Source organism: Paenibacillus sp. alder61, assembly GCF_020179875.1.
Classification (GTDB): domain Bacteria; phylum Bacillota; class Bacilli; order Paenibacillales; family Paenibacillaceae; genus Fontibacillus; species Fontibacillus faecis.
Genome location: NZ_JAIUDG010000020.1, coordinates 1 through 115,343, shown reverse-complemented (window position 1 = coordinate 115,343; position 115,343 = coordinate 1). Strand labels below are relative to the sequence as shown.

Below are 115,343 nucleotides of genomic sequence, written 5' to 3'. Positions count from 1 at the left end.
GCGTGAATACCATAACTATCCACCGTTCTATCGCGATCCTCAAACGGCGAAGGACTACTGTATCGAGGTCTGGAACGGAGATGGTTGGAGGGAAGTGGTGCGTGTGGAGGGAAACGTTCAATGCAAAGTTCGTCATAAACTGGATGAGGCGATTTGCATCGATAAATTGAGACTCAGCATTCTGGCAACCTGGGGGGATCCGGCCGCAGGGGTGTATGAAATTCGTTGTTATGGCTCGCAATAAAAAAATACGTTCTTCCCGTAATACCTGCCTGTGATACACTAGGGCTAACCGCAGCAGGTCATAACTAGACAGGGGAGAGGAGTTTGGGCTTGAACTGGAACTGGATTTCGGCCATATTTAACCGTCTCAGTTTAAAACATCGCTTGTTTATTTCCATCTTGCTCTTCGTGCTGATTCCGGCAACCATCGTGCAAATCCATAGCATTACCCGGCTGGAGACGATGATGAAGGATAATATCGCGGAGCAAAATATCGGACAACTGGATTCGTTGAAGAATAGCCTGGAAAATCTCCGGCTCGGTGTTCTCGGATCGATGCTCCAATTGGAACGCGACCCCGAAGTAGTCCGGATGCTTCGGACTCCGGGAGACATGAAAGAGGAGGACCGCCGGCTTTTTTTGCAAAACCGCTTATTGAGCGTTAAACAAGGTCTCATGAATGCCGTTATCCCGGTTAATATCACATTAGCCGATCTGTCGGGGCATGTTTATACTTCTCTTGAGGAGGGGACCGAAAGAATGGAAGCGGCGGAGATAAATCCTAACGGGAGTTCGGAGGCGACCGATTCGCTTTTTGACGGAGGTACTTTTCGGCGGTTGCTGTCTACGGAGGAACCTTACTTCTGGACGGTCCATGCGCCCGAAGACAGATATGAGAGCACATTTCCGCCCTCCGAGCTCTTTTCCCTTTACGGAAAACTGCAAACCCCGCAGGGGGATACCTTCGGCTATATCCGCATCAGCTTGGATATCAAATCCTGGATGAATTCGATTACGGGCGGCTTTTTGATCAAGCAGAATTATTATTTGCTGGACGGACAGGGCAAGCCGATTCTATTGGAGGCGGACGAATCGGAGGCGAATCGTTTGCAAACGATGCTTCCCGCATTTAAGAAAAATCCGAGCCGGTATTTCACCGATGCTCAGGATCAATATATGTATAACGGTGTTTACATGCCGAATATGAATTGGTACATGTTGAATCGCTTTCCCCTGGAAGCGTTATCAGGGAATGTGTGGTCCATGAAACGGCAGGTTATTTTTTCTTTCCTGTTGACGGTTATCGTATTTATGCTGGTTACCTATGCGATCGTGTCTTCCATTCTGCGGCCGTTACGTCAGTTACAGCGCAAAATGACGCAAATGGCGGATCAGTATATGCATCTTCACCTGCAGGAGTCCAAATATAAAGGCGAGACGCGGGAGCTGGCGAGATCCTTCAATCAAATGACGGACGACATTCGCAAGCTGATCGCCACTTTACGGGCGGAGGAGCGACAAAAAGAAGCTTTGCGCTTTCAAATCCTGATGTCGCAAATGAATCCTCACTTTTTGCTGAATACTTTAAACACCCTGAAATGGAACGCGCGGAGCCAAGGGGATGCGGGAACCTACGAGATTTGCCAAAATCTCGGCAGACTGCTGGAATGCGGTCTGAATACCGAGGTGGATCTGGTTCATTTGAAGGAGGAAATCCGCCTGGTGGAGTCCTATCTTTATATCCAATCCTTCCGTTACGACCATACCTTTCAGTCGGAGATCGAGATGGAGGAAGGGCTGGATTACGCGTTAATTCCGAAACTCAGCTTGCAACCGCTGGTGGAGAATTCACTGCACCACGGTTTGATTCATATGCGCGAAGGCGGCCGCATTTTCATACGGGTCGCCAAGGAATCGCGTAAATTGAGAGTAGAAATTCTGGACAACGGACAAGGTCCCGCAGCTACGGAAGCCATGCGTCCACCGGGAAGGCGGAGGGGAATCGGAATCAGCAATCTCAAGGAACGTCTAGCCCTGTTGTACAAAGGCGAAGCTAGCTTGGAGCTGGTTCCCGCCAACCCGGGAATGCTTGCGGCGCTTGAAATTCCCTTGCTGATATCCTCACCCTATGATAAGGAGGAAGCCCGACATGTGGAGTATCCTGCTCGTTGAAGACGAACCGTTTGTGAGAAGAGCGATCCGCAACACGATCCCGTGGGAACAACACGGATTTACCATAGCGGCCGAGGCCGCCCACGGCTTGGAGGCACTGGAGCAAATGGAGACGGTGTCGCCGGATATTGTGATCAGCGATGTGCTTATGCCCTATATGGACGGTATCGAGCTGCTTCAGCAGGCGAGAAAACGAGGGAATGAAGCGGCGTTTATTATGCTAACCTGTGCCGGTGAATTTGAATATGCCAGGATGGCGTTGGAGTATGGGGCCTCCAGCTATATTTTGAAATTGTCGATGGATGACGACAAGCTGCTGGAAGCTTTGAACAAGGTGAAGAGCCGACTTCAGCGACAGGTCGAGGAAAGGGCGAAGTTGAAGTGGGAGTATCTGGAGGAACGCCTTCCTTACTTATGGAAAAAAGCTTGCGGTAAAAAGCTATCCCCGATGGAGGCGGGAAAACTAGCCGAGTTAAACATGCATGAGATCGGGAACAAACTTATCCTTCTGACCTGGCTGGAGCGTGAAAAGGAGTTATCTTGCGAACAGGCGGGGGAGATGCTGGCTGACGAAAGGCCGGGTTCATACCGCATCATGGCCTACAGGGCGATGGGGGTCAACACCTTGCTCATTTGTCCCGGCGATGCGGCCGCTTCTTCCGCTTTGACCCAAAAGTTGAATGGCCGTACTCCAAACTTTACGCCGCTGTGCCGTACGGTCTACCTGGAGCAAAAAACGGCGGACGATGTCGCAGGGGAATGGGCTCAAATGTTGCGGGAGCTCGACCGCTATTATTATTTCGGGTGCCGTACGGCGGTTAACGGCGGATATCCGATCGATCTGCAGGACGAATACCCCGCGATTCCTTGGGAATTGGAGCAAGAGATCCTGCACCGTTTTGCCAAGGCTGCTGTCAACGAATGCGCGGAGAAGCTTAAAGAGTTATGGTCCTTCATGGAGACCCATTTGCTGCCTATGGTACAAGTAAAGGAAACGGCCGAGCGGCTGGACAGACTTTTTGCCCGCATTAGCCGCAAACCGTTACTTTCCGGCGCGGAAGAGATGTTGCTGTGTACCCGTCATCAAGCCTTGTTCGAGTGGCTTTCGGAACGGATGATCCGGTATTCCAAGGGAAGGACCAGGCCGGCATTGGAGGAGACGGACCATAAAGAAATTAACCGGGTGATCCATTATGTACTCGAGCATTTCGACGAGGATATCTCGCTGCAAGCCATGGCCCAACGAGTGAACATGGATGAGAATTACTTGAGCGGACTGTTTAAAAAGAAGACCGGCCAGACGTTCATCGGTTACCTTCAGCAGGTTCGGGTGCAGGAGGCCAAGGGATATTTGGAGCAAACGGACCTGACGGTGGCCGAAATTGGCGAGAGATGCGGATTTGCCAACCCCAGTTATTTTTTTAAAATATTCAAGAGGTGGACGGGGCTGCGGCCGAGTGAATACCGTCTAGCTCTAAAGCGTGAGGAAGCCGGGCTATGAGCCCGGTTTTCACGTCTTTACCGCGATCGGCAGCAGGGAGAATAGTGTAATTCGTTCATTCAGCAAAACAGATTTGTTGATTATGGACCGGAAGAGGGTCTGATATCATGCGTTTTGTAAGCGCTTTATATTATTTTAGAAAAAGGAGGCGCATCTTATGCGGCGAAACGACGGATCAAGGCGAATAACGGTGCTGCTGGTGTTTATGGTGATTTTCACGTGGTGTTCAGGCGGTTTAATCGACCCGCCTCTAATCGCCGCGGCGGGCAAGGAGGATTCGGAAGAAGGGGGATATACATGGGGGCAAGTACCGATCGGCGGAGGAGGTTATATTACCGGGATCACGATTCATCCGCAGGAGCCGGATCTGGTCTATATCCGTTCGGATGTAGGCGGGATTTTTCGGTGGAATGAAGAAACCCGCAGCTGGAAGCAGCTGATTGGTGAAGCGGACCGTCAACATGCCAATTTGTACGGTGGGGAGAGCCTTGCCTTGGATCCCTCCAATCCCGATGTTGTTTATGCCGCTTTGGGAAGGTACGATTACCTGACGCCCAGCGATGTTTACAAGTCGACCGATCGGGGCGAAACCTGGACCCCCACCGGTCTGAAAGCCGGAGGCAAAGACGTAAAAATGTCGTCCAACGGCCAAAATCGGGCGGCCGGCGAACGGTTGGCCGTGGATCCGGACAACGGCGACATCGTTTATTTCGGTTCCCGTTATGACGGTTTGTTCCGAAGCAGGAAGGCGGCTGAGCCTGGAAGCTGGGCACGGGTTGATTCATTTCCTTCTTTGAACAATCAGCCGTATGGAATCAGCTTTGTGCAGTTTGACCCGTCTTCGGGCAGCGGAGGGACGGGGAGTTCCGTCCTGTACGCGGGTGCGTACAATTACGGGGTCTATGTTAGTCGTGATTCGGGGGAAACCTGGACGCTGCTGCCCGGCAGTCCGCAAAAACCGAACCGTGCCGCCGTTACGAAAGAGGGAACCTTATATGTGGCACATGGACAGGGACTGTCCAAATTTGAAAATGGGGCATGGACGGACATTACGCCGACGGAGGAGAAAGGCCAACCGTTCGGCTCTATCGCCGTGGATCCGGCGGATTCGAGCACGCTGCTGTCGGCTCGCCGGCAGGACGCGCACGGCAATCCGATTTATCGCTCGACCGACGGCGGGGCCCATTGGGCCAAATTGCAGGTCAGCCGGAATTCGCTGGTCCCCTGGATGCCCTCCTGGCACTGGTCGTCCGCCACGTCCGCGCTGGCTTTCGACCCTTTTCATCAAGGCCGGGTTTGGATGACGGATTGGTATTATGCGTGGAGGACGGAGAACGTCAACGAAGTTCCTTCCCAATGGAGCAACCCCGCCAAGGGGCTTGAGACGGTAGTCAATGTGGCGAATCTCGTGAGCCCTCCGCTCGGTAACCGGGTTCTGCACAGCGGGATCGCGGATAACGGGGGCTTCGACCATCGTTCGCTGGAGAGCTTTCCGGAGTCCACTTACTTTACGTCATCCGGCGGCATCAAGGAGCTGACCACCACGGGGATTGACGTTTCCGCATCCCGGCCTGACTTTGTGGTTCGTGTCGGCACGTATGGATGGAACGGAGACGGCAGGAGCGATCCGGGCGGCGGCGGGTATTCAACCGATGGAGGCAACACTTATACGGCGTTTAAAACCCTTCCCTTCAAGGGAGTTCAGGGCGGAAAAACCGCGGTTTCGGCTACCTACTCCAATAATGCAGTGTGGATGCCGCAGAAAGGCTCGGTACATTATACGCTGGACCTCGGCAACTCCTGGACCAAGAGCGCGGGACTACCGGAAGGCATGATTACAGGAGACCATATTTTTGCCGGTTATTATCAACCGCTGGCTTCCGACAAGGTGAAGGATGGAGTTTTCTATGCTTACGACTACAAGAGCGGGAAGTTCTTTCGCAGTGCAAATGGGGGGAGATCTTTTGAAACGGTTTCCAATTTATCTTCCCAACAAACCCCATGGCATAATGTTCAGGCAGCTCCAGGGGTTATGGGCGAGGTTTGGATAAGCCTGAATGACAAGGGCTTGTTTCGATCCGGCGATGGCGGAGACCGATTTGAGCGAGTGGACAAGGTGGAGCAGGCTTATCTCTTCAGCTTGGGGAAAGCGGCTCCAGGTCGGTTGAATCCGGCGGTATTTGTATACGGTAAAGTCTCGGGCTTTCCGGACGAGGCGATTTACCGATCCGATGATATGGGAGCCACTTGGGTTAAGGTTAGCGTTTCCGATCCCTTCCCCGGCAATGAGCCGAACAGTATGGCTGGAGACATGCAGGTCCATGGCCGGGTATATGTCGGTACCAACGGGACCGGAATTTTGTATGGTGAACCGAGCAAGCCTATTCAGCTTCCGGAATTTAACGACGATAAGGCGCCAAAACCGCCAAAGCGCCTGGAAGTTAAAGCTAAAGGAACCACGTATCTGGATTTAAGTTGGGACACAAGTGTGGACTCGGAATCAGGGATTCGCGGCTACCGTATTTCCAATGCGGCGGGTCAAACCCTGGCTGAAACTTATGGAACCTCATATAGCTTTTCCGGCCTGGAGCCCGATACTAAGTATACCTATTTCGTCCAGGCGGTAGATTTGGCCGGCAATTTATCACAAGCTTCCAAAATTACCGCCAAGACCGAATCCATGGACGTTACCCCGCCGCGGACGCCGCGTGGTTTTCAGGCGGAGGCTCTGTCTTACGCCAAAATAAAACTGACCTGGAACGCCCCTGGAGATGTAGCTATCGCGGGCTATCATTTGTACCGCTCGACCGAGCCCGCATTCGTACCCGGGCCCGCGAACCGGATCGCTTACATGCTGCAGGGCGACACCCATTTGGATACGGATGGGGTGGAGGCGGAGACGGCCTATTTCTATCAATTGACCGCCGTGGATTTGTCCGGGAATGAATCGGCGCCTTCCGGAGAGATTCGGGTGGAAACGCCGGCGGATCAACGGGTTGACATCATCGTCGATAATCGGGATTCCGGCTTTTCCGTGGACGGTCTTTGGCAGAGCAGCACGTATTCGGCCTCCAGATACGGAGAGGATTATTTGCATGACGGAAAAGCGGCCGGAAAGCGGGCCACATGGGTCCCTAACCTGCCACAGGCCGGGGAGTACAATGTCTACATGCTTTGGAACGCCTCACCGAATCGGACGTCCAAAGCAGCCGTGGAGATTTCGCATCAAGAAGGAAGTGAAACCGGGTTAACCGTAAACCAGATGAATAACGATAATCAGTGGGTATGGCTCGGGAAATATCGGTTTGGAGAAGGGACGGGCGGCTCCGTCACCATCCGAACCGCCGGTGACGAAACGACGATTGCGGATGCCGTCAAATTCTCTCTCGCCGCGCATGATCCTTTTGGAGAAACCCATGCGCGATAAACAAATAGAAGGCGAATTCCGCTAAAAACAGAAATATGTGCATGACACTGCTGAGAAATGACAATATCGGCGCTGATCCCTCTTTCGTTATGATGGGAGTATATAACGGAGAGGAAGATGGTGAGTATGAAACAGCACGTCAATTTACACGCACATTCACCCCGGTCCGCCGGGAACATGCCCGGACAGCGGCTGCGCAGGCTCTCGGCGGAGATTTGGAAAATGAGAGCGCTGTATATCATGTTGTTGCCCTGTCTGATTTGGTATTTTATTTTTAAATATCTTCCCATGTACGGGGTTGTGATTTCATTTAAGGATTACAATTTTGCGGAGGGGATATTCGGGAGCCCATGGGCGGATCCATGGAACAAGCATTTCAAGATGTTCTTTGAATCCCCCTATTTCTCCCAACTGTTGACCAACACGCTGTTAATCAGTCTTTACAAGCTATTGTTCGGGGTATTTCCATCGATTATTCTGGCCATCGTCTTTTTCGAATGCCGGGTGGGCTGGTTAAAACGCTGGGTTCAAACCTTGAGTTACATGCCGCATTTTCTGTCCTGGATCGTCATTTACGGTATCTCCATCGCCTTTTTGTCGGAGACTACAGGACTCCTTAACCGATGGATCACGGAGACGGGAGGAAGCGCCATTCCGTTTCTGAACGGGACGGAGTGGTTCCGCAGCATCCTGGTTTTGACGGAAATCTGGAAGGATCTCGGTTGGGGGGCGATCATTTATCTGGCTGCGATCAGCAGTATTGATCCTACGCTGTTTGAGGCCGCCAAAGTGGACGGAGCCAGCCGGTTGAGAATGATTTGGCATATTACGCTGCCCGGAATCCGTAACGTCATTATATTACTGCTCATTCTTCGGATAGGGAGCATTTTGGACGCGGGGTTTGAACAGGTTTTTGTTTTCTATCATCCAAGGGTGTACGAGGTCGGCGATATTATCGATACCTGGGTGTATCGGACCGGCCTGGAGCAAATGAATTTTAGCCTCGGCGCGACCGTCGGCCTGTTCAAATCGGCGATCGGGTTCGTTCTGGTGCTTGGAGCAAACAAGCTGGCCAAAAGATGGGGGGGAAGCATATGGTAACCAGCCGGTCGGATAAATGGTTCAATGCCGTTATATATGTCATCTTGGTTCTGATTGCCGTAGCCGCTGTATTTCCGTTGCTTTATGTGATCTCGATGTCGCTGACCCCCTACAGTGAGGTGGTTAAAAACGGCGGTTTTATCGTACTGCCCCGTAAAATCTCTTTTGAGGCTTACGAACGTATCTTTGCGGACCCTGCATTGGGACGCTCGATGTTAGTGACCGTAATCGTTACGGTTGGCGGCACGCTCGTCAATATGATTTTTACCACGTTGGCCGCTTATCCACTAAGCCGCCGAAATTTGCCGGGACGCACTTTTTTTCTGCTGTACATGGTATTCACTATGTTGTTCAGCGGCGGTTTGATTCCAACTTATCTGGTCATCCAGTCCCTGGGCATGATCAACACGCTGTGGGCCTTGATCATCCCGGGCGCGATCGCTACGTTTAACGTGCTCATTTTAAAAAGTTTCTTTGAGACATTGCCGGAAGAACTATTCGAATCCGCACGGATTGACGGAGCCAGGGAATTCCGCATCCTGTGGCAGGTGGCCATTCCGCTGTCGCTGCCCTCGATGATGACCGTCGGTTTGTTCTATATGGTCGGGCACTGGAATTCTTTTTTCTCGGCGGTGTTGTACATCACGGACACGGACTTGAATCCGCTTCAGGTCGTGATCCGAAATATGCTGCTGCTGACGCAGTCCAGTGAGCTGCAGGCGGAAATTACCGTTCCTACAGCCGCGATGCAAATGGCGGCGGTCATTGCCGGCAGCCTTCCGATCATAGCGGTGTATCCTTTCATCCAGAAGCATTTCACAAAGGGCATGCTGCTGGGGGCAGTGAAAGGTTAAACAAGGGCTGTTGGAATTGAAACCGGGTTGCGGTATTTTAAAACTATAGAGGTGGGACGATCCATGAAAAGAAATCGAATTTGGTCAGTATCTTTGGTTGTCGTTTTGGCGGCGACGCTGCTAAGCGCATGTGGAGGAAAGGAGGAAACGAAAGATAACGGCTCCGAAGGAGCTAAAGCGTCCGGCTCCGTTAAGATCAATGTATCCCAAGTCAGCTGGGGAACGAATCTGCCGGCCGGCGATTTTGTAAAAAAAGAGCTTGATGCCAAAATGGGCATCGATTTGTTGCAAACCTTAGTGGGGGACCAGGCGGATTACGAGAACAAAATCAATGTGCTTGCCGCTTCCAACAACTTGCCTGACTTGTTTATGGTGACCGGTAAGCCTCACCTGCAGAAACTGGCGGAATCGGGCAGCCTGCTCGATTTGACGCCATACCTTGAAAAAATGCCCGATTACACCAAGTTTGCCGGCAACGATGTGATCAAAAAAGGGCTCGTTTCGGATAAACAATATGCGCTGCCGAAGGCGGGGCAGGCCGTCTCGTACACCTATTGGATCCGCAAGGACTGGCTCGACAATTTGAAGCTTCAGCCGCCTGCAACCGTGGATGAATTGCTTGCTGTAGCGAAAGCGTTCACGGAGCAGGATCCGGACCAAAACGGAAAAAATGACACTTTCGGCATCACGGGCACCAATTTTCAAACCTTTGATCCCATTTTCGGCGCCTATGGCATTACTAATATTTATGAGGGTTCCAAGCTGTTTGTGGAAGACGGCAAAGTAACGAATACGCTGTATCACCCGAAAATGAAAGAGGCGCTGGCGACGATTAAAAAATTTGTGGATGCCGGAGTCGTTGATCCGGAGGTCGTGAGCAACAAAGGGACGATGGCGAAGGATAAGGCGTTCCAAGGCAAAGTGGGGATTATCAACCTGGACTGGGCGCAGATCATTAAGGACGATCAGGTTGCGGTATGGAAGGGGGCCAATCCCAAAGCAGAGTGGATTCAGCTCAGTCCGCCGAAAGGACCGGACGGAACGCAGAATTCCAATTCCATCAACATCGGGGCTACCGGCGGTTTGTGGGCCATTCCGAAACGGCTGGAGAAGGAGCCGGAGAAGCTCGACAAAATTTTGGAGCTGATCAATTACCTTGCAACGCCGGAAGGCGGACGTCTCGTGCAATTCGGCTTGCAGGATGTTCATTATACGTTGAACGGCGAGCAAGTGGTCATCACGGACAAAGGAAAGCAGGAGGCCGGGTTTACGTGGTTGTACCAATTTGCCGGGCGGGAGGAGACGGAGTATTTAAAAACGAAGTTCGCCGCCCAAGCCGAGTACATCGAATTTGAGGCAAACCTGCCCAGAATTCAGACGCTCGATGGTTATGTCCAAAGCCCGCCGGGGTACAATGCGGCGGATGCCAACCGCTTCGTGGAGGAGGAAATGATCAAATTCGTATACGGCAAAAGCGGCTTGGACCAGTACGATCAATTCCTCAATACCCTTGAGAGCACCTTTAGTTATAAAAATTATATGGATTCCGCTTTGGAACAGTTGAAGGAACTCGGCTACGGTAAATCATAGAATGTATGTTCGTGAATAGAATTGACATCAATTCCCTTTTCAGGTATATTAGCTATAAATCATAACGGAACGAGCGAGAGAAGCACCTCGCAGGATTGGCTGAATCAGCCTGTCTTGCGGGGTGTTTTTGCGTTTTGGGCCCTGTTGTGAAATGAATGAATCCACATTTGAAGAAGGAGTGTTTCGGATGAATTTGAACAAAGGATTATGCCGGTGGACCCTGAAGTTCCTGCTAACATTGGTCTTATTAACAGCCGTCATGCCGGTTGTCGGCATGTCGACGGCGAGAGCGGACGGTTGGGAGGAGGCGCTGCTGACCGTGGACACGCTGCATGACAGCTTCTCCGCGCTGGAGAGCCTGATCAAGCTGGAGAAGCTGGATACCCAGACCCTTCGGAAGCAAAACAACGACCGATTGAAGGCGATTCAGACCAAAATCAAAAATATCGATAAGGGTAAACTTGAGCAATTCAAGGCAAGCTATGATCAGGCGCTAAAGAAACACGCTCCATCACTGGAACAATACAAGACGTTGACGAAACAGGCCGCGGCCGCAAGAAAAACGAAGGACGCGAAGAAAGCCGCGCTGCTTGACTTGAAGCGGAACAATCTTAAGCCTGCGGTCGACGCGGCCAAGCTGGACATCGCGAACCGGAAATCGGCGCTGACGACGGCCAAGAAGCAGGCGGCGGCCAAGGCTAAAGAAATCAGAACGTCCTTGGCCTCAATTCAGCCTCTTAAGAAACAGATTGCAGCCGAGAACAAGCTGATTAACCGGACGAACAAAAACAAGTCGGCGGCGGAGAAACTATACCGTGCCGCGATTAAGAAAGGAAACGCGGTGATGGCGGCGGCGCAGATGACGATCATGTACGCCGAACTCGGCAAGGTGAACCAATCGCAAAAGAAAATCCATGCTTGGGAGAAACAAATCGAAGGTTATCTGAAAGCGGCCGAGTCCAAACTCCCTTAGCCGCCCGATGCTTGTCGGAAGAAAACCGTATCTGAAACGCTCGCGGTTGACCGCGGGCGTTTTGTCATCTGCCCCAAGGCCCTTATTTAATTTCCGTGTTTAGCGTAAGTATGGAAAAGGGTACTAATCATAGACTAGAGGTTTCTTGCTGACATGCTTCAATCCGACGAAACACAAAGGAGGAATTCCAATTGAGAAGGTTGCGCAAGACGCTTTGCCTGGCGATGGCCTTGTTGCTTCCGGGGTCGCTTCTGACATCCTGTGGCGGAGGAGAATCCGATGCCGGGAAAGTGCGGATCGAGTTTTTTCAAAATAAACCCGAGGCTAAAGCCTCCTTCGACAAACTGATCGCGAAGTTCAATGCCGAGAACCCCGGCATTGAGGTCACCCAGGTCAATCCGCCGGATGCTGAAACCGTTTTATTAACCCGCGTCGTTAAAAATGATGAGCCTGACATCGTCGGGATGGGGGCCACGGATACATTTTCGGTTTTGTCGCAAAGCGGGATCTTCGAGGATTTGACGAATCAGCCCCTATTGGAGGGTGTAAACCCCGTATACGTCAAGCAGCTTACCGACGTTTCCGGTATGCGCGAAATTACCGGCGTTCCGTATGCGACCAATGCCAACGGCATTATGTACAACAAGCAAATTTTCCGCGAGTTGAACCTGCAGGTTCCGAAAACCTGGGATGAGCTCATTGCCACGGCGAAAGCGGTTAAAGAGGCGGGCATCATACCTTTCTATTTTACATATAAGGATGATTGGCAGACGAATTTGCCTTTTAACGCGCTCGGTCCCAACCTCGTAGGGAATGATTTTTTTCAAGCTCGACGGTCCGGTGAAACCACCTTCAAAGAAAACTTCCGGGAAGTGGCCGAGAAAATGCTGGCCCTGCTCGATTATGGCCATAATGACAATTTCGGCAAAACGTATGCCGACGGAAACCGGGCCTTCGCGCGAGGGGAAGCGGCCATGTACATCCAGGGAACCTGGGCGATCCCGGAACTGCGTAAAACGAATCCGAACCTGGAGCTTGGCTTCTTTCCGTTTCCAACCGGTAATAACGCGGACCAAGTCCATCTGGTTTCCGGGGTGGATACTTTGTTAACGATCACGAAATCCTCGGAGCATAAAGAAGAGGCGGCCCAATTTATCGAATTCCTGCTCAAGCCCGAAAATATTGGCCAATACATTGAGGAGCAAACCGCTTTTTCCGCGGTGGAAGGCGTGGAGCAGAAGGACCCGGCGGTCGCCGAGCTTCAGCCTTATTTCGAGCAAGGGCGATTTGTCGATTTTGCCGATCACTTTATTCCGCAAGCCGTTCAACTGAACTCGATCGTCCAGTCGTTCTTGCAAAACGGCAATATCGATGATTTTCTCGGCACGCTGGACCGGGAATGGGATAAAGTGGCGAACCGCCGGCAAACCCATTAAGGGTCCGACTTCGCTTGAGTCAAGCTAGAACAAAGAGGAGGATGGAGGATGACGAGACGTAATTCGGTTTTTTACTGGATGACCATACCGGCTGTACTGCTCTTTTTCCTATTTCACACGTTTCCGGCCCTGCAAGGGGTATATTATTCGTTTACGAATTGGAACGGCTATGGACATAGTTACGATTTCATCGGTTTGAAGAACTATTTCTACCTGTTTCAGGACGGGAATGTGTGGAATTCCTATTGGTTCACCTTTAAGTTTTCCATAGTGACCATGATCCTGATTAATGTGATCAGCTTGTTGATTGCGCTTGGATTAAACGCCAGGATTAAGTCGCGCAACTTCTTCCGTGCGGTTTATTTTCTGCCGAATATTTTAAGCGTACTGATCGTGGGATACATCTTCAATTATTTGTTCTCCAACGTGTTTCCGATTTGGGGGGCGAATCTGGGAAGCGAAACACTGGCGGGCAATATTCTCGGGAGCGGGAAGTTGGCATGGATCGGTGTAACGCTCGTTGCGGTTTGGCAGGGAATCGCTTTTAACACCATTTTGTACTTATCCGGGCTTCAAACGATACCCACCGATATTTATGAGGCTTCCAATCTGGACGGGGCGAGCCGCTGGCAGGAATTCTGGAGAATCACATTTCCGATGATCGCTCCGTTTTTTACCATCAATATGGTGCTGGCCATGAAAAACTCGCTGATGGTGTTCGATTTGATCGTCGCCCTGACCAACGGAGGACCGGGGCGAGCCACGCAATCCATATCCCATTTGATATATACTGGCGGATTCCAGGGCGGCGAATTTGCATACCAATCCGCAAACTCGGTGATCTATTTTATCGTGATTGCGCTCATTTCCATTGTTCAAATCCGATTTTTGCAGAGAAGGGAGACGGAGATGTCATGAGAAGCAGACGCATCAATTGGACCGTAACGATTCTGGTGGCGCTGGGCACTTTATTTATCCTGTTTCCCCTGTACATGGCGATCACGATTTCTCTGAAAAACCAGGAAGATATGCTGGGCTCCGTGTTCGGTTTGCCGACCCACTGGCGGTTTGAGAATTATGCGGAAGCGATCAAGATGACGAATTTTTTTCAAGCTCTCGGAAACAGCGCGTTTGTTACAATAGCAACGGCGGTATTGACCCTGTTGACCAACTCGTTAGTGTCCTATGCGATAGCACGAAATATGGATCGGAAGTTTTTTAAGGGGTTATACTTCTACTTTATCAGCGCCATGTTCATTCCCTTTCCGATCATCATGCTCCCGATCGTGAAGCTGACCTCCGGATTGGGAATGACGAATCTGGTCGGACTGACCATTCTGCACACTGTATACGGTCTCGCGTTTAACGTTTTTGTGTATGTGGGTTATATCCGATCCATCCCGACCGCGTTGGAGGAGGCGGCCAAGGTCGACGGCGCTTCCACCTGGGGAACGTTTTGGCGGATTATTTTTCCGCTGATGATGCCGATCAACGCCACCGTGGGGATTCTGATCTGTCTGTCCACGTATAATGACTTTCTGCTTCCGCTCATTATTATCAGCGACCAGGATAAGTACACGCTGCCCTTGGTCCAGTATATTTTCCAGGGACAGTTCAATACGGAATTCAATCTGGCGTTCGCCTCCTATTTGCTGGCGATGCTCCCGATGATCCTGGTCTACGTATTTGCGCAGAAGTGGATTATTAATGGGGTGACGCAGGGGGCGGTGAAATAGGCTTGAAGGGCAAAGGCACCTTACAAGGTGCCTTTCGCTTTATTTAAACAGTGAGGTGGCGAACTTCATTTCGGGAAAGCGGCTATCCGGTCCCTTCATTAAGTTTCCGCCTTGATTTTTCAGATACATATCGAAGAAATCCAGCATATAGGCATTGATGACGGCGTTCGCTCTTTCGGGTGCAATCTTTCCTGTAACGCCCAGCATTTTGAAAATAGGAGAAATGAACTGGACATCGGTAAAATTCAAATGCTCCGCATTGTCGATATAGAGGACTTGCCCCCCTGCGCCGACCGCTTCGCGCATCCGTTCAAGCTCCAGCTTTTTATCTTCCGTTACTTGATCCATCCACTCTCTTGTTGAACCCGTCCGTTCAAGCTCTTCATCCGTGTAAACCCGGTTGTCCCTCACCATTTTTAATCGTTCATATTCGGTTGCGGAGTGGATGAATAAAAACGGCTTTTGCAGACCCTCTCTGTCACGCAGACGGTAAAGCCCTCCGTCCAAGTCGATTCCAGCCGTGATTCGCGGATCGTAAGCGGCGTCATAGGCCGTCGCTCCGCCGATGGAATGACCGAACACCCCGACATGCTTGAGATCCATTTTCCCTTTAAAACGACTTGGAATCTGCCCCGATTGAATAAGCTCAAACTGGTCTAGCGCAAAAGCCACATCATCGGTTAACACTTTTCCCAATTTATCGCGATTTCCGTTTTCGGTCCGATAATCGTGGTCTGGCGAAAATAAGTCGTTGGTTGTGCTGGTCGTGATTCGACCGTCCGGAAATTCGGTTGCGAATGTATTGAAGGTATGATCGATCACGGCCACGATATATCCGTGACTCGCAAGATTTTCGGCTTGCGACGTATGAAGGAACCTGGAAGAGCCGAAGCCGGGATTCGCAAGGATCAGCGGGTATGAAGTCTGTGACGAAGAGACTTCGGCCCCCGAATAAGCATGACTGGGTACGTATTTCAGGTGTTGAAAAGTAAAGCCGGGAAGGCCGTAGTTCGCCGCCATATAACTTAAAATCCGGGTATCGGGGATAAAGGAGGCGTACTGACCGGTTCCGGTTTGAGCCGGATACCATACCTGAACCATCAATTCTCTCTTACCTGTCGCGGTTGAGCCAAATGTCTCCTCCCTGTTTGAATCGACGAAATGAAAAACTTGCGTGCCTACCTTAAATTCGCCGGTTGGCGCCGGAAGGTCGAATACGGGAAACACATACTGGAAGCACGCCGTCCCGATTAACCCCATCCCAATAAAAAGGCGGCCCAGCACCCTGCGGATTCGCGAGGAAGTCCGAACGGCTTTCTGCTTCTTGAAAACGTCGATTAGCGAAAGTATAAGCATTAGAATCGTAAATCCGTATAAAAATAAAAGCTGAACCCTGTATCCTTCAACAAGTAAATGTATCCCTAATAAAAAGGAGCCTGCTCCGCTTGTTAGGAGCAGAGCCGATCTGCGGATACGTGGATTGACAATGAACAGGAGCGCCAACAAACAAGCGCTCGTAAAGAATAGCAGCATTTCAAAAAGCCTCACGTCAACTCCCCCTAAAAACAAATCCCATCGATGGACAGAATCAGTATACAGGAGCAGCCAGGTTGATACTATTGATCCAGATTACAATTTCCTTAAACGCTCTGTAAGGTTGAACACTTACTTGAAAAAGATGCATCTATAAAGCTTATTCAAGTGAGAAAGTAATTTTATACCGGGTTCCTTGATGAAGCTTACTGTTTATTTTAATATCTCCACCATGAGCTATAATGATTTGCTTTGCAATCGCCATTCCTAATCCTGTTCCGGAATTATTGACAGTTGCGTTTGTCCCCCGGAAGTATCGGTCAAATAAGTGTTCCAAAGTTTCTTGATCCATACCGACTCCATCATCTTCAATTACTACGAGAATTTGTCCGGGATGAGACAGGTCTTCATGAAGCATGATCTTAATTTTAGTTCCGGGTGGGTTATGCTTGATACTATTGGCAATTAAGTTTTCAAATGCTCGATTTAAGTATTTTGATTCCATCTTAAGGTACATTTGTTCTCTATTCGTTTCAAATAAAAACGCCTTGTCTTTTGATTCTGGTAAGCTCTTCAGTTGTTCCAAGATATCTTTAAGGACATTTACAAGGTTTTTTTGCTCGAGTTGCATCGGAACAGCATCATTTTTCAACTGAAAAGTTAAGTTGAAGTCTTCAATTAGTTGTTCCAAATACGCTACTCGTTCTTCCATGATTTTGGAAAATTGACGCACCTTATCTTGTTCCCAATCATATTCTTGTGAAGATAGTAGTACCGTATATCCCTTGATTACAGACAAAGGGGTCTTAAGATCATGTGAAACCCCTGTAAGCCATTCTTCCCTTGTTTTTTCTAATAACTTTCGTTCCTCCGTATTTCTCTGAAGATGGGATGTAAGCTCAGAAAGGGCTAGCATCAATTCCTCATATATTTTATATTCGGTTTTATTTCTCCAGCGTCTCTTGGATTTTAAATTCCAATTACGATTAAAAGGTTCTTCATATTTTCCTTTAGAAAGATTTTCAATCCAAGAAACAATATAGAGTAGAGGAGCACCTAATTGTCTTCCAAAAAATAGAGCAATTAAAATACCAACTACAATAATGGCAAGAATCCATAGATTATTCGCCCAGTATAGAAAAGGATTATTATCTGTCATCGGTTTCCCTAAAACCCACGTTAACTCCCGAGCATCAATCGTTTTATACCAAGTAGATAGCTGATAGCCCTTTTTAGCAGGATACAAGTAATCAGATACTAGTTCGCCAGGAATATAATGAATTGGTATACTTTGGGGTTTATTAAAAGAAAAGATCTCATCCCCCTTATCATCCAGAACTTGTACCCACATTTTATTTTTTCTTAAATCTTCTTTTATCTTCGAGTCTACTGAAACTCCTTGATCAATGATATTCGTATTGTCCACTATTTTACTAATAGATAATCGTGGAGTTTCAATTTTGTTATGACCAAGAAAGAAACTGAAAAGAAGAATGCTGATCACGATAAATAAACCCCAAGTCAGCATTAACCAGAAAAGACGTGAGACGAAGTAATGGGCGACACGATTTCTTAATTTCACGATACATCCTCATCTGTAGCTACCTCAAATATATAGCCAAGTCCGCGAACTGTTTTTATCCATTTTGGTGTGCTAGGATCTTCTTCTATTTTTTCACGTAAACGTCGTATATGTACCATCACTGTACTATCCCCACCAAAAAATTCTCCCCATACATCCTTATAGATTTGATGTTTACTCAAAATTTGGTTAGGGTGTTCGCAAAAATAAAGTAAAAGTTTCATTTCCTGAGTAGGACATTCTACTCTTTCCCCATTCACAGTAAGTTTTCCTGTATTAGGATCTATTTTAAAAAAGCCGAAATCATAAATCTTTTTTCGCGAATACGGGGATGGAATTTTAGTAGAACGTTTTAATTGTGCTTTTACTCGAGCAACCACTTCCAATGGATTAAAAGGCTTTGTAATATAGTCATCTCCTCCGAAACTAAACCCCTGCAATTTATCTAAATCTGCGGTTTTAGCTGTAAGGAACAGTATAGGTACATCGGTCTCCGAACGAATTTTGTTACATAGCGTAAAGCCATCTGTATCAGGTAACATGACATCTAACAAGATAATGTGCGGGTTGTTTTGCGTTGTTATGAAATGCGCCTCTGCTCCATTAGTAGCAGTTAGGCAGTTTTGAAAACCTTCCTTTTCAAAAACGGTTAGTAATAAATCCAAAATGTGTTGATCATCATCCACCATCAAAATTTTATGATCCTCAAGTTTAAAAGTCACATTTAACTCTCCTTCCGATCTCTATGATTATTTTACATGAAAGCCGATTAAAAAAAGCTATTGAGATAAGAATTAAGACTCCGTTTAGATTTCATAATAATCAAAATACTTATATAACGCTTGGTGTTCTAAGAATGTAAATCGTTTCGGGGAAATTAACGGGGACAATCCGTTAAGCGGATGTTTAGGAAAAGTTTCATTCTTGTTTAGTTAATTTCATTTACGATAGAAACGAGGTGAGGAACAGATGAATGATCAAATTTTACTGACAAATGATCTAACCAAAAAGTATAAAAAGCACACGTCGGTAGATGGATTAAATTTGCGGATCGAACGTGGCCAAATTTATGGATTTCTTGGACCCAATGGGGCTGGAAAAACAACAACGATTCGGATGCTGCTGGGATTGATAAAGCCAACAAAGGGGGATATTGAAATTTTTGGTCAAAACCTGAACAATAACCGCCTACAAATTTTACAACGGATTGGATCGTTGGTGGAGTCCCCAACTTACTATGGAAACTTAACCGGTCGTGAAAATTTGGAAGCCGTTCGCCGGTTACGGAATCTCCCGGAAAAACGCGTAAATGAAGTGTTGGAAATCGTTAGATTAACCAAGGTGGCTAACAGGCTGGCCAAGGAATATTCGCTTGGAATGAAGCAGCGTCTAGGGATTGCCGCAGCATTGCTTAGTAATCCGGATTTATTAATACTGGACGAACCGACTAACGGTCTAGATCCGTCTGGTATCCAAGAGATCAGGGAGCTGATTAAAGAATTGCCGGGGGCAGGAATGAGTGTCCTTGTATCTAGCCACTTGTTGAGTGAAATAGATCAAATGGCAACACAAGTAGGGATCATTAATAATGGGAAAATGATATTCCAAGATTCGATTGAACGCTTAAGGCAAAAACGGAAACCGCTACTTAAAGTTGGAGTTAGTGATGTAATGAAAGCGAATGAATTATTAAAAGAGCGAAACTTGAAGACTGATTTACAAGGTGATTTCTTGTGGTTATCTCAAACCGAACCAGCATTTGTTTCAGAAATCAACTCAATTCTAGTTTATTCGGGTCTATCTGTATATCGACTTGAAGAGGTGAAAAGAACACTTGAAGATATCTTCTTAGAATTAACGGGTACCGAGGGAAGCTTATGAAAAATATATTACGGGCAGATAGATTAAAATTAAAACGCTCATCGTTATTCACTATTGTTTTATTGATCCCGTTACTGATCTTGGCCTATGAGCTGGTGAATATCACCTATCGTTCTGAGCTTGTTGAACAACAGGTTGAGATGTTCGGTGCAGGTTCTATGTGGATGTATTTATTGTATGACAATAGTTTGTTATTTGGTCTAGGCTTCCCGTTGGCCGTTACACTGGCTGCCTCAGTGATAGCAAATATTGAACACCAGGCGAATGGATGGAAACAAACCCTTTCCATGCCTATATCAAGAGGAAAAATTTATTTGAGTAAATTTGTTTGGCTAGCAATTAGTCTGTTCTTTTCCACCACTATTTTTCTGATTGGTATGGTTTTACTAGGAAAAGGACTAGCATTTGAAGGAGATATACCATGGGGCTTATTAATCGGCGACTGTTACGGTATGTTGATTACAGTATTACCAATTATGGCCTTTCAATTTTGGTTATCCATGACGATTAAAAATCAGGCGTTCTCCATTCTTATTGGATCCGTTTCGGCTATTATGGGTCTATTTTCAGCTGCTGCTCAAACGACAAGGTGGTTCCCTTTAGCTTATCCAATCCAATCATCAACGGTTATTTTGCAATATGAGGGCATAGGAAATAATCCGGATTTTTCAGCTTTTCTCGTCATCAACCTGATATTAGGTATAATCCTTATGTTTATAGGTTCTAAGCATTTTGCTAAACGGAATGTCCAGTAAGGGGAGATTACTTTGAAAAACGTCTTATATGTAGAACGGTTAAAATTAAAACGCTCCAAGTTGTGGCTACTTCACTTCATAGGTCCCCTTTTAGGCGTATTTCTGGCTTATATTAATTTCTTTAAAAACTATGATCTTTTTATGCAGCCGGGAGATAATGAATGGCTTGAAGCGTGGACACAAGTAGCGCTATTTATGGGTCCTTTTGTACTACCGATCATGGTAGGGATATACGCAGCCGTTGTGTGCAGGAGTGAACATATCGGGGGTGGGTGGAAACAACTGTTGGCCCTACCGATTAAACACTCAGAAATATTTTTAGGGAAATTTGTAACGGTAGTAAAAATGGTGATTTTTACAATGCTAATCTTATTCATCTTTTTTGTGGGTTTTGGTTATATAAAAGGAATGGAAGGGAGTCTTCCAATATTTACAATAATTGGATTCGTGATTAGAGGCATTTTAGCGTGCTTCCCATTGATTCTACTACAACTAATTATATCCATAAGAGCAAAAACATTCGGTATACCCTTAGCGGTTAGTATTGTTTTTACTCTCCCGGCTATTATTGTTGCCAGCACACCTTTAGGACAGATTTATCCTTGGACACAGCCTATGCTAGCGATGTCACCTGAAGATGAATCACCTATTCAATCCTATTTTTTATTTTATACACTAGTGATTGGAATTTTCATAGGTTTACTGATATATGGTTTACGTAGTTTTATAAAACGGGATATAGCTTAACTGACCCTAGACCAGCTTCAACGTGTCGGAATCGGTCCCGGTATCTCTATAATAGCGAAAGGCGACCTTCCGACACGGAAGGTTTTTTTGTGGAACAAAGCCTTGACAAATCATGGCGAACGAATCATAATGCATATATGAGCACATGATCATATATAAATAATAAGGATGTGATGAGATTGGAAGCGAAGGAACATGCATTTTTAACGGAAGAAGAAGTCGAGTCGGTTTCGCAAATTTTTAAGGCCTTGTCGGATCCGACACGGATCAGGCTACTGTATTTGCTTTCGCAGGAGGAATGCTCCGTCAACCATATTGCCGAGGTGCTGGACATGTCGCAATCGGCGGTATCCCATCAGCTAAGTTTCTTGCGGAACAGACGGCTGGTCAAGAAGCGGCGTGAAGGCAATATGCTGTTTTACAGCTGCGATGACGAGCACGTCATTTCACTTTTGCATCAGGCGATCAACCATTGTGAGCATTAGAGAAGGGGGCAACCACTATGCATAACCATTCCCACCACGGGCACAGTCACCACGGCCACGATCATCATGGCCATCAACACGATCACGCCAGGGAAGGAAACAAAAAAGGGCTGGCTATTGCCCTGACGATTACCTTCGGCATTATGTTCCTGGAATTCTTCGGCGGACTTGTCACCAACAGCCTTGCGCTGCTGTCCGACTCCGGGCACATGTTAAGCGATGCCAGCGCGCTTGCGTTAAGCCTGATCGCTTTATGGTTCTCATCCAAGCCGTCTTCAGCGAAGCGGACGTTCGGGTTTCATCGATTTGAAATTTTGACGGCGTTATTCAACGGAATCGTCCTGTTCATCATTGCCGGCGTTATCGTATGGGAGGCCGTACAGCGTTTTGATCATCCACCCGAAGTAGCCAGCGGGTCCATGATGCTTATCGCCTCGGTCGGGCTGCTTGCGAATATCGGGAGCGCCATCGCTTTGATGCGAAAAGGGGATGTAAAGAACAATTTGAATCTCCGCAGTGCATACATCCATGTTATCGGCGACGCCTTGGGATCGGTGGGAGCGATTGTGGCCGGGATCGTGATGATGGCCTTCAAATGGTATCTGGCGGATCCGATCATTTCGATTCTTGTGGCTTTGCTCATTTTGAAAAGCGCGTGGGGAGTCATTTCCCATACGATTCACATTCTGATGGAGGGGGCGCCTGCCGCCATCGATCAGACCGAAGTGAAGAACGCGCTGCTTGCCATTGAAGGGGTGGAGGATGTCCATGACCTTCATATCTGGACGATCACATCAGGCTTCGATTCCTTGAGCGGTCACGTGCTGATTCGAGACGGTGAAGATAACCAGATCATTCTGCAAAAGGCGATTCACATTCTGGAAGAACAATTTCATATTGAGCATTCCACCATCCAAGTGGAGACGGCTAAAATACATCACGGTAAGCTAAATTGCTAGCAGAAGGAGCAGACAGATATGCGCGAATTGGACGTTTTGGTGATCGGGGCAGGACAAGCCGGGCTTGCTATGGGTTACTACTTGAAAAAATCGGAGCTTTCGTTTGAGATATTGGGCATGGAAAAAAGGATCGGGGATACCTGGAGAAACCGATACGATTCCCTGATTCTGTTTACTCCCCGCTGGTACAGTGCGCTCCCTGGGGTTTCCTTGGCGGGGGACCCTCAAGGATTGGCAAGCAAGGATGAAATGGCGGATTACCTGGAGAAATACGCGGAGTATTTTGAACTGCCCGTTAAGCTGGAGACACAAGTGCTGTCCGTTGAAAAAGATAACGAATTTTATATCGTAAAAACGAATAAAGGCCCCTATAAAGTCCTGAATTTAGTCATCGCGACGGGACCTTTCAGCAAACCTCATATTCCGCAGATGGCTGACGGGCTTTCACCGGAAATCTTCCAGATACATACTTCAAGTTACAGGAATGTCGGGCAATTGCACCCGGGAAATGTATTGGTTGTCGGCGCCGGCAATTCGGGAGCGCAAATCGCCGTCGAGCTCGCCGGGGATCGGGAAGTGCATTTATCCGCCGGACATCGGCTTCATTTCTTCCCTTTGCGTCTTGCGGGGAAAAATATCTTTTGGTGGTTTCGGATGCTGGGTATCCTCGATCGGGAGAAGGGGAGCAGGCTGGGGGATTTTTTGAGCCGTCAAAAAGACCCGATATTCGGAACGGAATTGAAGCGGGCCATTGGAATGAATGGTGTGCGGATTAGGCCCCGAACGATCTCCATTGACTCGAATACAGTGACTTTTATGGATTCGACGCAGCTCCGGGTTGATAATATCATTTGGGCTACGGGATTTGTACCGGATTACGGTTGGCTCCACATTCCGGGCGTTCTCGATGGACATGGGCGACCTGTTCATCACCGGGGGATCAGTCCGGTCAAGGGACTATATTACCTTGGCCTGCCATGGCTTACCAGCCGGAAATCTGCGCTTATTGGCGGCGTGGGAGACGACGCGGAGATGGTCTATAACAAGCTTGTCTCCGAATATAATTCAACATATTTCATAAGCTGAGCGATCCCCTGGAACTGCAGGGTTAACCGGCTGTTTAACTTATGCAAAGCCAGTTGAAAGGAACGTTCAACCTTGGCAAAATCCTGCGTTTCCAATTCATTCAACAACTGTTTCATGTGGTCCATATAATAGACCGTTTTCCTCAAGCTGCTGATGACGATAATTTTCCTCAATTCAGCGAGGGAAAAGAGCCGATATCCGTTCTCCCCGTTCCGTTTCGAAACGATGAGCCCTTCTTGTTCCCAGTGCCGGATTGCCGAAGGGTTGACCCCGGCAATTTCGGCCACTTCCCCGATCGTCATCGCTTCCGTAACCTTTACACTCTTGAATTTGCTGAAATCTGCGGTTTGGATCATACCCATGATTTCTTCCATTCGCTGCTTTTCCGTTTGAAGCTGATACAATTGCCGGTTGAGTAGCCAAAAGGCGGCCTCTGTCTCCCCGTGCTTCATTTTCCTCATTGCCTCATAAGCTACGGGAATCTCGAATCCCTTTAACAAAGCTCTGACCGCCTTGAAGGCTTGTACATGAACAAGATCGTAGCATCTTCGGTTGCTGGGCGTGCGGGGCACATCGGGAATTAACCCTAGACTTTCGTATCTTCGCAAAGTGGTCGTGCTTACATGCAATTCACGGGCAACCTGGAGAGGGGTAAACGCGGTATTCACAAGACTCACCTCAAACTTAAAGTATAACCTTCAAGTGCTATAACAATATTTAAAAAGAAGATCGCCGGAAATTCAAGGGCAAATGAGCGACAAACCGAAAGATTGCTTGAATGTTATATGATAGTGGTATCTACGGGGTTAAGGGAGTGTAAATGATGAGAAAAACGGTGCGATTAAACAACCATTCCGAAATCGAGGCGGGGTTGGCCGGCGATCCCAAAAATAAAACAATCATGCTGCCGATCGCCAAAAAGTCGGTCACAGGGGATGAAGCTGAAATGTTAAAGCAGTGGGGAGTCGACCCGGAGTTGGGTAAACGCTTTGTGGACGGGCTGTCCGAACAGTTTCAAGTATTGTACTTTGATTACGAAGGTCATTTATTTCAGCATCCTGAACCCGACCGTCTCACCGCGGATCATATCGCTCGCGATTTGTTGCAAATTGCCGATGAGATGGGGGTCCGGAGCTTCAGCTATTACGGTTATTCCTGGTTAGGGTTGATCGGGCTTCAACTGGCGTTAAGGACGGACCGGCTGGAGAGTCTGATTATGGGCGGTTTCCCCCCTTATGAAGGGCCTTATGAGGAAATGCGGATGGTGACCGAGAAAACTTACCGCTTGGCCGAAATATTCCATGCTGACAATGCGGCTTCAGCGCCGAATCCGAGCCCGGAAGAGGCGGATTGGGACCATATGGAGGTATCCATGGATCCGCGAACCGCCAAACAATTTCTAACGCTTTACCGGAGCTTCAGCGGTTTTGACGATCGGCTTATTCAGGGAGAGCTCAAGATTCCTAGGCTGGCGTTTGCCGGGGAGGAAGACACGATCGTGTATGGTGAAAGATTCGGGAATGTTACGGTAGATATGGCCGGTCTCATGAAAAAGAACCGGACACACTTGGAAATGCTTGGGTGGAACATTGAAATTCTGCAAGGAAAAGGGATGGATCACACCAAAGCGATGCAGCCGGCAGCGGTGTTACCCCTGATTACGCCTTGGCTGATGAGAAATCTGAAGTGAAAACGCTGCTTGGATGGCGCGCCTGAACACCGCTTCCTCTAAGATTCATCCGATCGGGATCGGCTATTTGCCGCAGTTGGGAGTTAGCGGCTGGAAGTCACATTCAGGGGAGTTTGTGTCTTTATAAACGTATACCGGAAGCCGCCGTCTGAAGACTAATGGTCTGAGGACGGTTTTTTTAGTCGGACAGTCGCGGAGGCGCCGCCTTTTCTCAACTCGCTTTATTATCAACTTGGGGTATGTTACTATAATAACAAATAAGTCGCAAGTCATATGATAACATATGATATGATAATGACTTGCAGAATCGGGCCTAGTTTATTTCCGAAGGAGAAAGAAAACAGATGAAATTGAATGTGTCCAGCCAAAGTCCACTCTATCTTCAATTAAAACAAATCATTAAAGACGATATTTCCAGAGGCGTTTACAAAGCGGGTCAAAAGCTGCCCCCTGAAGCGGAAATCGGAAAGACCTACGGAGTGAGCCGCATTACCGTTCGACGAGCCATTACGGATTTGGTGGAAGAGGGGGTTTTGCATAGTCAACAGGGCAAAGGCAGTTACGTGCGTGAACTGAAGGAGAAGCGAGAGTTGATTTCGGTGGGAAGCTTCTCCGATATGACGACTATGTCCGGAAAAACACCAAGCTCGCAGATCCTTTCGAATCTCGTCATTGAAGCGGACGACAAACTGGCAAGCACTTTTAAAATCCAGTTGAACGACCCGGTGCTTAAGCTGCATCGCCTTCTGTTCATCGATAATCAACCTTTTATTATCGAAACCTCCTTTTTTCCGCTGGATATCCTGCCGGACCTGGAAAAACATATTGGCGAGTCACCCTCCACTTACCACATATTAAAAGAACGTTATGGAGTTGAACCTGCCTTCTCGGAAAAAACGCTGGAGGTTATTCTCGCGACGGAATACGAGTCAAGCTTGTTCCATTGCGACAGGGGAACGCCTCTTTATTTACTCGGAAAAATTACTTATGATCAACAGGACAGACCGGTGCACTATTCGCAATCCGTTTATATGTCCAGCAAGGTCATTTTTACAATCAATTCGGGAAAACGCAAGTAGACGAGCAATCCCAGTGGGCTCTCTATCTTTACTCCTTCCAGGCGAGGAGCAGAGATGGGGGGCTTTTTTTCTTGACGTGGTCTTGTGTTCTCTGTATTAATTATTATAATACAACAAATAACAAGTTGGGGTGGTGCCGAATGAGACTCGTTGCAATCGGAGATAATGTGGTCGATTATTATCAGGACCAAGGCTTGATTTATCCAGGAGGAAACGCCCTCAACGTAGCTGTGGCCGCAAAAAGAAACGGGGCGGAATCTTGTGCGTATATAGGCATTCTGGGAGATGACCGGGCTGCTGCGCATGTCTTTGACTGTATGCGCCGGGAGGATATCGACACCTCCCGAATCCGCCGCGCCTATGGACCTAACGGAGAAGCGAGAGTCACGCTGAACGAGGAAAGGGATCGAATTTTTATGGGCACAAATCGTAATGAGCGCATAACTTCCCTGCTCCAGCTTAAGCTCACGGAGGACGATATTTCTTATATCGGCGGTTACGATTTGATTCATGCGAGTGTAAACAGTGATATCGAGCACGAGCTCGAGGGCTTGTCCCATCTGCCCGTCGCCTTTGACTTTTCCACGCCCAAGCGTTGGAATGAGCTTTACTTAAAACAGGTTTGTCCGCATATCGACTATGCTTTTTTCTCGGGGAGCGAGTTGACCCTTGCAGAGATCGGGGATCTGATGGCCTGTGTGCACGGATATGGAGTCAAGGTCATCGGAGTGACACGCGGGAGCGAGGCTGCTCATTTCTCGGCGGAGGGAGTTCGGTTTGAGCAAGTTCCGCTAGCCGCCAACGTGATTGATACAATGGGGGCGGGGGATTCGTTTATCGGAGCGTTTTTGTCCGCCTATCATGGAAAATGGAAGATGGAAGAGGCCCTTCAGAAGGCGGCACGTTCGGCAGCCAGGACATGTGAAAACTACGGCGCATTTGGTTACGGAATTAGAAAATAGGAATGATTACAAGGAACAATGTTAGTATATCTAACATTGTTCCTTCTTTTTTTGAGGAAAGATCCCAATAAATGGGTTTATGAAAGGAAATGTAACATAGAGAAAACACTTACATTGAAATTTACCGTTGACTGGTGTTGTATAGAGATGGTATATCTTATAATATAACAACATATACAATCTGCTTTAAAAGACCATGACTCATTGACAAAGGAGGCCGGTATGCGCGTAGCGGGAGTTGGATTCAGTTGCATTGACAAGTATGAAAATTTAGGTAAATACTATCCGACCGGGAACAGCGTTGATTTTGTCATTCATCTAAGCCGATTGGGCGTGGATGTTTCCATGGTAAGTGTCGTCGGCAATGATTTGTACGGGTCGATGATGATGGAGAAGCTTAGGGAGGAAGAGGTGGACGTGACGTGTATGCATGTACGTCCAGGCAAAACCGCGATTTTCAAGATGGACTTGAATGGAAATGACCGGGTGCATAAAGAAAAGATCGAAGGCGTAATGGCCGAGTTTGCTTTAACCGGACAGGATATAGAATTTATTCTTCAACATCAAGCCATTCACACCAACCTGTCCGGCCGGATCAATGAACATCTTTCGTACTTCCGCAGTCAGGGGATTAAGGTCATTTACGATTTTTCCACCAGGACCCGGAAGGAAATCGCTGGACCGGTCCTGCCGGATACCGATTATGTGTTCTTCTCCTACGACCGGGAAGACGACTACATTATCGATTTTATGAAATGGGCGTACAACCAAGGACCCGGTTTGGTGGTCGTGACTTTGGGGGAACACGGAAGCCTTGCTTACGACGGTGAGACGTTTCACCGCGGCGATATCGTCAAAACCGAAGTTGTCAACACGGTCGGGGCGGGAGACTCGTTCTGCGCGGGCTTTATGTACGGGCAGTTGAAGGGATGGCCGATTCCCGAATCGCTTAGGCAAGGTGCGGTTGTCGCCGCAGGCGTCGTTTCCCGATTCGAACCTTATTAAAAAACAGCCGGACAGGCGGAAAGGCGGATGATAAATTGATTATCGATGTACACACACACCCTATTTTTCACAAAGCGATCAGCGACGACAAGCAAGTTTTGGACTACCGCAAGAAGGAGTTCGGCATTTTCAAGCAGTCTCCCAGCCCGCTTGAGTCGGTGCTGCAAGAGATGGACTACATGAATATCAGCCGGTCGATTCTGCTGCCCCTGGATCTGACCACCCAGAGCGCCGGATGGATCGTATCCAACGAAGAGGTCAAGCAATTGGTCGATTTGGCGCCGGATCGTTTCATTGGATTTGCCAGTGTGGATCCGCACCGGAATGACGCTGTAGAGGTCCTTGACTACGCTTTCCGGGAACTGGGTTTAAAGGGGTTGAAACTCCACCCGTCCAAGCAGAAGTTTTATCCGGGTGACGATAAACTGAAACCGATTTACGAAAAATGCCTGGAGTTCGACAAGCCGATTCTGTTTCATGCCGGCATGAGCTGGGAACCGGATGCGCCTTCAAAATATGCCCAGCCCGTGAACTTTGAAGAGGTAGCCATAGCCTATCCGGAACTGCGCATCTGTTTGGCGCACTTCGGCTGGCCTTGGGTTCACGAAACCGTCATGCTGCTGTTGAAGTACCCGAACGTGTTTACCGACACTTCGCTTCTTCACATGGATAACGCCCTCGATTTTTACCGGCAGGTATTCAAAACGAACATGGGCCCCCTCTGGATCGAGCGGAATTTGAACGACAAGGTCATGTTCGGCACGAACAGCCCACGCTTCAAGGCGAAAAGGCTGCTGCCGGCGCTGGAAGCGATGGAGTTCAGGCCAAAAACGCTGCAAAAAATATTGGGCGGCAATGCACAAGTCTTTTTAGGCGAAAGGAGGAATGATCGGCCATGGTTAAACTAAAAACGATCGTATTGCGTTCGACGGCCGAATTTCAAATGATCAAAATTACCGATACAATCCGCAGCTTTGTTGAAGAATGCGGGGTTCAAAACGGGATCGCGGCCGTGATCTCGGCGCATACCACGACAGGGATCATGATTAATGAAGGACTTGAATGTGTGGAAACGGATATCGAGGAACTGCTGGAGCGACTGGTTCCGAAAGATTTCCCTTATGCGCATGCGCACTTCCTGCCTTCCTACGGAGCAACCGGCAGCAATTCACCTTCTCACTTGAAGTCGATGCTTTCGGGCAATAGCTGCTTGTTCGTCGTGGAGAATGGCCGGATGATTGCCGGCGACGCCCAGGACGTGTATCTTGCCGAATTCGACGGTCCCAAGAGCCGGAAAGTTTATATTCAAGTCATCGGCGAGTAGGACAAGCCGCGGGATGAGTTAGACCCTACATTTCAAATAAAATCTCAAAAGTGAAAGCGAGGATGGAAAATGAAGAACAAAAGACGCAAGAACTTGGTGGGCCATTGGGTGCTGATGATTTCGCTGAGTATGGCGGTTGTGCTGTCCGGATGCGGAAAGAACGAAGCGGGTGCCGGCTCCGGTACGAAAGGAGCGGACGGTAAAACCGCCAATACGGCGTCCGCCGCGCAGGCGGAAAACTTGCCCGAGGCGGTAAAACAGCGCGGAAAGCTTCGCGTTGGCGTCAAAGTCGACTATCCTCCGCTGGGTTATTTGGACGAGACCGGTAAGAACGCGGGTTATGAAATCGGCGTGGTCCAAAAAATGGCCGAATACGCTTTTGGTGATAAAAATGCGGTTGAATTCGTCCCGGTTAACGCCACAAACCGGATACCTTATCTGGATTCCAACAAAATCGACTTTATCGCCGCCACCTTGGGGGTAACCGAGGAACGCAAGAAGCAGCTTGACTTCTCAACGACATTTTTTGACGGCGGTGTCGTTACGGTCGTCAAGAAGGACAGCGGCATTAACGCGATTTCCGATCTTGCGGGCAAGAAGGTCATCGTCATCAAGGGATCCACAGGGTCCACCTATCTTGATGAAAATGTGCCGACGGCCGAGCAGATCAAGATTGAGAGCAATGCCGATGCGTTCCGCGCATTAAAGGATGGCCGGGCCGACGCGATGTTCCATGATGCCGTGCTCATGTCCGAATTCGTAAAAACATCCACGGACTACACGATTGTAGGGGAGCAGGTGGCCTTTGCGCCGATGGCGATCGGCGTCCGTAAAGGCGACGCGGCCATGCTGAAACTGGTGAACGACTCGCTTGAGCAGATGAGACAAGAGGACTATTTTAAATCGCTGATTGAAGAATATATGCCGAAAGCCGGCGATTTGGATCCGATGCAAATGATCCCGAGACCATAACGTCAGCACAAAATCAGGGAGGGGACAGCATGGAAACGAAGCAACCGAAATTATCCATCCGTAATCTGAAGAAACAGTATGGAGATAACCTCATTCTTCGCGGTGTCGATATCGACGTCCATTCCCAGGAAGTGATCGTGATTATCGGGCCGAGCGGCTCGGGCAAAAGTACGCTGCTGCGCTGCATTAACGGTTTGGAGAGCATAAACGACGGGGAGATCTACATCGACGACCAAAAAATCGATTACACCCCGTCTTCCCTGCAAAAAGTCCGGCAAAGGATCGGCATGGTTTTTCAAAGCTACAATCTTTTTCCTCACCTGACGGTCATGGAAAACCTGCTGCTTGCTCCGATGAAGGTGCAAAAACGGGCCAAGAGCGAAGTGCTGCCCCAGGCCAGCGAACTGCTCGATCAAGTCGGACTTCTGGATAAAGCGAACAGTTATCCCGCGCAGCTCTCCGGAGGACAACAGCAACGCGTAGCGATCGCAAGGTCGCTAGTCATGAATCCCGAAGTGCTTCTGTTCGATGAAGTGACGTCCGCGCTGGATCCGGAACGGGTACGCGATGTGCTGGATGTTATGAAGGACTTGGCCGCCCGGGGCACAACGATGCTGATCGTCACCCATGAAATGGGCTTCGGCCGCGATGTCGGCGATCGGATTATCTTTATGGACCAAGGCGTGATCGTGGAACAAGGACCGCCGGAGCAGGTGTTTGGCAACCCGCAGGAAGAACGAACCCGGCAATTTCTTAAAAATGCCATGTAAGATGACACCATGAGGAGGTGCTGAGGCATGAGTTTTGATTTCGGCTATATCATCGATGCATTGCCGCTCTTGCTTACGGGACTCAAAATGACCCTTTTTATCAGCGTGATAAGCATCGCCTTATCGCTGGTTATAGGAATGAGCGGCGCCGTTGTCCGCACCTTGAAAATACCGGTTCTCTCCCAAGTGATCGGCGTCTATGTGGACGTGATCCGGAACACACCGTTATTGGTGCACGTCTTCTTCCTGTATTTCGGCCTGCCGGCTTTCGGAGTGAAGCTGTCTGCGGTTGCGGTAGGCATCATCGCCCTGTCTTTGTGGGGCGGGGCGTTTGCGGCGGAGAACTTTCGCGGAGGAACCGACGCCGTACCGCATGCGTTGATTGAATCCGGTCAGTCGCTCGGACTAAGCACCTGGCAGATCGTGCGTCATATTATCGTCCCGTTGGGCTTTCGGATCAGCTTTCCCGCTTTCAGCAACACCGCTGTTTCGGTGATTAAAAACTCCGCCTATATGACAAGTATTGGCGTTGCGGAGCTGACTTTTGCGGCGATGGATCGGATCGCCTATGATTTTAAAACCTATGAAATGCTGATTACAATAGCGGTTATCTATCTCCTGCTGGTTTGGGGCACCTCGTATTTGTTCGGGCGGATCGAGCGCAAGCTGGATTACAAAAAAGCAAAGAAAGGCAGGGGGCTAAATGGAAGTATTATCGAAAAATTTAAACTTTCTCCTCGACGGGTTGATTAATACGATCTTATTAAGCCTCAGCTGCCTCGGTATTGCCTTGCTGCTCGGTATGATCGTCGGTGTGCTGCAGACCGCAAATTCCAAAGTTGTCGTCAGGATCATGAAGGGATACGCGGAGTTATTTCGCGGTCTGCCGATCGTGATTACGTTGTTCCTTGTGTTCTTTCTCCTGCCGGAAATGGGCATTCAAGTCAACAGTTACATTTCCGCGATGATCGCACTCAGCCTATGGAGCAGCGCCAACATTTCCGTTGCGGTACGCGGAGCCATTCAATCCATCCCTCCCACGCAAACGGAGGCGGGGCTGGCGATCGGGCTAAGTTCCGCTCAGACGATGCGTTATGTAATATTGCCGCAAGCTATACGGCGGATGCTTCCCTCCGTCATCGGACTGATGTCCAATCTTATTCAATCGACCTCACTATCCGTTCTGATCGGCAATCTGGATTTCCTGAAGTCGGTACAGCTCGTTATTGAGCGGGTTGAGCTCATGGAAGGATTGTCGATCGCTACGCAGATGTATACCCTGGTGCTTGCCGTGTATTTCCTGATCTGTTATCCGCTTTCCTTATTGGCCAAAAGGATGGAACGGGTGTACCGCTAAAAATTTGGAGGCATCTATATGTCGGAGGCGCTGCGGAAATACTCGATGCATCTGTACAACTACTTCTTTTACATTGCCTATGCGTCTTATCTCCCTTTCTTGAGCTACTGGTTCGCGGAGGAGGGGTTATCCGCGCAGCAAATCGGTTTTATTTTCTCGATCGGCCCTTTGGTTGGACTGCTGACCCAGCCGGTTTGGGGGATGCTGATCGATTATTACGGGATTGAGAGACCGGTCCTGATCCTAAGCATGGGGATCACCCCCTGGATCATGTTCCTGTACCGTTTGGCCGATCACAGCTTCGCTGTTTATGTAGCCATATCGGTTGTGTTGGCGGTATTCGCATCCGCCACACAGCCTGTGGTCGACGCCGTCACCGTCAGGCATGCGAAGAAAAACGCGCTGAGTTATGGGGCCATACGGGTGTTGGGTTCCGTAAGCTTCGGCCTCTCCGTTACGGTATTTGGGATGCTGTACGACCGGTTCGGTTTGGCGCTGCTCTTCCCGGTCTATCTTTTGTTTATGATGATCATGTGTTTGCTCAGTTTCTTTCTGAAGCCGGAAAAAAGGGACGGGAAGAAAGCGGGAGTGGAGAGTGGACAAGCCCCGCGCAAAAGGATCTATAAGGAAATGGTTCCTTTGTTAAAAGTAGGAAGCTTCTCCTTGTTTCTTATTCCGGTTTTCCTTACGGCGATCGGTCCGCAGGCGAACAATGCTTTTTACTCCGTGTATATCAGCCATTTTGGAGGCGAAGCTTCCGGCAAAATCGGCATGCTTTATACGGTTTCCTCTATCGCTGAAATTCCCGTTTTCTTATTCTCCGGCTACATCATCGGCAAATTGGGGTATGTCAGGACGCTTACCTTCGTCTCGGCGGCGGGAGCGCTTCGTTGGTATATCCTCGCACTGGAGCCCGGGTTTGAGGTGCTTATGTTCAATCAGATTCTATCGGGTGTAACTTATGCCCTATTCCTGGCAACCGGTATTAACTATGCCTACGATAACAGTCCGACGCACACCAAGACGACGGCCCATTCCTTATTCATCGTGGTGTACACGAATATTGCGGGCATTGTGGCCAGCAATATCGGCGGCTTCGTCATTGAAGCGGGCGGTTATCCTCTTCTGTTCGGAGGAGCGGCGGCGCTCAGTTTGCTGGGGGCCGCGGGCTTTTCCATGCTTGGCCGTTTCAAGCCCAAAAAGCTGAACAATTCAACCTAATAATATTAGCAGATCTCTGGGATAGGGGAGAGGCGAATGGGATATGAAAATCTGAGGCTTCGATTGGAACTGCTGCACGCCAAAGTCGGCTTCGGCGATGTGGTGGAGATCGTCAACCGGTTCGGCGGTGATATCGTGTCCGTGGAGACGATTCGCTCGGATATCGGTACCTCCATCCGCGATGTTGACATTCAACTGGAACGGGATGGTTACGAAGGGATCTTGAAAGAACTGGAATTGTTGAACGGGATCCGGATCGTTGAGGTTTCCGATCGCGTCTTTGTTGCCCATCTGGGCGGGAAAATTTCCATTCAGCCCACCATGCAGATCAAGACCACTATGGATTTATCCCGGGTCTACACACCGGGCGTAGCCAGAGTATGTGCCGCGATAGCTCAAGATCCCCAAAGGGCGTATTCCCTGACGTTGAAGAGGAATACGGTGGCGGTCGTGACCGACGGCACCGCGGTGCTAGGGTTGGGAGATATCGGGCCTAGTGCCGCGGCTCCCGTGATGGAGGGCAAGTCCATGCTTTTCAAACAGCTTGCGAACGTGGATGCTTTTCCGATTTGTTTGGATACGAAGGATACGGAGGAGATTATCCGTACGGTCAAGGCGATAAGTCCTATTTTTGGCGGTATCAACCTGGAGGATATCAGTTCGCCGCGCTGTTTTGAGATCGAGCGCAGACTTCAGGAAGAGCTGGACATCCCGGTTTTTCACGATGATCAGCACGGCACGGCCATTGTGGTGATCGGAGGTTTAATGAATGCCCTGAAGGTGATCGGAAAGCGGATGGAAGAGATTAAGGTCGTCGTGAACGGCGTCGGCGCCGCCGGCGTATCCATCTGCAAAATGCTGATTACCGCCGGTGTCAAGCATCTGATCCCCGTGGACCGGAGCGGAGCGATCGTCCGCGGCGGCAGCTATGATCATCCGATGTGGAGCTGGCTGGCGGATCAGCCGCAGGTGGGTGATCGGACGGGTCAGCTATCGGACGTGATAGAAGGGGCGGATGTGTTTATCGGTGTTTCCCGGGCCGGCGTGTTGTCGGTTTCACATATCCAAGCTATGGCCGAGAATCCGATCGTCTTCGCCATGGCCAATCCCGAGCCGGAAATTTCCCCGGAAGAAGCGATGCCGCATGTGCGGATTTTTGCAACCGGACGCAGCGACTATCCGAATCAAATCAACAATGTGCTGGTCTTTCCCGGCGTTTTTCGCGGTGCGCTGGATTGTGGAGCGAGTCTGATCAACGAAGCCATGAAACTGGAGGCGGCCAAAGCGATTGCGGATGTCATAAGCGAATCCGAGCTGAATGAACGATACATCGTGCCGAACATTTTTAACGAGAGGGTCGTCGTTAAGGTCAGGGAAGCCGTAATCCGGGCTGCGCTCAAAACGGGCGTGGCCAAGAGGATCCCTTCCGATTTTAGCGCATCGCTGCCGGAGGAAGGAGAGATGGTTCATGCTGCCGGAATCACATAGAATTGAGAAGGATTTTTTGGGAGAGAAACAGGTGCCCCTTGATGCCTATTATGGAATTCAGACGATGCGTTCCGTGGAAAATTTCCCAATCACAGGTTACCGGATTCATGAACGGTTGATCTGCGCCCTGGCCATGGTGAAAGAAGCCGCCGCGAAGGCAAATCGCGAGACGGGAAGGCTGAAGCCCGAAATAGGCGCGGCCATCGAGCAGGCTGCCGGGGAGATCCGGGCAGGCCGCTTCCATGACCAGTTTGTCGTCGATCCGATTCAAGGGGGAGCGGGAACTTCGATAAACATGAATGCCAATGAGGTGCTGGCCAATCGGGCGATTGAGCTTCTGGGCGGAGTCAAAGGGGATTATACCCGGGTAAGTCCCAATACGCATGTGAATATGTCGCAATCTACCAATGACTGTTTTCCGACGGCATCGCAAATCGCGATACTTGGTTTAATGGAGGATCTATTAAGCGAGATGGAATCCATGTCTGCGGTGTTTCATGCCAAGGCCGAGGAATTCGATGCCGTGATCAAAATGGGGCGGACCCACCTTCAAGATGCGGTGCCGATCCGGTTAGGCCAAGAGTTTGGGGCTTACGCCAGAGTATTATCCCGGGATATCGGGCGAATTGCACGCGCCAGAGAGCATTTGCTGACGATTAACATGGGGGCGACTGCGGTAGGTACCGGTCTCAACGCGGATCCGAGGTATATCGAGCGGGTAGTCGAAGCACTGGGCAAGATTAGCGGTTTGCCGCTCCGTCTTGCGGAGCACATGCCGGATGCGACTCAAAATACGGACAGATTTACGGAATTGTCCGCCGCGCTAAAAATCTGCATGCTGAACATGTCTAAAATCTGCAATGACTTGCGCCTCATGGCTTCGGGACCAAGCGCGGGTTTTGGCGAAATTCATCTGCCGCCCCGTCAGCCGGGTTCCTCGATCATGCCCGGGAAAATAAACCCCGTGATGTGCGAGGTCATCAACCAGGTGGCATTTCAGGTTTTTGGTAACGATCTTACGATCTGCCTGGCCTCCGAAGCCGGCCAGTTGGAGCTTAACGTGATGGAGCCGGTGCTTGTTTTTAATTTGCTGCAATCGCTGGACATTATGAAAAACGCCTTTGGCGTATTTAAGATCCATTGTCTTGAGGGTATAACGGCCAACGAGGAACGCTGCAGCAGCCATGTGAATTCAAGCACCGGCCTGATTACCGCGCTGAATCCTTATATCGGCTATGAGACATCGTCCCGAATCGTCAAAGAAGCGATAAACTCGGGGAAAACGGTGCGCGAGCTGTTGCTCGCTCATCATTTGATCGATCAAAAACAGTTGGAAACGATCCTGGATCCTTATCGAATGACAAGTCCAGGGATAGCTGGGGAGAGAAAAACGGAATAAAAAGTTGACATTGTATGCGATAAATTGTATAAGTATATATAATACAACATATAACAACTAAACCATGGAGGCGAGATCATGAGCGTAGCAAATGTATTGACTACAGCGCAGGAGCAAGTGAATCAAATCATTGAGGCCTACAAAGAAAGAGAAATCCGTCGGGTATTTCTGGTGGCTTGCGGCGGGTCCTCCGCTTTGATGTATCCGAGCAAATACTTTATTGACCGGGAATCGACCCAAATCACGGCGGAAGTATACAACTCCAACGAATTTATTTACCGCAATCCCGCGACGCTGGGTTCCGATTCATTGGTTATTCTTTGTTCCCACAAGGGGAAAACACCGGAAACGACCGAAGCGGCCAAATTTGCCAAAGGAAAAGGAGCTCTTACCGTTTCGCTGATGTATGTTGAGACCGCTCCATTAGCCGAAGAGTCCGACTTTATTGTAAATTACAGCTGGGCGCCGCCGGGGCAACTGGATCCGCATCCGGAAATCGCCAACTATGCGGTATTGTATCGTTTGACCATGGGTCTGTTGGCCGTTAAGGAAGGAAACAAGAAATACGAGAAGCTGCTGAGCAGCTTGGACAACTTCGGTCAAGTGCTGAAGAAAGCGAAGGAGCAATCCTTGGAGAGCGCCAAAGCCTATGCCCAAGCCTTTAAAAATGAGTCCGTCATCTACACGATGGCAAGCGGAGTAAACTACGGAATCGCCTACTCCTTTGCGATTTGCATTCTGATGGAAATGCAGTGGAAACATTCCCATGCGATTCATGCCGGTGAATTCTTCCACGGACCGTTCGAAATTCTGGATAAGGACGTACCGTTTATCCTGTTGAAAGGGCTGGACGAAACCCGTCCGATGGAAGAAAGAGCGCATAAATTCCTTAAAGAGCATGGCGAGAAGCTGTTGATTCTGGATGCCAAGGAATTCGACATGAGCGGAATCGATGAAGAACTGAAAGGATACCTTGCGCCGCTGTTGCTGAACTTTGTCCTTCGCGTTTACGCCGTCGAACTTGCGGCCGCAACGGGACACGCGCTGGAAACAAGACGTTACATGTTCAAGGTTCCTTATTAATCCAGCATGTTAATCGAATAAGTAATAAAAAAATGGCCTCCGCTAACGGAGGCCATTTTTATCATCTTGCTTAACTTTCGCCGAAGAATCGACTCGATCCGGATTGTCTTTATTAAAGGTACGCCTCATTCGGGTCGTCGCCGAGCTCTTCGAGGGTCAAAAAGTCAAATCGGACCTCCAGTTCTTTGCCTTGGGGACTGCAGGCGTACAATCCGGCATAAACCGGGGCACCCGGAGGAAGATCCAGGTGAGCGACGCGGATTTGCGACCAATGCTCCCCATCCCAGGAATAATCGGCATAACTATTTTGACCGATTTTGGAAAGCCGGAAGAACATCTCGATTTCGCCGCCGGGAAGCGCTACGGATTGGGTCGACCAATCCGAATAGCCCCGGTTTGTCACCACCGCTCCGAGTTTTCCGGTCCCTTCCGCTATGTATTCCACTGAGGTTTTGATCCATAGCTCCTCGGAGAACCGGATCATTAACCCGGCCTGATCGTATCGCGATTTCGGCCGGGCGATGACTTTGGTTGTCATTCTGAAATTTTTCGGAGTAGCCGTATATAAGAAATGCCCGCTATCGGCTTGAAAACCGTAGTGCGTCTTTTGCCAAAAATCCGTGTTCTCTTCGGTATGCAGCACAAGCTGGCTAAGTTCCGTATCAATAAACCAGCTTCGAGGCTCGTCATGCCAGGCGAGCCCCTCAGTTAACCGCGGATTCCGGAATTGTTCGTCCAATAGTAAAGTATTTATCATCATTAACTCGAACTGCCCCTTCTGGATTTATAATAGCCGTGCCCCAGATTTCCGTGACGGTGATGAAAGTCGGAGGATGAGCCCCGGCGACGGGCATATCCATGGCTGCTGCTGTATCTTTTGCCGTAGTGTTTCGCGGAGCTGCTGTAACGCCTTCGATGACGACTATGAGAGGAGGAGTGCAGAAACTTGTCGATCCATTTTCTTAACATCCCTATTCCACCTTTCTAGATGGTAATATTTACTTTAACTTTATTCGGATATTATCACAAAAGGAACGGCACCTTCAACTTTCGGTAGATTCGCCGTATTCATCGTGGAGGCGTCGGAGGCGAAGCAAATCTTCCTTCAGGCGATGAATGCCGGCATACGGCTTCCGCAGCTCCAGCAAGCGTTCCAGAATTTGTCGAAGCTCGTCGGACAGGTCCAGTTCTTCCTGCCAGCTCCGATCGTTTGCCTTAGAGGAGGGGGAATCGTCGGGCTCAAAGGAGGAATACAGCAGAAACAGCATAAAATGCCCGATGTCGAAAAGGTCGGTCTGAATTTCCGCGGTTTTGAACCGACCTGAGGAGGAACGGATAAATGGAAATCCCATTCCTGGAGGCCGCTCCCGGGGAGGGGGTTCTCCGATTTTTCGGGCCAGCCCGAAATCGATCAGATACAACCGGCCATCATGTATAAACACGTTCGGAATTCGCAGATCCAGATGCACAAACCCTTTTTGATGAATATGTTCCACCAGGTCGAGCAAATCCAGCGTATAACGGACGCAATCCTCTTCGGTCAACCGCTTCCCTTGGTCAAAAATCAAATCCTCGAACGTATCGCCGTGCAAAAAAGACATGACCAAATAAGCGCCGTTCTTATCTTTAAACAAGTCGATGTATTCGGGAATTTGCGGATGTCCGACGGTTTTCAAGATGTCCGCTTCTCTTTTCAAAAAGTTCTCGGCGCGGGAGCCTTTGCTGGGTCTCGCTTGCTTCACCGCGACGGAGGACCCGCTGATCCGATCCGTACATTTATATATTAATCCGTAGCTTCCCTCACCAATCAACTCTTGGACGATATACCGTTCGGCCAGCGTTTTGTTGGTTTCCAAAGGGTAATCGCGCCAGGCTTTCATAAACGACTTAAAGTTTAACAGGAAGCGCATGTTTGTCGATATCACCGTCCTTACGTTCGCAGGGAGCGTTATCCCGATTTAAGGTAAATTATATCGCATACCGGGGTCCCTCGCGAAATCCCAGACTTTAGTCCGGGTAAAAAACGGTCCGTAGTCGGTTTTTCATAGAGGTTCGTGTATAATAATCTAGAATAACAACTTTAGATTCAAAACATTTAAATTCTCGATACATAAGTTGAGGTATAACATCGGATGAACAAAGCAGAGAACCAGCAAGCGGACGCTTGGTACAGGCGGGCGGAGCTAAAGGCCGCTGAGTATTTTTCGAAATTGCGGGCGGATGTAAAAGAAGGGTCTTATCTCCCCGCGCTAATCGAGGACTTTCAAAAGTGGCAGAAGAAGCATGTCCGGGCCGGTTCGATCCTGTCCTTTTTTTCTCGCTTCAACAGGAAGCAGCCGGACTCGACGGATTTCCATCGATATATCGCCTGGTTGAACTATGCCGGAAAACTGGACAGTTACCTGGAACGCAGCATTTCCTATATCTATTTGCGGGATTTGGGAAAAGATTTGAACTCCGGGCGGACGAAGTTCAAAGTCGACCGATTGGTCACCGAGATCAAGACGCTGCTGAACCATCCTTCCGATGAAAATAAGGAGCGCCAACCGGATTTCATCAGTTTAGCCGCGTTTTACCGTTGGGCGCAAAAGGAATCCGTGGAGAATGCGGCCATTTGGGTGATTCACAAAATCAAAGGCGTATCCCCCCGAATCCCCAAAGAAATGAACGCGGAGGAAGCAAAGCGGAAATTAATCAAGATTATCGTCGGCGTCGTGATGCACGCGTTGGATGAAATGGACGAAGGGGAGATTTCTTCCAAGGAACGCTCCCGGAGGTTGGACGAAGCGATCCGGCTCGGTTATTATTATGGACTAACTTACCCGTTTATCGATGATCTGCTGGACTCCGGGGCGTTGCAAGACGAAGAGAAAGAGCGTTATTCCTCGATGATCCGGGCCACATTAACGAATGGAGCCGTACCTGAGCTGGGGGATTGGAGCGGCGGTAACCCCGAATTGGTACGTTACGTTCATGATGAGCTGCGGGAAGCGTATGAATACATCAAAAATTACCAAAGTCAGGAGACCCGGAATCTTTTTTATGAACATTCCTATGTGTTTTTTCACTCCCAGGACATGGACCGGCTCAAGGACTTAAAAAAGCCGGATTACAGCAATGAAGAGTTGTATTTGCCCATCATCATCAAATCCGCTTCCTCCCGGCTCATCGTCCGGTCCGTTCTTAGCGCTCCGCTGGATGAAGACTTTAACCAGCGAGTGTTTTACTACGGGCTGTATAATCAGCTGGCCGATGATTTTGCCGATATGTTCGACGACTTAGAGGACGGAGCGGTTACCCCGTATACCTATTATTTAACCTATCGCCATGAACGGCCCGATTTAATCAACCCGTTTGAATTATATTGGACCGTCATATCTCATCTGATACACCACGTTTATCAATCGGACCCGTTAACGCGCGAAATTATTCTGGATCGGGCCATCAATGGCCTGAAACGATACCAACAACGTGTCGGCCGGGATAAATATAACGAAATCATGGAGATCTTCGCCGCCGGAATCCCGGAATTGAACCAAGTGATCCAGTATATGGTACGAAAAGCGGAAGACGTGGACTTTTTTGACAAGCTGCTGCGGGATCAACTGCTTTTAACGATGAGAAACAATCACAAGGAAAAGGAAGAATTCTATACAACGATCCAAACCGCCCGCGCCTGGATTAATGAATGGTTGAAGATCCCCCGACCTGACGCTTTACCTGCGGCAAACGGGCTGCTCATCGATACGGCCAACTACAGTCTGGAGGGGAGCGGCAAGCGAATCCGCCCCGTACTCGCATGGGTGATGGGGGTTAAGGAATACGGACTGGAAGCTTCCGCCTTAAAGCCGTTATTGAATGCGCTGGAGTATATGCACACGGCTTCCTTGATCTTCGACGATCTGCCGACGCAGGACAATTCGGCGACGCGGCGGGGGAGACCGACCCTCCATCAGGTACACAATAGTGCCATCGCCGAATTGACGGGGATTTATCTCATTCAGAAAGCGATTGAAGAGCAGGCCTCCCTGGATGGGTTTGACAGCAAAACCGTGCTGAGTGTATTGCGATATTTATCCCGCAAGGCGGGGGAAATTTGTATGGGTCAAGCGATGGATTTGAACTCAAAAGGAAAAGTGCTGACTTTGGAGGAATTAAACACACTTTGCTTCTATAAAACGGGGATCGCTTTTGAAGTCTCGCTCGTCGCCCCCGCAATGCTTGCACAAGTGCAAGAATCGGACATTGCATGGCTCAAAAAGGTGGCCTACCACGCAGGAATCGCTTTTCAAATCAAGGATGATTTGCTGGACGGGGAAGGCGATCTTGAATTGCTGGGGAAGCCTACCGGCAAAGATGTCGAAAACAACAATTCCACCTTTGTGACGATTCTTGGGCGGGACGGGGCCGCTCAGGCGATGTGGGAGCACTATTGCCTCGCGATGGAAGCGGTGAAGGAGCTTCCGTTGACTACCGGTTTTTTAAAGCACTTATTGAACTATATCATCGTCCGGGACAATTAGGATGACAGTAAACGGCCTAGTTTTCAAAGCAACGTCCTTTCATAAAAGGGCGTTGCTTTTTTCGTTTGTCTGAGAAAATATCCAATATTGACTAAACAATATTGTCTAATATAAGATATGGGCAAATAGCCAACGTTGACTATTTGAGTTGGAGGAGGAATTGGGATGAGCTGGTTAACAGGCAAAACACCGCCCTTTTTGAATCATGTAGGGGAAGAGGAACGCGAAAGTGTTGCGGAATTGAAGGCTGTACCTATCGGAGACGTAGACCAGTGGATATTGATCCGGGGAGAGAAACGGACGAATCCCGCGCTGTTGTTCGTTCATGGCGGGCCTGGGCAAAGCCACATGTATTTGTCACATCTTTTGGACACGGAATTGGAGAAGCATTTTACGATAATCCATTGGGATCAACGGGGGGCGGGCAAGTCATTTCGGGCGGGTAAACGGGATCCGTCCAAAATGAATCTGGAGCAACTGGTTCAGGATGCGGGCGAGGTCATCACCTATGTCAAAAGGAGGCTGGGGATCGAGCGGTTGTTTGTCCTGGGCCACTCCTTCGGAACGATCCTCGGCGTGTTGATCGCTCAGCGGTATCCGAGGCACATTCGCGCTTACATCGGACTTTGTCAGGCCGTAGGACTCTTGGATTGTTTAACCGACTCGTATCGGTATTTACTGGAGGAAGCGGCGAAAAGAGGGGACGAGAAAGCGGTGCGGGAACTGCGAGCCATCGGTGAGCCGCCGTTTCGCCATTTTACAAAAGGGTTGTGGAAGTACTCGGTTATTTTACAAAAATACGGCGGCAAGGTTCATGGCAAAAAGGGGTGGGAGATTTTCAGAGCCATTTGGTCCGCACCAGAGTATACGGTGTTCGATAAACTCCGTTATGTTCGGGGAGTCACGTTTAGTGTGAAGCATTTGCACCGGCAGCTGCTGACGCATCATTTGGAGAAGGTGGTTCCCCGGGTCGAGGTGCCCGTTTATTTCCTGCTGGGCGCTTACGATCAGGCCACGCCAAGCGATCAGGCGGCCCGGTACCTTGAGAAGCTGGACGCACCGGCCAAGAAGCTGATCGTGTTTGAGCAGTCGGCTCATATGCCCCATTACGAAGAGCCGGAACGGTTTTTACAAGAAATGATAGTGCTTCGCGATGCGGGGAACTTCTAAAGAAAGAGCCGGGCAATGGTGCCCGGCCGAGCTTCTCTTTACTGACGGCGCCGCGTAAACAGATGGAAGGTGACGCCGAACCGGTCTTTGACCATGCCGTAAGCTTCGCTGAAGTGAACTTGCTGCAAAGGAAAAACGGTCTGACCGCCCTCAGACAAGCCGTCGAAGAAACGCCGGGTCGTTTCGGCGTCAGGCGTCGTAATGCAGACTTGGACGGTTTCGCTCCGATCCGTGGATGCGGTGGTTTCCAGAGAATCCGCAACAAAAAGATCGGCTTCTCCGATTTTTAACACGGAATGGGCTAACCTGCTTCGTAACCCAGGGGGGAGGGTGTCTCCGGAGGCATCCGGCGCCTCCCCGTAAGTTTGCTTAAACAGCGTCTTGGCCCCTAGTGCCGTTTCATAGAAGTCGATAGCTTCCTCGGCTTGGCCGTTCAGCATAATGAAGGGGGTGATTTGAAATGACATCGTAAACTCAGCTCCTCGAATAGTAAGGTTAACCCGTCCGGCGATTTATCGGTCTAGGTTTGTAATCAGTATACCCTCAGATAGTGACAGGTTTTGTCATAGTCGGATTCGTTGCGAAAAAAATTGACATAATCGATAGTAGTAACTATAATGGTTACAACTGGAGGGTGATTACTTGAAACAAATTAGCACTCGTTTTTCTATAGCGGTGCATACCCTTTCCCTGATTGCCATAAGCCCTGTGGACTGTACCGGAGATTTTATCGCAGGGAGCGTAAATACGAATCCGGTAGTGATCCGCAGAATTATGAGCATGTTAAAAAAAGCGGGGCTGGTGGATGTCCGTCCGGGAGTAGGTGGAGCTACATTGGTTCGGGACCCGGCTCAAATCACGCTTCTCGATATATATCGCGCCGTCCATGTGACGGAAGAGAACCGGCTGTTCCGAATTCATGAGAATTCCAACATTCAATGTCAGGTGGGCCGGAATATCGAGAAGGTTCTGCAGGAGGAATTGGCCGAGGCCCAAACCGCTATGGAGCAAAGATTGGCACAAACGACACTGGATGAACTGATCCACCGATTCAATTGAAAATAAGCCTCTTGAAGAGGCCTTATTTTATACATTTGTTGTAACATGAATAGTTATAACAATAAACATTACAACACATATGGAGGTATGGTATATGAAGATGCTAGTAACTGGAGCGACAGGGAAACTGGGCAAGAAAGTGGTGGAACATCTGCTGAAAACCGTGCCGGCCAGCCAGTTGGCCGTTAGCGTACGCAATCCGGAGAAGGCGGAAAACTTGCGGGCCTTGGGTGTGGATGTTCGTCAAGGCGACTTTGATGTTCCCGAAAGTCTTGATTTGGCTTTTGCGGGAGTCGACCGCATGCTGCTGATTTCCGCGGACGGGGATAACGAAACACGGATCCGTCAGCATACCAACGCCGTTGAGGCGGCCGTCCGGGCAAAGGTGGGCTTTATTGCCTATACCAGCCTGGCCAATGCTCAGGACAGCAAGCTCTTCCTGGCTCCTACCCATCAAGAGACAGAGAAGGCGATTATGAAGACGGGCATTCCGTACGCTTTTTTGCGCAACAACTGGTACCTGGAGAATGAAATCTCAAGCGTTCAAGGCGTCCTCGCGGGAGCACCGTGGGTAACCTCGGCGGGGAGCGGTAAAGTCGGATGGGCTTCACAGCAGGATTACGCCGAAGCCGCGGCGGCGGTTTTGTCCGGAACAGGCCACGAAAATACGATTTATGAGCTATCCGGCAAACCGCTCAGTCAAGAGGAATTGGCATCCGCAGTCGGCAAGGTGCTGGGGAAAGAGGTTCCCGTACAGCAGGTCGATGATGCGACTTACGCGGAAATCATGAAAAATGCCGGCGTTCCCGATTTCGTCATTCCGATGCTGGTCAGCATTCAACAGGGCATTCGGGAAGGGGATTTGGAAATCCGGAGCGACGATTTCGAGAAAGTGCTTGGCCGTCCGCTAACGTCGCTGGACGATGCGCTCCGTCAACTGGTCCGGACTTTGTCCTGATTGGGCTGAGTTTTGTGCCGCAGGTGGTAAGATCCAACCTATCAAAGCTGCAAGAATATCCTTTCTTGCGGCTTTTTTTATTTGCGGACAATCGTGCTGATCCAAGAGGGGAGTCATGGAAGGTTTGGTTTAGTTGTGATAAAATTAGATCAAATTTATAGGATTTTATCAGCTTAATGAAATAAGCCGAAGGAGTTGATTTCCACTGAAGAACCGTGAAAGCGCCATCTTTGAATCCGCATCGATTTCCCCGTTGGAGAACCGGATTGCCAGTGTATTCGTCCATGTAACGGATTTAAGGAAATCCGCGGAATGGTACAGCCGTTTGTTAGGCCTTCCGGTTTTTGAGGAGCGGCTTAACGGCGGGCCCGTGTATTGGTTTGAGTTTAAGGGAACTCATCTGATCCTTGATTCGAATACGGCAAACCGGCAAAACCCGGAGTGGGATGAAAGCATGAAGCCAAGGATCATGTTCAAAACCTCAAATTTGGAGGAAGCTTACCGATACGTCCTAGAGAAGGGTGAGACCATCCTTGAGCCGGAATATCACGGAACAATGGCGTATTTCAATTTCCGCGACCCCGAAGGAAATGCGCAGATGGTTTGCTGGAGCGCTTCTCCGGCCGAGGATACCGAATTCATAACGGAAAGTCCGATTTTGCCGAAAATAGGCGGGGTGTTTGTGGATGTGAAGCATATCCCGGAGACGGCGCGCTGGTATTCCGATCTGCTGGGCGTCCCGTATGATGCTTCCGCGGCAGGCGGAGCGATATACTCGGTTCCCATGGCAGATGGCGCCGCACTTTTGCTTGATCGGAACGGCTTTATGAATGGCGGTGCATTCACAGAGCCTTTATATTTCGAAACGGAACACTTTGATGCGGCGCTGGAATATATCTCGCGTCAGGGGTTTCAACTGACGGGGAAGCCCGGCTATTTTCCCGACTTGAAGGAAGCGGCTCTGCTGGATCCCGACGGCCATCGCATTATTGTGGCTCAAATGATGAGCTAGGAAGAGTGGGGATTTTTATTTTTTGCTTGACAAAAAACAGGCTCTTGCTTTAATCTGGTAAAAATTATGGAAGCTGCGCAGGAAAGGATGTGAACCAGGATGAAAACACGGATGTTTTTCGTTGAAATTCCAAACTTGGAACAGTGGTCCCTTTATGAGGAGAGCCGCTTATTTCTTCGTGCCCGGAATAGATCTTCATCCTCTTCACGCGGAGTGCTCGAAATATCCTCCTGTATTCGTACAGGTACTGCGTAGGCATTCAAAAATATGTCTATACGTTTTGGATATAAGGCCGCTGAGGAAACTCGGCGGCTTTTTTGCATCTATGTTATCGAAAAAAAGTAAAAAAAGGGTTGACACCCAAAAAAAGCCGTGATAACATCAAATCAGTAAAACGGTAAAACATTAAAGCGATAATGCATGAAAGTAATATCGGATAACGAAAGTACGACAAATCTACGAAGAAAGGAAGGGATAGGTTATGAAAAAACTTTTTACGCCTTATTATGCCGAGACCATGTTCAACGAGACGCATCCATCCAGCCAGGATTGGCGCGAATGCGAGAATAACGAGTTGTTGGCCGGCTTAGATCAGGCCTATCTCGAGCCGATTATGAGTAGCTTTTACGTACCGCGTTTAGTCCGTATCATCCCGAAAGGAGGAGGAACGGTACTGACGTGATTGTGAATCGCGGACCGTTCTGAATCCAGATCCGTAGATCCATAGCTTTGTACGTAAAAGGCTGCTTGCACCTTCGCAAGTGGTCCATTTGTGCTTGCCTTTGTCAGCTTATGAAGTTGAAAGGGGCCGGTTCAATGGAACGCTTGGAAGGGGAGTAGTCTTTTTTTGATCCCCATGGGGAACGTATGTACCGGTTAATTTCTCGATATTGCCTCTTAGCCAAGCCGGTAAGGCGACGGCCTTTGAAGCCGCGACCCCAGGTTCGAGCCCTGGAGAGGCAGACATGCGGTTGTGATGGAATGGCAGACATGCGGGTCTTAAAAACCCGTGAAGCGCCAGCTTCGGTTGTGGGTTCAAGTCCCACCGGCCGCACCAAAAGTACATAACATACGGTTCGCAAAGTGTGAGTCGGTCACTTGTCGGGTTAGTAATGGTGGCCGAACGAAACACAAGCTGTAAAAAATCAGCGGGAGTTAAGCCCGCTCCAAGCCACGATTTACCGTAGTCCATCAACACAGTTTTCATGGCGTGGTGGTGAAATTGGAGAACACACCGGCCTTTCACGCCGGGATTTGCGGGTTCAAGCCCCGTCCACGTCATTTTTCTCCAAATAGGGGTCCATGTCCTCGGCGGCGAGTCTGCCTCCAAAGCAGACTGAGGTGGGTTCGATGCCCACGGCCCCTGCCAATTTTAACAAGTGCCGATGGGTGAGAGGTTGAAACCGCCAGACTGTAAATCTGGTCCGTAAAAAGCGCGCTGGTTCGAATCCGGCTCGGTACATTTCTGTTCACTTGGCGGCCACAATAACATAAGAATAAAAAAACCAACATTGCCGCTCGATGGGCAAATCCGGTCCGATCCATGGACCGTCAAATCCAAAGCGAAAGGAAGAAGCCAGCCTTGCAGTACAGGTGAATCCCATGAAAAGAAAAACACGTCAATACCCATTTATTCATGAAACGACATTCCGGAATACGACGGAGCAGGATCTGGAATTTAGCGAAGTGCTGAATCGGATTTCCCGATTCGTCGCGGCCGATCCGAGGGGCGTCTATGATCTTGTGATCACGACCGACGCACAGACGCATCCGGGGCATACCAAATTCGTCAGTTACATTGTGGTGTACCGAGTCGGAAAAGGAGCTTGGTTATGCAGCCGTCAGGTGATCCTGCCCCGGGAAATCTATTCCGTTCAAGAAAAGCTATCCTTGGAGACCTCTTTCAGTCAAGAAATTGCTGGGCAGTTCGGTTATGAAGAACGAGCCGCCCTTGAAAATATCATTTTGCCGCACATGGAACAGGGCGCGGATATCCGGTTTATCGTGGATATTGACGGCGGGAGCGGGCCGAAAAACAAAACCGCAGCCTACCTGGCCGAAATGGTGGGTCGCATTGAAGCGATGGGTTTGATCGCAAGGGTTAAGCCGGAGTCGGTAATGGTAAGCATCGCGGACCGCGAAACCAAAAAGCCGTATCCCTTCAAGGTTGTTTGATTTGAGAACCGCGGCGGTAGGACTAAATATGAGGCGGAGGCTGCGCTTTAGCCATCGCTTCTTTTTTATTGCATTTTTTTCTTCAACCCTGGATGATAGGAGTAATATTTTGGGGAGGTTGAACATGGAAATCGTCAGGCTGCAGGAAAAAGATATCCGTCCAGCGCTAGAACTGGTCTGGAGCGTATTTCGGGAATTCGAAGCTCCGGAGTATACCGACGAGGGTGTAGAGGCTTTTAAACAGGTCATCTCGTACGAGACGTTGTTAGAGCGGTTCAGACGAGGAGAGGTCCACTTTTGGGGGAGTAAGGTAAACGGGAAGTGGATCGGCGTTATAGCCACGATGGGAGAAAGTCATATATTCTTGTTATTCGTAAAAAGAGAGCACCACCGGCAAGGGATAGCGAATCGGTTGTTCCGTACCGTGGAGGAGCGTTGCCGGTGCCTGCCGGACATCAAACGGATGACGGTAAATTCCTCGCGCTTGGCCGTCCCGTTTTATCGTCGTCTTGGTTTTACGGAGACCGGCAAGGAGAGGACGGTTAACGGAATCCGATTTACGCCGATGGAGTTCATGTACTAAATTTGGAAATCTGTTACCGGCCATACAAAATTCAAAATTCGAACGTGCTAAGATGTTCCTCGGCAACGCAAAAGAAACCAAAGAGGAACAGGAGTGGGTTAGGAGTTGAAGAAAGAAATTGCATGGTCTGCAAGTAAACGTTGGACTGCGGTAACCTTGGCGTTCTTGATGTTGTTTGGAGGCGTCTTTTTCGCTGCTGAACCGGGAACGGCTTTGGCGAAAGCGGAGATTACCGCAACGGCGACCGCCGAGAGCGGGGAAGTCCAGCCGGGTTCAAGCACGACGATTCAAATTCAGGTCACTTCCTCGGAGTCGAGCGCGCTTATGCTCGATGTGGGAATCTATGACGACTCCCTGCAGCCGGTCGACCGAATCATTATCGATCCGATCCATGTCGTGGCCGGTGAAACGAAAACGGTGCCGGTCGTCTGGAACGTTCCGGGGACACTAACCAAGGGGAATTATTGGATCAGTTTCGGCGTGTTCGGTTCGGGCTGGAGCTCAAGCGTGAACGAATGGTTCGCCGGCGCGGCGAAGTTTGCGGTCGGAGGCGGCGGGACAGGGCCGGTAACGCTGCCGGTTCCAACCGGGTTGACGGCCGTGCCGCAAAAAGACTCGGTCGCCTTACAGTGGAATTCCGTCACCGGCGCGACGTATTATGAGTTGGAGGCGGACGGAGCCGTCCTTCAGCTAGGAGCGGTTACAACCTATAAGCATGCGGGATTGGAGCCGGATACGCAGCATAGTTACCGCATCCGGGCGAAGAATGCCGAAATGACCAGCGACTGGAGTCCGGTTGTCATGGCGCGAACGCTATCCGATGTCATTACTCCGGTTTCCGACATTAAGCTGGAAGTCTCGTGGAACCCGACGGAGTTGTCGACATCCACGCTGGGGCCGAATTTTAAAATTACGAATACAGGCAGCCGGGCGATAAAACTGAGCGATCTGAAGGTCCGGTATTATTTTACGGTGGATGACGAAGATATTCCGCTGAATATCGGCTTTTGGAGTACGGTAGCGAAAGAAACCGTGGTTCCGCAATTTGCCACGATGCCGATTCCTTCCGCCAAAGCCGACACGTATTTGGAACTCGGTTTTAAACCGGACGCCGGCAATCTGAGTCCGGGCGGATCGGCTACGATCGGTACCTGGATCTATAAAAAAGATTATCCTTCATTCGATCAAAGCAATGATTATTCGTTTACGGACTCGAATAGCTCCGTGGCTACTACAAAAGTGACCTCCTATTTGGACGGTAAGCGAGTTTGGGGCGAAGAGCCGGAGCCGCTGGTTATGCCGTCTTCTCCAACCGGGATCGCCGCGATTCCTACGGATACGACGATCACCCTTACCTGGCAGCCTGTGGATGGCGCGGTTTCCTACGTGGTTAAAGCCGATGGCATCCCTCACGAGGTAAATGGGACCTCTTTTACCCACGAATGGCTGAGAACGGGAAGCCGCCACACGTACAAAGTGAAGACCAAAACGGCAACCCAGGAAAGCGCATGGAGCGGCCTTCTTACGGTCAAAACAACCGGGGAGCAAGTGATTCCGGCACCGGTGAACCTTCGGGTGACAAAGACGGATACGTCCATCAAATTGACTTGGGGGGCTCCGCCCGACGCGGAAATTACCGGTTACGACATTGAAGTCGACGGCCAAGTAAACGACAACGGACTGGAGACGTCCTATGCGCACGAGAACCTGACGCCGGGTTCCGTGCACACCTACCGGGTACGTGCCAAGGAGAACGCCACGCTCGGCGCCTGGACCGATCTTTTGACGCAAAACACGACAAAGACGCCGACGGGAGCGTTCGACGTGCAGATCGACGTGGACACATCCAAAGACCGGGCGCCGATTAGTCCTTACATTTACGGGACGAACGACGATTTGACCAATACGGAGAAGTGGACGTCCCGCCGTGTGGGAGGAAACCGTCTAACTACTTACAATTGGGAGAATAACGCCTCGAATTCCGGTGACGACGAAAATTACCACAGCGATTATTACGTCGCTCACTACTACGGCGGTGTGCCTTGGAGCGAAAAGCCGACGGAGCCGGGGATCGGGATCAGCGGCTTCCACAACAAATCGCTGCAATACGGCGCGTACACGCTCGCTTCGCTGCAGATTGCCGGATATGCGGCAAAGGATGCGGACGGTTATGTGCGTGATGGCGAACAGGCGCCTTCATCCAGATGGGTGGAAGTGAAGCCGGAGAAAGGCGGGCCGTTCGATGCGGCTCCAAATCCGAACGACGATGCGGTATACATGGATGAAATGGTCAATTATCTGGTGAAAAAACACGGGGACGCTTCGACGGCCACGGGGATTCGCGGTTATGAGCTCGATAATGAGCCGGGATTGTGGGTTGATAACCACAAGTACATTCATCCGGGACCGGCTGGCGCGGAAGAAGTTTTGAGCAAGGGTTTGGCGACAGCCAAAGCGGTCAAAAAGGTGGACCCGCAAGCTGAAATTTTCGGGCCGGCCACCTTTGGTTTCGACGACATGTACAGTATGCAAGGAGCTCCGGATTGGCCGCAAGTGCAAGGAAATTATGAATGGTATGTCGATTACTATCTCGACCATTTCCGGGTGGAAGGCGAGAAGCTCGGGGGCAAGCGTCTGCTCGACGTGTTGGATCTCCACTGGTATCCGGAGACCTCCGCGGGAGGACACCGGATTCAAGATAAAGCTGGCAACAACGTGCTGGCGACGAACCTGGCCCGCGTGCAGGCCCCGCGCCAGCTATGGGATCCGAGCTATTCCGAATCGAACAGCCGTTTCTTCCTGTTTCACAGTCCGTTTTTCCCGCTGATTCCGAAACTGCAGCAGTCGATCGATACGTACAATCCAGGAACGAAGCTCGCGTTTACGGAATATAACTACGGCGCGGAAAACAACGTGTACGGCGGGATTGCCCAGGCGGACGTCCTGGGGATCTACGGCAAGTACGGCGTGTATATGGCTCATTTCTGGAGAATGACGGGCGGGGTCGAACCTTCCACGTATATCACTCTGGCGATGAGACTGTACAACGACTATGACGGCAACAATTCCAAATTCGGCGACACAAAGGTTAAAGCCGAAACCTCCGATATCGAAAACAGTTCGGTCTACGGGTCCGTATACCGGGACAGCGACGATAATCTGCATCTGATCGTGCTGAACAAAAACAATGATTTTGAAATGAACGCGAGTTTTAACATCGCCGGCGGAACCACTTACAAGTCGGCCCGCGTCTGGGCGTTCGACGGCGAGAACGCCGCGATCACGGAGCGTCAGCCGGTCAGCGGTATAGAAGATAATCGGTTTACTTACACGATTCCGAAACTGACCGCATGCCATATCGTCCTCAGCGCAAACTGAAGCTGACAGGTGCGCACGTTTGGAAGGACCGTATCGGTTGCCGGAATTCCCAACGCCAGATCTTGGCAGCTTGTTGGAACGGAATCAAATCAGGCCCGTCATCGATCGGGTTTATGATTTTCAGCAAACGGAAGAGGCCCTGGCGTATCTCAAAACCGGTCGGGCCAAAGGAAAAGTGGCGGTGAAGATGAAATAAGTCGGTTAAATCGAGAGGGCATGAGCGGAGGAGGAATTTTCCGTTCATGCTCTTTTGGCACATTAGTCTTTGGCGGAGACGTTCTCCGTATAGTACAGCTCCAGGATCAAATGTTCGTTGTAGTTGCCGAAACCTTTTCCGAACAAGGTCAATCCGCCGATATGCAGCGAATCGTCCTCCACGGATAACCCGAAGGTCCACTGTCTACGGCGAATGTCGATGTCCTCCAGCGTCACGTCCGACAGCCGCAATCCATCCATAAACGTCCCCTTGCCGGTAATCCGCAGCCGCTTCAACAACCCGTATTGATTCGTTTGGGAAGGCCACCAGTCGGGAGTAAACTTGCCGCGCTTGTCCCCATAATCCCCCGGACTCGTCCAGGTGCCCAGCGTGACGCCGTTAAACCGGAAAGTGATATCGGACGGATAATTATTATTGGTACCGGGGGCTTCCGAGGCGATTTCCATCGTCAACACAAGCTCCGTAGGCTGCTGGCTCGACAGCAGATAATTCGGGGCTTTATATTCGATGAATCCTTTATTGAACCATAACACGGCGGCGTCAATCCGTTCCGGCTCCCAAAAATAGCGGGGATCGTCGAAAGTGCCGATAATTTTGTCGGTCGTCGCCAGACCGCAGGTCGGTTCAATGTAGAAATCGGAATAGTGGCCGACCGGGATTTCAACGCGATGACTTTGGCGGGGCGGTAGAGCGTTTCCGAGAAAACGGATTTCCGCGGCCGAGACGCCAAGCGAGCACATTTTTTGCAGCCCGCTTTTGCCGGGCATCATTTGTGTCGCAATCAGTCCCGCTTCGGACAACTTGCGGACATGCATCGTCATGATGGCGCTGGAAAGGCCCGTACTGGCGGCCAATTCTTTCACGTTCATCGGCCGTTCGGCCAATAGCCGCAATACGTGCAAGCGTACCGGGCTGGCAAGCGCTTCGTATACAGGAAGCGAATCCGGTGAGAGGTCTAATTTCATGTAGCATCCGCCTTTAAAATATGATTAATATTTATATTACTCAAGTGCTCGCAGGTTTGCAAGGTAAAACAAAAATGCTCGAAATAACCTGAAAAGGAATTGACGAGGATGGAATTCCATGGATATAATATTTATGTAAATGTGAATTAATTAATAATTATATTAATTATGAGGGAGTGATGATCGTGACTTTAAAAGGAATTTTAAACGCCGATCAAGGCCGGGGAAAAATCGACCGCCATATTTACGGACATTTTTCCGAACACTTGGGCAGATGCATTTACGAGGGAATTTGGGTTGGCGAAGATTCCTCCATTCCAAATACAAACGGTATCCGCAACGATGTAGTGAAAGCGCTTAAGCAAATTAAAATTCCCGTTCTCCGCTGGCCGGGAGGCTGCTTTGCCGACGAATACCACTGGAAAGACGGCATCGGTCCGAAAGAGAACCGCAAACGGATGATCAACACCCACTGGGGCGGTGTGGTCGAAAACAACCATTTCGGCACCCATGAGTTCATGGAGCTCTGCGCCCAATTGGAGTGCGAACCTTACATCAACGGAAATGTGGGAAGCGGCACCGTACAGGAAATGTCGGAGTGGGTCGAATATTTGACGTTCGGCGGCGTTTCCCCGATGTCGGAACTGCGGGCTCAGAACGGCCGCAAGGAGCCTTGGTCGGTAACTTATTTCGGCGTCGGGAACGAAAACTGGGGCTGCGGCGGGAACATGCGTCCCGAATATTACGCGGATCTCTACCGCCGTTATCAAACATATGTCCGTAATTATGACGGCAATAAGATTCACCGGATCGCCTGCGGTCCGAATGTGGACGATTACAACTGGATGGAAGTGCTGATGCGCGAGGCGGGAAGATTCATGGATGCGATCACGCTTCACTATTACACGCTGCCGAACGACAATTGGCAGGATAAAGGGGCGGCGACGGGATTCGACGAGAACGCCTGGTTCTCTACCCTAAAGAAGGCGCTCCGCATGGACGAGCTGATTACCCGGCACAGCACGATTATGGACAAATATGATCCCGACGGCCGGGTCGGTTTGATCGTGGATGAATGGGGGACCTGGTATAATGTCGAGCCCGGCACCAACCCCGGATTTTTGTATCAGCAGAATACGATCCGGGACGCTCTGGTCGCCGGACTGACGTTCAACATTTTCCATAAGCACAGCGGCCGCGTAAGAATGGCGAACATCGCCCAAACGGTGAATGTCCTGCAGGCCGTCATTTTGACGGAAGGCGAGAAAATGATTCTGACGCCGACGTATCACGTGTTCGACATGTACAAAGTGCATCAGGATGCCGAATCGCTCGAGCTCGCCTTGGAGACCGGCAGTTACCGGATCGGTGACGAAGAAATTCCCGCGGTGACGGCTACGGCATCGCGAGACGCGGCAGGTAATATCCATATCAGCTTCTGTAATTTGCAGCATCAGGCGGATGGAAAGGTGGAACTCGCCCTGCGCGGCCTGGTTTCAGGCGATGTCGTCATCACGGGAACGACGCTGACGGGCGACAAATGGGATGCGCACAACACGTTTGACCAGCCGGAAAACGTAAAGCCCCGGACATTTGACGATTTTGCGGAAGAGGACGGCAAGCTGGCCGTAACGCTTCCACCGATGTCGGTTACGACTTTAAAACTGGCGGTGAAAGGTTGATTCGGCATGGCGGATACGTCTTGCAAGGCATGCCGGGACGATTATAAAGTCACGGAAGCCCAGATGGAACGGCTGCTCAAGACCACCATGTTCGCTCCCGAACGCCGGGTCAGCCAAGAAAGCTATGAGGAACGGCTGCGAATTTGCGGGGAATGTCCGAAATTCATGGACGGCGGGACCTGCATGTCCTGCGGCTGCATCATTCCGGTAGTGGCTTGGCTGAAGGAGCGTTCTTGCCCTTTGCCCGGCGGCGGGTTGTGGCAGGCTGAAATAGGATCGTGAAGATGACAAGGTTGCCTAAATCGGCAGCCTTGTTTTTTTAACCCTTGCGAAGGGAAAGTTTCACGGAAAAATTAAATTGTCTATGGGAAAATGTTAAAATTTATTGACAATTCTAATTTAATCGTGTTTCATTTTAGTAAACGTTGTTGAATTCATTTCAATTTAGGAGAACGCGCTTGTGGAACTAGGCAGTAAAATTCGAAAGATACGCAAGGCCCAGAACCGGAGTCTGGATGATATCGCCAAGGCCTGCGGCTTCACCAAGAGCCTGCTGTCCAAAATCGAAAACGGGAAGACGGTCCCCCCGATCGGAACGCTGATCAAAATAGCCGAAGCGCTCGGAACCAAAATTTCCATTTTGCTGGACGACCAAGACTTAAACGGAACGGTATTCACCACGCACCGGATGAGCCTGGATAAAATGGTCCAGACGGATAAGGGATATGCTTTTTCCGCGATCGCGGCGGAGCGCCCGGAGAAGTGGATGCAGCCCTTCTATTTCGTCGCCAGAAAGGGGAAAACCGGAAAAAGAACCGTTTCCCATGTCGGTCAAGAGTTTATTTATGTGCTTGAAGGTACCATGATTTATTACGTCGGAAAAGAAGAATATACATTGAACGCCGGCGACAGCTTGTATTTTGATTCGGTTGAAAATCATAAGTATGTGCTCGTAACGGACGAAGTCAAATATTTATCCGTGTTCTGCTCCAACTCAAAAGCCTAATACAGTCTCTCGATGATGCTCATGCAGGAAATCTTGTAAAACGTGGCAGTTTAAACTTCCAATTTACTTGAATCCCTTCATGGGCATTTTTTCAAATGCGGCAAAGGGGGAATGACAGATGCTGAATATTTTGGTTGTGGATGACGAACCCAAGCACCGAAAGGGATTGTCCCGGATGCTTAAGGAGTTGAAGCCGGAATATAACATTTTTGACGCCAGGGACGGGGCGGAGGCCTTGGAAAGGGTAGGCGTCCATTCGATCGATTTGGTGTTCACCGATATCCAGATGCCAGTGATGGACGGTCTTGAATTCGTGGATCATTTAACACGACGCGGCGGAAGCGAAAGCATCGTCATCATGAGCGCCTACTCGGATTTTGCCTATGCTCAGCGGGCCCTGCAACTGGGGGCGAACGATTATTTGTTAAAACCGGTGGATGAACAAAAGGTGAGGCACTTGCTCGCCAAAGCGGAACAGCAGAGAAGAGCTAGGCGTCTTGCCTCCATTGAATCGTCGATCGCCGAGCTGCTCGCAGGGGAGAATAATGCCGCGGGGGACGCCGCCATTTCGCTTAACGCCTGCTTTCCGGATTTCAAGCAAGGCAAATTTCTCGCTATCGCCTTCAAATCCGCCGCGGATCGAAAATTTTTGCTGCGCGGTCTCAAAGCCATGCTAGGTGCCATTTTAAATGAGGACGGCTATGTCCCCGCTTTTTACGTTGCCGACCATACGTTGATCACTTTAATTCTAAGCCCCGATTTTTCTCCGATTCTGACAAAGGGCTTGGAGAGCAAGCTTGAACAAATGATCATTTACTTCGCACAGGAATACGGAACGGAATTAACGATCGGTTTGGGGCCTTCTTTTAGCGAATGGCCGAATGAAGCGCGAAGGGCCTGTAAACAAGCCTGCGGCGCGCTTCGTATTCAATTTTTTAACGGGGGAGGGAGGTTGTACGATGCGGAAGAAGAGATGAATGCGGGGGTATTTCCGGCCGTCGTGAAACTCGACGTGGATGGGTTGACGAAGGCCGTACTGAGCGGGAACAGGCCGGAAATTTCCGACTTTGTGGAGTTGGCCGTAAAGCGGGCGATGGATGAAAGGCTTCCCGACCCGGAAAAATTAAAGTATGCGACGGCCGCCGCCATTCATCACCTCACTTCCTGTTTCGCCGAAAAGGGCCACAGTCCTCTGCATAGCGCCGCTTACGAGGAAGCGCTGCTGAAGTGCAGAGATGTGGATGAACTCAAAACAGCGGCCATTTCGTGGATCCTTGAGTTAACGGACCGCCTGGACCAACATAGGCAGCATAAAACGGAGTCGATTATCGATAGCTGCAAGGCTTATATTGAACGGCATTATGCCGAAGAGGACCTCTCGCTCAGCACGCTTGCCGTGAAATTTCATTTTAATCCTTCCTATTTTTGTATCCTTTTTAAGAATCAGACCCGGATGACACTTCACCAATATATAGCCCGAACCCGAATGAGAGTTGCGGCCGATTTGCTGCTGCAAACTTCCCTTCGGGTTTACCAAATCGCCGAGAACGTCGGGTATAAAGATCCGAAGTATTTTATCCGCTTGTTTCGCAAGGAATTCGGCACCAGCCCGGAGGAATACCGTCATTTGTCCGCCACACGTTAAATAAGGAAGGGATGCCTTTGAGAAGACGTCATATTTGGCAGCGCTTAAATGATCTCAGTTACAGGACCAAGCTATTGTTGACCTACACGTTGATCGCCACGATCCCGCTCGCCATTCTGAGTTGGAAAAATTACTACGCCAGCACCGAATTCGTCTCGGAATTCGCCCGGGAGAATCTGTATTCGATCGTACGGCAGAACAATGAAATTCTGGACGCCGAGCTCTCCCGGGCGGAAGAAAGCAGCCTGGCCATGATCGGGGAGCAGGTGCTGTTCGAGCAGTACTTACAAGCGAACCCGCGAGATGAATACAGTATGATCAATATGGAAAAAAAGGTGAGCCGGGTATTAAACAAATATTTTCCCGAGATGGATCAAATGTTCTCCATCCACTTAATGACCCGTTATTCCAACATCGGATCAACGGGTTCCTCCAACCTCATCCCTTATGAAAATTTCCATCAAACTCCGCTATACCGGGCGGCTTTGCAAGCTGACGGCGGCATGGCCTGGTTTCCCACCTTTTCCTACGAACGAATGTTTCAACGGGAAATCAGTCAGGCCAACCCGCCGGAACATGCCCGACTGCTGGCGGGAGTACGTCTGATGAAACTGTTTAAAATCAACAACAGCGAAGTGATCGAGCTGAATGAAAAGGTCGAGCCGCCGGTACTGGTTATCACGTACCGCCCGGAAATCTACCGTTCCCGTTTCACCCGGACGCTCCCTTCCACCGGAGCTTCTTTTTTTATCTTCACTCCCGAAGGGAGGCTTGTGTCCGGTACGGATCAGGTGCGGGAAGGAGCGCTGGCGAAGCCCGAATGGCTGGATAAAGCGGTGAAAATGAGGAGCGGAACGCTGTCGGTGATGCAAGACGGAAAGCCGCAGATCGTTTGCTTCGACACCTCGGAGGTGACGGGCTGGATTTCGGCGGTGACCATATCACCAGACGCCCTGGGGGCCGCTTTTTTGCCGGAAATTAAATCCACCACATTCAACCTGACCCTGCTTCTGTTGATGATATCGCTTCTGTTGGCGTTCATCTTCTCCAGTTCCATCACCAGGCCGATCCACCAATTGCTCCGTGCGATCAAAAAGACGGGGGAGGGCGAGTTCGACACCCGGGTTCCGGTCGATTCCTATAACGAAATGGGTTTGTTGATTCACAAATTCAATCAGATGAACAAGAAAGTCAGCCATCTGATCGAGGAGAATTACAAGGTCAAGCTTCGGGAGAAAGAAATGCAAATGATGGCGCTGAACATTCAGCTAAATCCGCATTTTTTGTACAACACGCTGAACATTATGAATTGGACGGCACTGGAGAACAACCAAAAAGAATTGAGCCGGATGATCGTCAGTTTATCCTCGATGCTGCAGTACACCACCGAAAACCGTCAGGATATCGGCGACTTGAAAGAGGATATGAACTGGCTTCGCCATTACATCTTCATCACCGAGCAGCGGTTTGAGGACAAGTTCCGGGTCACCTTCGACATCGCACCCGAACTATATGACTATAAAGTGCCCAAGCTTTTTCTGCAGCCGTTTGTGGAAAATGCGATCGTCCATGGTTTCGCCCGCCTGCATAGCGGGGGAAGGATTGTCATACGCGGCCGGTTGGAAGGGGAGGCGCGGATTTTTACGGTCGAGGACAACGGCATCGGAATCCCCGAAAGCAGATTGGCCGAGATCCGGAAGACGGAAGGAGAATCTGTCGGCATTCGAAACGTGGATCAAAGAATCAAGCTGATCTACGGCGACGGTTATGGTGTATCCCTTCATTCCGTGGAGGGAGAGGGAACTTTGGTGAACATTAAGCTGCCGTTGGCAAACGCATAAAAATACTCCACCATTCCAAAAATGTTCGAATTTTTTTTGGAAGCGCTATTTTTTACAATAAATATACAAATCGTTTGTCTACGAATGGAGGTTGGATGATGAGAAAGGGGAAACGTTTTGCGGGATGGGTGTTGTCGGCGGTATTGGCTTTAACGTTCTCGCTCACGGCGTGCTCGGACAGTGGAGGCTCCTCGCAAAGTCAAACGAACGGAGCCGGCGGGAAGGAGGAACCGGTTAAGCTCAAGTTCTCCTTTTGGGGAGACACGATCGAGAAAAAGACCGTTACGGAAGCGCTTAAACGCTTCGAAGAGAAGACCGGCATCGAGGTGGAACCGATGCACGTTCCGGCGGACTATTTAACGAAGCTGACGACGATGGTCGCTGGGAATGTGGCGCCGGACTTGGGATATTTGTCCTCCGGAGCCGCCTTAAGCTGGGGGGCGGACGGAAAGCTGTTAAATCTCGCTCCGCTGATCGAGAAGGATCCGGATTTCAAGAAGGAGGACTATCTCGATCAAGTCTGGTACGAAATCGCCCCGGGCAATGTCATCGGGATGAGCACCGCCGTCGAAGGATACGGACTCATGTACAACAAAGATCTACTGCTGGAAGCGGGCGTCGAGCTGCCTCCCACCGAGGCGGCTAAGGCTTGGGATTGGGACACCTTTGTGGAATATGCGAAAAAACTGACGCTGGACGACCAGGGAAGAAACGCGTTGGATTCCGATTTTAACCCGGAAAAGATCAGGCAGTTCGGCCTTCAATACGATCCTTACAATATGATGGCCGCGGTCGTTTCCAACGGCGGCAACTTCCTGACGGAGGACGGAAAAGGCTTCGGTCTGGCCCGGCCGGAAGCGATCGAAGCGATCCAAAAGCTGGCCGATCTCATGTACGTCCACCATGTATCGCCGACTCCGCTGCAAACCAAAAACCTGCCGGATACGGCGCTGCAAACGAAAAAAGTCGCCATGACGGTGTCCGGCAACTGGGCGCTGCAAGCTTTCGCGGAACAGGATTTCAATCTGGGCGTCGGCGTCCTGCCGAAACTGAAAGAGAGCAACACGCTGCTTGACGGAGCGCCGACGGTTATTTTCCAATCGACCAAACACCCTGAGGAAGCCTGGCTGCTGTACAAATACATGGCGGATCCCGAGTCGGTGCTGCCGCTAATCGAAGGGGGGCTGTGGATGCCTCTGAAGAAAGAATGGTACACCAACCCCGAACTGATCAACAAATGGGCCGCCGGAAACAAGGCGCATCCGGAAGGATATACGGAAGCCTATATGAAACAGACGATTGAGAACGGCATTCGCACTCCGGGTTTCGAAGTGAAGAATCTGGACAAAATCAACGCGCTGGTCACCCCGGCTCTCGATCTGGTTTGGACCGGCAAAACGACCGCGGAACAAGCGCTTAAGGAGGTCGAACCCAAAGTTCAGCCGCTGATTCAGGGTTACTACGGAAGGTAATTCGGGTGTCCGAATTTGATCTAGACAGGGGGGATTCCTATTCTTCATAAACGCCGTATCGCACTAGCCGGTATACTTTTCGCCCTCCCCAGCATCTTGGGGCTGATGCTGTTCGTCATTTTGCCGATGATCACCAGTTTGCTGCTCAGTTTTACGGATTACCGGATCGTCAACACTCCCAAATTTATCGGATTTGAGAATTACACCCGGCTGTTCGACGGGACGGATCAATACTTTTACAACTCGCTGTGGGTCACTTTCAAATATGTGATTCTCCGCGTCCCGCTAGGCTTGGTTTTCTCTTTTATTATCGCTTTTGTGCTTAACATGGACTTTATCCGCGGCAAATCCGTCTTCCGCACGATATTTTATCTGCCGTCCATCGTCCCGGCCGTCGCGTCTTCCATGATCTGGATTTGGCTGTTCAGCCCGGACCTCGGATTGTTTAACAGCTTTTTGGGAGCTTTAAACCTGCCCACGCTGGATTGGCTGTACGCGGAAGAGACCGTGGTTCCTTCCATTGTGATGATGAGCCTGTGGGGCATGGGGAGCACGATCATTATTTTCCTGGCGGGTCTGCAAGGCGTACCGAGATCCCTATATGAGGCGGCGATCGTCGACGGCGCGGGAGCTTTGCGGAAATTCCGGCATATTACCATCCCGATGATGACGCCGATCATTTTCTTCAATTTGATTATGGGTTCGATCGGCGCCTTCCAAGTATTTACCGAGGCGTTAATTATGACGCAGGGCGGACCGAATAATGCGAGCCTATTCTATAACTACTACATCTACCGCCAGGCCTTCCAGTTCGGGGAAATGGGGCAGGCTTCGGCCATCGCCTGGATTCTCTTTATGATCATCCTTCTGGTTACCGTGATCTTCTTCCGGACATCCAAATCGTGGGTGTTCTATGAAAGCGAGGTGTAGCTTCCGTGAGCAGAAAACGGCGAATCTCGCAGTGGACCGTATATTTGATTCTCATCCTGGGCGCTTGTTTTTGTTTGTTGCCGCTGTTCTGGCTGGTCCGCAGCTCGATGATGAGCTCGCTGCAAATTTTTGAGATGCCGCCGAAGTGGATTCCTTCTCCATTTCACCTGGAAAATTACGTAGAGGCGCTGACCACGATCGATTTCTTCCGATTCTTTCGGAACACGTTGACCATTACCGTCAGCTGCTTGATCGGCGCGCTGATCAGCAGCTCGCTGGGCGCCTACAGCTATGCGCGGCTGGATTGGCCGGGGAAGAAGTTTTTCTTCGGGCTGCTGCTCGCCAGCATGATGCTTCCCGGTGCGGTCACGTTAATTCCGACGTTCATCGGCTGGAGGCTTGCTGAGCTCATCAACACCTATGTGCCGTTAATTCTTCCTGTCTGGTTTGGCTCAGCCTTCGATATATTCCTGCTGAGGCAGTTTTACAGCAGTATTCCGAGAGATATGGATGAAGCCGCTTATGTAGATGGGGCGGGGCCGTGGACGATATTTTCCCGGATTATCATCCCCTTGTCCAAACCGCCGCTCATCGTCATCGGCTTATTCTCCTTTATGAATTCCTGGAACGATTTTATGGGGCCGCTGGTCTATTTGAACGAGGAAAGCAAATTTACGATGGCGCTGGGGCTCCAGATGTTTCAGTCCCTCCACAGTGCCCAGTGGCATCTGTTGATGGCTGCGTCCACCGTGGTGATTCTGCCGGTGATCGTCGTGTTTTTTATCGGACAGCGTTATTTCATCGAGGGGATCACGTTAACCGGAATGAAAGGGTAGGGAAAAAACGAAAAGGTGTGTGAAGCAAACATGGAAGCTAAGCGACTCGACAACGTGAGGAAGGCCTTGGAAGAACTAGGCCTCGACGGCCTTCTCATCGCCAGTCCGTTTAACCGCAGATATATAACCGGTTTTACGGGGACCGCGGGCACGGTGGTCATTACGCGGGACCAGGCATGGCTGATGACCGATTTTCGCTATACAAGTCAAGCCTCGCAGCAGGCCAAAGCCTTTGAGGTGATCCAGGATACGGGACAACTGCTGGAACTCATTCGTGACAAGCTGGAAGGTACGGGCGTCAAAAGGCTCGGTTTTGAAAAGAATCACGTCTCCTACGCCACCTACGGGTCATATAAGGAAGCATTTCAGGGGATCGAACTTGTCCCGACGGAACATCTGGTCGAAAAGCTGAGAGGCATCAAGGATGACAAGGAGCAAGCCTGCATCCGCAGAGCGGTTGAAATTACAGACCTGGCCTTTGCCCATATTCTGGATTATTTGAAGCCCGGCGTTTCCGAGAGGGAGGTGTCCGCGGAACTGGAGTATTTTATGCGCAAGAACGGCGCCGTCTCATCGGCTTACGCCACGATCGTCGCTTCCGGCGAACGTTCGGCGCTGCCGCACGGGCTGGCGAGCGATAAGCTGCTGGGTCCGAATGAGTTCGTAACTCTGGATTTTGGCGCGAACTACGAAGGTTACTGTTCCGATTTGACCCGGACGGTATTTATCGGGAGCCCGAGCGATCGCCAGAAGGAAATTTACAGGATTGTTCTGGAGGCCAACGAAGCGACATTAAACGGTTTAAAGCCGGGTATGACGGGGAAAGAAGGGGACGCGCTGGCGCGGGATATCATTGCCGGCCATGGATACGGGGAGTATTTCGGCCACGGCCTCGGGCATGCGTTCGGGCTGGAGATCCATGAGTTGATGCGGTTTTCCCAGCGGACGGAAGACCGGTTGGAGCCCGGCATGATCATGACGGTGGAGCCCGGCATCTATATTCCCGGCTTCTGCGGCGTCCGGATCGAAGACGATATTGTCGTGACGGAGACGGGGATCGACGTGCTGACGACATCGACCAAAGAACTGATAGTTCTCTAGGACGGAATCGAGGGAGAGGTTCATGAACGCGGAATCAGCGGAAGTCGTGATCATCGGCGGGGGAATTATCGGCATGTCGATCGCCTACTATACGGCAAAAGCGGGAATGGACGTCCTTGTTCTGGAGCGCGGAGAGATCGCGGGAGGCACCTCTTCCAAATGCGACGGGAATATTCTGGCCATCGACAAGGATCCCGGATTTGACAGTCAAATGTCCTTGAAATCACAGGAACTGGTAGCGGAATGGGTGAAGGACCTGGATGAAGAATTCGAGTACCGCGCCCCCGGGAGCATCCTCGTCTGCGAAACCGATGAAGAGATGCTCGCCGCCGAGAGTTGGGTGTCCCGCCAAAGGGAGGCCGGTCTCCCGTTTCGCATGCTGGACCGCAAAGAGTTGCGCGGGGAGTGGCCCTATTTGGCCCAGGACCTCCCGGGCGGCCTGGAATGCGCCACGGATTCTACGGTCAACCCGGTTTTGCTGACCTATGCGTTAGCTTCGACGGCCCGCCGGTACGGGGCGAGGTTACGAACCCATACACCGGTAACCGGCCTTCTGCTGGATGAGAAAAAGCGGATTCGCGGCGTTGAGACGGCGGAGGGCACGATCCATTCAAAAATCGTCATCAACGCGGCCGGGGTCTGGGCCGGGCAAATCGGGCAAATGGCCGGGATCCCCCTCCCGATAGAGCCCCGGAAAGGGCATATTCTCGTCGCTTCCCGGTGGGCGAATATCGGCAAACGGAAAGTGATGGAGTTTGGGTACTTGATCAGCAAATTCGGCGGGAAGCGGCAGGTGGATCCGAGATTCGAACGATATGGGGTCGCTCTTGTTTTTGAACCGACCGCCTCGCAAAACTTCCTGATCGGCTCAAGCCGGCAATTTGTCGGACTGGATAGCCGGGTGGACCAGGAAGTGATCCGGCTAATCGCGGAAAGGGCGATCCGCTTTTTCCCCGTTCTGGAGCACATCCCGCTGCTGCGGACATACGCCGGGCTCAGGCCCTGGACGCCGGATCATCTGCCGATCGTTTCACCCGTTGACGAGGTGCCGGGGTTTTATGTGGCGGCGGGACATGAAGGGGACGGGATCAGCCTGGCCGCGGTTACGGGGAAAGTGGTCAGCGAGATGCTGGGCGGAACGTCGACCTGCATTCCGGTGGAGCCGCTGCGCTATGACCGATTCCGCCAGGGGATTTCCGTAACAGGGGAGGCGATTTATTGAAAGGGTCCAAAATCGTAACAACCATCGATACACACACGGGCGGAAATCCGACGCGAACGGTTACCTCCGGAGCGCCGGAGCTGATCGGCCGCACGATGACGGAGAAGATGGTCTATATGTCCGAACATTACGACCATTTTCGTCAGGCGCTGATGCTGGAGCCCCGAGGGCATGAGGTGATGTCCGGGTGCATTCTGACCGCACCCTGCGACGCCAGGGCCGACCTGGGCGTGGTGTTCATCGAGACCGGCGGTTATTTGCCGATGTGCGGTCATGATACGATCGGCCTCTGTACGGCGCTGGTAGAGGGAGGGATCTATCCCGTAAGCAAAGACGTCATCCGGCTGGATACCCCGGCGGGTCTGGTCGAGGCCAGGCTCGAAATCGAAAAAGGCAAGGTGAAGCAGGTGACCTTCACCAATATCGCTTCTTTTTTATACAGGGAGAATGTTCGGGTTACGGTCGGGGAGGCGGGCGAAATTTCCTTGGACATCGCTTACGGCGGCAATTTTTACGGGCTTGTCGATGCGCGTTCGCTGCAACTGCCGCTCGTTCCGTCCCGGGCCCGGGATATCGTGCGCCTGGCCGTCCGGATCAGGGAGGCGGTGAATCGGGAGATGGAAATCGTCCATCCCGAAATTCCGGTCATCCAGGGACTAACGCATATCGAATTTTTCAGCGATCCGGTGTCTCCGTCGGCTCACTGTCGAAACACGGTGGTCGTGCCTCCGGGAGGCATCGATCGCTCGCCCTGCGGAACAGGGACCTCGGCGAAAGTGGCGACTCTATATAAGAAAGGAGAACTGGCCATAGGGGAGGAGTTCGTTCATGAGAGCATCGTCGGATCGCTGTTTCGCGCCAAAGTTCTGGAGGAAACCGCGGTTGGCGGTCTGACGGCCGTCATTCCCCAAATTACCGGATCGGCTTGGATAATGGGATTTCATCAATTCGTGATGCGGGAGCAAGACCCGCTATACCGCGGTTTTTTTCTTTACGATTGATTATGGTTCGGAGGCTGGACATGGACATCACAAAATGGTATGCGGCGATCGACACCCACTGCTGCGGGGAGCCGCTGCGCATCATCACCGGGGGCTTGCCGCCGATGGAAGGCGCGACGATGCGGGACAAATCGCTGTTTTTCGAGCGGCATTTCGCTTCCGCCAGAAAATGGCTCTTGACCGAACCCCGGGGACATTTCGGGCTGAGAGGGGCGGTCGTGACGGCCCCGGTGACGAAGGAAGCCCGGTTCGGGCTTGTGTTTCTGCATCAAGGGGGCGATTCTTCCATAAATGTCCCCGGTATCATTTCCGCGGTGACGGCATGGCTTGACACCGGTCAGCTGGACCCCGCGGAAGCGGCGAAGGGCATTCGGATCGATTGTCCGGCCGGGACGGTTCGGGCTTATGCGGAATGGGAAGAAGAGGAGCTGCGCGCGGTATCCGTCGAATGCGTGCCCTGCTTTGTTCTGGCGGAGCAACTGATGCTGACCGTGCAGGGGGTGGAAGTAAAAGCGGATCTCGCTTTTAGCGGCGAATGTTACGCGGTGGTCGATGCCGACGAGATCGGCTTGGATTTCGCAGGAGAAGCAGCGCTCCACAAAATACAGGAATGGGGCAGCCTGATCCTTGAGGCCGTGACGAATCGGCTGAACATGGAGCATTCGCGTTTGGACTGGGGTTCAGGAATGTACGGCGTGTTCTTCTACCGCCGGGAAAATCCCGATTCCGGCGGCCGGTTATACCGCAGCACGGCGGTGTTTGCGGGCGAGCAGTTGGACCGCTCCCCCGGAGGGGCGGGGGCCTGCGCCCATATGGCGGTATTGTGGTCACGCGGCCTGCTGGCTCAAGGCGAGAGGGTCACCTACATCGGAATCACGGGAACGGAAGTCCACGCCATGATCCTAAAAGAAACGGAAGCTTACGGGAATAAATCCGCAGTGGTTCCGCGGATAACGGGAAGCGGCCATATCCTGGGATTTATGAATTTGGTTCTGGATCCGTCCGATCCGTTGGCTGATGGTTTTGTTATTTATTAGATGAATTATTAATTATATTAAATGAAGGGCAGGTAGGATCATGCCAAGATTCGAAGGTGTCTATGTGGCTTTGGTGACGCCGTTTACGGCGGATTACGAGGTGGATTACAAGCGATTGGGCGAGCTATGCGAATGGCTTATCTCCCAAGGGGTTCACGGTCTGGTGCCCGCGGGCTCCCTGGGGGAATACGCAACGATGACGGAGGAAGAGCGCGCCAGGGTGGTCGAGACCGTCATCGCGGCCGCGGCCGGCCGGGTCCCGGTCGTAGCGGGTTCCGCGGCTCCGTCCACGAAGCAGGCGGTCGCCTGGGTGAAACACGCGAAGGAAGCGGGGGCAGCCGGGGTGATGGCGCTTCCTCCGATCAATTACCGGCCGCTTGAGCATGAGGTGATCGCTCACTATGAAGCGATAAATGAAGTGGGGCTGCCGATCATCGCTTACAATAACCCGCATGATTACAAAGTCGACCTGACCCCGCAGCTGCTTGCCCGGCTATCCAAGCTGGAAAATATCGTGGCCGTCAAAGAATTTTCGGGGGATATCCGCCGCGTGCACGACATTTTGACCTATACGGATTTGGAGGTGATGATCGGGGTTGACGACCTGTCGATGGAAGGTCCGCTGTTCGGAGCGACGGGGTGGATCTCCGGCGTTCCGAATGCTCTGCCGAAGGAGGGGGTTGAATTGTTCGGGCTGGCAAGACAAGGCAAAGTAAAGGAGGCGACGGACTTGTACCGGAACTTGCTTCCACTGTTCCATTTCGATGCGAGTCCACAGCTCGTTCAGTCCATCAAATACATGATGGAGCTGGCCGGGTTCCCCGCGGGCCCGACCCGGCCGCCCCGTCTGCCTCTGCCGGAAGCCGATTACGAAGCGATTAAACACGCGTACGACCTTGCGGTTAACCGTGGACGGGTTCAACCGGCGACATGACGTCTTTTTGCAGGCTTATCGAATCAGTTCGAAACAGTTCGAAACAGGAGGGATGGGAAATGTGGAACAGCCGAAATTGGATCGGCGGGGAGTGGATCACACCGTCAGCCGGAACCTGCGCCGTAAATAACCCTTCTTGTGTTCAAGAACAGGTAGGGGTGCTGCATTTATCCGATGCTTCCCAAGTCATTCAGGCGGAGGAAGCGGCACGGTCTGCGTTGGCTTCCTGGTCCCGGCTAACGGGTGCCGCAAGAGCGGAGCATCTGTATCGATTGGCCGGCTCGCTGGAATCCAACGTGGAGGAAGTGGTGCGGCTGGCGTGCCTGGAAATGGGCAAGCCGATTGCGGAGATGCGCGGCGAGGTGATGCGGGGCGTCCATCTCCTGCGCTATTATGCCGCGGAGGGGGTCCGGGCCGTGGGCGCGGTCATTCCTTCCAGCGAGAGGGATGTTCTTCAATATACCAAGAAGGTGCCGTTAGGCGTCGTGGGGGTGATTACGCCCTGGAATTTTCCCGTGGCCATTCCGATCTGGAAAATCGCGCCGGCTTTGATCTGCGGCAATACGGTGATTTGGAAACCGGCCGAAATCGCTTCGCTGACCGCCACGCGGCTCGTGGAAATCTTCGCGGAGGCCGGGCTTCCTCCCGGGGTTCTGAATTTGGTGGTCGGCAAAGGGAGCCAGATCGGCGACGTTCTGCTTGAGAAAATTTCGCTCGATGCGGTCAGTTTCACGGGCTCCACGGCTACGGGGACGCGAATCGCTCAACTCTGCGCCAAGCGCAATATCAAGTACCAGACGGAGATGGGCGGCAAGAACGCCGCCATCGTTTTGAACGATGCCGATCTGGAGAAGATTGTCCCCATGGTGGTGAGCGGGGCCTTTCGCTCGGCCGGCCAGAAATGTACGGCGACCAGCCGGATCATCGTCGAATCGGGGATCTACGATGCCTTTGCCTCCGCTTTGCAAAGGGCCGTAGCGGAGCTTAAACTGGCTCCCGCCCTGGACCCTTCGGCTTATCTCGGTCCCGTCGCCTCCTCGAGCCAGTACGGAGCGGTAACGTCTTTCGTCCAACTGGCCCGGAAGGAAGCCGAAATTTTGGCGGAGGGCCCGCCGCCGGCGACCGGCGGGGAGCAGGGCTATTTTATCCGTCCGATCGTGGCCGCCGGCTTGAATGTGCAGCATCCGCTCGTTCGGGAAGAAGTATTCGGTCCGGTTGCCGCGCTGCTGCAAGCCTCCGACTTTAACGAAGCGGTCAGCTTGTGCAACCAGTCCGTTTACGGCTTGAGCGCTTCTCTCTTTACCGAGAATTTGTCCTATGCCCACCGGTTTCTGGATGAGGCTCAGGCCGGGATGGTCCGCGTTAACCAGGAGACGGCCGGAGTCGAGTATCAGGCTCCTTTTGGCGGCATGAAGCTGTCGAGCTCGCACACTCGCGAACAGGGTCAGGCGGCGCTGGATTTCTACACCGAGACGAAAACCTGTGCGATCCGCTACGTATAGGAGGGATTCCATGCACCCATTGACGATTTGCCGCTGCGAGGAAGTCACGCTGAAGCAATTGGAGGAAGCTTACGAATCGGGGTGCCGCACCTCCCGGCAGCTTAAAATGAAAACGCGGGCGACCATGGGCGCCTGCCAGGGACGGGTATGCCGGTACCTGCTGGAGACATGGGTTCAGACGAAAAACCCGCAGGCCATCCCCGACCCGGAAATGCTGCCTTCCCGGCCGCCGATCCGGCCTGTCACCTTCGGGCAGTTGGCAAAGGAAGAGGCTTTATGGACCGAATAGTTCATCATCCCATTCTTGGTTCAATGTCCCCCACGCGTGAAACGGTAAGATTTACGTTCAACGGGCAGGAATTGAGCGGGCTCCAAGGGGAGCCGATCGCGGCCGCTCTGCTCGCTTCCGGAATCCGTACACTGCGTAAGCATGAAGAGTCGGGGACGGCCCGTGGGTTGTACTGTGGTATCGGCCATTGCATGGAGTGCCGGCTCATCGTGAACGGGGAAGGACCGGTGCGTTCCTGCCTGACCCCGCTTGCGGAGGGGATGCGGATTACCGAAGGCCCGCAGCTCCCGAATGAAATCACCGGGAGGAGGCTGCCGCCATGAAGAGGGGCGGATTCGACCTGCTGATCGTCGGCGCCGGTCCGGCGGGATTATCGGCGGCCGCGGAAGCGGCGGCCCAGGGTCTTGGCATTCTGGTGATCGATGAATTCCCGGAACCCGGCGGGCGCATGTTGGGACAGTTTCACGAGGAGAAAGGAAAGTGGTGGGTTGGCAGAAGAGCGGCGGAACAACTGATTGCGACATGCAGGAAGCTTGGAGTGGAGATCCGCAGCGGGGTTTCCGTCTATGGCATGCAGAGGGTCGACAGCCATTGGGTCGTCAGAACCTCGTGCGGGCCGCTGACGGCCCATAGCGTCCTGCTCGCGACGGGGGCGGCCGAAATCCCGCAGCCGTGCCCGGGATGGACGCTGCCCGGGGTCATGTCGATCGGCGCCGCCCAAGTCATGGCCAATGTCCATTACGTGAAACCCGGCCATCGGGGGTTGATCATAGGCGTCAATCCGCTCGCCCTGGCCATCGCCCGCGAACTGGCGGTGAGCGGGGTGACGATCGCGGGGATCGTGCTGCTCGGCCCAGGCCCGCTTACCGGTAAAGAGGCGGGGCCGAAGGAAAATATGGAGCGGCTGATGCGCCTCTCCCATATGGCCCCTTCCCCGCTGCTAAGGATGGGGGGCAGGGCGGCATTCGCGCTCGGGATGAGCGGACTTGTAGCACGATTTTTCCCTAAGCGGGGGTTGAAGATTTGGGGTATCCCTTTAAAGCTTCGCACGGCGGCCCTATCTATTAACGGGGCGAATCGTGCGGAGTCCGTGACCTTGGCTGATATTAACGGCCGCGGAGAACCGATTTCCGGCAGCGAACGGGAGGAGGCGGTGGACTTCGTCGCACTGGCTGGAGGGCTTTACCCTTTGGCCGAGCTGGCTTCGATTGCGGGGTGTCCTTTCGTCTATGCTAAAGAACTGGGCGGCCATCTTCCGCTGCACAATGAGAAAATGCAGACGCCTGTGGAAGGCTTGTATGTGGCCGGGAATATTACCGGAATCGAAGGGGCGCAAGTCGCCATGGCGCAGGGACAGCTTGCCGGCGTCAGCGTCTGTGCGGACGCGGGAGTGTTGGGAGAGCGCCGGGAAGCGAAGCTGACCGCCGCCATGGAACATGTCCGGTGCGTCCGGGCCGGAGCTCTGATTCAATTCCATCCGGACATCCCCGAGGCCCGGAGTCGGTTATATCAAATGCGGGAAAGCTGGAGTGTGAACTAGCCATGTCTGTTGAAGCCGAGAAGGATGAGTACAAGGATAAGTATAAGGTGCTGCGTCTGGAAACGGACGCTGGTGTACCATGGAATACAATAACCGCGCAGCTGGCAGCCACCGGCGAAAATACGCTATCCGTGTTAGCCGAATGGGACGAAGGCGGCCGAAGTTATATGGACATCACGGTCAGCGAATCGGGTTATCCGCAAGTTGCCGACGCATTAAGCAAATGGGATACCGTCAAGCAGGCTCTCGTTTCGGACCCGGCATTACGGCTTCACCTGGACGGGAAGATTGAAGTGGTTCCCAAAACGCCGATCCGCAGCCGGGAAGACCTGTCGTGTGCCTATACCCCGGGGGTAGCCCGAATCAGTACGGCGATTCACCGGAATCCTTCCCTGGCCTACTCTTTTACGATCAAAAGAAATACGGTCGCCATCGTCACCGACGGCTCCGCCGTGCTAGGTTTGGGCGATATCGGCCCGCTTGCGGCCATGCCGGTAATGGAGGGGAAAGCGATGCTGTTCAAACAGCTCGCCGGGGTGGACGCTTTTCCGATTTGCTTGAATACCCGGGATCCCGACGAAATCGTTGAAACCGTCAAAAGAATTTCGCCTGCGTTCGGCGGCATCAATCTGGAGGATATTTCATCGCCTCGTTGTTTCGAAATCGAGAGAAGGCTGACGGAAGAGCTGGATATTCCCGTGTTTCACGATGATCAGCATGGCACTGCCGTCGTTCTGCTGGCGGGATTGATGAATGCGTTAAAAGTCGTCGGCAAAACCCTGGAAGCTTGCAAAATCGTGATCTGCGGCATCGGAGCGGCCGGGGTAGCTTTCACGAAAATGCTGCTGTCCGCCGGCGTAAAACGGATTGTCGGTGTCGATCGCCAAGGCGCTCTTGTCCGGGAGCGGGTTTACGAACGGGAAATCTGGAACTGGTATGCCCAAAATACAAATCCCGCCCTGGAAAAAGGGGAACTGGCCAACGTCATCAAGGACGCGGACATTTTCGTCGGCTTGTCGGGACCGGGGGTATTAAAGGCCGAAGATATCCAAAAGATGGGGAACGACCCCATTGTATTCGCCTTGGCCAATCCCGTACCGGAAATTTATCCGGAAGAGGCGAAGGGGCTCGTTCGCGTCATGGCTACGGGTCGGTCCGATTATCCCAATCAAATCAATAACGTCCTCTGCTTTCCCGGTTTGTTCCGGGGCATATTGGACAGCCGGGCCATCTCAATCACGGACAAGATGAAGCTGGCCGCCGCCGAAGCGATCGCTTCCGTGGTGGAGGAGCACGAACTGCATGAAGGATATATTATTCCCAGTATTTTCAACCCCAAAGTGGTGGAGCGCGTTCGGGAAGCCGTTAGCCGGGCCGCGGGGGAACCTAAATCAAATCCGAAATGGAGCGTTCATTTATGAAACAGGGGTAAAGGAGGGGATGACATGGGGACAGTGACGGAAAATGAAATCATCGTATTAAAAGACATGGAAGCCCTGTATTTGGGCAATCTCGGTACGGTCGAGTTCAACCTCAACTTGCCTCGGGAAGGAAAGTACGGATCAAGCATCACCTGGCAATCGGAAGATACGCGCTTCCTAAGACCTGACGGCAGCGTGTTCAGACCCAAGTACGGAATCGGCAAGCGAACGGTTCGGTTGCGGGCGTCCTTTCAGTATGGCGATTGCGTCAAGGAGAAGATCTATGAGGTTACCATATTGGAGGAGCCGAACAACATCCAAGTCACCCGGATATATCCTCTTCACTTGCAGGCGGAAACAGGCGCGGTCTATCATCTGCCTTCCGTGGCGGTGGTCGAAACGGAGGAACACGAGGTCCTTTCCCATCCCGTGGATTGGGAGGAAGGGGAGGAGCGCTTATTCAGTCAAACGGGAACCTTTCAAGTTTATGGCGTTCTTCGGGATACGTCGATCCCGGTATATGCGGAAGTACAGGTATCCGGCGAACGCAACAAGGAAATCGTGTCGACCGCTCCGACCGTGCACGTTTTTCCCGCCCACCGGATTCGGCTAAAAGACGGAACCGAGTTTAAGGCGGCGCAGGACCGGAGCCTGAAGTTCCTGAAAACCGTCGACGATGACCAGATGCTGTTTAATTTCAGAGCCGCCGCCGGGCTGGATACGCTGGGAGCTCCGGAAATGACCGGCTGGGATTCGCCGGAATGCCTGCTCCGGGGGCACACAACGGGACACTATCTATCCGCGCTGGCTTTGTGCTATGCGGCTACAGGGGACGGGGAGATCAAGCGAAAAGCGGAGTATATCATCGACTCGCTTGCGGAATGCCAGCGGGCCTTTAGCGGCAAGCCCGGATTCCGGGAGGGCTTCCTGAGCGGATACTCGGAGGAGCAATTCGATTTGCTGGAGCGGTTTACGCGTTACCCGGAAATTTGGGCGCCCTATTATACCTTGCACAAAATTTTCGCCGGATTGCTCGACGGATACCGTTATCTCGATAATGAGACCGCGCTGACCGTTGCGGACAAACTCGGGGACTGGGTGTACCGTAGGTTAAGCCGGCTGCCGAAGCCTGTGCTGAACAAGATGTGGAGCATGTATATCGCCGGTGAGTACGGCGGCATGAACGAATCGCTGGCGGAGCTCCACTCCATTACCGGAAAGCCGGAACATCTCGCGGCGGCCAAACTGTTCGACAACGACCGCCTGTTCGTTCCGATGTTTGAAGGAATCGACGCCCTGGGCGGGCTTCATGCCAACCAGCATATCCCCCAGGTCCTCGGCGCTTTGAAGATTTTCCAGGTGACCGGGGAAAAGAGGTATTATGAGCTCGCGAGTTTTTTCTGGCGGGCCGTCACGGAGGCCCATATCTACTCGATCGGCGGAACCGGCGAAGGCGAGATGTTCAGGCAGCCGGGAAGAATCGGCGACTATCTTAGCGATAAAACCGCCGAGACCTGCGCTTCCTATAACATGCTGAAGCTTACGAAGGAACTGTTTGCCTACCGGCCGGAAGCGGCAATGATGGATTACTACGAACGGACGATGTTCAACCACATTCTCGCCAGCTGCGACAGCGAACCGACCGGGGGAAGCACATATTTTATGCCGCTCGGGCCGGGATGGACGAAGTCGTTCGATAGCACCGAGAACACCTGCTGTCACGGAACCGGATTGGAAAATCATTTTAAATATGCGGAGGGCATTTATTTTCACAAGGCGGACACCTTGTATGTCAATCTGTTTGTGTCTTCCACCTTGGATTGGCCGGAGCGGAAACTTAAGATTACGCAAGAAGCGGATAAGCGCCATCCGGGAAATGTGACATTAAAATTTGAGGGGAGCGGCACGCTGGACTTGAAGATTCGCCTGCCTCATTGGGCCTCGGGGAATTATAAGGTGATGGTGAACGATCAAGAAATGGACGATGTCGCAAACGACAACGGCTACTTGTCCATTCGCCGGGAATGGCGGGATGGAGATACGGTCAAACTTGGCTTCGGCTGCAGTCTCCGTTTGGAGGCCGCTCCGGACCGGAAGGAACGGGTGTCGCTGGCCTATGGGCCATATGTTTTGGCCGCGCTTTCGGACGTCAAGGAGTTTTTGCGGCTGCCGTTACGGACGGAGAGGCTGGAAGAGCAATTTACGAAGGAAACGGGTTCCCCAGGGTTGGCTTTTCGCTATAACAAGGCGGATCTCCTTTTTGTTCCGCTTGCGGATGTACATCATGAAAGCTATCATGTCTATTTTGAACTCATCTAGGGATGGATACATGGCTGCCGATGTTTCGGCGGCTTTTTCTTTACCGCGGATACGGATGATGACAAGCTTAAAATCGTTTGCATTCTTGATTCGGTTGTACTATTATATTTGACACTGAAAAGAACGGAATATCGGGGGCTTCTGTATGAGCGTTTTAAAGGAAAAGATTATCCGATCCGCGATCCGGCTGTTTGCGGAGAAGGGGTACCAGGCCACGTCCATTCAGGATATCGCGGACGATTGCAGTATCGCAAAAGGTTCACTGTACAAATTTTTTGTATCCAAGGACGAACTATATATTCGGATCCTTGAGACACGGCAGCAGGAAATGATGCTCGCGGTGGAACGGATCAGACAGAAAGGATTGGGGGCAAGGGAGACGTTTCTGGAGGAAATCGCTTGCCAGATTCATTTTTATATCGAGCATGGCTATTACATCGCCAGGGATCACAATGAACTTACGATGATCAACAATGACCGGATCGGCGGTGTCATGAACCGGCTGCGCGTCGAGATGTTCCGATATTATCGGGATATTCTGGAGCGGAACTATGGAGAAGTCATTTCCACTTGGACGTGGGATGCCACCGCCTTATTAAGCGGCATGATTCGGGAGTACACCTTTCATGTGCTTTTCGGCAGTAAACCGCTGGAACCGCTCATTCTTGCCGCTTTTATCGCGGACAGGATGGATGATCTGGTAACCGGGATCACGGCGAAGCAGCCTGTTCCCTTACTCTCGGATGAACGGATGGCGGAATACGCGAGAGTTGAGATGAAGTCTTTACATGACCTTCACGAAGAGCGGAAAGCGGGACTTTTCGATGCCTTGACCTCCCTAATTCCCGGTTTGACCGTACCCAATTCCCGAAAAAAAGATCTGCTCGGCGTTTTGGAAATGCTAGCGGTCGAAATCAAGGCGGAGCAGCCCCGCACCTTCCTCGTTCACGCCTTACTGAAGGACTTGGCCTCGGAAAACGAGCTGGCCTACTATATCCATCAGCTCCGTCCTTTGGTGCTGGAACAATTGTAAAAACGCAAAAGAACCTCCGCGGAAGGAGGTTCTTTCTTTTTGCTTGCCGCCGACAATACGGGCTGGAGGATCATGGCTTGCCGGTTTCCGAAGAAGGGAGTTGCGGCCTTCTTAAAAAGAAGCTTAACGCCAATCCGACCAACGCGATACAGGCGGCCAGTAAAAAGGTTTCGCCGTAGGCGGCCATACTTCCCTGCAACAGACCGGCGGCATCCGAACTTTGTGCCTGATTCGCCGTTAACCTGGACGAGAGGACGCCTGTGAAACCGGCGATGGCAAAGGAAGAGACCACCTGTTGGGTTGCGCTCGTGAGCGGGGTGACTCTGCTGACCAGGGCGGGAGGAGTCGCGTTGAGCACATGGGTATTCAGCGACATCATGGAAAGTCCCATCCCGGATCCCAAAAAGAATAAAGCCAGCAGAATCATCACGAGCGGGGTGTCCATCTTCAGGAACGACATCGCGAAAAGCGCCGCCGAGATCAGCGTCATCCCGACGATCAAAGGAGGACGCGCCCCGACCTTGTCGAAAAGCTTGCCCGCCATCGGCATAAAAATCATCGCTCCGATCGCTTGCGGCAGCATGATCAGCCCCGTCTGAAATGGAGAATAAAATTTGATCTGCTGAAGGAGAAGCGGAAACAGCAGTACGGTGCCGAACAAAGCGGTCTGCATGATCCACAAATTAATAATTCCCCGCGTAAAATCCGCCGTTTTGAATACCCGCAGTTCCATCAGAGGCTGAGGGTGCCGGAGGCAGTTCGCGATAAATAAAAGCAGCGCGGCTCCTCCCACCGCGAGGCCCGTCAGTGTCCGGGGTGAGGTCCAGCTTACCCCGCCTTCGCTGACTCCGAATGTGATCATGGCGAAAGCCAGCGGTCCCAGGACCATCCCGCGAATGTCCAAAGAAGATGCCGTATTCCCCGGGAAAGAAGGCAGGTGTTTCGCACCGATCAGAATGCCCATAATCCCGATGGGGAGATTGATCAGAAATATCCACTGCCAGTTCACGTATTCAACCAGCCAACCGGATAGCACCGGGCCAAGGGCGGGAGCCAGAAGCATGGGGATCCCGAACATGCCGATGACCGCCCCTCTTTTATCGGGGGGTGCCAGCCGGTATACCATGGCGGTCCCGATCGGCGACACCATGCCTCCGCCAAGTCCCTGGATGACCCGGAAAAGAATCAGCTGTTCCGGTGTTCTGGCAAGGCTGCACAGAATGGAGCCCAACGTGAATAAACCAATGGACATCAGAAACACGCGTTTGGGTTGAAACTTATCCGACATCCAGCCTGCCAGCGGGATTACCGCAGAAAGGGCGAGAGTATAGGCGGTGACGGACCATTGAATCACTTGAAGTGACGTATCAAAATAATGGACCAGTGTGGGAACGGCGACATTTACAGCGGTACTGTCGAGAATGACCATAAACGTCCCGATAATTACAGCCATCAGAGGAGCGAACAACTGTTTGATGGAAAAGTCCTTCGACTGTGACTGTGCGGTGCTTTGGGATGAAACGGATGGACTGGACATCTTGCATAACCTGCTTTCGTAAAATAATTTGGGACGCAAACTCCCGAGTGAAATGCATTGAAAAAAAACGGGTAGTTCGCTAAAATGACCAATGAGTTTTACATAAAACCAACAGGTCAAATATTACTGCCGAGCGGGGATTATGTCAAATCCCATTTTTAGAGAAGGAGAAAATATTTTAAAAATTAACTTTCGTTAATCGTCTGTCGCAACTTCCTCTGTTAGAATGACCGTCGAGGTATAGGCATAAAGTCCGGTTATTAAAATCCAGGCCTATACCCCTGTTAAGGTCATTCAAATTAGCGAAGGGGAGGTTATACTTGCACAGACTGAAGAAAATCGGCGTATTGGCGCTTGCCCTGGTCCTGGCCATTCCCGCATTTGCTCCTCGCGTTTATGCGGCTTCCGCCGCGCCATCGGGCGTTAAGGCATTTGGGGCGGGTTATCTCCATACCTTGCTCATCGCGGAAGACGGGACGGTTTGGGGAATGGGAGACAACGGTGCGGGAGCGTTGGGCGACGGCACGACGACCAACTCGTTTCGGCCCGTCCAGGTGATGAAAGCCGACGGAAGCCCGCTTACCAATGCCGCGGCCGTCGCGGGCGGGGGATACTTCTCGGTCGCGCTTTTGAACGACGGTACCGTCTGGACATGGGGCAGAGGAGCCTATGGGAAATTGGGCAACGGGGCATCGGACAACCAGTATCGGGCCGTCCAGGTTATCCAGTCGGACGGCAGTCCTTTAACTCAAGTTCACAGCATCGCCTCGGCCTACGACCATACATTGGCGTTAAAAGATGACGGGTCGGTTTGGGGTTGGGGTTCGAATTCATCCAACCAGTTAACGGATTATTATGACATCAGTATCCAGCGGGCCGTACGGATCAAAGCCTCGAACGGGTCCTACTTGACCGATGTGAAGGCGGTCGGCGGCGGGGATTACCATTCCATGGCCCTCAAAGAGGACGGCACCGTCTGGGCTTGGGGATATGGCGGCTTTGGCGCGCTCGGTAACGGTTCGACGGCGGATTCCGTATATCCCGTGCAAGTTACGGATTCCAGCGGAGCGCCATTGACGGGAATCACCGACCTCAAGGGCAACCGGCTCGGGGGGATGGTTCTTAAGGAGGACGGTACCGTCTGGTCTTGGGGTTACAATGAAAACTACAATCTGGGCAATCCCGGGGTAACGTCATCCAATCGGGCCATTCAGGTATTACAAACGGGATCGGTCCCCCTTACCGGGGTATCCAGGATCTCCGGAGGCGGCCGTTTAAGCATGGCGCTGAAGAGTGACGGAACGGTCTGGTGGTGGGGCATGCAAAATCGCAACCTGCAAGTCGCAACAAAATTTCTGAGCGACGCCCGTGAGATTTACGCCGGAGACAACCACGGACTCGTCATGAAAGCGGACGGTACCGTATGGGGGGGAGGCTGGACAAGCAAAGGGGAGTTGGGGACGTCTTACGAAACGACTTACATTTACTACACCAGCCCGATCCAAGTCTATCCCGCCCGAACGAATATCAGCGCCGACCCGCCGACCCTCTTGGCGGACGGAACCGGGAAGACCACGGTCACCGTTACCTTAAAGGAGGGGAGCGGCTATAACATCGGCAAAAGTGAAGGAAGCGTTCAACTGAACACTACGTTAGGCACATTGGGACCGGTGACCGATCACGGGGACGGAACGTATACGGCTGAACTAACCGCGTCAAAGACTTCCGGTACGGCTACGATCACCGGAACGATTAACGGTTATCCGTTGACCGCGCCCGGGAAGGTGACGATTAAACCGCTGGGTCCCTCGCTGTCCAAGTCGACGCTGACGGCCAATCCTTTGTCGGTTCCGGCGGACGGCGCCAGTTCTTCGACCCTGAGTTTACAACTGATCGATGACAACGGAAACGCCTTGACCGCGAGCGGAGGAACCGTTCAAATGAGTACGACCGCCGGGACGCTGACGCCGGTCACCGATCATAAGAACGGCACGTACACCGCCGTTTTGAAGGCGCCGGTCGCGGTAGGCTCAGCCGTGGTTACGGCCAAGCTGGGCGGGCAGACCATCGCGCAAACCGCGACGGTACAGTTTGTACCGGGAGCCGCGTCGGCGTCCGCATCGGAGATTTCGCTCGATGCGAGCCAGTTGCAAGCCGGTAAGGGGACCGCAACGGCGACCGTACGGCTAAGGGATGCCAACGGGAATCCTTTGACCCAAGGCGGGGATACGGTCGTTATTCAAAGCGCGAACGGCACTATAGGCAAAGTGAACGATCTTGGAAACGGCACGTATACCGCCGTGTTCAAGGCCGGAACGACCGCCGGAACCGGGAAGGTCGGCGCGACGGTCAATGGCGCCGTTTTGCAGCGGACGGCGGATGTAACCATCACGGCGGACGAGGTATCGTACGAGATTTCGACGTTGACCGCGGACGATTCCGCCATTGTTGCGGACGGCGGCAGTTGGACGAATATCACGCTGACGCTCAAGGATCAATATGGAAATTCCCTGTCAAACCGTGCCGGAAAACCAACATTATCCACTACAGCCGGCACTCTTTCGGCGGTAACGGACCACGGGAACGGAAGCTATACGGCTAGGCTATTTTCGAGCTCCGTTACAGGCGCGGCTACCGTATCCGCCAGGATGGGGTTGAGCTTTAAGCAAACCGTTCAAGTCGCGTTTATACCGGGAGCCGCGTCGGCCGACCAATCCGTACTGTCCGCCGACAGCAGCACCCTTGCGGCAGGAACGGGAAAAACCATGTTGACCGTGAAGCTGAAAGATATCCACGGTAATGCTTTGACCACCGGCGGGGACGCGGTCACTTTGCAGACGACCGGCGGCACGCTTGGCGCTGTGGCCGATAAAGGCGACGGGACCTATACGGCCGCCCTGACCGCCCCCCGGAACGCCGGCACCGTCTCGGTCTCCGGAGCGGTCAACGGCGTGAAGCTTCGGCAAACGGTGGAGTTGAGCGTCGTTCCCGGCCCCGTGTCGGAAGCGACGTCCGTAATCAACGTTGACGCGGGGACACTTCCGGCCAACGGGACGAGTAAGGCCACCGTTACCGTCCGTCTGAAGGACGCGTACGGCAATCCGTTGACGGCTTCGGCTGGGAAAGTCCTGCTGTCTGCGACGGCCGGAACGCTAAGCGCGGTGATCGACCGGGGAGACGGAACTTATTCCGCGACCTGGACGGCGCCGACGGCGGCCGGAACGGCAACGGTGACGGGCAGCATCGGGGGGAGGGCCTTGGCAAGCAAGGCCACCGTCTCCTTCGTGCCCGGCTCGGCTTCGCCCGCCGCCACGTCCGTGTTGGCGGGCCCGGACGCCATTACCGCGGACGGCGTAAGCTCGGCGACGGTGACGGTCCAAGCCAGGGACGTGTACGGCAACCCGATTACGCAAGGAGGCGACAGGGTTGCCCTGGAAACCACCGGTGGGACGTTGTCCAAAGTAACGGACCGCGGGGACGGAACTTATACGGCGACCTTGACGTCATCCACGCAAGCGAGCAAGGCGACCGTAAGCGCCGTGCTGAACGGTACGAAGGTATCGCAAGTGGCGGAAGTCACGTTCGTGGCCGGCCAGGCTTCCTCGGCGACATCGGAATTGTCCGCCGGAACTGCCGCGCTGACGGCCGATGGGATCAGCTCCACCGCCCTCACCGTTCGATTGAAGGATGCCTATGGCAATGCTTTAGTCAAGGGCGGCGATCACGTTGCTTTTCAAACGACGGCCGGCGGCGTCAGCCAAATCGCCGATCTGGGGAATGGCGTTTACACCGCGGTGTTGACGGCACCCCGAACAGCCGGAAGTGGAACAGTAACGGCAACGGTAAACGGGGCGGCTCTCCGCGAGACGGCATCCATCGCGTTTTTGCCGGGCGCGGCCTCTCCGGAAACCTCCTTGTTGATTCCGGAATTTCCGGCCATTACGGCGGACGGCACCAGTACATCCAAAGTAACGGTCCGGCTGATTGACGCGAGCGGAAACGAATTGGACCGCGGCGGCGATCACGTTGTGTTGACCACAACGGCCGGCGCCCTCGGTGCCGTGGAGGACAACGGCGACGGAACCTATACGGCCGTGCTGACCGCAGGCACCGTTACGGGCCTTGCCCAATTGTCCGGTACGGTCAACGGCGAAGTGTTCCAGCGGTCCGCCGCGGTCGAGTTTGTTGCCGGAGCCGCTTCAGCCGCTCATTCGGTTCTCGAGGCGGATACGCGTGAATTGACGGCAAACGGGGTCAACTCGACCAAGGTCACGCTGCGGCTGAAGGACCGCTTCGGCAACAGCCTGAATGCCGGCGGCGATCGGGTCGAAATCCAAACGAGCGCCGGAACGCTAAGTTCCGTGACGGATCAAGCGGATGGGACCTACACGGCCGTATTGACATCCGGTACGAAGGCCGGATTGGCGGAGCTGACCGGTACCGTGAACGGCGTCGCCTTAGCGGCCGGAACCCCGATCGAATTTCGGCCTGACGGAGCGGCGGCGGAAACGACGGCTTTGTCGGCGGACCGGACCGCCGTAACCGCGGACGGCAGCAGTAAAGCCGTGGTGACGATCCAGTTGAAGGACGAGTTCGGCAATGAGCTGGGCACGGACGGCGGAGCGATTCAACTGAAGCTGTCCACCACACTCGGCATATTGACGGACGCGAAATATACTTCAAGCGGACGCTATACGGCGGAACTCTCTTCCGCAGCGGCCGGAACGGCCGTTGTGACAGGGACGCTGGGCGGCGTACCGATCGGCTCTTCGGCCACCGTGTTCTTTGAGCCGGGGAGACCTTCCCCGGCGACCTCCACGGTGGGGGCCAACCGGACTACATTGATCGCGGACGGCAGCGATGAAGCGCTCATCACCGTCCAGCTGAAGGATGCTTCCGGCAATACGGTGCCGGATAGCGGAGCTCCCGCGGTGATCCGCATCGACTCGACGCTCGGAACGGTCACTTCCGCCGTTTATGAGGCGGATGGAAGGTATACGGCCCGTTTGATTTCGACCACGGCCGGGACAGCCACCGTTACCGCTGCGATTGACGACGTCATTGTGGCCGATACGGTCCAGGTGGAGCTTCTGCCGGGGAACGCTTCAGCCCCGGCCTCGGAGCTGACGGTGAACAGGGAAGCTCTGCCGGCCAACGGTAATGCGGCGGCTCTCATTACCGTCAAGGTTAAAGACGCATATGGCAACCCGACGACGGCTCCGGGAGGAGTGCGTCTCGAGACGACGCTCGGAACCGTAACGGAAGCCGCCTACGGAACGGCCGGTGAATACACGGCTGAAATCCGTTCCACGGAGCCGGGGATTGCGGATATCCACGCCTGGATCAACGGGACGGAGGTTCCCGGCGGCGTCCGGGTTACTTTTGCCGACGGAATCTGGTTTACTCCGCCATCCTATCGGTTACAGATCGGAGAGTCGCAGCGGACCGTCGTGGAAGTTACGTATGGCGATGTGACGGCGGATATAACTTCGGAAGCAAGCTTTGAATACAACGACGGCTCGATTCACGTCGGTCAGGCCGCGGATGGCTACTGGTACATTACCGGTCTGCAGCCGGGCACGACCGTCATTCAGGCGGTTTACGAGGGAAACGGCGGCAGATTGACGGCCAGAGCGCCCGTTACGGTCTATGCCGTACCTACCCGGCTTGCTTTCGGTGCCGCAGGCTACGAAGTGAAGGAAGGAGAACAACTCCAACTGGAACTTAACGCGACCTATTCGGACGGGACCTCGGCCGAGGTTTCCGGCGATGCGTCATTTCACTTGGGCGGCGAAGATATTGCGGCGGTGGACACCGCCGGAAGATTGCGCGGACTAAAGGCCGGCACAACGTGGGTCAGCGCCACTTACGAGGGTTTCACCGCTACGGCCGAGCTTCATATTTTACCGGGTTCCGTGAAGCATGACGGGTCTGAAGGGGAAGGGCCCGGTCGTTCCGGAAGCACGCCTTCCAGCGGAGTTGTTATTCCGCCGCGAACGAGTTCCCAGGGGGAGTTGAACATCGATTTACTGTTGGACGGAGTGGCCGGCCGGACCATCGTTTTGAAAGCCGAACAAATTCGCAGTGGGGTGATCGCCATCGAGACGAGGGAAGGAAGCAAAGAATGGGCTCTCCTTGTGAAGCCGGCCGTCCTGGATCACCTGCTGGAGCAAAACGGCGGGATGAAGCTTGAATGGCGTACGCCGCTCGGAGACTTGGAGCTTCATTTGGCTGATCTCCATAGGTTCAAAGCGCAACCTTCTCTGGATTCGATCCGTCTGTCGCTGGAAAGTCTCGGCCCGGAAAGAAAGTCGCGGATTCTGGGGCTCGCGAAGAAGATGGAAGCGGAGCTTCGGATCGAGCCGTTCCTTCTGCAGCTAAGCGGGATGAAATCCGACGGCACGTTCCTGGAAACCGACGATCATCCGATCGCCTTAATATTTGAACCGGCGAGGGACATTCGGGTACCGAGCCTTCATTTGACGGCGGCGACGCTTGATGAAAGCATCGAGTCCTTCCGATATGTGCCGGCACGGTTCGGAGCCGATGGCGCGGTTGCATTCAAACTGCCGGGTTCCGGCATTTACACCGTGTTGGAGAACCATCGAAGTTTCTCCGATCTAAATGGGCATTGGGCCCGGCTGGATGTGGAGATGATGGCTAACAAGCTCATCGTGATGGGAACGGATGATGGCAGGTTCGAGCCGGAACAATCCGTTACGCGCGCCGAGCTGGCAGCTATGCTGGTTCGTATGCTTGGCCTGGTCTCCGCTTCGGAGACGGCCGCCTTCCGCGACATCTCGGGCAAGTGGTATGAAGCCGAGATTACGGCCGCTTTTCGGGCCGGTTTGGTGAAGGGGGATGAGAACGGCGATTTCCGCCCGGATGCGGCGGTGTCAAGGCAGGAGATGTTTGTCATGATCTCCAGGGCTATGGAGACAGCCGGTTTCGCACATTCGTCCGCGGAAAGATTCGATCCGTATGCCGACCATGCAACCATTTCGGGTTGGGCGGCCCCGGCGGTCGAAAGTCTGACGGAGGCGGGACTCCTGAAAGGGAACCCCTCCAACCTGGTAAAGCCGCTGCAAACAGCGACGCGAGCCGAAGCCGCCGCAATTTTTGCGCGATGGCTGCAGCTCGAAAAATAAAGGGAAGGGCCAGTGGGCGACGTGTTCGCCGACCGGCCCTTTTTTGACGGTCAGGATATCCCGGTCGAATTTCCCGGCGGTTCAAAAGCCTGCCGATCCTAATGGTACTCCGTCCGTAAATGAACATAAGCTTGCAAGGAGAGCCGGTACCGGCTCTTTTTGTCGTACATGGAACTGATGAGTTGACTAGATCGACAAAATTTTTAAAATCCAGTAGTCTAGTATTGATTGGAAAATTGAACCAAGGGGGAAATACGTCAGATGAGAAAAAAAGCAGTGTTGGGTGCGATGGCCATTCTATTTTTATTGTCGAGCGCAAGCGTATCCGCCCATCCCGGCAGAACGGACGCCAAAGGCGGTCATTACTGCCGGACCAATTGCGCGAAATGGGGACTTGAGGACGGAGAATATCACTATCACAACGGGGGAAGAAGTTCTTCCCAGAGCAAAAGCAAGGTTCCTAGCGCTTCTTCATCTTCCAAGTCGAAGAAAAAGACGACGACAAAAACTTCAACCCGCAAAACGCCTTCGGCCGATTACGCGACATCTTCGCTTAAAGTTTTCGTGAACGGACAGGCGGTAGCTTTTAATAATACTCCGGTAATTTACCAAAGCACGAACCTGGTTCCTCTGCGGGAGATGGCCGAAGGGATGGGAGCAGCCGTTAACCTGGACAAAGACAGCGGCACAATTGTCGTCAGCAAAGATACGAACAGCGTGACGATGACCATCGGCAGCAAAACGGTTACCTATAACGGCGAAACCGAAACCGTGTCGGCAGCGCCGAAAGTGATAAAAGGCGTGACCTATGTGCCGGCGCAAGTGCTGGCCAGAGGCCTGGGCGCTAGTCTGGAATTTGACAGCGACAACCATTCGCTGATGATCACTTTGCCATAAAGCAATTTCGCTATATTAGGTTGAACCAATGCATTGGCGTTGGGGAAGGATATAAACAGTTTCGCAAATACGTCAAAAATACGTCATCGACAATCCACAATTGGAGATATATCGGAGTTCACATCTTTAACGGGAAAACTTCCCGCTAATGTACCGATCTCGGCTCTTTTATCGGATTTAGCTGGAAAAACTCCATCTATTTCGCCGCCCTATTGCCAATTGGCGCAATTTCAGGCGAATTAGCAGGAGATTCTCCAGCTAATTCGCCTTTACAGCCGCCTGTGCACCAAATTAACGGGAAGAATTCCTTTTAATTCAATGAGCTGCAGGTGAAGAATGTGAAAAGAACCCTTTCCACTGCTGTATAGCGACACCCTATGAGACATCAAGCCTGCCGCAGACATACTAATCCGTATTAAGCCCGCTGTGATCGAGGTGCCTAGTGCTCTTACAACTCTAAAAGATGCAAATCTGCAGGTATTTAGGGTCGATCCACGAGGGTATGCGAAAAAAGATGCAAATCCGCAGGTATTTCTAGCGATTTTAGAGAAACAAGCCGGTTTAGTTGAAAATTCCTGCAGAATTGCAGGAATTTTGAAATTTTTGCTCCGAACGAGAAAAAACATGCAGATATGCAGGAATTCTTGTTAGTCAAGGTTGTCTGACGGGCTCCTAGTCTGCAATCCATAGTTCAAACTATATAGTTATATGAATTCAAGAAGAAGTTCCATAAAATATATTATGCAAACCATATGTAAATCAATGGTGCAAACCCGTATATACGGGTTCTCTTTTCATCATACCGAATATATGTTCTTATTGGGACTTTAGTAGGTAGGGCTGCCTGCCAATTTTAGGTATGATATAGATGATGGGCTTATATGATAATTTTAATAGTTCTGACAACTTACGATGGTGGGGGGGAACGGCATTTTGATGGAGATTACGGAGACTTGGATCGACTCACTGGCGCCCAACAGCGCGGCGATCAAGAATGGTCAAGACTTGAACAAAAAGGGAAAATACATAGAACTGCACCGGTCCGAAGACGGTCAAGTCCTGTTTGGACTGTGTGCGGGAAGCGGAAAAACACCGTATGCGCCATCCGCGGATTTCGCGATTCCGGACAAACCGGTCATGCGCTGCAGCTGTCCGAGCCGGCAGTTCCCGTGCAAGCATGTCTTGGGCCTCCTGTACGCTTATGCGGAGGGAAGACCGTTTACGCCGGCGGAGGTGCCGGAAGATCTGGCGGCCAAACGGGAGAAAGCCGGGAAACGGGAAGAGAAGAAAGCGAAGGAAGCGGTGACGGCCGCCGAAGCCAAGCCAAAAAAAGTCAATAAATCGGCGCTTAAGAAGAAGATCACGGCGCAACTCGAGGGGTTGGAACTGCTTGAGAAATTAACGCAGTCCTTGATTCGGCGCGGTCTCGGCACGCTGGATGCCAAAGAGCTCAAAGTGATTCAGGAACATATGAAGCAAATGAAAAGCCATTATTTGAACGGAGCGCAAATTCAGCTTGGTAAGCTGTTTCTCCTCCTGTCGCAAAAGGACGGCAAAGAGCGGGCTTATTCCTTGGCCGCGGATCAGCTTGCGATCATTCACGCTTTTATCAAAAAAGGCCGGGCCCATTTAACCGCTAAGCTGGAGGATCCCGAGCTTGCGCTGGATCATGAATCCTCGATCGAAGAATGGCTCGGACACGCCTGGCAGTTGACCGAACTGAAAGAGGCGGGGCTGGTCGCGCCGGCTGCCGAACTGATTCAGCTGGCTTTTACCAGCTATGATGATACCGCCCGGCAGGAGTATGTTGACTGCGGCTACTGGATTCAGCCGGACAGCGGGGAGATTCACTATACCGTTCAATATCGCCCCTATAAAGCCGCGAAATTAATGAGGGAGGAAGACAGCTTCTTTGAGGTCGCTATCGTTCCCGAGCTGTACCGGTATCCCGGAGGTCTGAACCGGCGCGTCCGTTACGAATCCATGACATCGAGAGCGTTGGAGAAGAGCGATCTAAACCGGATACGCGAGCATGCGGCGGAATCTTTTGCGGAGATCGTAAAAAGCGTGAAAACCCAGCTTAAAAACCCGTTGGCCGATCCCAATCCGGTCGCACTGCTGTCTGTTGACAAGGTGGTCGCCGATGGAGAGGGAAGGCTGTTTGCCGCGGATCGGCAGGGAGACACCCTGGAGCTTCGCGACATCCTGGATAACGGCACCGTTCATCTATTGAAGTTTCTGCCAGAAGACGCTCTAAGTGAGATTGCGATGCTAGCGATGTTTCATCATGATTCTCTCAGCGGTCGACTTGCCGTGCAGCCGCTGACGATTTTAACCCGGGAAGAACGGGTCCGGTTGCTCTACTAACAACGCGAATTGGAGGAACGTTTACATATGAGTCAAGCCTTACTAATGGAGCTGAACGATGAAATCCGGCGTCTTTATATGGCGGGGAGCGATCTGGCGGCCGGGGATTTTCGGTTAAAAAGGCTGCTTCCGTCTTTTCAACAGCTGGGGGAACGCGCTCCGGTGTTTAAAAAGCTGGCCGAAGGGGTGGAGTCCTTGATCGGCGAAGGCGGCGGGGCGGAATCGGCCCGGCGGCTCCAGGATGTCAATCTTTTGCTTCAGTCGGTGCTTCGTACCCAGGGAAAAGGCTCCGCCGAAGGGGAAACGGCTTTGTTGAACAGCAAGCCCGTCTCGTTGAAGACGATCCGGTCGTACCGGAAATTGTCGGCGGTCCGGCAGGCCCTGACGACGCGGGGCGGCGGGCGGCATGAAATCATCGTCGAAGCTTTCCGCGAAGGGTTGTTTCAAGACCTGCGCCTGCTTCCGCTAGCCATCGAAGCGTTAAACGATCCATACGCGGAGATCGCCGATTTTGCCATGAACGATATTTTACCGTCTTACGGTCCCGAAATCGTACCCCACTTGCTTGAAAGCTTTCAACCGGGCGGGGGGAGGGTTGAAGCCCGCAAGCTGACCGTTATCGCGCGATGCGGCGGCGACGAGGTGCTTTCAGCGATCTGTGAAGCGGCCGCTTCTGGGTCCGATGAAGTGCGCACGACGGCGATTCGCCTGTTGGCGGGGCATGCCGATTACGAAGAGACCCTGCTGGACTTCAGCCGCGACAAGAAGAAGAGTATCCGCGAAGCGGCGTATCAGGCCCTGGCCGACAGCGACTGGGCGAGCGCTGCCGAGCGTCTTTATGAGGCGTCCAAAGGGAAGGACAGCGAACTCGTGAGTCCGGCGCTTAACCGAAGCCGGTCAGAGCTGCTGATCAATTGGTTGGTACGGGATTATGCGGAATTGCTTCAATCGGTCGAAAGCGCGTATCCTGAGAAAGAGATCGACAGGGAGGTTTCGCTGCAAAGCAGACGGTATTTCTGGGCAGTGCATGGCAAGACCGGCCCCGAGATGGAGCCGATGTACTTACAGGTTTTGCGAAAGTATTCTTTCTACGCGCACACATTAGGCTGGACTTTTTTGACGGATGCAGCGTTGCAGTACATAAACGGGGTGAATTCCGAAGAAGGTCGGCAGCTTATCCGGGCAGCGGTGGATACCGAAATGGAAAAGACCGCGGGAACCAGCGCTTTCGTGCGTGAAACATTAGTCAAGGCGCAGCCCGTACTGCCTCCGGACCGGCTTTACGAAGCCTATGCGGGGGTCCTCAAAGACCGTTTGAACGCTTCCCCATTGAGCAAGATCGCCACCACCTGTAAACAACTGCTGGATACGTTGGAAGATCTGGTGATCCAGCGTAAATACCTGGAGGACCAACCGGTTTGGGCGGATGAGAAGAAGAGCTATGTGTTCACGGTCGAAATGCTTCCGCCGGAGGAAGTTGCCGTCACCTGGGATTCCCGTTGGCTGGATCATTTTATCGCGCTCGATCATTTGGCGCTGGTCAGTGCTTTTGCCCGGCCGGGACATGAAGGGGTCTCTTCCTACCTGCTTGACAAACTGAGCAAATCTCCGGAGTTTCGCAACCGTTTCGCCAATCTGGCCGTCATGGGGCTGGTTCGCGCGGGCATCCCGGAGGGGGAGCTCCATGAAGCGCTGGTCCGTGCGCTGGAGGACGAGCGGAATACGGAATGTCGCGAAATCGAGCCGTTTCTGTTCGAGCAGCTGTCCCGTTTACCGGCGTCCTATGCGGGCCGGATTCGGGCGGCTATGCCGAAATTCGCCTCCGATGCGGTCCTGCAGCTCGGCTATATTTTGAAGACCATGGAATCGTAAGTCATCCATTAGCATCCATTCATTTCTAAAGGAGAGATCCATTGATGAGCAAGACGGAACCCGTAATGCAGGATATTATGCGCAAGCCCGCGGAGGTGTTGTATCAGGAAGAATTACAGGCATTGATCCGCGAGGATCAAGGCAAAGTTCCGACGGGATGGCAAATGTCCCCGCAATCGGTGCTTAAGTTTATCGTCGGCGGGCAAGCCGGAGGCCGGACCATAACGCCGAAATATATCGGGAACGCTCGCCTCGTGGAGATGGCGATCGCCACGCTGGTGACCGACCGGGCGCTGCTGTTGATCGGCGAGCCGGGGACGGCCAAATCCTGGCTGTCGGAGAATCTCTCCGCGGCCATCTACGGGAACTCCGGGCTGGTTGTCCAAGGTACGGCGGGAACGACGGAGGAGCAGGTCCGCTATTCCTGGAATTACGCCATGCTTCTCGCCCAAGGACCGACCCCGGAGGCTTTGGTCAAGAGTCCGATCATGCGGGCCATGGAAGCGGGCGGCATCGCCCGGTTCGAGGAAATCTCCCGCTGCGCCTCCGAAGTGCAGGACGCGCTGATCTCGATTTTGTCGGAGAAGACGATCTCCGTTCCGGAGCTCGGCAAAGAGGTGAATGCGAGTAAAGGCTTTAGCATTATCGCTACGGCCAATACCCGTGACAGGGGGGTCAACGAGATGTCCACGGCGCTGAAACGCCGCTTTAATATGATCGTTCTACCCGCGCCCGCCGACCTGGAAACCGAAGTGGAGATCGTAAAGAAACGGGTTGCCGAAATCGCTTCTTCCTATGATCTGCAAGCGGCGGCTCCTTCCGACGAGGCGCTGCAAAAAGTCGTAACTATCTTCAGGGAACTGCGCAGCGGTATGACGCTGGACAAAAAGGAGAAGGTGAAGTCCCCGGCCGGGGTCATTTCCACGGCCGAAGCGATCTCGCTGCTCACCAACAGTATGGCGCTTGCGGCCAGCTTTGGCGGCGGGGAGATGACGGATGAGGATTTGGCCGCCGGCCTGCAGGGCGCCATCGTAAAGGATGACGACAAGGATCGTCTCGTGTGGAAGGAATATCTGGACAATGTGATGAAAAAGCGCGGGGCCGGCTGGCGCGGTCTTTACACGGCCTGCAAGGAGATGAATCAATGAAGACGGAGGCGGCTAGCGGCGCTGGGGTGCAGATTTTCGGCGTCCGGCATCTGTCGCCGGCCGGCGCTTATCATGTGGGCCAATTTCTGGATCGGATCCATCCCACGGCCGTCCTGATCGAAGGGCCTTCCGACGCTTCTTCGGAAATTGCGCATTTGACGAACGCTTCTACCCGGCCCCCCGTCGCTCTATTGGCTTTCACCGAAGAGCTGCCGGTGCGGACCGTACTTTGGCCTTTCGCCGTGTACTCCCCGGAGTATCAGGCCATGCTCTGGGCGCAAAAACACGGAGCTTACTGCGCGTTTATCGATTTGCCCTCCTCTTCCGCGGTTTGTTTGCAGGATATCCGCGGCGCCGCCCGCGATAAGGAGTTGCTGAACGACCCAGATGAGCAGGCCCCCCAGTCACCTGTCGCCGGACAAACGGCGGAGGGAACGGGGGCTCCGGGCGGAATGGCGGATGACCCGGATTTGTCCACGTCGCTGTACGACAAAATTGCCGGAATCGCGGGCGAGCCCGATTATGACACCTATTGGGAGCGGAACTTTGAGCACAATTTGCGTCCGGAGGCGTACCGGCAAGCGATTCTGGCCTATTCCGGCCAAATGCGGGAGCTGACGGAGGAGAAGGAAAGGCGGGACGACCGGCTGGAATACGCTTATAACGCCGTTCGTGAAGCTTACATGTGCCGAAAAATCGCGGAGGCGGTCGCGGCGGGACATAAGCCGGAACAAATCGTGGTCGTATGCGGGGCGTATCACGCTTCAGCCCTGCAAAATCCGGCGCTGGCCATGAGCGACGAGGCGCTGTCGCAGCTTCCCGCCCGCAAGACGAAGCTGACGCTCATGCCGTATTCCTATTTGCGATTGTCTTCACTGACCGGATACGGGGCGGGAAATCGGGCGCCTTATTATTTTGAAATGATGTGGGAGCAAATGCGGCGGGGTGACGTAGCCGAGCTGTCCCATCGTTATCTCGCTTCCGTCGCCGCGGATTTGAGGAGAACGGGGACGCATCGGTCCACGGCGGAAGTGATCGAGGCGGTCAGGCTTGCCGAAGCGCTGTCGGCTTTGCATGGCGGAAGCGCTCCGACGCTGATGGATCTAAGGGATGCCGCCAAAACCCTTTTGGGGCGCGGGGAGCTGTCCGTAGTCGCCGAAGCGCAGGCGCGAACGGAGGTAGGCACGGCGATCGGCGCGCTGGCCGAAGGCGTCAGTCAAACGCCGATTCAGGATGACGTGGCCCGCCAACTAAAACGGCTGAAACTGGAGAAGTACAAAACCGCCGTAGCGCAAGATCTCGCTCTCGACTTGCGGGAAAACCGGAGAGTCTCTTCGGAGGAAGCGGCTTTTCTCGATTTGAATCGCTCCTTCTGGTTCCACCGTTTGAAGCTGCTGGGCATTCATTTTGTCAAGGAACAGAGAAGAACGGCGGAGCAGGCCGTTTGGTCGGAACATTGGGTTATCCAATGGTCTCCGGAAGTGGAGATTGAAGTGGTGGAGTCCAATCTCCTCGGGGAAACCGTGGAAACCGCTGCGGGCTTCGTGCTTCAGCAGCGGCTGGAGGAATGCTCCACCCTCAAGGAGGCTTCCGAGTTGATTTCGGCCGCCTACGAGTGCGGGATGATTCACCAAATGGAGGCGGCGAGATCGGCTTTGCAAAAGCTGGCGGTGCAAAGCCAGAATGTGGCGGAAATCGCGGCCGCGGCGAGAAGGCTGTCGCAGTTGATCCGTTTTGGCGGCATCCGAAGAATCGAGACGACTCCGCTTGTTCCGCTCCTGGAGCAGCTGTTTTTGCGCGCGTGCCTGTTCTTGCAGGAGGCGTGCCAATGCAACGATGAAGCGGCTCAGGCGATGGCGGAGGCGATGAACGAGTTGAACCATATCGCCGCGGAACATAGCGACGAAGTCGACGAGGCGCTGTGGATTCGGGAACTGTCCGTGTTGTCGGACAGGGATGACGCGCACCCGAGATTATCCGGGTTGGCCTGCGCCATTCTGCTCGAACGGGGGGAATTGTCGGCCGAGGCGTGTTCGGCGGAGGTTTCGCGCCGGCTCTCGCCGGGCATTCCGGCGGACCTGGGCGCCGGCTGGTTCGAGGGACTGGCGATGCGCAACCGCTATGCCCTTTTATCGCGGATGAGCTTATGGGATCAGCTCAACGCCTATATCTGCTCGCTGGAGGATGACGAATTTGTGCGGTCCCTGGTCTTTTTGCGCCGGGCGTTCAGTGTATTCAGCCAGCGCGAAAAGACGATGGTTGCCGAACTGCTCGGGGAATTGTGGGGCGTGGAACCGGAGCGGGCCGCCGAAATGATTACGGAAGATCTGAAGGAGGAAGAAGCCCGGATGCTGGATGAATTGAATGATTTTGATTTTGAGGACTTTTAGACGATGGCCGGAGCGGTAAATCGTGAGGCTCTGTCCCGCTGGCGGCTCATTCTGGGCGCGGCCGCCGAAGGGGATCTCGGCCGCTACGCCGGTCAGGTAGAGATCGGGCTTACGGACGATGAACGGATTATGGACCGGGCGCTTGCCGCCATCTATGACCAGACGGACCCTGGCGAAGCAGGGGCATCCGGAAGCGGTTCGGGCGCGCGCGGCGCGGGCCAGGGGAAATCCGCCCCTCGGCTCGCGCAATGGCTTGGCGATGTGAGGACTTTTTTTCCGGAAGATGTGGTCTCGGTCATTCAACACGATGCGATGGAGCGTAAAGGCTGGAAGCAGCTGTTGTTCGAGCCGGAGGTGCTGGCCAGTGTGAAGCCGGATATTCATCTCGTCGGAACCTTGTTGTCCCTAAAAGGAAAAATCCCGGAGAAGACGAAGGATACCGCGCGCATGCTTGTGCAGGCCGTGGTGGATGAATTGGTCAAGCGCATGAGCCATGAGCTTCAAAGAGCCGTAACGGGGGCCCTTAACCGCAGGCAGCATACACCGCTTCCTTCGTTGAGCGGGATTGACTGGAAACGTACCATCCAGCGGAATTTGAAGCATTATGATGCCGAGCGCCAACGGATTATTCCCGAACGTTTCTATTACTTCGACCGGGCGAAGCGAAGCAAGGAATGGACGGTCATCGTCGATATCGACCAGAGCGGCTCCATGGCGGAATCGGTCATCTGGGCGTCTGTCGTCGGGTCCATCTTTGCGAGTATGCCCGCTTTGGATACCCGGGTGGTCGTCTTCGATACCGAAGTGGTCGATTTGACCGAGCAATGCGCCAACGATCCGGTGGATATGCTGTTCGGGATCCAGCTCGGCGGGGGCACGAATATCGACAAATCCGTCGCGTACTGCGAGCAGTTTATTACGGAACCGAAAAAAACGCTGTTTATTCTCATTTCCGATTTGTACGAAGGCGGCAATCAGTCGCGCTTGATTCGGCGAATGCGGGAGATGAAAGAAGCCGGCGTGAAGACCTTATGTCTGCTCGCCTTGTCGGATGAGGGCAAGCCGTTCTACGATGAGCAGTTGGCGAGAGCCTTTGCCCGGGACGGAACGCCTTCGTTTGCCTGTACGCCCGCCATGCTGCCGGAATTGGTGGAAGGCGCGCTGCAGGGCAAGGATTTGGCCGAACTGGTGAAAAGGTTGGAGGGCCGGGGGAGAGCCCAGGCTTGAAATACGGAAGAGGTGCCGCAATGGCGGCACCTCTTCCGTACTGTTTCCTGTGAAAATACGCCGATAAGGCGTTTTTTATCGTTCGTTCAACTCGGACAAGGCCACCTCTCGCTCTTGTTCCGGCTGATCGAGGGGGTAAATCCGGGCGGTTTCGCTGCGTTCGTCCACATGCTGAATAACGTTTACCATCGTAGGCGATTCCACGATTTCCTTAGCGCGTTGGCTGTTCATCGATTGTCCCTCCTGGGGTGAGTATACTCGAATGGTTCCGTAATACGTTGTCCCATTTTTTCGGGAAATATGCGTGATCAAGGCGGGGCGTCGTACATGCAGGCCGATTCCGCTATAATTGAGGAAGCGAGCGAATGGAGAGGAATGTAAACATGAAGAAAATGATCGTCATTGGGGCGGGCATTCTTGGAGCGTCCACAGCTTATCATTTGGCTAAAATGGGCGCCGATGTCACCTTGATCGACCGTAAAGACGCCGGGCAGGCTACGGACGCCGCCGCGGGAATTCTCTGCCCCTGGGTGTCCCAGCGCCGCAACCAGGCCTGGTATCGGCTGGCCAGAGCAGGGGCCCGCTTCTATAGCGACTTCATCGAAGAATTAAAACGGGAAGGCGAGACGGAAACCGGGTATGCCCGGGTCGGGGCACTGCTTATTCATACGGAGGCGGAGAAACTCGATAAGCTGGAGGAACGCGCTCGGCAGCGGCGTGAGGACGCGCCGGAAATCGGGGAAATCACCCGCCTTGGGGAGCACGAAACCAAGGCCCGATTTCCGCTCCTGGAAGCCGGCTATCCATCCCTGCACATCGGCGGCGCAGCCCGGATCGACGGGCGGGCGCTGCGCGACGCGTTAATCCGTTCGGCGCAGCGGAAAGGCGCGGTCGTTGTCAACGGGGATGCCTCGTTAATCTATGAGGATAACCGCGTGACCGGCGTTAGAGTAGGAGAGAAGAGCTATGCAGGCGACGGTGTTATCATTTGCGCGGGAGCTTGGGCCGATGCCTTGTTTAAGCCGTTAGGTCTCCGCTTTCTCGTCCGGTTCCAAAAGGCGCAGATCATGCATTTGCGTGTGGAGGGGGATCAAGATACGGGGATTTGGCCCGTGGTGATGCCCCCTTCCGATCAATATTTGCTGGCTTTCGACCAGCGGAAAATCGTTATCGGAGCGACGCACGAAAACGAAGTGGACGGGTACGACACGCGGATTACACCGGGCGGCATGCAGGAAATTCTCAATAAAGGTTTAGCCGCGGCGCCTGGGCTGGCCAACAGTACTTTTCAAGAAATGAGAGTCGGTTTCCGGCCGTTTACGCCCGGGTTTCTTCCGGTTGTGGGCAAGATTCCCGGCTGGGATGGATTGTTTGCCGCAAACGGTTTGGGCGCGTCCGGATTGACCACAGGACCGTTCATCGGAAGCCAGCTGGCCAAAATGGCGCTGGACCAGCCGACGGATATCGATTTCTCCGATTATGATGTAAGCCTGGCTCTTGACGATCCGCGGTCGGGGTAGAATAACGGAGAGGCTTTGCCCTAATATAAACGGGAAGAGCTCGGGGACCATATCCCGAGCTCTTTTTTAAACGGGTTATTTTATTCGAGATGGAGTTCCACCGGATCGGAGTTCAACCGGCTGCCTGCCGCGCGAATTACAAACCGGTAGTTCTCCGCGGCTTTGATATTGCTGACGGTCAAGCTGTAATCCGTCTTGCCGGGCTCGACGCTTACATACGCGTTCCAGTAAGGTTTGATCTTTCCGTTTGCTTCATAGATTCGGAAGCCTTTCACGGGTTCGGCGCTGGACGCGGGAAGCTTCCAGGAAAGGGTGGCTTTCCCGGCGTTCACCCGTATTTTGGGGTCGTCGACAGGGTCAGGTTTGCGGTCCGTCCGCTTGATCCCGTACTCGTCGTACTTCTTGACGCCGTTATTACCGGAAGACTCATCCTTCTTGGCGGCGGTATACGCCTTGATCTTCAGGACCTCTTCGGAAACGGAAACCTCGGTGAACATCTTCTTGAAAGGCTGGGTATTGATCGCGGCAAAATAATCATCGTATCCCGGATACTTGGTATAAAATTTGTCCCCGAAGGCATTGGACATCAAATACACCGTACCTTTGGGGTTAACGGCGTTTCCTTGCGCGTCAAACGTAATCTGGCCGGGAGGGATCACCTTGTCGTTCAGCATTTGGTACGATCTCATATACATGTGATCGTGGGCTTCGAATACGAGGTCGACGCCCATTTGGTCCAAGGCCGGGACGAGGACTTTTTTGTAAAATTGAACGCGGTCATCCTCCCATTCTCCCGCATTGTCCCCGGCGGAATAGGGGCCTTTATGAAGGGCAACGAACTTCCATTTGGCGTCGCTTTTGGCCACGATATATTTCATCCATTCGACCTGATCCTGGAACTGCCGGTCTTGCTCCTTGATCCCGCCGCTGCTCGACAACTCTCCGGCATACTGCGTGTTGAAAATCAGAAAGAGGGCGTTGCCGTATTCAAAAGAATACACGGAGCCGTCATGCGTATCGGCCACAACTTGTTTCGGCAGATTGAAATGGTAGTAAAAGTTCGAATTCGGCGTCGTTTCGTCGCCGTCATAGTCCTGAACTTCATGTCCGCCGAGGACGGGCACGATCGGAACATTCATAAGCTGTTCCTGGGGAAGCCCCAGCATCCATTGCCACTGTTCTTCCAGATCCCCGTTATCCACGAGATCCCCCGCATTGATGATGAATTTGGGATCGCCGACCGTTTGCACCGCTTTTCGGAACGTGTCGGCCCAAGGTTCGAAATCCGCCTTGCTGGAGGCTTGCGAATCCGCGCCAGCGATGAAGCGGAAGGGTTCGGCCTGGGCCGTATCGGTCGTAAAACTGCCGGTCCGGCTCCAACTGTTCGCCGCTCCGCTGCCGACGCGATATCGATATGTCGTCCCAGGGGTTAATCCGCTTGCCGTGACTTTGTGGCTGTAAAACTTCTTTTTCTTATTGGCCTTCCGGTCCGCCTTCGTCACGAAAGTGGTAATTTCTTCGGTCGTTCCTTGAAAGGTTAAGGCGTCATTCTCGGGGAAATCGCTCCCGGTTGCTTTGGCCGCTTCGACCACTTGCAGGGCGGAAGGCGACGGTACATCCGTATACCATGCGAATTGTCGGGTCGTTTTCGTGTCTCCAAACAGCGTCATGGTGACCAGCTTGGGCTCCGTTTGCGGTTCCTGCGTTCCCGTTGCCGTGCCAGTTACGCGGATATCCTTAATCAGGCTGGAACCGGTATCCCCGATGCCTTGGCTCCCTTTGGTATTCGTATTCGAATTCACGATCCAACGGATATATAGGTTATCTTGATTCTCGGCGTCCGCAGGCAGCGGGGCGTTTGCCAGTTTGCAGGAACCGCCGGGGCAGTTAAAGCTGGATTGCGTCATCTTTAAAGACAACCCCGGCACATCCGTCCAGTTCTTGTTATCGGTGCTGTACTGAACCTTGAAGTCCCGCGGTCCCGTACCCGATGAAGTCTGCTGGGAGGAAAGGGCGATATCCCGGTAACCTTTAGTCGAAAGACTGGCGAGCCAGTATTTTTTGTTTTTGCCGTTGTCCCAACCTTGATAGCTTATCGAGTGCTGGTCGCTGTCATAATACTCGAAAAATCCGCCCACATTCCGGAAGCTGGAGGATTCTTGATAGATGCCGCCCGTTGCCGGAAAAACGCCATCCTGATCTTCACCTGAAAAAATCCATTCCGAAAGCAGCGCCTCCGCCAGTGCGGTTTCTGTTTCAGCCGCCCGGGAAACGCCTTGGCTCGAAACGATGATCATCAAGGCGGCCAACAGAGAGCATAATAGACGGGCACCGGTTTTTCGATGATTTGAGTAGGTTAACATGCCAATCTCCCTTCGCTAGATATTTAAAGCGCTTTAACTTTTGAACGGAACACTATGAAAGGTCGGCCGGCCATTCGCTGATAAATATATGGAAAGGGGGAAGAAATCAGAACAAGAAAAAACTCGGGGCGAATCAGGACTGAAATAATAGTGATGCATGGGGTCAATCGGAGATTGGGGTTAATGCGAGAGCAACATTATACAATAGGGGATAAAAACTTTCTGGTATAGTGGATAAGGTGGAGTACATACGAGGAGGTTACATGATGACGAAGGAGATCCGAACGGTCTGTTACGACGCTGAACTGGACGTGGAAGCCTACCGGTTTGAGGGGATCATGCAGAAGTTTCCGCATCATTTTCATGACTATTACGTCTTTGGGATTATAGAGAAAGGACAGCGTTACCTGGAATGTAACCAACGGGAGTACATCATCCATCCCGGAGATATGATTATTTTTAATCCGAAGGATGTCCACACCTGTATGCAGGTTGATGGGGATGTGCTTGACTATCGCTGCATCAATATAGAGGTTGACCGCATGCGGGAACTCTCCCTCGATATATCGGGAAGGGAGGAGACGCCGGTGTTTGCCGGACCTGTGCTGCGCGGAACCGAGTTGGCTCCTTTGCTTAAGGAACTGCACCAACTAATCAGTGAGGGCGAAACGGATTTCATCAAGGAGGAATTGTTCTTTGTATTGATGGGACAGATCGTCCAGGATTATTCGGAAGTTCGGGCAGAGCCTGCGCACAGCGGGAGGACGGCCGAATTTCGCAGGGTGTGCGAATATATGGAGAGCCATTACCCGGAGAAAATAACACTGGATAAGCTTTGCGGCCTTGCCGGGCTTAGCAAATATCATTTTATTCGTTCATTTACCCGTGATCAGGGAATATCGCCGTACAACTACCTGGAGACGATTCGAATCGGCGCCGCCAAGAAACTCCTGGAACAAGGGATCGCTCCCTCGTTAGCCGCCTTGAAGACCGGATTCAGCGACCAGAGCCATTTGACTCACTTTTTCAAACGGTATATAGGTCTAACTCCCGGCCAATATATGAAAATCTTCCGTGAGGAAGCCGCATCTGTCCCTTTAAAGCGGAAGGTTAACGTATGAGCGGCCGGCGTCGTACCACAACCGCACACACGGCCGCTCTTTTGACCATTTTGATATGGGGCACTACATTTATTTCGACCAAGCTGATGCTGGGGGATTTTTTGCCGCAGGAAATCCTGCTGTTTCGCTTTTTGATCGGGTATGCCGTCCTCTGGGCGATTTACCCGAAGGTGATCTCATTGAGGCCGATCCGGGAGGAGCTGCTTTTCGCGGCAGCCGGGCTCACCGGGGTTACCCTCTATTTCCTACTGGAAAATATCGCATTAACTTACACGTTGGCTTCCAATGTCGGCATCATCGTGTCCGCAGCGCCGTTAATTACGGCCGTTCTAGCCCATTTTCTGTTGGGGGAGAAGTCGCTGCATCTACGCTTTTTGGCCGGTTTTGCGGTGGCTATGGCGGGAATTGTGATGATCTCCTTTAACGGAGCCAGCCAATTGGCGCTGAATCCGTTGGGTGATGTACTGGCCTTTCTTTCCAGCGTCATTTGGGGGATATACTCGATTCTGATGCGCAAAATCAGCTCGTTGGGTATTCCGGCCATTGGCTGTACTCGCCGGGTCTTTTTTTACGGGTTGGTTTTCATGCTGCCGGTATGCTTCTCGCCCGGATTTCATCTCGGCCTTTCAAGGTTTCAAGACAGTACCCAGCTATTCAACCTGTTGTTTCTCGGCTTGGGAGCTTCGGCACTGTGTTTTGTTACCTGGAACTGGAGCGTCGGCGTACTCGGGGCAGTGCGCACGAGCACCTACATTTTTCTGGTGCCGGCGGTAACCGTGATTGCGTCCTTTTCCATTCTGCATGAGCCGATAACGGTGATTACGGCTTTAGGGATGATCCTTACGCTGGCAGGCTTGCTTTTATCCGACCGATCGATCCATCTTTTTGGATTTAAGCGATATAAAGGGAAATCCCGGGAGGCACACCGATCTTTGGACGAGCTTGGCTAGGAGCTCCGATATAGCGCAGATGAGTCCCGCCAGAACGGGTTTAAAGATGAATTCATATTATCCTATTCCTCAAAAGATAGATTCGCAGGTTCATCGAGCATCTCTTAAACAAGCTCCAGGTTCGTACTCGGCACGTTCAAGTCGACTTCTTCAAAACGGAAGCTGTCGACCCAAACCTTTCCGGTTCCCATCAGTATCACGCCGATCGAGATCGTCGCGCTTTCCTCGGGCACATCCAGCACAATGGCGTAATGGTTCCAATTCGTGTCTCAATTTCCTTAAATCAATCGATGAATTTCAATGCAGACCGAACGTAAAATCAAAAGCAAAACCGCCTTCCGGAAAAAGGCGGTTTTAAATTCTTTTTATTTAGATGGTCTTACCGTTTCTTTGCTAAGAATAAGGTGCTGATAAATTTTAGCGTTAGCCTTCCACCATGTTTTAACATGATAGTTGTGGCCTCGTGAATTAACTTGGTTTGATCCGACTCTGGCAGAGCGAGGAAACCGCTCCCCGTTTTCAAAAAGCCAATGAAGCCTTCAATATTGTACTGTTGATTCCAAGGAAAACGATGAACAGAGGGGGGAGCGAAATGTTCACAATTGGAAATTTCTATTGTAATATTGTTAATCCTATTGTTGATTTCTTCCAAACTATGAAACGGGAACACATCATAATTGATACAAAGGGAAATTAATTCTTTGTATTGTGGTTCGATTTCACTTAAGTACATATTCCAAAATAAAGCCAGATAACCATGTGTCTTTAAGCTGTTTGCGCACTTTGTATAACCAATAGGCTTTGGTACCCAGTGAAAGGCTTGCGCAGAGAACACCATATCAAAATAATGGTTCGGCTCCATCCAATTTTCAAACCGTGTAACAACAAATTCCACCTTTTTGTCCTTGTGTTTATTCATCCCCATCTCTGCTAATTGAGGACTCGGCTCGATGCATACAAGGTTATATCCTCGATTTAAGAACAACTCGGATGCCTTTCCACTGCCAGCACCGATTTCAAGTATTTTTGAATCCAAGCCAATATTCGATTTCTTTTCTATACAGTGGATTAATTCTTTGGGGTAACTGGGTCTGTAAAGATCGTAATATGCCGCCGTTGCATTAAAACGCTTGCTTTCTTCTTCCCAATCCACCTTTGACATCCTTGTCACACCCTCCCGCTATTTCAGTCGATATTCGGCAAACGGTTCGCTGTGGACGAATCGGCTGCTTATATCATTCAGCTTGCGCTCCAAATCCGTATCATAAGGAATGGACACGCTTTGCAGGCTGTCCTGCAATTGTTCCACCCGGGTGGCTCCGACAATCACGGTGGATACTGCCGGGCGGTTCATCAACCAGGCTAAAGACAAAGCGGTCGGGCTGATCTCTACTTCTTTAGCGATCTTTCCGATTTCGTTGCCGAGTTGGATTCGTTCATCCGTTAGAAATCTCGCAAAATTGGGGTCTGTATCCGCTCTTGATCCGGCAGGCGCCCGATCCGCAGCGTACTTACCGGTCAAAATCCCTCCTGCCAAAGGGAAATAAGGAATGATGCCGATTCCTTGGTCCAAACAAAGGGGAACCCATTCTTTTTCCGGGGTACGGTCGGCGAGGGAATAGCTGCATTGGAGGGAAATGTATTTCGATAACCGCAGCTGCTCGCTGACACTTAGCGCCTTCATCAGTTCCCAGGCTGCATAATTGGATGCCCCGATGTAGCGGACTTTACCCGAGGTAATCATATCGTCCAGAGCACGAAGGGTTTCCTCCAACGGTGTGAACGGATCGAAGGTATGTATCTGGTAAAGGTCGACATAATCGGTCCCCAGCCGGCGAAGACTTCCTTCCAACTCCTGCTGCAGGTGATAACGGGAGGAGCCCCTTTGGTTGGGGCCTTGGCCGGTGGGAAGTCCGGCTTTGGTCGCAAGAACAGCCTGTTGCCTTCTACCTTTAAGCGCTAGTCCGATGATTCGCTCGGATTCCGTTCCCGCGTAGATGTTGGCCGTATCGATGAAATTAATCCCGCTGTCCAGTGCGTAATGGACAATTCGAATGGAGGTGGGTTCGTCGGCGCGTTTGCCGAACGCATTCGTACCCAGGCCCAGTGCCGAGACTTGCAGCCCGCTGCTGCCGAGATGACGATAGTTCATGGTGATTCCTCCTCTTTTTATCACAATTAAGATTGTATCCATTATCGCAAAGGCTAGGGGAGTAATGCAACGGAACGCCGTATTCCTTAAGAACTACCCAGCTTCTTGCGAATTTAGTTTGTAAGATTCATTGCATGTATAAATGGAAGGAGTATAATGATCAGCAGGAAATTCCTGTAATTTATGGTGTCGACCCCTGATATTTTATTTGAAAGAGGATGTAGGATGAAGAAGAATTATATCGTATTAGGATTAACGGCCTTTTTATTGCTGGCGGGTTTTTCGTCAAGTTATGCGGCAACAAATGTAACGGAACCAACCCATTTCTCGTATGATCATCAGGACGAATGGGAATTTGTGTCAGGCAAGATGCAATCTCCAATCAATATTGTTACGTCCCAAGCCGTTAAGTATAAAGGTTCCGATTTGACGTTGAAGTATGATGAGGTAGGAACTTCGGTCGTTGATGACGGACACAGCATCCAAGTTGGCTTGCGCGGTACCGCGGAAATCGATGATCGCACGTTCTCCCTTAAGCAAGTTCATTTTCATGCCGTAAGCGAGCATACGATCAACGGCAAACACTTTCCGCTGGAAGGTCACTTCGTCCATGAAGCGCAAGACGGCCGAAAAGCGGTGATCGGAGTGATGTTTAAGGCTGGGAAGGCGAACACAGCGTTTCAACAAATTTTGGATGCGGCCAAGTCCAATGCGAGTGGGGAAAAGGGGATAAAGATCGATAAATTGGACATTCAAAAATTACTCCCCGCCAACCTGGGGTACTATCATTATTTGGGGTCTTTAACGACGCCGCCTTTAACCGAAAATGTGGAATGGTATATCCTGAAACAGCCGGTGGAACTATCCCAGAAGCAACTGGATGAGTTCTATCAATACTACGACGACAATCACCGCAACCTTCAGGAACTCAACGGCCGGACCGTTTTCATAAAATCGTAAATCAGTCCTTGGGAAAGGATGCACGTGATGTGCATCTTTTTTCTTTGGGGTTTTAGCGCTTTGAGCCCGAGAAGCGTGCGAAATAAAAAACCAGCTGATGGGTTCGTTATCATAAGAGTGTTCAAGCTAAATTCCTGCAGATTTGCACTAGCGTTGCATTAAACTATTATGGTGCTGCCTATCCGCAATCTTTCTTGCTGCCTGTTATAATAGCGGCGTTTTGGGCCGTTATTTCGAGCCAATTTGCCTTTTCGGGAAAAATAGCGGCCAAAAAGGATCTTATTTCACTGATGCGAGTCCAAAAATCAGGTTTCAGCCCGCTTTTGCCTAAAATAAGGCCTCAAAAGACCGCTATTTCCCACCGAAGGGACGAATTCGACAAAATAACGCCGCAAATGGCCCTTATTCTGTGGTTATGATTTAGGGCGAAGGATTCGGCATATCACGTATCGTATCTGGAAATTGGTCAGCGATCGTGTCCTCAGGTTTCAGGGGTTGCCTTGGGCTCCCCATCAATATTCACTGCGTTTAAACGAAGAATGACCCCGACATAAAAATCCGATTTCCTCAATAAAGGAGGGTCGGATTTTTTGGCTTGTCCGACGCCAATAGTATACAAATTGATACTATATCACATAAATGTGCGTACTGTTCACTTGCGAACCTATAGATTATACTGCCGATAACAACAAAAACTGCTGTAAACGCAAAGGAGAGAAAAAACATGACGAAAGAGACAATGAAAGCCGTAGGTCTTTATAAGTACTTGCCGATTGAGGATCCGGAAAGCCTGTTGGACGTGGAAGTGGAGAAGCCCGTGCCGGCGGGGAGAGATTTGCTCGTTAAGGTAAGGGCGATCTCCGTTAACCCGGTCGACTACAAGGTGCGTTCCCCGAAGAACCGCGAGGAGAGCGAGCCCAAAATTTTGGGCTGGGATGTCGCGGGCGTGGTGGAGCAGGTCGGTCCGGAAGTGACGTTGTTCCGTCCGGGTGACGAAGTCTTTTATGCCGGCAGCATTACCCGGCCCGGAGGGAACAGCGAGTTCCATCTGGTGGATGAACGGATTGTCGGCATGAAGCCGTCCAAACTGGATTTTGCCCAGGCTGCTGCATTGCCGTTAACGTCGATCACCGCTTGGGAAAGTTTGTACGACCGGCTTGGCATTTCCCGCAACAAAGGCGATAATGAAGGGAAGACGATTTTGATCATCGGTGCCGCCGGCGGTGTCGGATCGATTGCGACGCAGTTGGCGAAATATTCCGGTTTAACGGTCATCGGCACCGCTTCCCGGCCCGAATCGGCAGACTGGGTAACAGGACTTGGCGCCGACCATGTCATTAACCATTTTGAGGCCTTCCTTCCGCAGTTAAAGGCGGCGGGATGGGAGCAGGTCGATTATATTCTCTGCCTGAACAGCACCGAGAAACACTGGTCGAACATGGCGGAAGCGATCGCACCGCAAGGGAAGATTTGTTCTATCGTCGAAACGGATGAATTATTGAACTTGACCTTGTTAAAGAACAAAAGCGTTACGTTTGTTTGGGAATTGATGTTCACCCGGTCTACGTATCAAACCCCGGATATGATAGAACAGCATAACTTGTTAAATGAGCTCGCCCGGCTTGTGGACGATGGAGTGCTTCGGACGACGACGAACGAAACGCTGAAGCCGATTAACGCCGCGAATCTTCGCAAAGCGCATGCCATGCTGGAAACGGGCAGAACCGTCGGCAAGGTGGTTCTGGAAGGTTTTTAAATATGTTTTAGGAGCGAAAGAAATCATGAGAGACCGAAAGAGCGGATACGGATTTTGCCCCAATGATGAAGGCTGCCCGGTGGAATTCACGTTGGACGTGATCGGCGGCAAATGGAAGGGTGTGCTGCTGTATCATTTGATGTCCGGCCCGAAGCGATTTAATGAATTTCGCAAAATTTGCCCGTCCATTACTCAGCGCATGCTTACCCTGCAGCTTAGGGAGTTGGAGGAAGACGGTATCGTGCATCGCGAGGTCTATCATCAGGTCCCGCCCAAGGTGGAGTATTCTTTAACGAATTTCGGCCGGACCCTGACTCCGATCATTGCAGCAATGAGGGACTGGGGAGAGATCTACAAAAATTCGGTTCGCAGCTCGGCGGACCTTGAACCAGCCAATGCAAACGAATGATTTTGAAGTAAAGGCGGGGCATGCCATGGCGGGAGCAGCCTTATACCTGTCTGCGCGATACGATCTTTGCCCATCCTTCGATGGCTGAGACGCTGAATGACCTGCTCGCCAACATTTGAGAGATCCTATCAAAGTTCAATACCGCAAAGGCCGCCATGTCTGGCGGCTTTTTTTTCAAATGCACGTTTTTTTATTCCGCTTTATAAATTTGTTAGAAATAGGTCATATGCTGGTCTCCAGAGAACAAAGGAAAAGGATGGAGAAGCATGAATGACATTATTTTACAAACCAACCGATTATGTAAAAACTTCAAAGGACAAAGAGCGGTTCACAACGTATCCCTGACGATTCGGCGTAATACCGTTTACGGCCTGTTGGGTCCGAATGGGGCGGGAAAGTCGACTACGCTTAAAATGTTGACGGGAATGCTTAAACCCGGATCGGGCGAAATTCTGTTCGAGGGAAAACCTTGGGACCGCAAAGTTCTGCACCGGATTGGAGCGCTGATCGAGGCGCCTCCGCTTTATGAAAATTTGACGGCGAGGGAGAATCTGAAGGTACGGACCACACTCCTAGGTCTTCCGGATTCCCGGATCGATGAGGTCTTGGATATGGTCGATTTGACAAACACCGGACGCAAACGGTCCGGCCAGTTCTCCATGGGAATGAAGCAGCGCTTGGGTATCGCGATCGCCTTGCTGAACCATCCGAAGCTGCTCATCCTGGATGAACCGACGAACGGGCTGGATCCCATAGGAATCCAGGAACAGCGGGAGCTGATCCGTTCTTTTCCCGAACGCGGAATTACGGTCATTCTTTCAAGTCACATCCTCTCTGAAGTAGAACAGATTGCCGACGATATCGCGATCATGGCGGGGGGCGTACTGGCCTATCAGGAACCGGTTGTACCCGGCCAGCATCTGGAGGATCTGTTTATGGAGATTGCCAGAAAACACCGCAAGGAAGGGGTGTAAAGGATGCATCATTTTACAGCTGTTGTTCGGGCCGAGCATTTAAAGGTCAAACGAACGTTTACTCGGAAGCTGGTCTACATCGCACCGTTGGTTACCCTGATGTTATGCGTCGTACTGATGGGGGGGCATTTCTTTCAAAGCGGAAGCTTCAATTGGTGGTACGCCATGATGCTGCCGGGAACTTTGGCTCTCCTGTGTATCGGCGTGCTGCAAAAGGATGCCCGGAAACTGCGATATCGTTCGATTCTAGCCCTGCCGTTGTCACCTTCTTTAACCTGGTTGGGAAAAATCGCGGAGGTCTCCAGGCTGTTTCTGGTGTCTTCGCTGTTCTTTTGGTTGATTCTTACGGCGGGGAGCATGGTATTTCCCGGGACGTTGTCGGCAATCACCAGCTTGATCGCCTGCCTCGTCATTTTCGTCACGTTTCTTTGGCAGATTCCGCTGTGGCTTTATTTTGTTGACCGGATCGGCGTATTTGTTACGTTCATTCTCAGCATGGTCGGTAATGTGGGGTTGGGAATCATGTTGGCGACTTCAGATAAGTGGTGGTTGGTTCCTTTTACGATTCCCGGCAGGCTGATGTGCCCGATCATCCAGGTATTGCCTAACGGTTTGCCGGTTCCGGAGGGGGATCCGCTGATGGACGGCAGCGTCATTTTACCCGGATTGCTAATCTCGGTGGGGTTGTTTGTTCTGCTGTCCTTTATTACGGCAAAAGCTTTCGAAGCCAAGGAGACGAGGTAACATGAAATTATATTTGCGCTATCTTCGTTCCGACCTGATCAAACTGCGCAGGCAGCCCTTATTGTGGATACATCTGGTCATACCTCTGGTTGGAATCGCCGTGTTTCTGTCCTATTATGCGTTCAGTCCCTGGGCCTCACAATCCAAGGTTGAAGCCTACCTACAGGTCGTAGCCATTTCGCTTCCCACGATGATCGGGATCGTGTGTGCCTTTGCCGCCGACCAGGAGGCGAATGCGGGGAATTTTCAGATGCTCCTGACCTCGCCCGTCAAACCGCTGCCGTTCGTAAGCAAGATCAGTCTGCTTCTTCTGTTGGGGCTCGCAAGTGTAATGCTCGCTGCCGTCGGTTTCGGTTTCGGCTACATCTTTATCCTCGGTTCATCCTTATATGATCTGACATTTTATGTTTGCGCGGGTGGGATTCTTTTTATAGGCAGCATTTTTATGTACATTCTTCATCTTATTATTAGCCTTCGCTATGGGCGCGGGGCTTCCATGGGGCTGGGGATCGTGGAAAGTCTGGTGGCGGCCCTGCTCCTGACAGGGTTGGGCGATTTCAATTGGATTTATGTACCTTGCGCCTGGTCGGCTCGATGGATCACGATTTGGGCGCAATATCCTTATGCCCGGTTTCAAGAGATTTCCCCGCATATGCTGTTGAACAGAGGGGTCATCCACATCATCGCCGGGACAGCCATCATCGCGATTTTGTTTAGCGTTTGGCTTTACCGCTGGGAAGGGAAACGTTCGCTGGAGTAGGTCGTATCGCAGTTCCATATTATTACATCCGACAGCGGGAATGTTATATATAAGAACGAAATGCGTTCCTAGTATACTTGGAAGAGGGATATTTCACCATTCGAAATTTGCCTATTCTTTTTCTGGAGGATGAACATGAGTCATAATTTGTTCCGGATTGGAGAGAGGGACCGTTTAACATGGATGAACGAACCGACAAGTTGGGAGTATACCGCAGATGGCGGGTTGTGTGTTCATGCACCGGCCAAAGCCGATTTTTTCAAGGATCCCGCGGGAAAACACGTGGTTCATTCAGCTCCGTTTTTGCATGTACCGGCCGAAACGTCCTTTCAGCTTACGACACAACTGCAGGTGGAGATGCATCATATTTATGATTCGGGATGTCTGATGTTAATGGCCGATGAGGACAATTGGGCCAAGCTTTGTTACGAATTCAACGGTGAACATGCCACCATCGTTTCCGTCGTAACCCAAAACGGATGCTCCGATGATTGCAATTCGGAACGGGTGACGGTAGAGAACCCCTACTTAAGAATCACGAAAAGAGAAAATACGGTTTCCTTTTTCTATTCGGCGAATGGGGAAGACTGGAAACTCATCCGTTACTTCGGGATGAAAGCCCCGGGCGGGTTTAAGGCGGGGGTCGTAGCCCAGTCCCCGATGGGAACGGGGTGCCGGGCCTGCTTCAAATATCTCAGCATGACCAAGCCGGACATCGACAGCAGATTTTAGACATTTGAAAAAAGATAAGCCGCCAATGAAGGCGGCTTTTTGGCTTTAATCCGATGATGCTACTTTTGGCCCGGCAATTCAGGCGCTTCGCTTTCTATATCGCTTTCCGTCACCGGGGGTTGCTCCGGCTGCTGGTCAAGCTGTCCCGGCGGAGTGTAAGGTTTGACAACCAGCACGCTTGCGGTGAAGGTATGTTCCCCGTAAGTGGCCGTCACGGAAGTCAGCCCCGGCTTGATGCCGATGAGATATCCGCGCTCGTCAACTTGAGCGATATCGGGATTGCCGATCGTAAACCGGGTTTCACCGTTCACGATGGACGTATGGCCCGTATCATCGGTAAATAAAGCAAGGACGTCCAATTCACTGTCGATCTCCAGAGAATAATCCTCCGAATCCAGATAGAAACGGCCGGCGGTTTGACCCGGGGTCTCGGAGACGGTCACCGGCAGCGTTGTTGTGTAACCGCCGAATTCGGCTACAATTTCCGTGGTCCCGACCGATAGACCGGTAACGAAGCCATCGGGGTCGACGGAGGCAATTTCCGGGTTGAGCGAAGTAAGGGTGGCCGTACCGGTGATATCCGCAGCGTTTCCGTCGGCATATACGGCCTGTACGACACTCGGCTTACGTTCGCCGATCTGCAGAGTCAGTTCCGGATTCGCAAACCGAATTTCTTTTAATTCCGCGGACGGCTCCTCCGTTTGACCCGATAATTTAACCAGCAGCATCCGTTGTTTATTGTTTTCGGTAACTTTACCCGAGAGCATAAAACCGTCGTCATCGGTCATCGTTCCTGTACCCGAACCGAGAAGTCCCGGTACCTCTAATCGCAAACTTCCTGTGAGTTTTCCAGCCGCATTCAATTGATAGACTTGAAATTGACGGTGGTAATTCGGGTAATTCCCTGTAGTATATTGACCCAATAACGCGAACCCGTCGGAGGTGGAGGCGAGTTCTCCCAGAGCAAAGCTTCCCTCATCAACAGTAAAAGACTTCTCCCAAAGAACTTCACCATTGGTTGCTATATTAAGAACGAACACGGTCATTTTATCGTCTAGCCGTTTCGACCCTCCCACGAGATAAGTCCCGTCCGGCGCCAATTGGACGGCATTGGCCGAAATGCCGCTCCCCGGCAAGGTCTGCTTGCGGGTCCATTCAATCTCGCCCTCGCTGTCAAGCTTCACAATGAGGGAAGCGTCGGGGTGTTGTTCGGAGATAAACTCCTCCATTTGCCCGACCGCCAGAATTCCGCCGTCAGGTGTGATCAACAGATCATTAAAGTATTGAAAATCGCCCATCGGGTACTCCACGTCGGAGAAATGGTGTTGTTTTATCCAAACTTCATTCCCATGTTCATCGACTTTCATTAAATAGGCCCAGGCCGCTGCCGATGGGTTGATATTATAGCCGGTAACAACAAACCCGTGATCCGGGGTTTCCACGACGCTATCCACATATCCGGAGACTCGATAGTGATTTACCCATTCGAGGTTCCCTTGATCGTCCAACTTTGCCAAAACCGGAACATTGTGCGGCCGGGAACTGCGGTCCGTCGCTGATCCGCCGACGAAGTAACCGCCGTCTTGCGTAGGGATCACTTCTTTCAGCGAGAAGTCATATACATACGAATCCTCTTCGTCAATCCACACGGTTTGCTCCCACTGTTGGTTGCCATTTTCATCCACTTTTACAACATAACCTTTTTGTACGGCTTCGGAGTCTGAGGACCTAACTTCGTCGATATCCCCAACGGCGACGTAACCTCCGTCCGAAGTTGCCGCGACCGCATTGCCTGTGGATCGTGCGAAGCTATGGCCATACGTCGAACTCCATTCTACTTTCGGTGTGAGCGGCTGATCGGGAGTTGCGGCCGCGCTGCTTGACCCGGCCCAACCGGTCCAAGACAGAGCGGAGCATAGCATTACTGCCGCAAATCTTTTCGTCAATGACGACATTCGCATTTCTCCTCTCAAATGGGGTTCAAAGAACTTACCCTTCTATTATCCAGGAAGGCGGAGGGAGAAAACACCCGCTAAACTCCCTAATTCTATCATGCTATGAAATGGTTATTAAGTGTTAGATTCGAGTTTCAATGCATCAAAGGGAGGGGGACGGAAGTGTGGGGCTCGGCGATTTGGGAATAGGAAGAAAGTGGCTTTTATGTTAAACTGTCTAAAATAAATTTAAGGAGATTTCTATAATGGAAAAAACGACCTATCGCCTGCGTCGTCCTACCATGGATGACGCCCAGGCCGTTTGCGATCTGGTGGCCGCCTGCGATACCGAAGACCTGGGGGCCCCCGACATCGTACTTGCCGATGTTTTGGACATGTGGTCCGGATTTGATCTCGACAAGCAGGTTTGGGTTGTCGAGGATACGGAATCCAAGCTGACCGGATACGCTTTTCTCGAGGAAGACAGCGAAGAGAAGCTGTTCAGCTACGGCTGCGTGAGGCCCTCCGTACGCGGCCGCGGAATCGGTTCGATGCTTGTGGAGGCGCTTGAATCGCATGCTGCCGAACTACGGAGGGAATCCGGGGTTCCCAAGCGTCTGCAAAGCATGATTCCCACGCTATGCGGGGATGCCGTCCGGTTATTTGAGAGCAGGGGGTTCGCACCGGTACGGTACTTTAAACGGATGGGGATCCGGCTTGACGCCGAACCGGCGCCGGCGAACTTCCCGGACGGATTCACCGTCGGGCCATACGTGAAGGGGGCCGACGAACGAGCGGTCTACGAAGCTTATATCGAATCTTTCGCGGATCATTGGGATTTTGCGGAACCGTCTTTTGAGAAATGGGTGGAGAAGACACAGCTGCCGACCTTCAACGAACAGTGGTGGATGATCGCTCGGGATTCGGAGGGAAGCGTAGCGGGATTTGCGCTCGCCCGTATGCGCGATGACTTGTTATTCATTGAGAAGATCGGCGTTCGCCGCCCGTTCCGCGGCCGCGGTCTTGCGCTCGCGCTGCTGCACACCGTGTTTGCGGCCTCCTACCGCGCGGGCCAGCCGCTTGTCTCGCTAGGCGTGGATGCCGCCAATCCTTCGGGAGCCTATCGTCTCTATGAAAAGGCCGGCATGAAACCGGAACATGAAATCAGCATCTACGAAAAGACACTGAGCTAGACAAACCGGTACCGGAAAATTTTGGTTTGTTTACGAGCTTCGCGACGATAACCATCAAGTGCATGAACTGTCTGTCGTCGGCGAAGAGCTTTAAGATTGTGGACGAATGGGCCGAAAAACCATAGACAAAGTAAAAATATCGGCTAAAACATGCCGGAATTCGTGATCGAGCCGCGGAGTTCCTGGACATCCAGCATAGGCGGCCGTCCGTACATTCGGGCGTATTCCCGGCTGAACTGGGAAGGACTCTCGTAGCCGACACGAAAAGCCGCGTCGGAGGCTTGCACGTTTTCCGTCAGCATGAGACGCCGAGCTTCCTGCAGGCGTACCGTTTTCTGATATTGCAACGGACTCATCGCCGTGACGCGTTTAAAATGTTTATGGAACGCCGAGGGGCTCATGTTGACGGACTTTGCCAGCTGCTCGATCATGAGCGGGCGGTTGAATTCCCGATTAATCACTTGAATCGCTTGAGCGATATGATACGCATGACTGCCGATGACCGCAAATTGTTGGATGAGAGCGCCTTGCTCGCTTTGCAGCACCCGATACAGAATTTCACGGGTAATCAGCGGGGCTAGAACAGGGATATCCTGTGGCGTATCCAATAACTGCAAGAGACGCACAAGCGCTTCCAGCAGGCCGGGAGAGGTTCGATTCACGGTAATGCCGCGGGATGCCGCAGGATTGGACACCGGTTGATTCATGTTTTTCACAATATCCAAAATAACGTCGACATCAAAGCTGAGCTTGAGGCTTAAATAAGGGGTTTTCGGGGATGCTTCGACAATTCGGCCCACAATCGGCAATTCAACGGACGTAACGAGATAGGAAGAAGCATCGTAACGGTAAATCTCATCGGCCAGTAGGGCCGTTTTCGCTCCTTGGGCCACGACGCAAATGGACGGTTTATACACCGATTCCAACGGCTGATCCGACGGTTGCGTGGCGTGCATGAGCATCAATGAGGGGACGGCAGTGCGATGCGTTCCGGTCGACGAAACGTGCCGGCTTATCAAGGAAGCCATTTGGTGCAGCGTTTGCTCCATGCGCATAACTTCAACCATGTCGGCAACCTCCTTTTCGGGAAACATGTCATTTATTATTATATTATCGTCTCGGAAGAGAATTAGGCAAGGATTGGACAGCAATGTTCTAACGAGTTGAAGCCATAGCTTCTTATAATGAACTTACGAGGTCGAACTTGAGGATCGGATCGGCCAATTCATTATAAAGGAGCAAACCATATGAGTTTGAATGAAAAAGTTGCAATCGTCACAGGGGCCTCCAGGGGCATTGGGCGCCAGGTGGCCATCCAATTGGCCCAAGCCGGCGCAAAGGTGATTGTCCATTATTCCTCCAGCCCGGCTCAAGCGAACGAGGTGGTGGATACGATTGTGCAAGCCGGTGGAGAAGCCTTGGCTGTACGCGCCGATGTGAGCAAGGTGATGGAAGTGGAGGATTTGTTTACGAGGACACTCGAGCGTTTCGGCCGTGTGGATATTCTGATCAATAACGCTGGCATCATGGAGCGCAGATCGATTGAGGACGTCACGGAAGAGATGTTTGACCAGCACTTTTCGGTTAATGTAAAAGGAACGTATTTCGCTTGCCAACAAGCCATGAAACATATGACGAGAGGCGGCTCGATCATTAATTTCTCAACTTCCGTGTCGGGAGCGATGCTCCCGGAGTACAGCGTATACGCGGCAACGAAAGGGGCCGTCGAACAGTTAACCCGCCAGTTGGCCAAAGAGTTCGGTCCCAAAGATATCATCATGAATTGCCTTGCGCCCGGTCAAGTGGCCACCGAGTTGTTCCTGAACGGCAAATCGGAGGAACTGATCGATTCGTACCGCCGAATGAACGCCTTCGGACGGCTTGGCGAAACGCAGGACATCGCGAATGCGGTCGAAATGCTCGTCAGCGACAACGCCCGCTGGATTACCGGGCAGACGATCAGGGTTAACGGCGGATTTAACTAAACTGGAAGGGCAAGTTGTCGGGAAGAAAGGGCTTAGCTTTAAGCCCTTTTTTTTGTTAGTGGCTTTAGCCAGTTGAGTACGCGAAGCGTGCGAAACAAAAAACCACCCGCTATGCGGGTGGAGGGATCTAGGGTTTGACCAACAAGACCATTCCCATAAAATTGAGATGTTCAGGCTCAATA

The 115,343-nt window shown here is 52.0% G+C and carries 95 protein-coding genes, 5 tRNA genes and 1 pseudogene (1 of these 101 running past the window's edge); 85 read left to right on the top strand and 16 right to left on the bottom strand.

Going from position 1 to position 115,343, the window contains the following annotated elements; all coding sequences use genetic code 11:
- The 11 genes from LBW89_RS20370 to LBW89_RS20320 form a co-directional block, all read left to right on the top strand.
- Positions 1–244, top strand: partial view of an FAD-dependent oxidoreductase gene (locus tag LBW89_RS20370; RefSeq protein WP_225040114.1) — the 3' portion only. It extends 2,075 nt beyond the left edge of the window; only the last 244 of its 2,319 coding nucleotides appear in the window; its start codon lies beyond the left edge, outside the window; the stop codon is at positions 242–244.
- 89 nt (positions 245–333) lie between these two features.
- Positions 334–2,175 carry a sensor histidine kinase gene (locus LBW89_RS20365; RefSeq protein ID WP_225040112.1) on the top strand — a complete coding sequence of 614 codons (1,842 nt, stop codon included), beginning with the start codon at positions 334–336 and terminating at the stop codon, positions 2,173–2,175.
- A complete protein-coding gene (locus LBW89_RS20360; RefSeq protein WP_170287204.1) occupies positions 2,153–3,676 on the top strand; it encodes a helix-turn-helix domain-containing protein in 1,524 nt (507 codons plus the stop codon). The genes LBW89_RS20365 and LBW89_RS20360 overlap by 23 nt, the downstream gene beginning before the upstream one ends.
- A gap of 157 nt (positions 3,677–3,833) precedes the next feature.
- Entirely contained in the window at positions 3,834–7,103 is a 3,270-nt protein-coding gene (locus LBW89_RS20355) for a fibronectin type III domain-containing protein (RefSeq protein ID WP_148457811.1), read from the top strand.
- A gap of 177 nt (positions 7,104–7,280) precedes the next feature.
- Positions 7,281–8,204: an ABC transporter permease gene (locus LBW89_RS20350; protein WP_148457985.1), complete on the top strand. Its 924-nt coding sequence runs from the start codon at positions 7,281–7,283 to the stop codon at positions 8,202–8,204.
- Positions 8,198–9,058 (top strand): carbohydrate ABC transporter permease, encoded by an 861-nt coding sequence (locus tag LBW89_RS20345; protein ID WP_148457810.1) that lies wholly within the window; start codon positions 8,198–8,200, stop codon positions 9,056–9,058. Before LBW89_RS20350 ends, LBW89_RS20345 begins: the two co-directional genes overlap by 7 nt.
- Before the next feature lie 63 nt (positions 9,059–9,121).
- The gene (locus LBW89_RS20340) at positions 9,122–10,648 is read left to right on the top strand and encodes an extracellular solute-binding protein (protein WP_148457809.1); all 1,527 of its coding nucleotides are present in this window, start codon (positions 9,122–9,124) and stop codon (positions 10,646–10,648) included.
- A gap of 187 nt (positions 10,649–10,835) precedes the next feature.
- Positions 10,836–11,621, top strand: a complete 786-nt coding sequence (locus LBW89_RS20335) for a hypothetical protein (protein WP_148457808.1) — start codon at positions 10,836–10,838, stop codon at positions 11,619–11,621.
- Between the two features lie 224 nt (positions 11,622–11,845).
- Positions 11,846–13,057, top strand: coding sequence for an ABC transporter substrate-binding protein (locus tag LBW89_RS20330; protein ID WP_148457984.1), 1,212 nt, complete (start codon positions 11,846–11,848; stop codon positions 13,055–13,057).
- A gap of 48 nt (positions 13,058–13,105) precedes the next feature.
- Complete coding sequence (locus LBW89_RS20325; protein ID WP_148457807.1) at positions 13,106–13,975, top strand: carbohydrate ABC transporter permease; 870 nt, start codon at positions 13,106–13,108, stop codon at positions 13,973–13,975.
- Positions 13,972–14,793 carry a carbohydrate ABC transporter permease gene (locus LBW89_RS20320; protein WP_148457806.1) on the top strand — a complete coding sequence of 274 codons (822 nt, stop codon included), beginning with the start codon at positions 13,972–13,974 and terminating at the stop codon, positions 14,791–14,793. The genes LBW89_RS20325 and LBW89_RS20320 overlap by 4 nt, the downstream gene beginning before the upstream one ends.
- A gap of 39 nt (positions 14,794–14,832) precedes the next feature.
- On the opposite strand, the gene LBW89_RS20315 is transcribed toward LBW89_RS20320, so the two are convergent.
- The 3 genes from LBW89_RS20315 to LBW89_RS20305 all read right to left on the bottom strand — a co-directional run bounded on the left by LBW89_RS20315 (position 14,833) and on the right by LBW89_RS20305 (position 18,597).
- Entirely contained in the window at positions 14,833–16,341 is a 1,509-nt protein-coding gene (locus tag LBW89_RS20315; protein ID WP_225040109.1) for an alpha/beta hydrolase family protein, read from the bottom strand.
- Between the two features lie 145 nt (positions 16,342–16,486).
- On the bottom strand, positions 16,487–17,908 hold the full coding sequence (locus LBW89_RS20310; protein ID WP_148457804.1) for a sensor histidine kinase: 1,422 nt from the start codon (positions 17,906–17,908) through the stop codon (positions 16,487–16,489).
- Entirely contained in the window at positions 17,905–18,597 is a 693-nt protein-coding gene (locus tag LBW89_RS20305) for a response regulator transcription factor (RefSeq protein WP_148457983.1), read from the bottom strand. The genes LBW89_RS20310 and LBW89_RS20305 overlap by 4 nt, the downstream gene beginning before the upstream one ends.
- 280 nt (positions 18,598–18,877) lie before the next feature.
- Here LBW89_RS20305 and LBW89_RS20300 point away from each other — a divergent pair, with 280 nt between their 5' ends.
- The 6 genes from LBW89_RS20300 to LBW89_RS20275 all read left to right on the top strand — a co-directional run bounded on the left by LBW89_RS20300 (position 18,878) and on the right by LBW89_RS20275 (position 23,821).
- On the top strand, positions 18,878–19,789 hold the full coding sequence (locus LBW89_RS20300) for an ABC transporter ATP-binding protein (RefSeq protein ID WP_148457803.1): 912 nt from the start codon (positions 18,878–18,880) through the stop codon (positions 19,787–19,789).
- Positions 19,786–20,544 carry an ABC transporter permease gene (locus LBW89_RS20295; protein ID WP_148457802.1) on the top strand — a complete coding sequence of 253 codons (759 nt, stop codon included), beginning with the start codon at positions 19,786–19,788 and terminating at the stop codon, positions 20,542–20,544. Before LBW89_RS20300 ends, LBW89_RS20295 begins: the two co-directional genes overlap by 4 nt.
- A gap of 12 nt (positions 20,545–20,556) precedes the next feature.
- On the top strand, positions 20,557–21,291 hold the full coding sequence (locus LBW89_RS20290; RefSeq protein ID WP_148457801.1) for an ABC transporter permease: 735 nt from the start codon (positions 20,557–20,559) through the stop codon (positions 21,289–21,291).
- 173 nt (positions 21,292–21,464) lie between these two features.
- Positions 21,465–21,776 (top strand): ArsR/SmtB family transcription factor, encoded by a 312-nt coding sequence (locus LBW89_RS20285; protein ID WP_211373374.1) that lies wholly within the window; start codon positions 21,465–21,467, stop codon positions 21,774–21,776.
- Positions 21,777–21,793: 17 nt separating this feature from the next.
- A complete protein-coding gene (locus LBW89_RS20280; RefSeq protein ID WP_225040107.1) occupies positions 21,794–22,735 on the top strand; it encodes a cation diffusion facilitator family transporter in 942 nt (313 codons plus the stop codon).
- Between the two features lie 18 nt (positions 22,736–22,753).
- Positions 22,754–23,821 carry a flavin-containing monooxygenase gene (locus LBW89_RS20275; RefSeq protein WP_225040106.1) on the top strand — a complete coding sequence of 356 codons (1,068 nt, stop codon included), beginning with the start codon at positions 22,754–22,756 and terminating at the stop codon, positions 23,819–23,821.
- Here the strand turns inward: LBW89_RS20275 and LBW89_RS20270 are convergent.
- On the bottom strand, positions 23,773–24,489 hold the full coding sequence (locus tag LBW89_RS20270; protein WP_225040104.1) for a MerR family DNA-binding transcriptional regulator: 717 nt from the start codon (positions 24,487–24,489) through the stop codon (positions 23,773–23,775). The genes LBW89_RS20275 and LBW89_RS20270 overlap by 49 nt on opposite strands.
- A 155-nt stretch (positions 24,490–24,644) precedes the next feature.
- On the opposite strand from LBW89_RS20270, the gene LBW89_RS20265 reads away from it, so the two are divergent.
- The 14 genes from LBW89_RS20265 (at position 24,645) to LBW89_RS20200 (ending at position 38,171) form a co-directional block, all read left to right on the top strand.
- Positions 24,645–25,511, top strand: a complete 867-nt coding sequence (locus tag LBW89_RS20265; RefSeq protein ID WP_225040119.1) for an alpha/beta fold hydrolase — start codon at positions 24,645–24,647, stop codon at positions 25,509–25,511.
- 344 nt (positions 25,512–25,855) lie between these two features.
- A complete protein-coding gene (locus tag LBW89_RS20260; protein ID WP_148457796.1) occupies positions 25,856–26,590 on the top strand; it encodes a UTRA domain-containing protein in 735 nt (244 codons plus the stop codon).
- A gap of 125 nt (positions 26,591–26,715) precedes the next feature.
- Entirely contained in the window at positions 26,716–27,552 is an 837-nt protein-coding gene (locus tag LBW89_RS20255; RefSeq protein ID WP_263639245.1) for a PfkB family carbohydrate kinase, read from the top strand.
- A gap of 222 nt (positions 27,553–27,774) precedes the next feature.
- The gene (frlD, locus tag LBW89_RS20250; RefSeq protein WP_148457794.1) at positions 27,775–28,557 is read left to right on the top strand and encodes a fructoselysine 6-kinase; all 783 of its coding nucleotides are present in this window, start codon (positions 27,775–27,777) and stop codon (positions 28,555–28,557) included.
- A gap of 35 nt (positions 28,558–28,592) precedes the next feature.
- Entirely contained in the window at positions 28,593–29,465 is an 873-nt protein-coding gene (locus LBW89_RS20245; protein WP_225040102.1) for an amidohydrolase family protein, read from the top strand.
- Entirely contained in the window at positions 29,453–29,881 is a 429-nt protein-coding gene (locus LBW89_RS20240; RefSeq protein ID WP_148457792.1) for a secondary thiamine-phosphate synthase enzyme YjbQ, read from the top strand. The genes LBW89_RS20245 and LBW89_RS20240 overlap by 13 nt, the downstream gene beginning before the upstream one ends.
- Positions 29,882–29,950: 69 nt before the next feature.
- Positions 29,951–30,853 carry a transporter substrate-binding domain-containing protein gene (locus tag LBW89_RS20235; RefSeq protein WP_148457791.1) on the top strand — a complete coding sequence of 301 codons (903 nt, stop codon included), beginning with the start codon at positions 29,951–29,953 and terminating at the stop codon, positions 30,851–30,853.
- Positions 30,854–30,882: 29 nt separating this feature from the next.
- Complete coding sequence (locus tag LBW89_RS20230; RefSeq protein ID WP_148457790.1) at positions 30,883–31,623, top strand: amino acid ABC transporter ATP-binding protein; 741 nt, start codon at positions 30,883–30,885, stop codon at positions 31,621–31,623.
- 27 nt (positions 31,624–31,650) lie between these two features.
- Positions 31,651–32,376 (top strand): amino acid ABC transporter permease, encoded by a 726-nt coding sequence (locus tag LBW89_RS20225; protein WP_148457789.1) that lies wholly within the window; start codon positions 31,651–31,653, stop codon positions 32,374–32,376.
- Positions 32,327–32,980: an amino acid ABC transporter permease gene (locus LBW89_RS20220; RefSeq protein ID WP_148457788.1), complete on the top strand. Its 654-nt coding sequence runs from the start codon at positions 32,327–32,329 to the stop codon at positions 32,978–32,980. The genes LBW89_RS20225 and LBW89_RS20220 overlap by 50 nt, the downstream gene beginning before the upstream one ends.
- Positions 32,981–32,998: 18 nt before the next feature.
- Positions 32,999–34,201 (top strand): MFS transporter, encoded by a 1,203-nt coding sequence (locus tag LBW89_RS20215; RefSeq protein ID WP_225040100.1) that lies wholly within the window; start codon positions 32,999–33,001, stop codon positions 34,199–34,201.
- Positions 34,202–34,237: 36 nt separating this feature from the next.
- Positions 34,238–35,689, top strand: a complete 1,452-nt coding sequence (locus LBW89_RS20210; RefSeq protein WP_225040098.1) for an NAD-dependent malic enzyme — start codon at positions 34,238–34,240, stop codon at positions 35,687–35,689.
- Entirely contained in the window at positions 35,670–37,088 is a 1,419-nt protein-coding gene (locus LBW89_RS20205) for an aspartate ammonia-lyase (RefSeq protein WP_225040097.1), read from the top strand. Before LBW89_RS20210 ends, LBW89_RS20205 begins: the two co-directional genes overlap by 20 nt.
- 96 nt (positions 37,089–37,184) lie before the next feature.
- Positions 37,185–38,171 (top strand): SIS domain-containing protein, encoded by a 987-nt coding sequence (locus LBW89_RS20200; RefSeq protein WP_211373382.1) that lies wholly within the window; start codon positions 37,185–37,187, stop codon positions 38,169–38,171.
- Positions 38,172–38,283: 112 nt separating this feature from the next.
- Here the strand turns inward: LBW89_RS20200 and LBW89_RS20195 are convergent, their stop codons facing one another.
- Both LBW89_RS20195 and LBW89_RS20190 read right to left on the bottom strand, forming a co-directional pair.
- On the bottom strand, positions 38,284–38,931 hold the full coding sequence (locus LBW89_RS20195) for a DUF1349 domain-containing protein (RefSeq protein WP_225040095.1): 648 nt from the start codon (positions 38,929–38,931) through the stop codon (positions 38,284–38,286).
- A gap of 283 nt (positions 38,932–39,214) precedes the next feature.
- Positions 39,215–40,081, bottom strand: coding sequence for a serine/threonine protein kinase (locus LBW89_RS20190; protein WP_225040093.1), 867 nt, complete (start codon positions 40,079–40,081; stop codon positions 39,215–39,217).
- 222 nt (positions 40,082–40,303) lie between these two features.
- Between LBW89_RS20190 and LBW89_RS20185 the strand changes: the two genes are divergently transcribed.
- On the top strand, positions 40,304–42,694 hold the full coding sequence (locus LBW89_RS20185; RefSeq protein ID WP_225040092.1) for a polyprenyl synthetase family protein: 2,391 nt from the start codon (positions 40,304–40,306) through the stop codon (positions 42,692–42,694).
- 165 nt (positions 42,695–42,859) lie between these two features.
- The gene (locus LBW89_RS20180) at positions 42,860–43,864 is read left to right on the top strand and encodes an alpha/beta fold hydrolase (protein ID WP_225040091.1); all 1,005 of its coding nucleotides are present in this window, start codon (positions 42,860–42,862) and stop codon (positions 43,862–43,864) included.
- A gap of 38 nt (positions 43,865–43,902) precedes the next feature.
- On the opposite strand, the gene LBW89_RS20175 is transcribed toward LBW89_RS20180, so the two are convergent.
- The gene (locus LBW89_RS20175) at positions 43,903–44,331 is read right to left on the bottom strand and encodes a VOC family protein (protein WP_225040089.1); all 429 of its coding nucleotides are present in this window, start codon (positions 44,329–44,331) and stop codon (positions 43,903–43,905) included.
- 175 nt (positions 44,332–44,506) lie between these two features.
- Between LBW89_RS20175 and LBW89_RS20170 the strand changes: the two genes are divergently transcribed.
- The 13 genes from LBW89_RS20170 to LBW89_RS20110 all read left to right on the top strand — a co-directional run bounded on the left by LBW89_RS20170 (position 44,507) and on the right by LBW89_RS20110 (position 53,225).
- A complete protein-coding gene (locus tag LBW89_RS20170) occupies positions 44,507–44,923 on the top strand; it encodes an Rrf2 family transcriptional regulator (protein WP_225040087.1) in 417 nt (138 codons plus the stop codon).
- Between the two features lie 94 nt (positions 44,924–45,017).
- Entirely contained in the window at positions 45,018–45,881 is an 864-nt protein-coding gene (locus LBW89_RS20165; protein WP_225040086.1) for an SDR family oxidoreductase, read from the top strand.
- A 253-nt stretch (positions 45,882–46,134) separates the two neighbouring features.
- Positions 46,135–46,893, top strand: a complete 759-nt coding sequence (locus LBW89_RS20160; protein ID WP_225040084.1) for a VOC family protein — start codon at positions 46,135–46,137, stop codon at positions 46,891–46,893.
- A gap of 481 nt (positions 46,894–47,374) precedes the next feature.
- Positions 47,375–47,575, top strand: coding sequence for a hypothetical protein (locus LBW89_RS20155; RefSeq protein WP_225040082.1), 201 nt, complete (start codon positions 47,375–47,377; stop codon positions 47,573–47,575).
- Between the two features lie 209 nt (positions 47,576–47,784).
- Positions 47,785–47,856: transfer RNA gene (locus tag LBW89_RS20150), tRNA-Gln, on the top strand.
- Positions 47,857–47,860: 4 nt separating this feature from the next.
- Positions 47,861–47,950: transfer RNA gene (locus tag LBW89_RS20145), tRNA-Leu, on the top strand.
- 150 nt (positions 47,951–48,100) lie between these two features.
- A tRNA-Glu gene (locus tag LBW89_RS20140) sits at positions 48,101–48,174 on the top strand.
- A gap of 13 nt (positions 48,175–48,187) precedes the next feature.
- Positions 48,188–48,262, top strand: a tRNA-Trp gene (locus LBW89_RS20135).
- Positions 48,263–48,272: 10 nt separating this feature from the next.
- Positions 48,273–48,355 (top strand) — tRNA-Tyr (locus LBW89_RS20130).
- A gap of 140 nt (positions 48,356–48,495) precedes the next feature.
- Complete coding sequence (locus LBW89_RS20125; protein WP_225040080.1) at positions 48,496–49,068, top strand: ribonuclease H-like YkuK family protein; 573 nt, start codon at positions 48,496–48,498, stop codon at positions 49,066–49,068.
- Between the two features lie 124 nt (positions 49,069–49,192).
- Positions 49,193–49,651 (top strand): GNAT family N-acetyltransferase, encoded by a 459-nt coding sequence (locus tag LBW89_RS20120; protein ID WP_225040078.1) that lies wholly within the window; start codon positions 49,193–49,195, stop codon positions 49,649–49,651.
- A gap of 105 nt (positions 49,652–49,756) precedes the next feature.
- Positions 49,757–53,029: a glycoside hydrolase family 44 protein gene (locus tag LBW89_RS20115; protein WP_225040076.1), complete on the top strand. Its 3,273-nt coding sequence runs from the start codon at positions 49,757–49,759 to the stop codon at positions 53,027–53,029.
- A 37-nt stretch (positions 53,030–53,066) separates the two neighbouring features.
- The gene (locus LBW89_RS20110) at positions 53,067–53,225 is read left to right on the top strand and encodes a zinc-binding dehydrogenase (protein WP_225040074.1); all 159 of its coding nucleotides are present in this window, start codon (positions 53,067–53,069) and stop codon (positions 53,223–53,225) included.
- 62 nt (positions 53,226–53,287) lie between these two features.
- Here LBW89_RS20110 and LBW89_RS20105 read toward each other — a convergent pair whose 3' ends face one another.
- Positions 53,288–54,211, bottom strand: a complete 924-nt coding sequence (locus LBW89_RS20105; RefSeq protein WP_225040072.1) for an ArsR/SmtB family transcription factor — start codon at positions 54,209–54,211, stop codon at positions 53,288–53,290.
- A 179-nt stretch (positions 54,212–54,390) separates the two neighbouring features.
- On the opposite strand from LBW89_RS20105, the gene LBW89_RS20100 reads away from it, so the two are divergent.
- From LBW89_RS20100 to LBW89_RS20005, 20 genes are all read left to right on the top strand, one after another.
- Positions 54,391–55,893 (top strand): alpha-N-arabinofuranosidase, encoded by a 1,503-nt coding sequence (locus LBW89_RS20100; RefSeq protein ID WP_225040070.1) that lies wholly within the window; start codon positions 54,391–54,393, stop codon positions 55,891–55,893.
- Positions 55,894–55,899: 6 nt separating this feature from the next.
- Positions 55,900–56,175 (top strand): DUF6171 family protein, encoded by a 276-nt coding sequence (locus LBW89_RS20095; protein WP_148457767.1) that lies wholly within the window; start codon positions 55,900–55,902, stop codon positions 56,173–56,175.
- A 178-nt stretch (positions 56,176–56,353) separates the two neighbouring features.
- Positions 56,354–56,899: a helix-turn-helix domain-containing protein gene (locus LBW89_RS27745; protein WP_213505660.1), complete on the top strand. Its 546-nt coding sequence runs from the start codon at positions 56,354–56,356 to the stop codon at positions 56,897–56,899.
- A gap of 118 nt (positions 56,900–57,017) precedes the next feature.
- The gene (locus tag LBW89_RS20085) at positions 57,018–58,544 is read left to right on the top strand and encodes a response regulator transcription factor (protein WP_225040068.1); all 1,527 of its coding nucleotides are present in this window, start codon (positions 57,018–57,020) and stop codon (positions 58,542–58,544) included.
- A 17-nt stretch (positions 58,545–58,561) separates the two neighbouring features.
- Complete coding sequence (locus LBW89_RS20080) at positions 58,562–60,385, top strand: sensor histidine kinase (RefSeq protein ID WP_225040066.1); 1,824 nt, start codon at positions 58,562–58,564, stop codon at positions 60,383–60,385.
- Between the two features lie 98 nt (positions 60,386–60,483).
- Complete coding sequence (locus LBW89_RS20075; RefSeq protein WP_225040064.1) at positions 60,484–61,857, top strand: ABC transporter substrate-binding protein; 1,374 nt, start codon at positions 60,484–60,486, stop codon at positions 61,855–61,857.
- A gap of 105 nt (positions 61,858–61,962) precedes the next feature.
- Positions 61,963–62,787, top strand: a complete 825-nt coding sequence (locus LBW89_RS20070) for a carbohydrate ABC transporter permease (RefSeq protein ID WP_211373373.1) — start codon at positions 61,963–61,965, stop codon at positions 62,785–62,787.
- Between the two features lie 5 nt (positions 62,788–62,792).
- The gene (locus LBW89_RS20065; protein ID WP_148457762.1) at positions 62,793–63,623 is read left to right on the top strand and encodes a carbohydrate ABC transporter permease; all 831 of its coding nucleotides are present in this window, start codon (positions 62,793–62,795) and stop codon (positions 63,621–63,623) included.
- A gap of 30 nt (positions 63,624–63,653) precedes the next feature.
- Positions 63,654–64,724 carry an aminopeptidase P family protein gene (locus tag LBW89_RS20060; protein WP_148457761.1) on the top strand — a complete coding sequence of 357 codons (1,071 nt, stop codon included), beginning with the start codon at positions 63,654–63,656 and terminating at the stop codon, positions 64,722–64,724.
- Positions 64,725–64,746: 22 nt separating this feature from the next.
- Complete coding sequence (locus LBW89_RS20055; protein ID WP_225040062.1) at positions 64,747–65,946, top strand: NAD(P)/FAD-dependent oxidoreductase; 1,200 nt, start codon at positions 64,747–64,749, stop codon at positions 65,944–65,946.
- Entirely contained in the window at positions 65,943–66,947 is a 1,005-nt protein-coding gene (locus tag LBW89_RS20050) for a proline racemase family protein (RefSeq protein WP_225040060.1), read from the top strand. Before LBW89_RS20055 ends, LBW89_RS20050 begins: the two co-directional genes overlap by 4 nt.
- A 20-nt stretch (positions 66,948–66,967) precedes the next feature.
- Entirely contained in the window at positions 66,968–67,984 is a 1,017-nt protein-coding gene (locus tag LBW89_RS20045) for a proline racemase family protein (protein WP_225040058.1), read from the top strand.
- Positions 67,985–68,024: 40 nt separating this feature from the next.
- Positions 68,025–68,918 carry a dihydrodipicolinate synthase family protein gene (locus LBW89_RS20040; RefSeq protein WP_225040056.1) on the top strand — a complete coding sequence of 298 codons (894 nt, stop codon included), beginning with the start codon at positions 68,025–68,027 and terminating at the stop codon, positions 68,916–68,918.
- Positions 68,919–68,977: 59 nt separating this feature from the next.
- Positions 68,978–70,420 carry an aldehyde dehydrogenase family protein gene (locus LBW89_RS20035; RefSeq protein WP_225040054.1) on the top strand — a complete coding sequence of 481 codons (1,443 nt, stop codon included), beginning with the start codon at positions 68,978–68,980 and terminating at the stop codon, positions 70,418–70,420.
- A gap of 10 nt (positions 70,421–70,430) precedes the next feature.
- Entirely contained in the window at positions 70,431–70,709 is a 279-nt protein-coding gene (locus tag LBW89_RS20030; protein ID WP_213505671.1) for a (2Fe-2S)-binding protein, read from the top strand.
- Positions 70,697–71,032 (top strand): (2Fe-2S)-binding protein, encoded by a 336-nt coding sequence (locus LBW89_RS20025; protein WP_225040052.1) that lies wholly within the window; start codon positions 70,697–70,699, stop codon positions 71,030–71,032. Before LBW89_RS20030 ends, LBW89_RS20025 begins: the two co-directional genes overlap by 13 nt.
- Positions 71,029–72,249, top strand: coding sequence for an NAD(P)/FAD-dependent oxidoreductase (locus LBW89_RS20020; RefSeq protein ID WP_225040050.1), 1,221 nt, complete (start codon positions 71,029–71,031; stop codon positions 72,247–72,249). The genes LBW89_RS20025 and LBW89_RS20020 overlap by 4 nt, the downstream gene beginning before the upstream one ends.
- Positions 72,250–72,251: 2 nt before the next feature.
- On the top strand, positions 72,252–73,670 hold the full coding sequence (locus LBW89_RS20015) for an NADP-dependent malic enzyme (RefSeq protein WP_318249418.1): 1,419 nt from the start codon (positions 72,252–72,254) through the stop codon (positions 73,668–73,670).
- A gap of 24 nt (positions 73,671–73,694) precedes the next feature.
- On the top strand, positions 73,695–75,989 hold the full coding sequence (locus tag LBW89_RS20010) for a beta-L-arabinofuranosidase domain-containing protein (RefSeq protein ID WP_225040048.1): 2,295 nt from the start codon (positions 73,695–73,697) through the stop codon (positions 75,987–75,989).
- A 145-nt stretch (positions 75,990–76,134) separates the two neighbouring features.
- Positions 76,135–77,022: a TetR/AcrR family transcriptional regulator gene (locus LBW89_RS20005; protein ID WP_225040046.1), complete on the top strand. Its 888-nt coding sequence runs from the start codon at positions 76,135–76,137 to the stop codon at positions 77,020–77,022.
- Between the two features lie 70 nt (positions 77,023–77,092).
- On the opposite strand, the gene LBW89_RS20000 is transcribed toward LBW89_RS20005, so the two are convergent.
- Positions 77,093–78,559, bottom strand: coding sequence for an MDR family MFS transporter (locus LBW89_RS20000; protein WP_225040044.1), 1,467 nt, complete (start codon positions 78,557–78,559; stop codon positions 77,093–77,095).
- 320 nt (positions 78,560–78,879) lie between these two features.
- On the opposite strand from LBW89_RS20000, the gene LBW89_RS19995 reads away from it, so the two are divergent.
- The 7 genes from LBW89_RS19995 (at position 78,880) to LBW89_RS19965 (ending at position 95,608) form a co-directional block, all read left to right on the top strand.
- Entirely contained in the window at positions 78,880–85,707 is a 6,828-nt protein-coding gene (locus LBW89_RS19995; RefSeq protein WP_225040042.1) for an invasin domain 3-containing protein, read from the top strand.
- 261 nt (positions 85,708–85,968) lie between these two features.
- The gene (locus LBW89_RS19990) at positions 85,969–86,604 is read left to right on the top strand and encodes a copper amine oxidase N-terminal domain-containing protein (protein WP_225040040.1); all 636 of its coding nucleotides are present in this window, start codon (positions 85,969–85,971) and stop codon (positions 86,602–86,604) included.
- A gap of 933 nt (positions 86,605–87,537) precedes the next feature.
- A complete protein-coding gene (locus LBW89_RS19985) occupies positions 87,538–88,971 on the top strand; it encodes an SWIM zinc finger family protein (protein WP_225040038.1) in 1,434 nt (477 codons plus the stop codon).
- A 27-nt stretch (positions 88,972–88,998) separates the two neighbouring features.
- Positions 88,999–90,843, top strand: a complete 1,845-nt coding sequence (locus LBW89_RS19980) for a HEAT repeat domain-containing protein (RefSeq protein WP_225040036.1) — start codon at positions 88,999–89,001, stop codon at positions 90,841–90,843.
- 44 nt (positions 90,844–90,887) lie between these two features.
- Positions 90,888–91,991, top strand: coding sequence for an ATP-binding protein (locus LBW89_RS19975; protein WP_225040034.1), 1,104 nt, complete (start codon positions 90,888–90,890; stop codon positions 91,989–91,991).
- Complete coding sequence (locus LBW89_RS19970) at positions 91,988–94,381, top strand: DUF5682 family protein (protein ID WP_225040032.1); 2,394 nt, start codon at positions 91,988–91,990, stop codon at positions 94,379–94,381. Before LBW89_RS19975 ends, LBW89_RS19970 begins: the two co-directional genes overlap by 4 nt.
- Positions 94,382–94,384: 3 nt before the next feature.
- Positions 94,385–95,608 (top strand): VWA domain-containing protein, encoded by a 1,224-nt coding sequence (locus LBW89_RS19965; RefSeq protein ID WP_225040030.1) that lies wholly within the window; start codon positions 94,385–94,387, stop codon positions 95,606–95,608.
- Positions 95,609–95,683: 75 nt separating this feature from the next.
- Here the strand turns inward: LBW89_RS19965 and LBW89_RS19960 are convergent, their stop codons facing one another.
- Entirely contained in the window at positions 95,684–95,839 is a 156-nt protein-coding gene (locus tag LBW89_RS19960; RefSeq protein WP_225040029.1) for an H-type small acid-soluble spore protein, read from the bottom strand.
- 152 nt (positions 95,840–95,991) lie between these two features.
- Here LBW89_RS19960 and LBW89_RS19955 point away from each other — a divergent pair, with 152 nt between their 5' ends.
- The gene (locus LBW89_RS19955; RefSeq protein WP_225040118.1) at positions 95,992–97,128 is read left to right on the top strand and encodes an NAD(P)/FAD-dependent oxidoreductase; all 1,137 of its coding nucleotides are present in this window, start codon (positions 95,992–95,994) and stop codon (positions 97,126–97,128) included.
- Between the two features lie 80 nt (positions 97,129–97,208).
- On the opposite strand, the gene LBW89_RS19950 is transcribed toward LBW89_RS19955, so the two are convergent.
- Complete coding sequence (locus LBW89_RS19950; protein WP_225040027.1) at positions 97,209–99,491, bottom strand: fibronectin type III domain-containing protein; 2,283 nt, start codon at positions 99,489–99,491, stop codon at positions 97,209–97,211.
- A gap of 266 nt (positions 99,492–99,757) precedes the next feature.
- Here LBW89_RS19950 and LBW89_RS19945 point away from each other — a divergent pair, with 266 nt between their 5' ends.
- Both LBW89_RS19945 and LBW89_RS19940 read left to right on the top strand, forming a co-directional pair.
- Positions 99,758–100,612, top strand: coding sequence for an AraC family ligand binding domain-containing protein (locus tag LBW89_RS19945; protein ID WP_225040116.1), 855 nt, complete (start codon positions 99,758–99,760; stop codon positions 100,610–100,612).
- Positions 100,609–101,562, top strand: coding sequence for a DMT family transporter (locus LBW89_RS19940; protein ID WP_225040025.1), 954 nt, complete (start codon positions 100,609–100,611; stop codon positions 101,560–101,562). Before LBW89_RS19945 ends, LBW89_RS19940 begins: the two co-directional genes overlap by 4 nt.
- Positions 101,563–101,666: 104 nt before the next feature.
- Here LBW89_RS19940 and LBW89_RS19935 read toward each other — a convergent pair.
- The 3 genes and pseudogenes from LBW89_RS19935 to LBW89_RS19925 form a co-directional block, all read right to left on the bottom strand.
- A pseudogene (locus tag LBW89_RS19935) lies at positions 101,667–101,828 on the bottom strand (AraC family transcriptional regulator); the annotation flags it as partial.
- Between the two features lie 113 nt (positions 101,829–101,941).
- The gene (locus LBW89_RS19930; RefSeq protein ID WP_213505688.1) at positions 101,942–102,724 is read right to left on the bottom strand and encodes a class I SAM-dependent methyltransferase; all 783 of its coding nucleotides are present in this window, start codon (positions 102,722–102,724) and stop codon (positions 101,942–101,944) included.
- An 18-nt stretch (positions 102,725–102,742) separates the two neighbouring features.
- Positions 102,743–103,714, bottom strand: coding sequence for an aldo/keto reductase (locus LBW89_RS19925; protein ID WP_225040023.1), 972 nt, complete (start codon positions 103,712–103,714; stop codon positions 102,743–102,745).
- A 225-nt stretch (positions 103,715–103,939) separates the two neighbouring features.
- On the opposite strand from LBW89_RS19925, the gene LBW89_RS19920 reads away from it, so the two are divergent.
- From LBW89_RS19920 to LBW89_RS19890, 7 genes are all read left to right on the top strand, one after another.
- Complete coding sequence (locus LBW89_RS19920) at positions 103,940–104,674, top strand: carbonic anhydrase (RefSeq protein WP_225040021.1); 735 nt, start codon at positions 103,940–103,942, stop codon at positions 104,672–104,674.
- A gap of 724 nt (positions 104,675–105,398) precedes the next feature.
- Positions 105,399–106,430 carry a zinc-binding alcohol dehydrogenase family protein gene (locus LBW89_RS19915; protein ID WP_225040019.1) on the top strand — a complete coding sequence of 344 codons (1,032 nt, stop codon included), beginning with the start codon at positions 105,399–105,401 and terminating at the stop codon, positions 106,428–106,430.
- A gap of 25 nt (positions 106,431–106,455) precedes the next feature.
- Positions 106,456–106,839: a winged helix-turn-helix transcriptional regulator gene (locus LBW89_RS19910; protein ID WP_148457736.1), complete on the top strand. Its 384-nt coding sequence runs from the start codon at positions 106,456–106,458 to the stop codon at positions 106,837–106,839.
- 266 nt (positions 106,840–107,105) lie between these two features.
- Positions 107,106–107,813, top strand: a complete 708-nt coding sequence (locus tag LBW89_RS19905; RefSeq protein ID WP_148457735.1) for a lantibiotic protection ABC transporter ATP-binding protein — start codon at positions 107,106–107,108, stop codon at positions 107,811–107,813.
- 3 nt (positions 107,814–107,816) lie between these two features.
- A complete protein-coding gene (locus LBW89_RS19900) occupies positions 107,817–108,557 on the top strand; it encodes a lantibiotic immunity ABC transporter MutE/EpiE family permease subunit (protein WP_225040017.1) in 741 nt (246 codons plus the stop codon).
- 1 nt (position 108,558) lies between these two features.
- Positions 108,559–109,317 (top strand): lantibiotic immunity ABC transporter MutG family permease subunit, encoded by a 759-nt coding sequence (locus LBW89_RS19895; RefSeq protein WP_225040016.1) that lies wholly within the window; start codon positions 108,559–108,561, stop codon positions 109,315–109,317.
- Positions 109,318–109,452: 135 nt separating this feature from the next.
- Positions 109,453–110,049 carry a DUF1349 domain-containing protein gene (locus LBW89_RS19890; protein WP_225040015.1) on the top strand — a complete coding sequence of 199 codons (597 nt, stop codon included), beginning with the start codon at positions 109,453–109,455 and terminating at the stop codon, positions 110,047–110,049.
- Between the two features lie 59 nt (positions 110,050–110,108).
- On the opposite strand, the gene LBW89_RS19885 is transcribed toward LBW89_RS19890, so the two are convergent.
- Positions 110,109–112,004 carry an Ig-like domain-containing protein gene (locus tag LBW89_RS19885; RefSeq protein ID WP_225040013.1) on the bottom strand — a complete coding sequence of 632 codons (1,896 nt, stop codon included), beginning with the start codon at positions 112,002–112,004 and terminating at the stop codon, positions 110,109–110,111.
- Between the two features lie 245 nt (positions 112,005–112,249).
- On the opposite strand from LBW89_RS19885, the gene LBW89_RS19880 reads away from it, so the two are divergent.
- Positions 112,250–113,176, top strand: a complete 927-nt coding sequence (locus LBW89_RS19880) for a GNAT family N-acetyltransferase (protein ID WP_225040011.1) — start codon at positions 112,250–112,252, stop codon at positions 113,174–113,176.
- Between the two features lie 143 nt (positions 113,177–113,319).
- Here LBW89_RS19880 and LBW89_RS19875 read toward each other — a convergent pair whose 3' ends face one another.
- Positions 113,320–114,243, bottom strand: a complete 924-nt coding sequence (locus tag LBW89_RS19875; protein WP_225040009.1) for an AraC family transcriptional regulator — start codon at positions 114,241–114,243, stop codon at positions 113,320–113,322.
- A 180-nt stretch (positions 114,244–114,423) separates the two neighbouring features.
- Between LBW89_RS19875 and LBW89_RS19870 the strand changes: the two genes are divergently transcribed.
- Entirely contained in the window at positions 114,424–115,161 is a 738-nt protein-coding gene (locus tag LBW89_RS19870; RefSeq protein ID WP_225040007.1) for an SDR family oxidoreductase, read from the top strand.
- Positions 115,162–115,343: the final 182 nt, after the last annotated feature.

Coding starts and splice junctions, on each gene's coding strand:
- LBW89_RS20360 (WP_170287204.1), top strand. CDS start 2,153: ATGTGGAGTATCCTGCTCGTTGAAGACGAACCGTTTGTGAGAAGAGCG.
- LBW89_RS20355 (WP_148457811.1), top strand. CDS start 3,834: ATGCGGCGAAACGACGGATCAAGGCGAATAACGGTGCTGCTGGTGTTT.
- LBW89_RS20350 (WP_148457985.1), top strand. CDS start 7,281: ATGCCCGGACAGCGGCTGCGCAGGCTCTCGGCGGAGATTTGGAAAATG.
- LBW89_RS20345 (WP_148457810.1), top strand. CDS start 8,198: ATGGTAACCAGCCGGTCGGATAAATGGTTCAATGCCGTTATATATGTC.
- LBW89_RS20340 (WP_148457809.1), top strand. CDS start 9,122: ATGAAAAGAAATCGAATTTGGTCAGTATCTTTGGTTGTCGTTTTGGCG.
- LBW89_RS20335 (WP_148457808.1), top strand. CDS start 10,836: ATGAATTTGAACAAAGGATTATGCCGGTGGACCCTGAAGTTCCTGCTA.
- LBW89_RS20330 (WP_148457984.1), top strand. CDS start 11,846: ATGGCCTTGTTGCTTCCGGGGTCGCTTCTGACATCCTGTGGCGGAGGA.
- LBW89_RS20325 (WP_148457807.1), top strand. CDS start 13,106: ATGACGAGACGTAATTCGGTTTTTTACTGGATGACCATACCGGCTGTA.
- LBW89_RS20320 (WP_148457806.1), top strand. CDS start 13,972: ATGAGAAGCAGACGCATCAATTGGACCGTAACGATTCTGGTGGCGCTG.
- LBW89_RS20305 (WP_148457983.1), bottom strand. CDS start 18,597: ATGGTGGATGATGATCAACACATTTTGGATTTATTACTAACCGTTTTT.
- LBW89_RS20300 (WP_148457803.1), top strand. CDS start 18,878: ATGAATGATCAAATTTTACTGACAAATGATCTAACCAAAAAGTATAAA.
- LBW89_RS20295 (WP_148457802.1), top strand. CDS start 19,786: ATGAAAAATATATTACGGGCAGATAGATTAAAATTAAAACGCTCATCG.
- LBW89_RS20285 (WP_211373374.1), top strand. CDS start 21,465: ATGAGATTGGAAGCGAAGGAACATGCATTTTTAACGGAAGAAGAAGTC.
- LBW89_RS20280 (WP_225040107.1), top strand. CDS start 21,794: ATGCATAACCATTCCCACCACGGGCACAGTCACCACGGCCACGATCAT.
- LBW89_RS20275 (WP_225040106.1), top strand. CDS start 22,754: ATGCGCGAATTGGACGTTTTGGTGATCGGGGCAGGACAAGCCGGGCTT.
- LBW89_RS20265 (WP_225040119.1), top strand. CDS start 24,645: ATGAGAAAAACGGTGCGATTAAACAACCATTCCGAAATCGAGGCGGGG.
- LBW89_RS20260 (WP_148457796.1), top strand. CDS start 25,856: ATGAAATTGAATGTGTCCAGCCAAAGTCCACTCTATCTTCAATTAAAA.
- frlD (WP_148457794.1), top strand. CDS start 27,775: ATGCGCGTAGCGGGAGTTGGATTCAGTTGCATTGACAAGTATGAAAAT.
- LBW89_RS20240 (WP_148457792.1), top strand. CDS start 29,453: ATGGTTAAACTAAAAACGATCGTATTGCGTTCGACGGCCGAATTTCAA.
- LBW89_RS20235 (WP_148457791.1), top strand. CDS start 29,951: ATGAAGAACAAAAGACGCAAGAACTTGGTGGGCCATTGGGTGCTGATG.
- LBW89_RS20230 (WP_148457790.1), top strand. CDS start 30,883: ATGGAAACGAAGCAACCGAAATTATCCATCCGTAATCTGAAGAAACAG.
- LBW89_RS20225 (WP_148457789.1), top strand. CDS start 31,651: ATGAGTTTTGATTTCGGCTATATCATCGATGCATTGCCGCTCTTGCTT.
- LBW89_RS20220 (WP_148457788.1), top strand. CDS start 32,327: ATGGAAGTATTATCGAAAAATTTAAACTTTCTCCTCGACGGGTTGATT.
- LBW89_RS20215 (WP_225040100.1), top strand. CDS start 32,999: ATGTCGGAGGCGCTGCGGAAATACTCGATGCATCTGTACAACTACTTC.
- LBW89_RS20210 (WP_225040098.1), top strand. CDS start 34,238: ATGGGATATGAAAATCTGAGGCTTCGATTGGAACTGCTGCACGCCAAA.
- LBW89_RS20205 (WP_225040097.1), top strand. CDS start 35,670: ATGCTGCCGGAATCACATAGAATTGAGAAGGATTTTTTGGGAGAGAAA.
- LBW89_RS20195 (WP_225040095.1), bottom strand. CDS start 38,931: ATGATGATAAATACTTTACTATTGGACGAACAATTCCGGAATCCGCGG.
- LBW89_RS20190 (WP_225040093.1), bottom strand. CDS start 40,081: ATGCGCTTCCTGTTAAACTTTAAGTCGTTTATGAAAGCCTGGCGCGAT.
- LBW89_RS20185 (WP_225040092.1), top strand. CDS start 40,304: ATGAACAAAGCAGAGAACCAGCAAGCGGACGCTTGGTACAGGCGGGCG.
- LBW89_RS20180 (WP_225040091.1), top strand. CDS start 42,860: ATGAGCTGGTTAACAGGCAAAACACCGCCCTTTTTGAATCATGTAGGG.
- LBW89_RS20175 (WP_225040089.1), bottom strand. CDS start 44,331: ATGTCATTTCAAATCACCCCCTTCATTATGCTGAACGGCCAAGCCGAG.
- LBW89_RS20165 (WP_225040086.1), top strand. CDS start 45,018: ATGAAGATGCTAGTAACTGGAGCGACAGGGAAACTGGGCAAGAAAGTG.
- LBW89_RS20155 (WP_225040082.1), top strand. CDS start 47,375: ATGAAAAAACTTTTTACGCCTTATTATGCCGAGACCATGTTCAACGAG.
- LBW89_RS20125 (WP_225040080.1), top strand. CDS start 48,496: ATGAAAAGAAAAACACGTCAATACCCATTTATTCATGAAACGACATTC.
- LBW89_RS20120 (WP_225040078.1), top strand. CDS start 49,193: ATGGAAATCGTCAGGCTGCAGGAAAAAGATATCCGTCCAGCGCTAGAA.
- LBW89_RS20105 (WP_225040072.1), bottom strand. CDS start 54,211: ATGAAATTAGACCTCTCACCGGATTCGCTTCCTGTATACGAAGCGCTT.
- LBW89_RS20100 (WP_225040070.1), top strand. CDS start 54,391: ATGATCGTGACTTTAAAAGGAATTTTAAACGCCGATCAAGGCCGGGGA.
- LBW89_RS20095 (WP_148457767.1), top strand. CDS start 55,900: ATGGCGGATACGTCTTGCAAGGCATGCCGGGACGATTATAAAGTCACG.
- LBW89_RS20085 (WP_225040068.1), top strand. CDS start 57,018: ATGCTGAATATTTTGGTTGTGGATGACGAACCCAAGCACCGAAAGGGA.
- LBW89_RS20075 (WP_225040064.1), top strand. CDS start 60,484: ATGAGAAAGGGGAAACGTTTTGCGGGATGGGTGTTGTCGGCGGTATTG.
- LBW89_RS20070 (WP_211373373.1), top strand. CDS start 61,963: ATGCTGTTCGTCATTTTGCCGATGATCACCAGTTTGCTGCTCAGTTTT.
- LBW89_RS20060 (WP_148457761.1), top strand. CDS start 63,654: ATGGAAGCTAAGCGACTCGACAACGTGAGGAAGGCCTTGGAAGAACTA.
- LBW89_RS20055 (WP_225040062.1), top strand. CDS start 64,747: ATGAACGCGGAATCAGCGGAAGTCGTGATCATCGGCGGGGGAATTATC.
- LBW89_RS20045 (WP_225040058.1), top strand. CDS start 66,968: ATGGACATCACAAAATGGTATGCGGCGATCGACACCCACTGCTGCGGG.
- LBW89_RS20040 (WP_225040056.1), top strand. CDS start 68,025: ATGCCAAGATTCGAAGGTGTCTATGTGGCTTTGGTGACGCCGTTTACG.
- LBW89_RS20035 (WP_225040054.1), top strand. CDS start 68,978: ATGTGGAACAGCCGAAATTGGATCGGCGGGGAGTGGATCACACCGTCA.
- LBW89_RS20030 (WP_213505671.1), top strand. CDS start 70,431: ATGCACCCATTGACGATTTGCCGCTGCGAGGAAGTCACGCTGAAGCAA.
- LBW89_RS20025 (WP_225040052.1), top strand. CDS start 70,697: ATGGACCGAATAGTTCATCATCCCATTCTTGGTTCAATGTCCCCCACG.
- LBW89_RS20020 (WP_225040050.1), top strand. CDS start 71,029: ATGAAGAGGGGCGGATTCGACCTGCTGATCGTCGGCGCCGGTCCGGCG.
- LBW89_RS20015 (WP_318249418.1), top strand. CDS start 72,252: ATGTCTGTTGAAGCCGAGAAGGATGAGTACAAGGATAAGTATAAGGTG.
- LBW89_RS20010 (WP_225040048.1), top strand. CDS start 73,695: ATGGGGACAGTGACGGAAAATGAAATCATCGTATTAAAAGACATGGAA.
- LBW89_RS20005 (WP_225040046.1), top strand. CDS start 76,135: ATGAGCGTTTTAAAGGAAAAGATTATCCGATCCGCGATCCGGCTGTTT.
- LBW89_RS20000 (WP_225040044.1), bottom strand. CDS start 78,559: ATGTCCAGTCCATCCGTTTCATCCCAAAGCACCGCACAGTCACAGTCG.
- LBW89_RS19990 (WP_225040040.1), top strand. CDS start 85,969: ATGAGAAAAAAAGCAGTGTTGGGTGCGATGGCCATTCTATTTTTATTG.
- LBW89_RS19980 (WP_225040036.1), top strand. CDS start 88,999: ATGAGTCAAGCCTTACTAATGGAGCTGAACGATGAAATCCGGCGTCTT.
- LBW89_RS19975 (WP_225040034.1), top strand. CDS start 90,888: ATGAGCAAGACGGAACCCGTAATGCAGGATATTATGCGCAAGCCCGCG.
- LBW89_RS19970 (WP_225040032.1), top strand. CDS start 91,988: ATGAAGACGGAGGCGGCTAGCGGCGCTGGGGTGCAGATTTTCGGCGTC.
- LBW89_RS19965 (WP_225040030.1), top strand. CDS start 94,385: ATGGCCGGAGCGGTAAATCGTGAGGCTCTGTCCCGCTGGCGGCTCATT.
- LBW89_RS19960 (WP_225040029.1), bottom strand. CDS start 95,839: ATGAACAGCCAACGCGCTAAGGAAATCGTGGAATCGCCTACGATGGTA.
- LBW89_RS19955 (WP_225040118.1), top strand. CDS start 95,992: ATGAAGAAAATGATCGTCATTGGGGCGGGCATTCTTGGAGCGTCCACA.
- LBW89_RS19950 (WP_225040027.1), bottom strand. CDS start 99,491: ATGTTAACCTACTCAAATCATCGAAAAACCGGTGCCCGTCTATTATGC.
- LBW89_RS19945 (WP_225040116.1), top strand. CDS start 99,758: ATGACGAAGGAGATCCGAACGGTCTGTTACGACGCTGAACTGGACGTG.
- LBW89_RS19940 (WP_225040025.1), top strand. CDS start 100,609: ATGAGCGGCCGGCGTCGTACCACAACCGCACACACGGCCGCTCTTTTG.
- LBW89_RS19930 (WP_213505688.1), bottom strand. CDS start 102,724: ATGTCAAAGGTGGATTGGGAAGAAGAAAGCAAGCGTTTTAATGCAACG.
- LBW89_RS19925 (WP_225040023.1), bottom strand. CDS start 103,714: ATGAACTATCGTCATCTCGGCAGCAGCGGGCTGCAAGTCTCGGCACTG.
- LBW89_RS19920 (WP_225040021.1), top strand. CDS start 103,940: ATGAAGAAGAATTATATCGTATTAGGATTAACGGCCTTTTTATTGCTG.
- LBW89_RS19915 (WP_225040019.1), top strand. CDS start 105,399: ATGACGAAAGAGACAATGAAAGCCGTAGGTCTTTATAAGTACTTGCCG.
- LBW89_RS19910 (WP_148457736.1), top strand. CDS start 106,456: ATGAGAGACCGAAAGAGCGGATACGGATTTTGCCCCAATGATGAAGGC.
- LBW89_RS19905 (WP_148457735.1), top strand. CDS start 107,106: ATGAATGACATTATTTTACAAACCAACCGATTATGTAAAAACTTCAAA.
- LBW89_RS19900 (WP_225040017.1), top strand. CDS start 107,817: ATGCATCATTTTACAGCTGTTGTTCGGGCCGAGCATTTAAAGGTCAAA.
- LBW89_RS19895 (WP_225040016.1), top strand. CDS start 108,559: ATGAAATTATATTTGCGCTATCTTCGTTCCGACCTGATCAAACTGCGC.
- LBW89_RS19890 (WP_225040015.1), top strand. CDS start 109,453: ATGAGTCATAATTTGTTCCGGATTGGAGAGAGGGACCGTTTAACATGG.
- LBW89_RS19885 (WP_225040013.1), bottom strand. CDS start 112,004: ATGTCGTCATTGACGAAAAGATTTGCGGCAGTAATGCTATGCTCCGCT.
- LBW89_RS19880 (WP_225040011.1), top strand. CDS start 112,250: ATGGAAAAAACGACCTATCGCCTGCGTCGTCCTACCATGGATGACGCC.
- LBW89_RS19875 (WP_225040009.1), bottom strand. CDS start 114,243: ATGGTTGAAGTTATGCGCATGGAGCAAACGCTGCACCAAATGGCTTCC.
- LBW89_RS19870 (WP_225040007.1), top strand. CDS start 114,424: ATGAGTTTGAATGAAAAAGTTGCAATCGTCACAGGGGCCTCCAGGGGC.